Source organism: Nocardia miyunensis NBRC 108239 (genome assembly GCF_001613065.1).
In the GTDB taxonomy this organism is placed as follows: Bacteria; Actinomycetota; Actinomycetes; order Mycobacteriales; family Mycobacteriaceae; genus Nocardia; species Nocardia miyunensis.
Window position 1 is genome coordinate 1 of the sequence record NZ_BDBQ01000008.1, and the last position, 80,862, is coordinate 80,862.

Annotated in this window: 75 protein-coding genes, 1 tRNA gene, 1 pseudogene and 1 riboswitch; of the genes and pseudogenes, 42 read left to right on the plus strand and 35 right to left on the minus strand. The window is 67.3% G+C overall.

All coding sequences use genetic code 11. The annotated features are described in order from the left end of the window. Positions 1 to 384: 384 nt before the first annotated feature. The 3 genes from NM2_RS04060 (at position 385) to NM2_RS04070 (ending at position 5,775) form a co-directional block, all read left to right on the plus strand. Positions 385 to 1,500 carry a PLP-dependent cysteine synthase family protein gene (locus NM2_RS04060; protein ID WP_067664345.1) on the plus strand — a complete coding sequence of 372 codons (1,116 nt, stop codon included), beginning with the start codon at positions 385 to 387 and terminating at the stop codon, positions 1,498 to 1,500. Between the two features lie 210 nt (positions 1,501 to 1,710). After that, a complete protein-coding gene (gene leuA / locus NM2_RS04065; protein ID WP_067664225.1) occupies positions 1,711 to 3,510 on the plus strand; it encodes a 2-isopropylmalate synthase in 1,800 nt (599 codons plus the stop codon). Between the two features lie 204 nt (positions 3,511 to 3,714). Next, positions 3,715 to 5,775, plus strand: a complete 2,061-nt coding sequence (locus NM2_RS04070) for a MinD/ParA family ATP-binding protein (RefSeq protein ID WP_439956832.1) — start codon at positions 3,715 to 3,717, stop codon at positions 5,773 to 5,775. A 791-nt stretch (positions 5,776 to 6,566) separates the two neighbouring features. On the opposite strand, the gene NM2_RS04080 is transcribed toward NM2_RS04070, so the two are convergent. Further along, positions 6,567 to 7,529 carry a LysR family transcriptional regulator gene (locus NM2_RS04080; RefSeq protein ID WP_157120875.1) on the minus strand — a complete coding sequence of 321 codons (963 nt, stop codon included), beginning with the start codon at positions 7,527 to 7,529 and terminating at the stop codon, positions 6,567 to 6,569. A 93-nt stretch (positions 7,530 to 7,622) separates the two neighbouring features. Between NM2_RS04080 and NM2_RS04085 the strand changes: the two genes are divergently transcribed. From NM2_RS04085 to NM2_RS04105, 4 genes are all read left to right on the plus strand, one after another. After that, positions 7,623 to 8,630 (plus strand): EamA family transporter, encoded by a 1,008-nt coding sequence (locus NM2_RS04085; RefSeq protein WP_084530470.1) that lies wholly within the window; start codon positions 7,623 to 7,625, stop codon positions 8,628 to 8,630. A 148-nt stretch (positions 8,631 to 8,778) separates the two neighbouring features. Beyond that, positions 8,779 to 10,536 (plus strand): hydroxysqualene dehydroxylase, encoded by a 1,758-nt coding sequence (locus NM2_RS04090; protein ID WP_067664229.1) that lies wholly within the window; start codon positions 8,779 to 8,781, stop codon positions 10,534 to 10,536. Positions 10,537 to 10,850: 314 nt separating this feature from the next. Further along, complete coding sequence (locus tag NM2_RS04100) at positions 10,851 to 12,071, plus strand: Mur ligase family protein (RefSeq protein ID WP_067664348.1); 1,221 nt, start codon at positions 10,851 to 10,853, stop codon at positions 12,069 to 12,071. Between the two features lie 103 nt (positions 12,072 to 12,174). Further along, a complete protein-coding gene (locus NM2_RS04105; protein WP_067664233.1) occupies positions 12,175 to 12,885 on the plus strand; it encodes a type 1 glutamine amidotransferase in 711 nt (236 codons plus the stop codon). 3 nt (positions 12,886 to 12,888) lie between these two features. Here the strand turns inward: NM2_RS04105 and NM2_RS04110 are convergent, their stop codons facing one another. Further along, positions 12,889 to 13,263, minus strand: coding sequence for a type II toxin-antitoxin system VapC family toxin (locus NM2_RS04110; protein ID WP_067664236.1), 375 nt, complete (start codon positions 13,261 to 13,263; stop codon positions 12,889 to 12,891). Next, positions 13,260 to 13,517: a type II toxin-antitoxin system Phd/YefM family antitoxin gene (locus NM2_RS04115; RefSeq protein WP_067664237.1), complete on the minus strand. Its 258-nt coding sequence runs from the start codon at positions 13,515 to 13,517 to the stop codon at positions 13,260 to 13,262. Before NM2_RS04115 ends, NM2_RS04110 begins: the two co-directional genes overlap by 4 nt. Positions 13,518 to 13,655: 138 nt before the next feature. On the opposite strand from NM2_RS04115, the gene NM2_RS04120 reads away from it, so the two are divergent. Continuing rightward, positions 13,656 to 15,287 carry a GMC oxidoreductase gene (locus NM2_RS04120; RefSeq protein ID WP_067664350.1) on the plus strand — a complete coding sequence of 544 codons (1,632 nt, stop codon included), beginning with the start codon at positions 13,656 to 13,658 and terminating at the stop codon, positions 15,285 to 15,287. 61 nt (positions 15,288 to 15,348) lie between these two features. Further along, positions 15,349 to 16,128 carry an ion transporter gene (locus NM2_RS04125; RefSeq protein ID WP_084530460.1) on the plus strand — a complete coding sequence of 260 codons (780 nt, stop codon included), beginning with the start codon at positions 15,349 to 15,351 and terminating at the stop codon, positions 16,126 to 16,128. Between the two features lie 36 nt (positions 16,129 to 16,164). Here NM2_RS04125 and NM2_RS04130 read toward each other — a convergent pair whose 3' ends face one another. The 4 genes from NM2_RS04130 to NM2_RS04145 all read right to left on the minus strand — a co-directional run bounded on the left by NM2_RS04130 (position 16,165) and on the right by NM2_RS04145 (position 18,873). Next, positions 16,165 to 17,376 carry a low temperature requirement protein A gene (locus NM2_RS04130; protein WP_067664354.1) on the minus strand — a complete coding sequence of 404 codons (1,212 nt, stop codon included), beginning with the start codon at positions 17,374 to 17,376 and terminating at the stop codon, positions 16,165 to 16,167. A 61-nt stretch (positions 17,377 to 17,437) separates the two neighbouring features. Further along, positions 17,438 to 17,896, minus strand: a complete 459-nt coding sequence (locus NM2_RS04135; RefSeq protein WP_067664239.1) for an SRPBCC family protein — start codon at positions 17,894 to 17,896, stop codon at positions 17,438 to 17,440. A gap of 202 nt (positions 17,897 to 18,098) precedes the next feature. Then, positions 18,099 to 18,281: a DUF1918 domain-containing protein gene (locus NM2_RS04140; protein WP_067664241.1), complete on the minus strand. Its 183-nt coding sequence runs from the start codon at positions 18,279 to 18,281 to the stop codon at positions 18,099 to 18,101. A 106-nt stretch (positions 18,282 to 18,387) separates the two neighbouring features. Next, positions 18,388 to 18,873, minus strand: coding sequence for a MarR family winged helix-turn-helix transcriptional regulator (locus tag NM2_RS04145; RefSeq protein WP_067664243.1), 486 nt, complete (start codon positions 18,871 to 18,873; stop codon positions 18,388 to 18,390). A gap of 353 nt (positions 18,874 to 19,226) precedes the next feature. Between NM2_RS04145 and NM2_RS04150 the strand changes: the two genes are divergently transcribed. The 4 genes and pseudogenes from NM2_RS04150 to NM2_RS47175 form a co-directional block, all read left to right on the plus strand. Further along, complete coding sequence (locus NM2_RS04150; protein WP_067664245.1) at positions 19,227 to 20,492, plus strand: aspartate kinase; 1,266 nt, start codon at positions 19,227 to 19,229, stop codon at positions 20,490 to 20,492. A 2-nt stretch (positions 20,493 to 20,494) separates the two neighbouring features. Beyond that, positions 20,495 to 21,529 carry an aspartate-semialdehyde dehydrogenase gene (locus NM2_RS04155; RefSeq protein ID WP_067664247.1) on the plus strand — a complete coding sequence of 345 codons (1,035 nt, stop codon included), beginning with the start codon at positions 20,495 to 20,497 and terminating at the stop codon, positions 21,527 to 21,529. 154 nt (positions 21,530 to 21,683) lie between these two features. Continuing rightward, complete coding sequence (locus tag NM2_RS04160; protein WP_218025847.1) at positions 21,684 to 21,956, plus strand: type II toxin-antitoxin system Phd/YefM family antitoxin; 273 nt, start codon at positions 21,684 to 21,686, stop codon at positions 21,954 to 21,956. Positions 21,957 to 21,960: 4 nt separating this feature from the next. After that, a pseudogene (locus NM2_RS47175) lies at positions 21,961 to 22,143 on the plus strand (Txe/YoeB family addiction module toxin); the annotation flags it as partial. Between the two features lie 54 nt (positions 22,144 to 22,197). On the opposite strand, the gene NM2_RS04165 reads toward NM2_RS47175, so the two are convergent. After that, entirely contained in the window at positions 22,198 to 22,788 is a 591-nt protein-coding gene (locus NM2_RS04165; RefSeq protein WP_067664251.1) for a TetR/AcrR family transcriptional regulator, read from the minus strand. A gap of 90 nt (positions 22,789 to 22,878) precedes the next feature. On the opposite strand from NM2_RS04165, the gene NM2_RS04170 reads away from it, so the two are divergent. Then, complete coding sequence (locus NM2_RS04170) at positions 22,879 to 23,298, plus strand: nuclear transport factor 2 family protein (protein WP_084530462.1); 420 nt, start codon at positions 22,879 to 22,881, stop codon at positions 23,296 to 23,298. Between the two features lie 37 nt (positions 23,299 to 23,335). On the opposite strand, the gene NM2_RS04175 is transcribed toward NM2_RS04170, so the two are convergent. Further along, positions 23,336 to 24,679 carry a serine hydrolase domain-containing protein gene (locus NM2_RS04175; RefSeq protein ID WP_067664253.1) on the minus strand — a complete coding sequence of 448 codons (1,344 nt, stop codon included), beginning with the start codon at positions 24,677 to 24,679 and terminating at the stop codon, positions 23,336 to 23,338. 448 nt (positions 24,680 to 25,127) lie between these two features. Here NM2_RS04175 and NM2_RS04185 point away from each other — a divergent pair, with 448 nt between their 5' ends. Both NM2_RS04185 and NM2_RS04190 read left to right on the plus strand, forming a co-directional pair. Next, positions 25,128 to 26,570: an ATP-binding protein gene (locus tag NM2_RS04185; RefSeq protein WP_067664257.1), complete on the plus strand. Its 1,443-nt coding sequence runs from the start codon at positions 25,128 to 25,130 to the stop codon at positions 26,568 to 26,570. Positions 26,571 to 26,582: 12 nt separating this feature from the next. Then, a complete protein-coding gene (locus NM2_RS04190; protein ID WP_067664259.1) occupies positions 26,583 to 28,028 on the plus strand; it encodes a tetratricopeptide repeat protein in 1,446 nt (481 codons plus the stop codon). A gap of 485 nt (positions 28,029 to 28,513) precedes the next feature. Here the strand turns inward: NM2_RS04190 and NM2_RS04195 are convergent, their stop codons facing one another. The 3 genes from NM2_RS04195 to NM2_RS04205 all read right to left on the minus strand — a co-directional run bounded on the left by NM2_RS04195 (position 28,514) and on the right by NM2_RS04205 (position 32,665). After that, positions 28,514 to 29,176: an LUD domain-containing protein gene (locus NM2_RS04195; RefSeq protein ID WP_169816100.1), complete on the minus strand. Its 663-nt coding sequence runs from the start codon at positions 29,174 to 29,176 to the stop codon at positions 28,514 to 28,516. A 306-nt stretch (positions 29,177 to 29,482) separates the two neighbouring features. After that, positions 29,483 to 30,616, minus strand: coding sequence for a transcription termination factor Rho, short form (locus NM2_RS04200; protein WP_067664262.1), 1,134 nt, complete (start codon positions 30,614 to 30,616; stop codon positions 29,483 to 29,485). 408 nt (positions 30,617 to 31,024) lie between these two features. Beyond that, complete coding sequence (locus NM2_RS04205) at positions 31,025 to 32,665, minus strand: GMC family oxidoreductase (RefSeq protein ID WP_067664264.1); 1,641 nt, start codon at positions 32,663 to 32,665, stop codon at positions 31,025 to 31,027. Between the two features lie 252 nt (positions 32,666 to 32,917). On the opposite strand from NM2_RS04205, the gene NM2_RS04210 reads away from it, so the two are divergent. Together NM2_RS04210 and NM2_RS04215 are read left to right on the plus strand one after the other, a co-directional pair. Next, positions 32,918 to 34,153, plus strand: coding sequence for a cytochrome P450 (locus NM2_RS04210; RefSeq protein WP_067664266.1), 1,236 nt, complete (start codon positions 32,918 to 32,920; stop codon positions 34,151 to 34,153). Between the two features lie 30 nt (positions 34,154 to 34,183). Continuing rightward, entirely contained in the window at positions 34,184 to 34,675 is a 492-nt protein-coding gene (locus NM2_RS04215; RefSeq protein ID WP_067664268.1) for a glutathione peroxidase, read from the plus strand. 73 nt (positions 34,676 to 34,748) lie between these two features. On the opposite strand, the gene cyp51 is transcribed toward NM2_RS04215, so the two are convergent. Continuing rightward, entirely contained in the window at positions 34,749 to 36,101 is a 1,353-nt protein-coding gene (gene cyp51 / locus NM2_RS04220; RefSeq protein ID WP_067664271.1) for a lanosterol 14-alpha demethylase, read from the minus strand. A gap of 238 nt (positions 36,102 to 36,339) precedes the next feature. Here cyp51 and NM2_RS04225 point away from each other — a divergent pair, with 238 nt between their 5' ends. After that, positions 36,340 to 36,819 carry a DUF6194 family protein gene (locus NM2_RS04225; protein WP_067664273.1) on the plus strand — a complete coding sequence of 160 codons (480 nt, stop codon included), beginning with the start codon at positions 36,340 to 36,342 and terminating at the stop codon, positions 36,817 to 36,819. A gap of 174 nt (positions 36,820 to 36,993) precedes the next feature. Beyond that, positions 36,994 to 37,617 carry a Uma2 family endonuclease gene (locus NM2_RS04230; protein ID WP_067664275.1) on the plus strand — a complete coding sequence of 208 codons (624 nt, stop codon included), beginning with the start codon at positions 36,994 to 36,996 and terminating at the stop codon, positions 37,615 to 37,617. 27 nt (positions 37,618 to 37,644) lie between these two features. Here NM2_RS04230 and NM2_RS04235 read toward each other — a convergent pair whose 3' ends face one another. Next, on the minus strand, positions 37,645 to 38,208 hold the full coding sequence (locus NM2_RS04235) for a TetR/AcrR family transcriptional regulator (RefSeq protein ID WP_067664277.1): 564 nt from the start codon (positions 38,206 to 38,208) through the stop codon (positions 37,645 to 37,647). A 126-nt stretch (positions 38,209 to 38,334) separates the two neighbouring features. Between NM2_RS04235 and NM2_RS04240 the strand changes: the two genes are divergently transcribed. Beyond that, a complete protein-coding gene (locus tag NM2_RS04240) occupies positions 38,335 to 39,003 on the plus strand; it encodes a class I SAM-dependent methyltransferase (RefSeq protein WP_067664279.1) in 669 nt (222 codons plus the stop codon). 124 nt (positions 39,004 to 39,127) lie between these two features. On the opposite strand, the gene NM2_RS04245 is transcribed toward NM2_RS04240, so the two are convergent. From NM2_RS04245 to NM2_RS04280, 8 genes are all read right to left on the minus strand, one after another. Continuing rightward, complete coding sequence (locus NM2_RS04245) at positions 39,128 to 40,201, minus strand: glucosidase family protein (RefSeq protein ID WP_067664281.1); 1,074 nt, start codon at positions 40,199 to 40,201, stop codon at positions 39,128 to 39,130. Continuing rightward, complete coding sequence (locus tag NM2_RS04250; protein WP_067664282.1) at positions 40,188 to 40,919, minus strand: class I SAM-dependent methyltransferase; 732 nt, start codon at positions 40,917 to 40,919, stop codon at positions 40,188 to 40,190. The genes NM2_RS04245 and NM2_RS04250 overlap by 14 nt, the downstream gene beginning before the upstream one ends. Further along, positions 40,913 to 42,154, minus strand: a complete 1,242-nt coding sequence (locus NM2_RS04255) for a glycosyltransferase family 4 protein (RefSeq protein ID WP_067664284.1) — start codon at positions 42,152 to 42,154, stop codon at positions 40,913 to 40,915. The genes NM2_RS04250 and NM2_RS04255 overlap by 7 nt, the downstream gene beginning before the upstream one ends. A gap of 38 nt (positions 42,155 to 42,192) precedes the next feature. Further along, the gene (locus NM2_RS04260) at positions 42,193 to 43,053 is read right to left on the minus strand and encodes an LLM class F420-dependent oxidoreductase (RefSeq protein WP_067664286.1); all 861 of its coding nucleotides are present in this window, start codon (positions 43,051 to 43,053) and stop codon (positions 42,193 to 42,195) included. Between the two features lie 15 nt (positions 43,054 to 43,068). Next, a complete protein-coding gene (locus NM2_RS04265) occupies positions 43,069 to 44,547 on the minus strand; it encodes an FAD-dependent oxidoreductase (protein WP_067664287.1) in 1,479 nt (492 codons plus the stop codon). Positions 44,548 to 44,630: 83 nt separating this feature from the next. Beyond that, positions 44,631 to 45,035, minus strand: coding sequence for a carboxymuconolactone decarboxylase family protein (locus tag NM2_RS04270; protein WP_067664288.1), 405 nt, complete (start codon positions 45,033 to 45,035; stop codon positions 44,631 to 44,633). A gap of 67 nt (positions 45,036 to 45,102) precedes the next feature. Further along, complete coding sequence (locus NM2_RS04275) at positions 45,103 to 45,984, minus strand: NAD(P)-dependent oxidoreductase (protein WP_067664290.1); 882 nt, start codon at positions 45,982 to 45,984, stop codon at positions 45,103 to 45,105. After that, complete coding sequence (locus NM2_RS04280) at positions 45,981 to 46,733, minus strand: SDR family oxidoreductase (RefSeq protein ID WP_067664292.1); 753 nt, start codon at positions 46,731 to 46,733, stop codon at positions 45,981 to 45,983. The genes NM2_RS04275 and NM2_RS04280 overlap by 4 nt, the downstream gene beginning before the upstream one ends. Positions 46,734 to 47,279: 546 nt before the next feature. Between NM2_RS04280 and NM2_RS04285 the strand changes: the two genes are divergently transcribed. The 7 genes from NM2_RS04285 to NM2_RS04315 all read left to right on the plus strand — a co-directional run bounded on the left by NM2_RS04285 (position 47,280) and on the right by NM2_RS04315 (position 53,927). After that, entirely contained in the window at positions 47,280 to 48,485 is a 1,206-nt protein-coding gene (locus NM2_RS04285) for a cytochrome P450 (RefSeq protein WP_067664358.1), read from the plus strand. Positions 48,486 to 48,532: 47 nt separating this feature from the next. Continuing rightward, positions 48,533 to 49,339 (plus strand): SDR family oxidoreductase, encoded by an 807-nt coding sequence (locus NM2_RS04290; protein WP_067664294.1) that lies wholly within the window; start codon positions 48,533 to 48,535, stop codon positions 49,337 to 49,339. Further along, positions 49,339 to 49,530: a ferredoxin gene (locus tag NM2_RS04295; RefSeq protein WP_067664296.1), complete on the plus strand. Its 192-nt coding sequence runs from the start codon at positions 49,339 to 49,341 to the stop codon at positions 49,528 to 49,530. The genes NM2_RS04290 and NM2_RS04295 overlap by 1 nt, the downstream gene beginning before the upstream one ends. Positions 49,531 to 49,583: 53 nt before the next feature. Continuing rightward, positions 49,584 to 50,135, plus strand: coding sequence for a nuclear transport factor 2-like protein (locus tag NM2_RS04300; protein WP_067664298.1), 552 nt, complete (start codon positions 49,584 to 49,586; stop codon positions 50,133 to 50,135). Next, on the plus strand, positions 50,132 to 51,373 hold the full coding sequence (locus NM2_RS04305) for a hypothetical protein (RefSeq protein WP_439956833.1): 1,242 nt from the start codon (positions 50,132 to 50,134) through the stop codon (positions 51,371 to 51,373). The genes NM2_RS04300 and NM2_RS04305 overlap by 4 nt, the downstream gene beginning before the upstream one ends. Before the next feature lie 37 nt (positions 51,374 to 51,410). Further along, positions 51,411 to 53,018: an acyl-CoA synthetase gene (locus NM2_RS04310; protein ID WP_067664302.1), complete on the plus strand. Its 1,608-nt coding sequence runs from the start codon at positions 51,411 to 51,413 to the stop codon at positions 53,016 to 53,018. A gap of 210 nt (positions 53,019 to 53,228) precedes the next feature. Beyond that, positions 53,229 to 53,927 (plus strand): acetoacetate decarboxylase family protein, encoded by a 699-nt coding sequence (locus NM2_RS04315; RefSeq protein WP_067664304.1) that lies wholly within the window; start codon positions 53,229 to 53,231, stop codon positions 53,925 to 53,927. Between the two features lie 247 nt (positions 53,928 to 54,174). On the opposite strand, the gene NM2_RS04320 is transcribed toward NM2_RS04315, so the two are convergent. Next, a complete protein-coding gene (locus tag NM2_RS04320) occupies positions 54,175 to 54,996 on the minus strand; it encodes a crotonase/enoyl-CoA hydratase family protein (protein WP_067664306.1) in 822 nt (273 codons plus the stop codon). A gap of 123 nt (positions 54,997 to 55,119) precedes the next feature. Between NM2_RS04320 and NM2_RS04325 the strand changes: the two genes are divergently transcribed. Continuing rightward, complete coding sequence (locus tag NM2_RS04325) at positions 55,120 to 56,718, plus strand: succinic semialdehyde dehydrogenase (RefSeq protein WP_067664308.1); 1,599 nt, start codon at positions 55,120 to 55,122, stop codon at positions 56,716 to 56,718. Positions 56,719 to 56,806: 88 nt separating this feature from the next. Here NM2_RS04325 and nicT read toward each other — a convergent pair whose 3' ends face one another. Beyond that, positions 56,807 to 57,910, minus strand: coding sequence for a Nickel transporter NicT (gene nicT / locus NM2_RS04330; RefSeq protein ID WP_067664360.1), 1,104 nt, complete (start codon positions 57,908 to 57,910; stop codon positions 56,807 to 56,809). Beyond that, positions 57,908 to 58,056, minus strand: a riboswitch (adenosylcobalamin (AdoCbl) riboswitch). Its footprint overlaps the gene before it by 3 nt. Before the next feature lie 145 nt (positions 58,057 to 58,201). Here nicT and NM2_RS04335 point away from each other — a divergent pair. The 4 genes from NM2_RS04335 to NM2_RS04350 all read left to right on the plus strand — a co-directional run bounded on the left by NM2_RS04335 (position 58,202) and on the right by NM2_RS04350 (position 61,988). Beyond that, on the plus strand, positions 58,202 to 59,896 hold the full coding sequence (locus NM2_RS04335) for an FAD-dependent oxidoreductase (protein WP_067664310.1): 1,695 nt from the start codon (positions 58,202 to 58,204) through the stop codon (positions 59,894 to 59,896). Between the two features lie 295 nt (positions 59,897 to 60,191). After that, complete coding sequence (locus NM2_RS04340; protein ID WP_067664312.1) at positions 60,192 to 60,533, plus strand: ArsR/SmtB family transcription factor; 342 nt, start codon at positions 60,192 to 60,194, stop codon at positions 60,531 to 60,533. A gap of 2 nt (positions 60,534 to 60,535) precedes the next feature. Further along, on the plus strand, positions 60,536 to 60,988 hold the full coding sequence (locus NM2_RS04345; protein ID WP_067664314.1) for an SRPBCC family protein: 453 nt from the start codon (positions 60,536 to 60,538) through the stop codon (positions 60,986 to 60,988). A gap of 103 nt (positions 60,989 to 61,091) precedes the next feature. After that, entirely contained in the window at positions 61,092 to 61,988 is an 897-nt protein-coding gene (locus tag NM2_RS04350) for a helix-turn-helix domain-containing protein (RefSeq protein WP_084530465.1), read from the plus strand. 51 nt (positions 61,989 to 62,039) lie between these two features. Here NM2_RS04350 and NM2_RS04355 read toward each other — a convergent pair whose 3' ends face one another. From NM2_RS04355 to NM2_RS04370, 4 genes are all read right to left on the minus strand, one after another. Then, the gene (locus NM2_RS04355; RefSeq protein WP_067664317.1) at positions 62,040 to 62,840 is read right to left on the minus strand and encodes an SAM-dependent methyltransferase; all 801 of its coding nucleotides are present in this window, start codon (positions 62,838 to 62,840) and stop codon (positions 62,040 to 62,042) included. A gap of 185 nt (positions 62,841 to 63,025) precedes the next feature. Continuing rightward, positions 63,026 to 63,099 (minus strand) — tRNA-Pro (locus NM2_RS04360). 56 nt (positions 63,100 to 63,155) lie between these two features. Continuing rightward, a complete protein-coding gene (locus NM2_RS04365) occupies positions 63,156 to 64,694 on the minus strand; it encodes a DUF8017 domain-containing protein (RefSeq protein WP_067664319.1) in 1,539 nt (512 codons plus the stop codon). A 43-nt stretch (positions 64,695 to 64,737) separates the two neighbouring features. Further along, positions 64,738 to 65,700 (minus strand): metallophosphoesterase, encoded by a 963-nt coding sequence (locus NM2_RS04370; RefSeq protein ID WP_067664321.1) that lies wholly within the window; start codon positions 65,698 to 65,700, stop codon positions 64,738 to 64,740. A 116-nt stretch (positions 65,701 to 65,816) separates the two neighbouring features. Between NM2_RS04370 and NM2_RS04375 the strand changes: the two genes are divergently transcribed. Continuing rightward, a complete protein-coding gene (locus NM2_RS04375) occupies positions 65,817 to 66,281 on the plus strand; it encodes a GatB/YqeY domain-containing protein (RefSeq protein WP_067664323.1) in 465 nt (154 codons plus the stop codon). Positions 66,282 to 66,511: 230 nt separating this feature from the next. Here the strand turns inward: NM2_RS04375 and NM2_RS04380 are convergent, their stop codons facing one another. Further along, positions 66,512 to 68,875 (minus strand): penicillin-binding protein, encoded by a 2,364-nt coding sequence (locus tag NM2_RS04380; RefSeq protein WP_067664325.1) that lies wholly within the window; start codon positions 68,873 to 68,875, stop codon positions 66,512 to 66,514. A gap of 365 nt (positions 68,876 to 69,240) precedes the next feature. On the opposite strand from NM2_RS04380, the gene NM2_RS04385 reads away from it, so the two are divergent. Next, positions 69,241 to 69,564, plus strand: coding sequence for a WhiB family transcriptional regulator (locus tag NM2_RS04385; protein WP_067664327.1), 324 nt, complete (start codon positions 69,241 to 69,243; stop codon positions 69,562 to 69,564). Between the two features lie 69 nt (positions 69,565 to 69,633). Here NM2_RS04385 and bagB read toward each other — a convergent pair whose 3' ends face one another. Together bagB and bagA are read right to left on the minus strand one after the other, a co-directional pair. Continuing rightward, positions 69,634 to 70,836 carry an ATPase BagB gene (bagB, locus tag NM2_RS04390; protein ID WP_067664329.1) on the minus strand — a complete coding sequence of 401 codons (1,203 nt, stop codon included), beginning with the start codon at positions 70,834 to 70,836 and terminating at the stop codon, positions 69,634 to 69,636. After that, the gene (bagA, locus tag NM2_RS04395; RefSeq protein ID WP_174575599.1) at positions 70,836 to 71,882 is read right to left on the minus strand and encodes an ATPase BagA; all 1,047 of its coding nucleotides are present in this window, start codon (positions 71,880 to 71,882) and stop codon (positions 70,836 to 70,838) included. The genes bagB and bagA overlap by 1 nt, the downstream gene beginning before the upstream one ends. A 387-nt stretch (positions 71,883 to 72,269) precedes the next feature. Between bagA and sp36 the strand changes: the two genes are divergently transcribed. The 3 genes from sp36 (at position 72,270) to NM2_RS04405 (ending at position 73,764) form a co-directional block, all read left to right on the plus strand. Then, positions 72,270 to 72,434: a Sp36 family protein gene (gene sp36 / locus NM2_RS48700; protein ID WP_085997622.1), complete on the plus strand. Its 165-nt coding sequence runs from the start codon at positions 72,270 to 72,272 to the stop codon at positions 72,432 to 72,434. Continuing rightward, on the plus strand, positions 72,434 to 72,895 hold the full coding sequence (locus NM2_RS04400) for a RidA family protein (RefSeq protein ID WP_067664331.1): 462 nt from the start codon (positions 72,434 to 72,436) through the stop codon (positions 72,893 to 72,895). Before sp36 ends, NM2_RS04400 begins: the two co-directional genes overlap by 1 nt. A 74-nt stretch (positions 72,896 to 72,969) precedes the next feature. Further along, a complete protein-coding gene (locus tag NM2_RS04405; protein WP_067664333.1) occupies positions 72,970 to 73,764 on the plus strand; it encodes an MBL fold metallo-hydrolase in 795 nt (264 codons plus the stop codon). A 240-nt stretch (positions 73,765 to 74,004) separates the two neighbouring features. Here NM2_RS04405 and NM2_RS04410 read toward each other — a convergent pair whose 3' ends face one another. Then, positions 74,005 to 74,679, minus strand: coding sequence for a Crp/Fnr family transcriptional regulator (locus NM2_RS04410; protein ID WP_067664335.1), 675 nt, complete (start codon positions 74,677 to 74,679; stop codon positions 74,005 to 74,007). A 249-nt stretch (positions 74,680 to 74,928) separates the two neighbouring features. Continuing rightward, complete coding sequence (locus NM2_RS04415) at positions 74,929 to 75,171, minus strand: hypothetical protein (protein WP_067664337.1); 243 nt, start codon at positions 75,169 to 75,171, stop codon at positions 74,929 to 74,931. Positions 75,172 to 75,463: 292 nt separating this feature from the next. Between NM2_RS04415 and nth the strand changes: the two genes are divergently transcribed. From nth to NM2_RS04435, 4 genes are all read left to right on the plus strand, one after another. Continuing rightward, positions 75,464 to 76,144: an endonuclease III gene (gene nth, locus NM2_RS04420; protein WP_174575600.1), complete on the plus strand. Its 681-nt coding sequence runs from the start codon at positions 75,464 to 75,466 to the stop codon at positions 76,142 to 76,144. A gap of 5 nt (positions 76,145 to 76,149) precedes the next feature. Beyond that, the gene (locus NM2_RS04425; protein WP_157120876.1) at positions 76,150 to 76,779 is read left to right on the plus strand and encodes a TlpA disulfide reductase family protein; all 630 of its coding nucleotides are present in this window, start codon (positions 76,150 to 76,152) and stop codon (positions 76,777 to 76,779) included. Positions 76,780 to 76,916: 137 nt separating this feature from the next. Beyond that, entirely contained in the window at positions 76,917 to 77,678 is a 762-nt protein-coding gene (locus NM2_RS04430; RefSeq protein WP_439956834.1) for an NUDIX hydrolase, read from the plus strand. A gap of 58 nt (positions 77,679 to 77,736) precedes the next feature. After that, on the plus strand, positions 77,737 to 78,930 hold the full coding sequence (locus NM2_RS04435; RefSeq protein WP_067664339.1) for a MarP family serine protease: 1,194 nt from the start codon (positions 77,737 to 77,739) through the stop codon (positions 78,928 to 78,930). Positions 78,931 to 79,035: 105 nt separating this feature from the next. Here NM2_RS04435 and NM2_RS04440 read toward each other — a convergent pair whose 3' ends face one another. After that, positions 79,036 to 80,004, minus strand: coding sequence for an alpha/beta fold hydrolase (locus NM2_RS04440; RefSeq protein ID WP_245717834.1), 969 nt, complete (start codon positions 80,002 to 80,004; stop codon positions 79,036 to 79,038). Between the two features lie 22 nt (positions 80,005 to 80,026). After that, the gene (locus tag NM2_RS04445; RefSeq protein ID WP_067664343.1) at positions 80,027 to 80,533 is read right to left on the minus strand and encodes a phage holin family protein; all 507 of its coding nucleotides are present in this window, start codon (positions 80,531 to 80,533) and stop codon (positions 80,027 to 80,029) included. Positions 80,534 to 80,862 lie beyond the last annotated feature (329 nt).

Sequence of the window (80,862 nt, forward strand, 5' to 3'; positions counted from 1 at the left end):
CTGCGTTCCCCGCTCTGTCAGCCGGAATCGGCCCGGGCCGCGGCCTTTGGTGTTGGTGTTGTCGGGTGCGGGTGGGCCTGGGTTGTCCCTGGACTTCGCCTCCACGGCTCAGTGGCTTCGCGCCTCCGCTCCGGTCAGTCCAGAATCGACTCGGGCCGCGGCCTTTGGTGTTGGTGTTGTCCGGGGTGGGCGGGCCTGGGTTGTTCCTGGGTTCCTTCTGCACTGCTCTGTGGCTGTGCTTCCCGTTCTGTCGGCCGGAATCGACTCGGGCCGCGGCTCCGGGGTCCGCGTTCTCGGGTGTGGGCGGAACTCGGGTGATTCCGCGCCGCGGTGTCGGCGAGGATTCGCTGTGTAATGTCGCAGGTATTCAGCCTGGAGGTGCTTATGACGACGTCCGCGGACCTCAACATGGTCGATGTCAATCGTTACGATCCCGAACGTCGGCGCTGGCTGGCCGAGGCTGTGGCGAAGGTTCGCGCCGATGCGCGGCGGTCCTCCGATACGCATCTGCTGCGGGTGCCGCTGCCCGCGCTGCCCGGGGTTGATCTGTATCTCAAGGACGAGTCCACCCATCCGACCGGGTCGCTCAAACATCGGCTGGCGCGGTCGCTGTTCCTGCACGCGCTGTGCAGCGGCTGGATCCGCCCGGACCGGCCGGTGATCGAGGCCTCCAGCGGTTCTACCGCGCTGTCCGAGGCCTACTTCGCGCGGCTGATCGGGGTGCCCTTCATCGCCGTGATGGCCCGGGGGACCAGCCGGGAAAAGGTGCGGTTGATCGAATTCCACGGTGGTACATGCCATTTCGTCGACAGCGCGAATGCCGTCTACGAGGTCGCCGCACGGCTGGCCCGGGAGAGCGGCGGGCACTACATGGACCAGTTCACCTATGCCGAGCGGGCCACCGACTGGCGCGGCAACAACAACATCGCCGAATCCATCTTCGATCAGATGGCTCAGGAACGTTTCCCGGATCCGGCCTGGGTGGTCGCGACGGCGGGCACCGGCGGCACCTCGGCCACAATCGCCCGCTACATCCGCTACACCGGCCGCTCGACCGGTCTGTGCGTGGCCGATCCGGACAACTCGGCCTTCCTCCCGGGCTGGCGCGACGACGACCCCCAGGTCACCACGGAGATCTGCTCGCGCATCGAGGGCATCGGCCGCCAGCGCGTGGAACCCAGTTTCGTCGCCTCGGCCATCGACCGGATGATCCACGTCCCCGACGGCGCCGCCATCGCGGCGATCCACGTGCTCGAGGAGGTGATCGGCCGCAAGGCCGGCGCGTCCACCGGAACCGGGCTGTGGGCGGCGTTCCACATCATGTCCGAGATGGCGCGCGAGGGTCGCGAGGGCAGCGTCGTCGGCCTGATCTGTGATCCCGGCGACCGCTATATCGACAAGTACTACGCCGCGGACTGGCTCGCCGCCCAGGACATCGATATAGAGCCCTACCAGGCGCGATTACGCGATTTCCTCGCCTCGGGCGAATTGACCGGTTGACCAGGTCGCGGCGATTCGCCGGGTGGTACGAAGCCCGACCTGCCTACACCGGGTGGTCAGCTCCCTGTAGACTTCCCACATCATGCAGCGGGCACTCCTCCTCGGCCGCCGCGACGGGGTCTGAACGGACCGGCTCCCGTCGCGGGGTTCAGCTGTGCCGGTCGACCCATTTACCTGGGATACACCAACCCACACTTCACGGAGAATTGCATGCCATCCGCTGACGCCTTCGTAATGCGCACAATCACCGCGCCGACCAAACCCGCCCCGGCCGACCAGCCCGCGTGGAATCAACAGAAGACCTCCTCGATGCCGGCGTTCCGGTATCGGCCCTTCGCCGAGGAGGTCGAGCCGATCACGCTGCCCGACCGGACCTGGCCGAACAAGGTCATCGACCGCGCGCCCGGCTGGTGCGCGGTGGATCTGCGCGACGGCAACCAGGCGCTCATCGATCCGATGAGCCCGGCCCGCAAGCGGCGCATGTTCGATCTGCTCGTGCGGATGGGTTACAAGGAGATCGAGGTCGGCTTCCCGTCGGCGAGCCAGACCGATTTCGACTTCGTCCGGGAGATCATCGAGGAGAACGCGATCCCCGACGATGTCACCATCCAGGTGCTGACCCAGTGCCGCCCCGAGCTGATCGAGCGCACCTTCGAGGCGTGCCGCGGCGCGGCCAACGTGATCGTGCACTTCTACAACTCGACCTCGATCCTGCAGCGCCGGGTCGTCTTCCGCGCCGATCGCGCGGCCGTGCAGAAGATCGCCACCGACGCGGCCACCCTGGTCAAGCAGATCGAGCAGAACTACCCGGACACCAACTGGCGTTACGAATACAGCCCCGAGTCCTACACCGGCACCGAGCTGGAGTACGCCAAGCAGGTGTGCGACGCGGTCTCGGAGATCATCGCGCCCACCCCGGACAAGCCGCTGATCGTCAACCTGCCCGCGACCGTGGAAATGGCGACCCCGAACGTCTACGCCGATTCGATCGAGTGGATGAGCCGCAACCTCGCCCGTCGCGATTCGATCGTGCTGTCCCTGCATCCGCACAACGACCGCGGCACCGGCGTGGCCGCCGCCGAGCTGGGCTATATGGCCGGTGCGGATCGCATCGAGGGCTGTCTGTTCGGCAACGGTGAGCGCACCGGCAACGTCTGCCTGGTCACGCTGGGGATGAACATGTTCTCCCGCGGCGTCGACCCGCAGATCGACTTCTCCAGCATCGATGAGATCCGCCGCACGGTCGAGTACTGCAATCAGCTGCCGGTGCACGAGCGTCATCCGTACGGCGGCGACCTGGTGTACACCGCGTTCTCCGGCAGCCATCAGGACGCGATCAACAAGGGTCTGGACGCGATGAAGGCCACGGCGGACGCCGCGGGCTCGGATGTCGCCGACATCACCTGGGAGGTCCCGTACCTGCCGATCGACCCGAAGGACGTCGGGCGCACCTACGAGGCCGTGATCCGGGTCAACTCGCAGTCCGGCAAGGGCGGTGTGGCCTACATCATGAAGACCGATCACGGTCTGGCGCTGCCGCGGCGGCTGCAGATCGAGTTCTCCCAGGCGATCCAGAAGATCACCGACGGTGAGGGCGGCGAGGTCAGCCCGAAGGAGATGTGGGACGTCTTCGCCGAGGAGTACCTGAACCCGATCCTGCCGCTGGAGCGGATGCGGCAGAAGGTCACCGCCGCCGAGACCGACACCGGGACGGATTCCATTTCGGCGGTGGTCAAGGTGGACGGCGTCGAACACGAGATCGCCGGTGCGGGCAACGGTCCGCTGGCGGCCTTCGTCGACGCGCTGGCCACGATCGGTTACGACGTGCGGGTGCTGGACTACTCCGAGCACGCCATGTCCTCCGGTGACGACGCGCAGGCCGCGGCGTATGTGGAATGCGCGATGGGGGATTCGGTGAGCTGGGGCGTGGGTATCGCCACCTCCATCACCACGGCGACGCTGCGAGCGGTCGTCTCGGCGGTCAACCGGTCGCTGCGCGAGCGGAAGTAGGTCGCGCGGAACCGCGTGTCGGGCACCGGTTCCGGCGCGTCGCGGCAGTTGTCGTACGGGGAGTTGTCCACATGTGGACAACTCCCCGTCGTATCGGGTGCACAGCGGCTCTGTGGCACTACGAGCATCCGCACAGCGTGCTAGCGTTGAACAGCATCAGCGCCGAGCTCACTGCTCGAAAACTCCCGAGCAGATGGGGGATACGTGACGACAAACGACAACTCGAACTCACCGGCTTGGCTGCAAGGCCAAGGCACCGATACAGCTACCGAGCAGGACGACCCGCAGACAGCATCGGCGCACGAGGACGCGAAGGCGGACGAACCCGCCGTGAGCGCCGATACCGGATCCGAGCCGGGCGACCACGATTCGGCATCTGACCAGGAGCAGGCATCGGGTATCTTCCCGCCGGTACCGGATTCCCTGGATGAGCACCAGCCCTTCCCGACGGGCCCGCAGCCCGGCCCGGACGGGCAGTTCGCTCCGGAGCAGCACTTCGGCTCGGAGACACACCAATTCGCTCCCGGGCCGCCGTTCGGCCAGGAACAGCAGGGGCCGTTCGCGCCTCCGGGCGCGCCGCCGCAGATGGGCGGGTTCCCTCCGCCGCAGATGCACTACGGCCCACCGGGAGGCGGGCAGTTCCCGCCCGAGCCCGGTTTCGCGCCGCCTGGCAACTTTTCGGCACCCGAGCAAGGCGGCCCGTTCGCGCCGACCGGCGGTCCGGGCGAGCCCACTTCGTTCGCGCCGCCGAACTTCGCGGCGCCGCAGCACCAGCCCTTCCCCGAGGCGCCGCCGCACAACTTCACCGAGCCGCCCGCGCCGAATTACGGTGAGGTGCGCCAGGAAACGCCGTACGGCGACGTGCGTCAGGAGATCGGCAGCGACGGCATGGTTCGCCGGACGTTCGACGACGAGCCGCAGGGGCCCGAGCCTGCCGGGCAGGAGCCGCCGCAGTTCGGTCAGGAGCCGCAGAGCTGGGCTCCGCCGCCACCGCCGCAGCCGCAGATGTATCAGCCGCCGCAGCAGCAACAGTTCCCGCCGCAGCAGCAGGTCCCCAGTTGGCAGAGCAATCCGCCCAGCCAGCCGAATCATCCTGTGCAGCAACAACATCAGCCGCAGCAGCAGGGATTCCAGCCGCAGCCGATGCCGCAACTCGGTCAGCTGGGCCCGGGTGGTCAGTCGGTCAACGATCTGAACCTGCTCAAGCGGGCCCGGCGCTCGCCGCGCGGCGGTTGGCGTCGCGCGGTGCACAAGATGTCCGGCGGTGCGATCAACCCGGGTGAATCCTCGGCGGACGTCCTGTTCCGCGAGCTCACCGAGCGGGTCAATCAGCCGGTGCGCGGTGACTATCGGATCGCGATCCTGTCGCTGAAGGGCGGCGTCGGAAAGACCACGACCACAGTCGGTTTGGGTTCCACCTTCGCCTCGGTGCGCGGTGACCGAGTCATCGCCATCGACGCCAACCCGGACCTCGGCACGCTCGCGCACCGGGTGCCGCGCCAGACCCGGTCCACGGTGCGCAATCTGCTCGAGGATCAGCGCATCAGCCGCTACTCGGATGTGCGGGCGCATACCTCCCAGGCACCGAGCCGTCTGGAAGTGCTTGCCAGCGAACAAGATCCGGCCGTGTCGGAGGCGTTCAGCGAGGCGGACTACCGGCGCGCGATCAATATCCTGCAGCAGTTCTACAACATCATCCTGACCGACTGCGGTACCGGTCTGATGCACTCGGCGATGTCCGGTGTGCTGGATATGGCGAGTTCACTGATCCTGGTGACCTCCCCTGCGATCGACGGCGCGCGCAGCGCCTCGGCCACGCTCGACTGGCTCGAGCACCACGGCTACAACAAGCTGGTGGAGCGAACCGTGGTGGTGGTCAACGCCTCTCGCCGCGGCGCCTCCACGGTCGACCTCGATCAGCTGCGCAAACTGTTCCTCGACCGCACCCGCGCGGTCCAGGTGGTGCCGTTCGACGATCACCTCGCCGAGGGTGCGGAGATCGATCTGGAACTCGTCAGCAAGCCGACCCGGATGGCACTACTCGAACTGGCCGCCATGGTCGCCGACGATTTCGCCTTCAACATCCCGACCACCGGCTTCCAGCCCGTCCAATCCCAGTACCCGGGCCCGCAGAACCCCCCGTACCCCGGCCCGCCGACCGGCCAGTACGGCATCCCGGACCAGTACGGCATCCCGGACCAGTACGGCATGCCGGACCAATACGGCCGCGACCAGTACTCAGGCCGCGACCAGTACCCCCGCTGATCTCCCGCCCGGCACCGTAGCCCACACCACTCGGGTGAGCTACGGTGCCGCACAAGCGGTTACGGCTGCCGAGCACGCAACCAGCACCTCAGCTGACCCTGCGCGGCACCGCATCTTGCCCTGATTGCACCGGTTGTGGTGTAGTGCATGCGGTTACGGCCTGCCGAGCACTTAACCATCACCTCAGCTGACCCTGCGCGGCACCGCATCTTGCCCCGATCGGACTGGTTGTGGTGTAGCGCATGCGGTTACGACATGCGGAGCATGCAACGCCGCATTCGGTTGCCCTCACGCCGCAATCGGATCATGCGTGCACAATCCTGGGCAGCCCATATTCTCAGCGAGAATCCACTTGTGCCGCAATCGGATCCAACCGTGCGCATTCCGTCGGGGGGCCGTGCCGATGACTTCTCACGTCGTCGCGAATACGCGCGGCGAGTTGGCTGCGAACACGATCAGCTGTTCCGAAGTAGCTGTGGTACAGGACTTTTCATCCTGCCATCGCGTCATATTTGCTCGCGCACACCATATTTGGAGTGGTACCGGTGGCGAAGACTACTGCCGATGAGGTTCGCGCGGTACTGGGGTTTGTCATCTTCGGCCCGGGTGCGATCGCGTTGGGAATAGCGATGCTGGGGCAAACCGACCAATGTGGCAGCGTGCAGATGCAGGCGGGAGACCGCTGTGTAACCGGCGGCATGACCCGGTCCGCCGATGAGCAGCGCTCGCACAACGCTGGCATGGATGGGTTCCGATCGGGGTCGGAACACTGGTTACGGGTGGTGTTGTGCTCAACGGGGTTCAACGCCTTCGTCGGCGTGAGCAGACGCCGCAGTCGGAGGTTCTGTCCGGCGATTGATCGCTGCGCCTACCTCGCTGGCGGCGGTGCGGAAGGCCGCGAGGACGGTGGCCGTCGCGGGGATGTGCGCGGCGTGTGGGCGGGTGGCGAGGTCGTAGATGCGTCCGGCGCGGACGCCGGACAGGCGCAGGACCGCGAGGGCGGGGTGGCGGACGGCGTGGCGCGGGATGAGGGCTATGCCGTGGCCTGCCGCGACGAGCTGCTCGATGACGCCGAAGTCGTTGAGTCGCTGGGCAATTCGTGGTTGTACGCCGGTGACGGTGGCGATCGTGCGCAGGACGTCGTCGACGGGGAAACCGCCGCGGACGCTCAGCCAGGTCTCGTCGGCGAGCTCGTCGGCGGTGACCGACTCGCGGCCTGCCAGTCGGTGTCCGGGGGCGACGGCGATATCGATCGGCTCGCGCATCAGCGCCTCGGCGTGCACCCGCGGTCCGGAGACCGACGGCGCGTGCTCGTCGCGGTGGGTCAGCACCACGTCGTAGTCGGCGAGCAGGCGGGGCACCGCCGTGGGCGGCACGTCCTCGTCGCTGGCCGCGAGGGTCACCCCGGTTCCCGCCAGGGCGGTGAGTATTCGCGGCAGCAGGAGGGCGGCCCCGGACGGGAACAACGCGACTCGGACCCGCCCGTGCGACGCGCCGCGGTACAGGGCCATCTCCGCGGTCGCGCGGTCCATGGCGGCCAGTACCTCGTCGGCGCGGACGACCAGCGCGTGCCCGGCGTCGGTCAGTCGCACCCGTCGTCCGTCCGGTTCCAGCAGCGGCACACCTGCCTCGCGGGCCAGCACCTTCAACTGCTGCGACACCGCCGACGGCGTCATCGACAGGGCCTCGGCCACACCCGCGACCGTGCCCCGGTCGGCGAGTTCCCGCAGGATCCGCAGCCGATCGACGGACAGCGGGACAGAATTCGACATAGTTAAGTTCTACTACAGTATTGATGCACAAATATTCGATTGTACTTACTTATGGTCACGCTCATCCTGGACGACGTGAGTTACCGTGATCGCCTGTTGGGCCTGGCTGTCGTGCTGCTGTGGGGATTGAACTTTCTGGCGCTGCACATCGGGGTCGAGCACCTTCCGCCGCTGTTCTTCGCCGGGCTGCGGTTCGTCGTCATCGCCGTTCCGGTCATCGTGCTGGTGCCGCGCCCGCGCGTGCCGCTGCGGTGGTTGCTGCTGTACGGACTGGGGTTCGGGGTGGCGCAGTTCGCCTTCCTGTTCACCGCGATGCGGGCGGGCATGCCGACCGGGCTGGCCTCGCTGGTGTTGCAGTCCTCGGCGCCGTTCACGGTTCTGCTGGGGTCGCTGTTCCTGCGTGAAAGGCTCAGGGCCATACAGATTCTCGGCCTCGTCGCGGCGGTGGCGGGGATGGCGCTGATCGGCTGGGACCGTGCGCGTTACGCGCCGGTGCTGCCGGTCCTGCTGACCTTGGCCGGAGGTCTGGGCTGGGCATTCGGCAATATCGGCTCGCGGCTGGCCGCCGCGGGCGGTGAGTCCGGGCGCAAGGCCGACCCGCTGCATCTGACCCTGTGGGTGGCCGTCGTGCCGCCGATCCCGCTGTTCGCCATGTCGCTGCTGGTCGAGGGGCCGAGTTCGGGTTCGCGCGCCTTGCTGGCTTCGTTCTCGGGCACCGGCTGGCCCGCACTGGCGGCGCTCGCTTATACGGCCATACTCGCGACGGTCGTCGGCTCGGGTCTGTGGACCTATCTCATGAGCCGCTATCCGGCGGGTGCGGTCGCACCGCTGTCGCTGATGGTTCCGGTGGTGGGCATCGCCTCTTCCTGGCTCTTCCTCGGCGAACGCCCCACTGCGTTGTCGCTGGTCGGAGGCTTGATCGTGATCGGCGGCGCATTCGCGGCCACGGCGAGCGGTCGGTCCCGTTTCAGCGCATCACGAGCCGTCGCCGATGCGAGAACGACCGATGAGACGCAGGCTTCTCGTGAGCGGCAGCTCGGGAGTGAGGTGCCCGTCTCTTGTGATTTGCGCGCTGCTGGGTGATGGGTGCGCTGCCGGATGACGTGGTGGTGCGTGTTGCGGGGTGATGCGATGCTCCGGCTATCAGGGGTGTGATCGGTAATCCGGTGCCTTTGCGCGCGCCGAGCGGTGCGACCGCTTACAGTGTTGCGCGGCGTGGAGGTCCGGAACGATGGTTGAGCAGTACGGGAAGGTCTCGCGGAGAACAGTTCTTCGCGGGACGGCCGTGGCGGGTGCGTTGACGGCGAGTGCGCTGAGTGTGCGGGCGGTGCCCGCGGCGGCGGCGAGCGGGCGGCGGGTCGCGGTGTTCGGCGGCGGGGTGGCCGGTATGACGGCGGCGCACGAACTGGCCGAGCGTGGGTTCGAGGTCACCGTGTACGAGCCGCGGGCGTTGGGCGGCAAGGCCCGCAGTATCGCGGTGCCCGGCAGCGCGCGCGGTGGACGTCCGGACCTGCCGGGGGAGCACGGATTCCGGTTCTTTCCCGGGTTCTATCACCACATTCCGGATACGATGCGGCGAATTCCGTTCCCGGGCAACACGAATGGCGTCTGGGACAATCTCGTCGCGGCATCCGAGGCACGTTTCTCGCGCAGCACCGGGCCGGACACCATCGTGCCGATGAGCCCCAGCAAGGCGTGGTCGAATCCGGACGACTTCCGCCAGACCCTCTCCTCGGTGATCGCGACGTCGGCGAAGATGCCGATGACCGACGCGGCCTTCTTCGCCGAACGACTGCTGGTCTTCATGACCAGCTGCGATGCCCGGCGGATGGGCCGGTGGGAGAACGTATCCTGGCGTGATTTCATTGGTGCGCAACAGCATTCGCCGGAATTCCGGGTGCTGATGTCCCGCACGCTGACCACGCTGCTGGTCGCCGCGAAGGACGATCGCGCCAGCACGCGCACGATCGGCTCGATGGGTGAGCAGTTCCTGGGCAATCCGCTCCTGATCGGTGACGACGGACCGCTGGACCGGCTGCTGAACGGCCCCACCTCGCAGGTCTGGATCGAGCCGTGGACGCGGCGGCTGCGTGAGCTCGGCGTCCGGTTCGTGACCGCGCGGCTGCGTCGGCTCGAGGTGCGTGATCGCCGGATCTCCGGAGCGCGGGTGGCCGATGCGGTGGGACGTGAAAGTGCCGTCGCGGCAGACCATTTCGTCATGGCGGTGCCCGCGGATGTGGCCCGTCAGCTGTGGACGCCCGATATCCTCGCGGTGCGACCGGAATTGGCGGCGATGAACCGGCTGGTGGTCGACTGGATGTCCGGAATCCAGTTCTACCTGCGCCGGCCGACGCGAATCGCCCGCGGCCACGTCGCGTACGTCGACTCGCCGTGGTCGCTGACCTCCATCGCGCAGAACCAGTTCTGGTCGCGCACACCGCTTTCCGGCTTCGGTGACGGAACGGTCCAGGACTGCCTGTCGGTGGACGTGTCGAACTGGAACACCCCAGGCATCCTGTACGGCAAACCGGCCCGCGAATGCACCCACGAGGAGGTCGCCCGGGAGGTCTGGGCCCAGATCCAGGCGCATCTGGGCGGTAAGACGGCGCTGCCCGACGCGGATCTGCATTCGTGGTTCCTGGACTCCGGCGTGACCTGGGACCCAGCGCGCCAACGCAATACGAACGCCGACCCGCTGCTGATCAACACCGTCGGCTCCTGGTCCGCCCGGCCGGAACCGCACGGCGCGCTGGAAAACCTGTTCCTCGCAGGCGATTACGTCCGCACCACGATCGACCTGGCCACCATGGAGGGCGCCTGCGAATCCGCCCGCCGCGCGGTGAACGCCCTGCTGGACACCGTCGGCTCGAACACCACGCGCTGCAAGCTCTTTCCCCTCTATCGTGCCCCCGAACTCGAACCCCTCCGCCAACTCGACGCCGCCCGCTACGCCGCAGGTCGCCCCAACTCCTTCGACACCCGGGCCTGATCCCCGGCGTGCTCGGCTCGGACGCCTGCTCACGCGATGACCTGTGCCGGAATTCGCATGCACGCGGGCCCGGCGTTGTCGGCGGCGGAGCAGTCGCGCGGACCGCTCGGCTTCGGGCACCTTCACGCGCCGAGTCCGCCACCGCCGGGCACGCTGCTGCAACCGTGCGGCAGGTTTGCCGGCTCGACTCTGCCGTGCGGCGACGGATCGCCCGGTCACAGCGAACTGTGATCCACGTCCCCCGGTCCGATGCCGCGCCCGGGAGGTGCGACCGGGCCGCCTGGCAATAAACTCGCGGGGTGGCAGACATCTCGATGCGCGGACGGGTCGCGTTGCGTGCGGCGGCGGCTGCGGCCTGGGCCTCGCAGCGGGCCGGGCGCGGCAAGGGGTCGATGATCGGCGGGCTGATCGCCCTGCGCATCGATCCGACGATCATGACGCAGCTGGGGCGCGACCGGCGCACGGTGCTGGTGACCGGCACCAATGGCAAATCGACCACGACCCGGATGACCGCCGCGGCGCTGGGTGCGCTGGGGCCGGTGGCCACGCAGGCGGACGGCGCGAACATGGATGCGGGCATCGTGGCCGCGCTCAACGCGCACCGGGACGCGTCGGTCGCGGCCATCGAGGTGGACGAGCTGCATCTTCCGCATGTGAGCGACGCGCTGAATCCCGCCGCTGTGGTGCTGCTGAATCTGAGCCGCGATCAGCTGGACCGGGTCGGCGAGATCAACATGATCGAACGCAAGCTGCGCGCCGGCATGGCCCGGCATCCCGACGCGGTCCTCATCGCCAACTGCGACGACGTACTGATCACCTCGATCGCCTACGACCACCCGAATGTGGTGTGGGTGGCCGCGGGCAGCGGCTGGGCGGTCGACGCGAGCAGTTGTCCGCGCAGTGGTGAGCCGATCGTCTGGGAGGGTGTGCACTGGCGCAGCACCGGCGCGGATTTCCGTCGTCCCGAGCCGGACTGGTGGGTGGACGAGGAACATCTGCACGGTCCCGACGGGGTGAAAATCCCTCTGCACCTTGCCCTTCCGGGCCGGGCCAATCGCGGTAACGCCGCGCAGGCGGTGGCCGCGGCGGTGGCGCTGGGCGTCGCGCCGGAGGCCGCTGCCGATGCCACCGCGACGGTGCGCGAGATCGCGGGCCGCTACCGCACCGTGCAGGTCGGCGACCACACCGCTCGCCTGCTGCTGGCCAAGAATCCGGCGGGCTGGCAGGAGGCGTTGTCCATGATCGACCCTGCCGCAACGGGTTTGGTGATCGCGGTGAACGGCCAGGTGCCCGACGGCGAGGATCTGTCCTGGCTGTGGGACGTGCGATTCGAACATTTCGAGGGCACGCAGGTGGTGGGCGCCGGAGAGCGCGCCACCGATCTGGCGGTGCGCCTGACCTACGCGGGCGTCGAGCACACGACGGTGCCGAATCCGTTGCGCGCCATAACTTCCTGCCCGCCGGGACAGGTCGAGGTACTCGCCAACTACACGGCGTTCCGCGATCTGAACCGCGATCTGGAGGCCCGGTCGTGAGTGAGCCGGTCATCGACACAGCGCACGACGCAGCCGAGTGCCGACGCGGCGCGGGCGCGGGCGTGATCGCGCAGACCTGGGAATCGCTGGGAGGATACCGCGCATGAGCGAGTCGACCGTACGGATCGGGCTGGTGCTGCCCGACGTGATGGGCACCTACGGCGACGGCGGCAACGCGGTCGTGCTGCGGCAGCGGCTGCGGATGCGCGGATACGACGCCGAGATCGTCGAGATCACGCTGAACGACCCGGTCCCGGACTCCCTGGACGTCTATCTGCTCGGCGGTGCGGAGGATTCCGCGCAGCGGCTGGCCACCCGACACCTGCAGCGTTATCCGGGCATGCGGCAGGCGGCCGAGCGCGGTACGCCGGTGCTGGCGATCTGCGCGGCCATCCAGGTGCTGGGCCACTGGTACGAGACCTCCGGCGGCGAACGCGTCGACGGCGTCGGCATGTTCGACGTCACCACCGCGCCCCAGGCCGAGCGCGCGATCGGCGAGGTGGCAACCACCCCGCTGCTCCCCGGCCTGTCCGAACCGCTCACCGGATTCGAAAACCATCGCGGCGGAACAACTCTGGGCCCCGACGCGGCCGGCCTGGCCCGCGTCACCCGCGGCGTCGGCAACGGCGTCGGCGACGGCCTGGAGGGCGTCGTGCAGGGCTCGGTCATCGGCACCTACATGCACGGCCCCGCCCTGGCCCGCAACCCCGAACTCGCCGACCACCTCCTGCGGCGGGCGCTCGGCGTGGACGAGCTCGCCCCGCTGGATCTCCCCGAGGTCGATCAGCTCCGCCGAGAACGCCTGCGCGCCTAGGGATTACATGGCAAGAATCGGCACGTCGTACTTCTGGCAGAACGGGTCACGAGTGACCAGCGTCAGTTGCTCGCATTGCGCCTGAGCGATGAGTATCCGGTCGAACGGGTCCCGGTGGAATAGTGGGAGTCGACCTGCGGTTATGGCGTGCCGCGCATCGATGGACAGCGATACGAATCCGCTGTCTCGGATCAGCTCGGGAAGATCCGGTGGCCCGGTCAGTTTGCCGATGGTCTGTTTGATCGCCACTTCCCACACGGTTGCGGAGCTGACATACACGTCGGGGTCGGTATCGAGTCGATTCTTGACCTCGTCGGGTAGTTCCGAGTCGTCATTCAGCCACCACAGCACGACATGCGTGTCGAGCAGCAGGCTCACGACGGCATTCCGAAATCGCGCGCAATCTCGGCGTTGGTCTCCTCGGAGTCCCAGTCCTCACTGAGCGTCAGCTTGCCGCGTAGCGATCCTCGGCCGGTCCGATTGACCTTTCGGATCAGCGGGACCACCTTCGCCACGGGATGGCCGGCTCGGCTGATAACGATCTCCTCGCCGTGCTCCACCCGGTCGATGATGCGCGACAGATGAGTCTTCGCCTCGTGGATATTGAATTGCTCTGCTGCGTTGCCAGCCATGACACCTCCTTAGCTAAGAGGTTAGTCCATTACGGCTGATGGTGCCAGATGTCAAGGCCGGGAAGATCGTTCAGTTGAGGCAAGCTCTCCGAGCGGGTAATCTCGCGCGCGGCCATGCGTGATGAGGGAGGTGGCCGCGTGTACAGGCGTGCGTTCATGAAGGCTGCGGGTGCGGCGATGCTGCTCGGTGCGGCGGGCTCTGCCACCGCGGGCGTGAGTGGTTCCACTCGCGCATCCGCCGGGCCGATATGGGACGACCTGTTCCGAGTTTGGGTGTCGGAAATCTTTGCGCCGCTTCCCGATCCGCCGGATCACACCGAGGCGATCATCGTCGGGTCCGGCTTCGGCGCGTCGATCACCGCGCTGCGCCTGGCGCAGGCCGGGATCGCCAACACCGTGCTCGAGCGCGGATCGCGCTGGCCCAACGATCCGCACCGGGAGATCTTCACCGGCGACGACCTGCCCGACGGGCGTGGTTTCTGGCATCGCACCGAATTCACCGGGGTGACCAAGGTGCCGATGTATTTCTCGGACTTCGGCGGCGTGCTCGACGTGACCTCCTTCGACGGCATCGACGTGTGGCGCGGTGCGGCGGTCGGCGGCGGTTCGGTGGTGTACACCGGCGCGATGATCGAGCCCGAACGTCGCTTCTTCGATCACATCTTCGGTGGCACAGTCGCTTTCGACGAAATGGACCGGGTCTACTATCCGCGGGTGCGGCAGATGCTGCGGCTGGACACGATGCCCGCCGATATCTACAACTCCGCGCCGTTCACCCATTCGCGATGCTGGGATGCCCAGGCGCGCAAGGCCGGATACGCCCCGCGACGCAACGACTCGGTGTTCAACTGGGAGGTCGTGCGCGCCGAATTGGCCGGGCGGTCGAGGCCGTCGGCGACCGCGGCCCGCAGCAATCTGGGCAACTCCAACGGCGCGAAGTTCGATCTCAATCAGAACTATCTGAAATTCGCGCAGGCATCGGGCAAGTCGAAGGTCTTCGCCGGACATCGGGTCGAGTCCATCGCCCAGGAATCCGGCGGCCGCTATGCGGTGACCGTGACCAAGATCGACCCGACCGGCGCGGTCCTGCGCAGACGTACCCTCACCTGCAATCGGCTGTTCCTGGGCGCGGGTTCGGTGGGCACCTCCGAACTGCTGGTGCGCGCTCAGGCCACCGGCACGCTGCCGCACCTGAACGAGCATGTGGGCGACGGCTGGGGCACCAACGGCGATGTGGTGCTCGCGCGCGGCGAGAGCTCACTGTGCGGCCTGGGCCAGGGCGTGCCCAGCGCCAGCCGCATCTTCGACGAATCCGGGATGCCGCTGAGCCTGGAGAGCTGGTTCATCCCGGGCATTCCGGTGGAGACCGGCGCACTGGCCTCCCTCGGCATGGTCCTGGATCCGACCCGGGCCCGCTTCGGTTACGACCGGGCTCGCGACGCGGTCGGGCTGCGCTGGCCGCGGCAGGCGCGGGACCAGGTCACCGCGGCCGCCCGCGCGGTCGATCACCGCATCGCCGAACGCGGCGGCTCGATGGTCGAGTACACCGCGCTGGGTTACGACGCGAACGCCGTGTTCACCGCGCACCCGCTCGGCGGCGCGGTGCTGGGCCGGGCCACCGACAACTACGGCCGGGTGATCGGCCACCCCGGCCTGTACGTCATGGACGGCGCGGCGGTTCCGGGCAGCACCGGCACGGTGAACCCGTCGCTGACCATATCGGCGCTGGCCGAACGCAATATCGAGAACATCATTCGCGCAGGTCACTGATCCCTCAGACGCCGACGGGTTAGTCTCGGCGGGATCAGTTCGCCGCCAGAAGGGGTCCGTCGTGCCGAAGAACACCGTCGTGTCGGCGCAGGAATATCCACGCAAACCACCGGTTCTGTGGACCGATTACCTCATGCTCGTCGTGGCGCTGCTCTCGGCGGCGCTGATCTGCTGGGTGGACATCATCCCGGTGCCGCATCCGGCGCAGCAGCCGATCGTCATCGTGGAGTACGCGACGTGTGGAATCTTCGGCCTGGAGTTCCTGTGGCGCTGGCGACGCGAGGACTGGTCCTGGAACTATCCGTTCCTCTACTGGTACGAGGTCCTGTGCCTGATCCCCGCTGCCGCAACGTATTTCGCCGATTCCCATGTGGTGCGGATCGTGGTGCTGCTGGTCCGGCTGCTGCGCGTGGCCGATCGCGCACTCGGCGACCGGGTCACCGTGGCGATCGTGAACCGGTCGATCAACACGATCGTGGAGGCGATCAAGCGTCCGGTGACGATGGCGGTGCTCGAAGAGGTCTCCGAGGTGCTGCGCGTGGGCCAGTACACCCGCAACATCGCCTCGGCCCTGGAGGAGAACCGCGCCGAACTGGACGAGATGATCCTGGATCTGATCCAGAAGGATCCGGCGCTGGGCCGGATGCGCTATCTGCCCTTCCACGAGGACATCATCCGCGGTATCGCCAGCACCAGTTTCCGCATCGTGTTCCAGGTGCTGGCCGATCCGCGCACCGACGAGCTGGTGGGAGATGTGTTGCGCGAGAACGTCCATCAGATGCGTCGCGCGGTGCTCGAGGGCGTCCGCGTCGAGGAGGCGGTGGACAACAAGCCGCAGTAGGGATTTCGGCCCCGCGACGGTAGCGGGGCCGGATGTTCAGTGCTGCGCGGCGTGCCGGACCTGTTCGCGTGGTTCCGCGTAACGCACTGTCTCCCAAGCGATCAGCGCACCCAGCGCCACGCACAGCAGCGCGAGCGCGGCCATCGCGGGCAGTATCGAGGCCAGCGGAATCAGTGCGAGCAGGACCACCGCCGCGACCAGCCGCGGCCACAGCACGACCCCCGTCGCGTAGTGCCGGAATCCGGCCAGCGCGAGCAGATAGCCGACCGCGCCGCCGTAGAGGGCGAACAGCGGAATCCCGTGCAGCGCATCGTGCAACGTGTGTTCCTCCGCGCCCCCGACGTACTCGAGCACGTTCTTCAGGCCCAGCGACATCGCGATGATCGCGACGACCATCGGGAAATGCCAGTAGGTGTAGCAGTTCCGGGCGATCTTGATCTGCCGTGCGCCGCTCGCGCGGGCCAGGTGCTCCTCTACCACGGCCGCGCCGACGTCGAAGTACGCCCACCACAGCAGACCCGAAACGGCAAGTCCCAGAATCGATCCCACCGTGATCGGCCAGGAGATCGGCAGTCCGGCCACGCCGAGCCCGATGGAGACGACCGATTCACCCAGCGCGATGATGACGATCAGGCCGTGCCGCTCGGCGAAGTGCGAGGTCGAGTTGACCCGCCATTCGTTGCCGGAGAACAGCGTCCAGGCCATGTCACCGGCGACGGCCGCGATCCACAGCCACAGCTGCGCGGTCCCGTGGTTGACCGCGGCGATGATCAGCAGTGTGGTGCCGATCGTGATCGACCCGACCGCCCAGCGCGTCACCTGGCCGCGCAGTTGCGGATCCCGCGCGCTGGCACACCAGAACATCACCAGGTGCACCAGCCGGATGAACAGATATGCCAGGGCGAACACCAGCGGCCCGAACCAGCCGCCGGGCATGTCGTCGAACGCCTCGGGGATGGTGATGGCCACGATCAGCGCCGCGCCCATCGCCCCGAACATCGCCAGCCGGGCGATGCCCTCGTCGGCCTTCACGACGTTGCCGAGCCAGGCGTAGGCGATCCACACCCACCACATGACCGCCAGCACCAGGAAGGCGCGCAGCATGTTCAGCGCGGTGGTCTCGTGCGCGGCCAGATCGTCCACCTGGGTGAAGGCGAAGACCAGCACCAGGTCGAAGAACAGCTCCAGCTGCGTCACCGAGGACTGTTCCGTCACGGCCTGCATCCGGGATCGTTTGCCACGAATCATGAACACCATCGTGACAGGCCGTCGGCCGCGTCGCCCGGACCGGGAACGAGGTCGGGAGAACTCAGCTCACCTCGTAGTTCTCCCCGAACTGGTACTTCTCGATGAACTCGATGAGGTTCTGTACCGCTTCCTCGTTCACCTTGGCCAAACTGCGTTTCATCAGGATGCCCGGAACCGGAATCGGCAGATAGACCTCGGAGTGATACCAGACCTCGGTGCCCTCGGGGGACTGCTCGAGTTCGAACCAGCCCTTCCCGCCGCCGCCCGCACCGCTCTCGACCACCTTCCACGAGATGCGTTCGGCGGTGCAGTCGTACTCCAGCACTTGGCGGTCGGAATTTCCGATCGGGCTCACCGTGGCGTAGACACGCTGCGGGCGTCCGTACGCGTCATGGGTTGCCACGCGCACGTCCTTGTGCGAGGGAGACCACTCGGGGATCCGCTCGACTGCGAGCAGGGCCTCCATCACTTGGTCTGGATCGACATCGACGATGAATCGGTGGTCGGTCTTCGTGCGCATAGTGTTGCCCTCCACCCCCCGAAATACTCGCACGATTGTCTCCGTGGTCACACGCGGTCGTCAACCGTCGCGGGGGGTTCCTGAGTGTGCAGACCGTCCAGTATGTACAGCTCGCTATCGAGCCGCCGGGAGCGTTCGCCACTCCCGTCGGCTCGATCGGTGTTGCGTCCCGGCGGCGCGGCGCGGGACGCGCGAATCCGGCTCAGCGGTGCTGAACGACCCAGTCGGGGCCGGGGAACACCAGGCTCTCGTGGCCGTCGTCGAATCGGACCATGTACGGCGGCGCGCCGTCCTCCCCGCGCACCTCGAGGATTTCGCCCATGTGATCCGGCATCCCGACCGTGTGGCTGTGCACAGATAATCGATCTCCGACATTTGCCTGCATGATGCGAATTATCCGTCCGACGTGATGAACGTCACAAGGTTTATGAATGTTTCAGATTTGCCCGATCGCCTGGGATATAACACCGTCGGGTACTTCTCGCTCGTGTCTAGCCCGCTTCTCGCAGCATCGCCGTCACTCGCAGGGACGTGTCGTGCAGCCGATTGAACAGGCCCAGTATCAATTCCACTTGTTCGGCGCTGTAATCGCCCACGAGCCTGCCGAACTCGCGGGCCAGCGGCTCGTAGAGCCGGGAAATCTCGGCGGTGCGATCCTCGGTCAGGGAGATGATCACCCGGCGGCGATCCTGTTCGTCGTGATCGCGGGTGACGAAGTCGCTCTTGATCAGTCGGTCGATCATCCGGGTGACCGCGCCGGTGGTCAGGCCGGTGCGGGCGGCGAGTTCGCCGGGTGTGGCGGGACCGCCCGTGCGTAACAGGTTGATGCAGCGCAGATCGGTGACGTGCAGTCCCAGCCGGTCGGCCACGGCCTGATGCAGCATCACCGCGTCGGTGGCGTTGCGCTGTGCGGCGATGGTGAGTTGCCGCCCCAGGTCCGTCAGATCGGTGGATGCCGCGGCGGCACGTCGTGTCATCGGTGCTGTGCTCCGTCTCGTCGTCGGATGTGCTCGTTCCCGGGTTCCCGGACAGCCTAGCTTCACCGATTCATCATCTTGCTTGTGCAACTGTTGTCCGAGACAGTTACTGACTGAATCGCCTATCGGAGGGGCTTCGATATCCGTCGATCACCCAGGTGCGATTGCTCACTTCCCCGGGTGGCCCGCGGGCACGGAAGGGGCGCGCTAGTGAAGGGCTGACCGCCCGATTTGCCGCCCGGACGGCCTCTTCGCCGCTGGCCCGAATCGAGGTGTCCCGTCAACTTTCGGCCGCGAGTCGGTACTGTGGGGTGCTGTTAACAAGCAAGTAAGTCGATTTTGGAGGATCCCTCGTGGCTCTCGTCGTCCAAAAGTACGGAGGATCCTCGGTGGCCACCGCCGAGCGCATCCGGCGCGTCGCTGAGCGGATCGTCGAGACGAAGAAGCAGGGCCACGACGTGGTCGTGGTCTGCTCGGCGATGGGCGATACCACCGATGAGTTGATGGATCTGGCCCAGCAGGTCTCGCCCGCCGCACCGCTGCGCGAAATGGACATGCTGCTGACCTCGGGTGAGCGCATCTCGAATGCGCTGGTGGCCATGGCGATTCATTCGCTGGGCGCGGAGGCGCGCTCGTTCACCGGCTCGCAGGCGGGCGTCATCACGACCGGTGCGCACGGTAAGGCCAAGATCATCGACGTGACCCCGTCGCGGCTGCGCGAGGCCCTCGACGAGGGCACGATCGTGCTGGTCGCCGGATTCCAGGGCGTATCCCAGGACAGCAAGGACGTGACCACGCTCGGCCGGGGCGGCTCGGACACCACCGCGGTCGCGCTGGCCGCGGCGCTCGACGCCGACGTGTGCGAGATCTACACCGACGTGGACGGCGTGTTCACCGCCGACCCGCGGATCGTCGCCGACGCGCAGCGCCTGGAACAGGTCTCCTACGAGGAGATGCTGGAGATGGCGGCCTGCGGTTCCAAAGTGCTGATGCTGCGGTGCGTGGAGTACGCGCGCAGTTACAACGTGCCCGTGCATGTGCGCTCGTCCTACACCGACAAGCCGGGCACCTACGTTTACGGATCGATGGAGGACATCCCCTTGGAGCAAGCAATCCTCACCGGCGTCGCGCACGACCGCAGCGAGGCCAAGGTGACCGTCGTCGGCCTACCGGACGAGCCGGGCTACGCCGCCAAGGTGTTCCGCGCGATCTCCGACGCCGAGATCAACATCGATATGGTGCTGCAGAACATCTCGAAGGTGGAGACCGGCAAGACCGACATCACCTTCACCCTGCCCAAGACCGACAGCGCCCGCGCGGTGGAGATGCTGACCAACCGGCAGAGCGAGATCGGCTTCTCCCAGGTCCTCTACGACGATCACATCGGCAAGGTGTCGCTGGTCGGCGCGGGCATGAAGAGCCACCCGGGCGTCACCGCGACGTTCTGCGAGGCGCTCGCGGACGCCGGGATCAACATCGATCTGATCTCCACCTCGGAGATCCGCATCTCGGTGCTGGTCCGCGACAACGAACTGGACGAGGCCGTGCAGGTGCTGCACCGGGCCTTCGATCTCGGCGGCGACGAGGTCGCGGTCGTGCACGCGGGGACGGGGCGGTAATCATGGGTGTACGCGTGGGTGTGGTCGGCGCGACCGGGCAGGTCGGCGCCGTCATGCGAAAACTGTTGCAGGAGCGGAACTTTCCCGCCGACGAGGTGCGGTTCTTCGCGTCCTCGCGGTCGGCGGGCAAGAAGCTGCCGTGGCGCGACGGCGAGATCGTGGTCGAGGACACCGAGACCGCCGATCCCAGCGGCCTGGACATCGCGCTGTTCTCGGCCGGTGCGACCATGTCGCGGGTGCAGGCGCCGCGGTTCGCCGCGGCCGGGGTGACCGTCATCGACAACTCCTCGGCGTGGCGCAAGGACCCCGAGGTGCCGCTGGTGGTCAGCGAGGTCAACCCGGAGCAGACCCGCAATCTGGTCAAGGGCATCATCGCCAACCCCAACTGCACCACCATGGCCGCGATGCCGGTGCTCAAGCCGCTGCACGACGCGGCGGGCCTGCGGCGCCTGATCGTGTCCAGCTATCAGGCCGTGTCCGGCAGCGGGCTGGCCGGTGTGGACGAGCTGGCCTCGCAGGCGCGCGCGGTGATCGATGACGTCGAGAAGTTGACCCACGACGGTTCGGCCGTGGAGTTCCCCGCGCCGGACAAGTACGTCGCGCCGATCGCCTTCAACGTGCTGCCGCTGGCCGGTTCGCTGGTGGACGACGGTTCCGGGGAGACCGACGAGGATCAGAAGCTGCGCAACGAGAGCCGCAAGATCCTCGGCCTGCCCGAACTGCTGGTGAGCGGCACGTGCGTGCGCGTCCCGGTCTTCACCGGTCACTCGCTGTCGATCAATGCCGAGTTCGCCCGGTCGCTTCCGGTCGAGGAGGCCCGCAAACTCCTGGCCGACGCCCCCGGCGTCCGGCTCGTCGACGTCCCCACCCCGTTGCAGGCCGCCGGCGTCGACGAGTCCCTCGTCGGCCGCATCCGCCAGGACCCGGGCGTCCCGGACGGCCGCGGCCTGGCCCTGTTCGTCTCCGGCGACAACCTCCGAAAGGGCGCGGCCCTCAACACGATTCAGATCGCCGAGGTCCTGCTCGCCGACCGCTGAGCCGATCGTCCGGAACGGGTCGTTCGCATTCCTGCCGGGAATCGAACGGCCCGTTCGGCATTCACCGGGTGGATGTGCGTGTCGGCTGGGCGGCGGAGGCCTCGACCCAGGGCAGGGCCTGTTTCCCCTCCGGGCGCTGCGTCAGGAGTACCGTGTGCGTACTGCCGAAGGGGGTAACATGGAACCTGCAATCACTGCTTCCGAAGCGCGCAAAGGCCTACTTCCACTGGTGAAGCAGGCTGATGAGGATCGCGACACGATCGAGATCATGTCCGAAGCAGGCAACGCGGTGTTGATGTCCGAAGAGGAACACGACTCTTCGATGACCACGGTGGAGCTGTTGAGCGGTCCGGGTGGTGCTCGGCTGCGTCGGTCCATTCGAGAGTTGGAGTCGGGGCACGGTATCGAGCGTGAGTTGATCGAATGAGAGACGTCTTCTTGGAGAAGGCAAACCGATACTGGCGGACCCGTTCGAGGGTATCGGCAAGCCGGAGCCATTGAAGCACGATCTCGCGGGCTACTGGTCTCGCCGGATAATTCAGGAGCACCGTCTCGTGTATCGGGTTGTGGGCGAAGAGCTTTGGATAGCAAAGGTCGGCACGCACTTCGAATGATCAGGTGAATCGGTGACCGGATGCGCCGCTGAGCGCGTCCGGTCACCCGTGCGTTCAGCGGGGGCGTAGGCCGTCGAAGAGGACGGCGAAGGTGCGGCGGCGTTGTTCGGCGTTGGCGCCGGTGGTGTGGGTGGACAGGAAGCCGCCCTTGAGGATTCGCATGAGGTCGTCGATGTCGATGTCCGTGCGGGTCGCGCCGGCGGATTGGGCGCGGCGTAGCAGGACGTCGATGGCTGCGAGCAGTTCGACTGTGGGGCCCGGGTTTTCGAGGCTCTCGTGGCCGCCGACGGCCTCGGCGAGATCGCGTTTGACCCCGCCCTCGACGACCATCAGGTCGAGGTAGTCGAAGAAGGCGCGGCCGGGATCCTCGGCGTCGGCCAGGTCGCGGGCCTGGGCGACCATCCGCTCGACGCGATCCAGCATCGCCGCGTGGAACAGCGCCTCCTTGGTGGGGAAGTGCCGATAGACCGTGCCGGGGCCGACCCCGGCGCGCCGGGCGATCTCGTCCAGCGGGACCGAGATGCCCTCGGCGGCGAAGGCGGCCTGGGCGGCGGCCAGTACGCGTTCACGGTTGCGTCGGGCGTCGGCCCGCAGTGCGCGGCCCGTCCCGGAGGTCGTGGGCGCATTCGCCTGTGTTTCGGTCACGGCGCGATTCTACCCGGAACACCATTGACAAACGGGGCGTGCGTTCCGGATTATAAGCGGGGCATACGTTCCGATTATTCAGGGGTAATCATGGCAGTAGATCAGGAGATCACACCACGCGCGCTGGTCGAGCGGTTGTTCATCGGGCTCGGCACGCCCGATGCCGACGCGTTCGCCGACGCACTGGCCCCGGACGCGGTGTTCGAAATCCCGTGGACCGCGCCCGGCTGGCCCGAACGGCTCGAGGGCCGGGAAGCGATTCGCGAACATCTCGCCCAGCGCTGGGCGGGGTTGTCCCGCATCCAAGTCCACGGGGTCCATCCCGAGGTGTACGAGACCTCGGACCCGGAATTGTTCTTCGTGGAGAACGAGGTCGACATGACCCGGCCCGACGGTGTGCGCTCGCGCGGCCGGACCTCGGTCAACGCGGTTCGCGTGCGAGACGGGCAGATCGTGCTGTTCCGCGACTACATGGACACCGGGCGTCTGGCGGCGCTGGTCGAGGGATGAGGCGCGCCGCCCTGTCCGGCCGTGCCGGGCAGGGCGGTCAGCGGATGCCAGGCGTGCGCGGATCGGGTCCCAGGCAGACCAGGATCACGCAGCCGGGCGGCGCGTCGGAGAACGGCGGCGTGAGCGGAGTTCGCAAGCAGGACAGCACATTACAGCTCGGATAGGCGTCAGGTCCGATGCCGAACAGGGCCAGGGTGATATTCGGATCGAAGTACGAGCGCGGATCCAGCAGCAGCGGCGGCTCGACGTACGGTCCGGGATCGCGGATCGGCGGACGGACGAACGCGGCGAGCAGCTTGCGGAAGAACTCGTGGGACAGCTCGCCCATGTTCTGCAGCATTCCGGACGGCCCCTCGGTGCTGTGATTGCCGAACGCTCCGGTCCACTCCACCGTCAGATCCAGGCTCGGAACGACGAACACGTTCTGCAATCCGATCCCGGACATCTGATAGCTGCCCGCGGGCAGGAACTTCGGTACCTCCGCGCATCCGGGACCGACCCAGAACAGATATCCGTAGCAGTGATTGGTCGCCGAGGGCCGCCGCGCGGCGTGCAGATAGTTCGAGGAGACGATCTGCCGGCCTCCCCATTTGCCCCAATTGCTCAGCAGCAGGCCGAATTTGGCCAGATCGTCGGGCGGAATCAGCAGGTGCGCATAGCCGTAGGTGTGTCCGGAACGATCCCGCGCCCAGTAGTAGTCGCCGCGCGCGATGCCCAGCGGGTCGAACAACTCGCGCTGGGCGAACCGCTGCAGCGGCTCGTGCACGGCCAGTTCCACGACATAGGACAGCAGATCGACGTTGCGCTGGCTGTAGGCGAACGCGGTGCCGGGCGGATTGTCGAATGGGACGCCCAGCGCCTGCACCGCGCTGTCGGGATCGATGGGGATGACGCCGGTGACGCCCTCGTTCACCGCGCCCACGTGCAGTCCGGAGGTCTCGGTGAGCAGATCGGTGACCGTGATCGAGCGATGTTCCGCATCGCCCAGCCCCGGCGGCAGATAGCGGCCGATGGGTGCGGTCAGGTCGAGTTCGCCTTTGTCCGAGGCGATTCCGGCGATCAGCGAGACCACGCTCTTGGTGACGCTCCAGACGTTCCACGGCGTTGCGCCCGTCCGGTCGTCGGCCGGGCCGGCGCCGACGCGGCAGTTGTGCCGAAAGACCTGGACGTTCAATCGGTTTCGGCTCATGGCGAAGGCGAGCGCGTCGGCGAGGCGGGCCGGATCGAATCCGGCCTGTGCGGGGGTGGCGCTCGGGAAGGCCCGCCCGGAGCTCACCCCGCAGTGAAGTTCGGTATCGGTCGTCGCGCGGGCGTATCCGGGCGTCACACCGATCGTCGCCAGGATCGCAATCGTCGCAAACCACCCCAGAATGCGGCACATGGGTGTGAGGCTAGCGCCTGGTCGGCGACCCGGCGCGAAGATGAAACGCGCACAGTCGAAATCGATACCTAATGTGCCGAACGACCGATTCGCCGCCGGGCATGTGGCCCGGAAACGCAGAACGCCGCCGGATCTCGTGAATCCAGCGGCGTTCGTTCTGCAGCACTACTGCAACGGTTTCGCGAACGCCACGCCAGCCCCGCGAACCAGGGTGCCGATGCCCAACATGCGCCTCTCGGCGAGTGGTCGCTCGTAGCGACAAAAGGTGCGGCCCGGGGCTGTCCCGGCATCGGCAATATCAGTCAACCGCGAGCGGCCGGGATCTATTCCGGGTTCGGGACTGTGAGCTAGCGCATAGTGCAGTAGGGCGACCGATCAGGCATAACGCCTGGTCATGCCCTGGTGCGACGGGATAGCATCGCAGGAGTCTGCCGAGCGAGGGGGAGTTGTGACCGACGATCCGGTTCTGAGCGAAATGCTGCGCATACTCGACACCGACCCGGAACTGCTACCGGTGCGGATCCGGGTGATCGAGTTGCTCGCGGACCGGTCCCGGCACGCCGAGGCGCTGCCGCACTGCGCGTCGGCCCTCGGTCTCGATCCCGGCAATGCCAAGGTGCTCGAACTGCTGCAACGCTGTACCGCCGCGCTCGCCGCGGGTGCGGGTGCGCCGACGACGCAATCCGGGCAAGCCTCCGCCGCCTCGCCGGGCGGTGCCGCGGACCGTGCGGGTAGCACCGCGGACGAGCCGGGGAGTGCCGCGAGCCAGGCCGACAGGGCGGCGGGGCGAACCGGTAGCGCCGCGAGCGAGACGGGTGCGAACGAGACGGGCGCCGAGGAGACCGCGCCGGATCCGGATGCGAACCCGCCCGCCCATTTCGACTGGGCTGCCGCCGAGCGCGAGGTCGGTGACATCATCGCTCCGGCGTTCGTCGACGACGCCCGGCAGTTCGACGGTGAGCTGTCCCTGAACGAGGATGGTGAGCCGGTCGCCCATGCCGAGGGGGATGTCGGGCTGTTCGAGCGGCCGAGCGTCGCGCTGGCCGATGTCGGCGGGATGGAGAACGTCAAACAGCAGCTCGAGCTGTCCCTGCTGGGGCCGCTGCGCAATCCCGAGCTGGCCAAGGCATTCGGCACCAGCGCGCGCGGCGGGCTGCTGCTGTACGGGCCGCCGGGCTGCGGGAAGACGTTCATCGCCGCGGCGGTCGCCGGTGAGCTGGGCGCGAATTTCTATCCGATCGAGATCGCCGACATCCTGGACATCTACACCGGTTCGAGCGAACGCAATCTGCATCAGGTCTTCGAGGTCGCCCGCCGCAACGCGCCGTGCGTGCTGTTCATCGACGAGGTGGATGCGCTGGGGCACAAGCGAAGTCAGATGTCGGGTTCGGCGACCATGCGCACGGTGGTGAATCAGCTTCTCACCGAGATGGATTCGGCCACCGCCGACAACGAGGGCGTCTATCTGCTCGGCGCGACCAACCATCCGTGGGATATCGACGTCGCGCTGCGCCGCCCCGGACGTTTCGACCGGATGATCCTGGTGACCCTGCCCGATCGCGAGGCGCGCCGCGCGATTCTGCGGCACCACCTGAAGGATCGCCCGGTCAGCGGCATCGATCTGGCCGCGATCGCCAAGCGCACCGACGGTTTCTCCGGCGCTGATCTGGCGCACGTGTGCACCTCGGCGACCCAGCTGGCCATGGCCGATTCGATGCGCACCGGGAACGTCCGGCCGGTCGCCATGCGCGATATCGACGCTGCGCTCGCGCAGGTCAAGCCGAGTGCGGGCGCCTGGTTCGAATCCGCCCGCAACGTAGTGGAATTCGCCAACAACGACGGCACCTACGACGAGCTGGCCAAGTACATGCGCGAGAAGAAGCTGCGGTGAGCCGGCGCGATCGTGGCTGATCTCGAGCGGGCCAAGGTACTCATCGAGCTGCGTCGGCTGAGCGAGGCCCGGGAGCAACTGGCCGAGGTACTGGCCGCCGAGCCCGACAATGCCGAGGCCGCAACATATCTCGCGCAGGCGGCCTATCTGGATCAGCGGTATCGCGAGGCCGCCGAGCAGAGCGCCGCGGCGCTGCGGATCCAGCCGCGCAACCAGTTCGCCATGCGCATTCACGCGCTGGCCCTGCTCAATACGGATGACGCCGGACGCTGGCAGGCGCAGCAGATGGCCCGCCGGGTGGTGGCGCTGGGACCCGAATTCGCCGAGAACCACCGGATTCTGGCGATCGTGTTGCGCGAATGCGGCCTGCTGCCCGAGGCCCTCGCGGCCATCGATCGGGCCGTGGAACTCGATCCCGACGAGGCCGACATCCACGTGGCGCGCGGTTCGATCCTGCGGCGAATGGGACACTGCGGCAACAGATTCCGGTCCGGTCCGGCGGCCGATGCGTATCGTACGGCGCTACGGCTGGAACCCGAGAGCGCCTATGCCGTACACGATCTCGCGATCGTCGAACTCAACGGCCGCCGTCTGCGCAACGCCCTGCGCGGCGTACTGACCGCCGCCACCATGGATCCCGGTCTGGGAGATCTGGTGCGCACCAATGTCGCAACGGTGATCCGGCACGCCCTGCGTCGCATGCACTGGGTGCTCACCGTCATCGCCTTCGTGGCCCTTGTCCTCGGTGGCTTGAACGGCTCGCAAAGCGCCGCCTCCTTCGGTTCGAGCTACGGGAAGGCCCTCTACGAGTCGCACGATTACCCTGCGCCACAACTGGTTCCGGTGAGCCAGGGATCTGTTCCTGCGCCGGACTCCGGAGCGCAACCCGCGCCCGCCGGCTCGCTTCCGGCCGTCGCACCGACATGGGAGTCGGGTGTTGCCGCGACGCGGGCTCCGGGAGTTTCGGCCCCGGAGACCGGCTCACCGGCGGCGCGGCCGTCCACACAGCGGTCCGGCGTCGTCGTGACCCCGGTGCCGGGCGTCTCGGCCGGGCCGGATTCCTCGGCGGCACGGGTTCCCGGGAGTTCGGTGCCGGTGACCTCCGCGAATATGCCTGGTGGGCAGAAGGATCCGGCGACGAAGACCGCCCAGGCAACGACTTCCTCGGCGATATACGATCCGGCGCGGCTGGGATCGGCGGGACGGGGTTTCGGTGCGGTCGGGCTGGGGTTGATCGCGGTGGTTTCGCTCTGGTGGCTGAGGGCGGTGCCGCCGCGTCGGTGGCGGTTCGTGCTGCGCGCGGCATGGTCGAATCCGCCTACGGCATTGCGGTTGGTGGTGTTCGGCGTGGGGCTGGTCGTCTGCATGGTGGGCGTCGCGACCGGGCTGCGCGTATTCCTGAGCGTGGCCGAGCCCGCGCTGCTGGCCCTCGGGATCATCCTGCGCCGTATCGCCTGAGGTCGGCGGCCCGGTGTCGTACCGGGGACGATCGTGCACGCCAAGGAGTGCGGGCGCCTACGGTGACGAGGGCATCTGGACCTTCGGGTATGCCGAATGCTCGACACGGCTCGGGGGTCTGTTCAGCCGCCGACGGATTTGTGGTTCGGATGTGTCCCCGAGAACGGTTCCCGGTCGTCGATCGGGGCTTGCCGGGTGGTTGATTCGATCAGGGGCTGCTCACGCGCAGCAGGGGCCTACAGCCCTACTATCAACTGTAGTAGAAGCCTCACGGCAGGGCGGACACGTTCGGGCTAGAGCAGACCCCACCAATACACCAAGCAGGCCAGCACGAAGACGACCGCAGTTTCCATCGTCGCTCCCAATCTAGTTGGCGTCTTCATCACCCATCATTCCCGAGGATAGTGCGGCGTGCCGCGGACCAAGATCACAAGGGGGCAACGGATACTCCCGTCCGGGACAACGTGCGAACGATCTCGCCGTGATCAGGAAAACTCCGGGGAGTCCACGATCAGCACGATCAGCTGCCGCTGGCGATGGCGGCCGTGATCGCGGGTCTTGGCGTCCGATGGCGCGGTGGGCCCGCCGCACCAGGTGATCGGCCGACGGGAATCGAGTTTGTCGAGCACCTCGGGCAGGGAGGAATCGATCTGGGCGGTGCGGACCACGCAGATATGACATTGGGGCGCGAGGGTGCGATCGCGGAAACCCTGACCGGGCCCGCCGTCCAGGACCACGGCACCGGCGTCGGCGACCGCACCGGCGCAGGTGGTCACCATCGCGTCCGCGTCGTCCAGATCGGCGTTGGGGACGGGGGAGTCCTCGGTGAGGATCTGGTTGTCCTGCTCCTTCGCCCAGAGCTCGAGCCACTGCTCGGGCAGGCCGTGCGGTGCGACGACGGTATCGGCGCGCTGGGCGCGCAGGGCGGCGTCCACGGCCTCGGGGATGTCGGATTCGCGCACCCGGGCGACGCGCGCGCCGTGGTATTCGAGACGTTCGACGAACAGTTCGACGATCGTGCTGCGGTCGGCCGGGGAGAGATCGGCCGCGCCGCGCCGGTGACCGGGGAAGAGGGTGACGGTGCGATCGTCGTCGGGCAGCGCCTTGAGGCCGTCGCGGACTCTGCGCAGGAATTCCTCCCGTGACATCAGCGGCACCCGCCGGGGGCACATCGGCCGGTCGTGGCACTGGGCATGGACTGCGGATCGGTGCCACGGATGACGAGCGCCGTGCGCATGTGGCGGCCCCCTTTCTGACCGGCTGCGCAGCATCCTGCGGCACCGGAAACCGGGGCGGGACGAAGCTGTGCGGGTGGTGCTGGGCGCACGCTCGTGCGGGCGGGCGGGCGCGTCTGATCTTCAGACAGGCTACCCGGGACGGGCGACGAGTTTGCCCGAGGGACGCTCGATGGATCGGCTCCGGAACGTTCGTGTACCGGAATCCGCTGGTCGCGATCAGTGCGCGGCGGTGCGGATCTGGGTGAGGAATTCGGCGTTGGTCTCGGTCTGCCGCAGGCCGGTCAGCAGCAGCTCGACGGACTGGCCGGGCTCGCGTCCGGAGAGGGTGCGGCGCAGCGCGTGGGTCGCGACGAGTTCGTCCGGGGTCAGCAACAGCTCCTCCTTGCGGGTGCTGGAGCGTTCGATGTCGACCGCGGGGAAGGTCCGCCGATCGGCGATGTGCCGGTCGAGTTTGAGCTCGGCGTTGCCGGTGCTCTTGTACTCCTCGAAGATGACGGTGTCGGCGAGCGAACCGGTCTCCACCAGGGTGGTGGCGATGATGGTGAGCGAACCGCCGTTCTCGATATTGCGCGCCGCGCCGAGGAACTTCTTCGGCGGGGCCAGGGCTCCGGCGTCCACGCCGCCGGACAGGATGCGGCCCGAGCCCGCTGCCGCCAGGTTGTAGGCGCGGGCGAGCCGGGTCAGCGAATCCAGCAGAACCACCACGTCACGGCCGGTTTCGACGAGACGCTTGGCGTGTTCGATGGCCAGTTCGGCCAGGGCGATGTGATCGCGGGCGGGCAGATCGAAAGTGGCCGCGGCGATATCGGCGGGCACCGCCCGGGACAGGTCGGTGACCTCCTCGGGACGTTCGCCGACGAGCACCAGCATCAGCTGGCATTCGGGGTGGTTCTTCGCGATACCGTGCGCGATCGATTGCAGCACAGAGGTTTTGCCCGCCTTGGGCGGCGCGACGATCAGGGCGCGCTGCCCCTTGCCGATCGGCATGACCAGATCCGTTACGCGCGTGGTCATCTCGTGCGGTTCGGTCTCGAGGCGCAGGCGCTCGTCCGGGTAGATCGGGGTCAGATCGGCGAAATGCGGCCGGTGCCGGGCATTTTCGGGTGGCAGGCCGTTGATCCGATCGACGCCGGTGAGCGGGGCGAATTTGACGCCCTCGCGTGGCGGGCCCGCGACGCCGGTGACGGTGTCGCCACGGCGCAGGCCGTATTCGCGGACCAGGCGCGGCGGGACGTGGAGGTCGTCCGGGCCGGGCAGATAGCCCTCGACCCGCAGCGCCGCGTGATTTCCGGTGATGTCGAGGATACCGGTCACCGATGTGCCCGGCTCCTGAATTGTGTTCTCTTTCATGGTCTTCTACTCCTGAAGGAAAAAAGCGTGGTCTGGTGGCGGCGGATGCGCGCATCGTGCGGGCAGCGCTTCGCCGAAGGGCCCGTGCCGGTTCGGATGTGGCGGATCGCTATCAGCGATCGGCGCGGATTCCGGAAGCTACGGGGGTGGAGAATTCTTGTGGGAGGGACCGTGTCCACCTACATCCACAAGCTGCGAACGATGCCAACCATAGCCGCATTCATGAGAACACGCAATGGTGCGGCATTGTTCCCGGCGCGGCGGACCGGCTCGCGATTGCAGATGTTCCGGCAATGAAAGTTGCGGGATTGTGCCTGGTGTCACAGGCGTGCGGGACCGGCGACCGGTGTGCGCACAGCAGCGGACCCGGGCTCGCGAGATGCGAACCCGGGTCCGATGTTCAGCGAATTACTTTCCGGCAGTGATGAATTGGGCTGCCATCTCGCCGATCATGTAGCACGGGGCGTTGGTGTTGCCGCCGGTGATGCTCGGCATGATCGAGGCGTCCGCGACGCGCAGGCCCTCGATCCCGTTGACCTTCAATGTCGGGTCCACGACCGCGCGCTCGTCCACGCCCATCCGGCAGGTGCCGACCGGGTGGTACACCGAGTGGATGCGGTTGGGCAGCTCGGCGCGCAGCGCGGTCTCGTCCATCAGGTCCGGCCCGGGCGAGTATTCCTCGGTGATGTCCCCGGCGATGGTCTTGTTCGCCATGACCTCGCGGATCAGCCGGATGGCCTCGACGAGAAATTCGGTATCGGCCGAATCGGACAGGTAGCCCGGGTCGATCAGCGGCGAGGCCAGCGGATCGTTCGAGGCCAGCCGCAGCTCACCGCGGCTCTTGGGGTAGATGAGCGTCGGGAAGACGGTCAGCGCCGAGCGCTTGTCCACCATGTGCAGCTTGTCCTCGTCCTGGTTCGGCACCGGATAGCTCCAGGGCAGGGCGTGGATCTGCATATCGGGCACATCGCCGGTCGCGAACTTGGTCTTGACGAATCCGGCCACCTCGAACACGGTGCGGCCCATCCATGAACTGCCCGGTTTCATCAGCTCGCGCATGATGCCGCGGGCGAAGTAGGCCGGGGTGCCGTGGTGGATCGCCTTCTTCGAGACGAACGTCATCGGCACGAACAGGTGGTCGTGCAGGTTCTGGCCCACCGGCAGATCGGCCTTGACGTCGATGCCGATATCGCGCAGGTGACCGGCCGGGCCGATACCCGAGAGCATCAGGATCTGCGCCGAGGCCATCACGCCGCCGGAGACCACGACCTCCTGCGCGGCGCGGATGATCCGGCGGCCGCCGTTCTTGTCGATGACCTCCACGCCGGTCGCCCGGCCGTTCTCGATGACCACGCGCGCGACGTGCGTATGGGTCAGCACGGTCAGGTTCGGGTTCGGCCGCTCGGTGATGAATCCGCGAGAAGAGCTGTAGCGCAAGCCATTTCGCACGCTCTGCTGGAAGATGCTGATACCCTCCTGCGATTCGCCGTTGTAGTCGGCGATGCGCGGGACGTCCAGGGTCTCCGAGGCGGCCTGCATGAACAGCTCCGAGATCGGGGTCAGCTCCTGCTGGCGGGTGACCTGGATGGGGCCGCCCGAACCGCGGTACTCGCTGGCGCCCTCCTCCCAGTTCTCCAGCTTCTTGTAGGCGGCCAGGACGTTCTCGTACTCCCAGCCCGCGCAGCCCTCGGCCGCCCAGGAGTCGAAGTTGGCCCGGTTGCCGCGCACGAACAGCATGCCGTTGACCGAGCTGGAACCGCCGAGCACCTTGCCGCGGGTCATCGGGACCCGGCGATCGTTGGCGTACTTCTGCGGAATCGAGTACTGGCTCCAGGTCACCCGGTGCTTGAGCTGGGGCACGGTGTGCACCATCGTGATCATGCCCGGGCTGGTGACCAGCCGGGTGTTGTCCTTGCGCCCGGCCTCCAGCAGGATCACGCGCGCGCCGTTCTCGGCCAGGCGGCTGGCGACCACGGCACCGGAGCTGCCCGCGCCCACGACGATGTAATCGGCCTCACTGGTTCCCGCGCGGTGCGGAGAGTCGGTCATGGTTCGTTACCTCATCCTCGAAGTAGTCGTGGGCATATCAGGGCAGGTGCCTGAGGCCACTGTAGAACAAGTTCTAGTTACGGTGAAGATCCGGTTTGTCGACTACCTCGGCGCGGGCTCGAATCGAGGTCCTTGATCACGGCAGAAAAAACCTGTCCGGATGCCTGCGGGGAGGGCGCGTGAAGTGCTTCAATCATAGAACTCGTTTCATTTCCACCCCGTTCGCGCCGTGGCGAACGGTGAGGAGGCGTCATGCCAGAGCCTTCGATTCCGGCAGGATTCGACTTCACCGATCCCGCCCTGTGGGAAGTGCGCAGCCCCGTCGCGGAGTTCGCCGAACTCCGGCGCACCGCCCCGGTCTGGTGGAACGCCCAGGCCCCGGAGTACGCGGCCCCGTTCGACGACGGCGGGTACTGGGTGGTGAGCCGACACGAGGACATCCGGGAGATCTCGCGTCATCCGGAGACCTACTCCTCGCAGGCCAACGGCGCGCTCATCCGGATCGACCCGCAGGGCACGCCCGAGGAGCGCGAAGTCGCGAACACTTCGCTGATGCTGAACATGGACCCGCCGCGGCACACCAAGCTCCGGCGGATCATCTCCCAGGGATTCACCCCGCGCGCCATCGAGAGTCTCCGGGCGGTGCTGACCGAGCGGGCCGAGCGAATCGTGCACGCCGCCAAGCGGTCCGGCGGCGGTGATTTCGTGCAGCAGGTGGCGTGCGAGTTGCCGCTGCAGGCCATCGCCGAACTGCTCGGGGTCCCGCAGGAAGACCGGTTCAAGCTGTTCACCTGGTCCAACGAAATGCTCAGCGCCGACGATCCGGAGTACCCCGACGCCAAGCCGGCCATCGCGGAACTGATCGGCTACGCCTACACCATGGCCGATCAGCGGCGGGTGCACCCGCTCGACGACATCGTCAGCCGGCTCGTCACCGCCGACGTCGACGGGGAGGCGCTGACCTCGGACGAGTTCGGATTCTTCATGATGCTGCTGACCGTCGCGGGGAACGAGACCACCCGCAATGCGATCACGCACGGCATGAAGGCCTTCGTGGATCATCCCGGGCAGTGGGAGCTGTACCGGGAACGTCGTCCGGCCACCGCGCCCGACGAGATCGTGCGCTGGGCGACTCCGGTGAGCGTGTTCCAGCGCACCGCGACCCATGCGGTGGAGTTGGCCGGGCAACCGATCGCGGCCGGGCAGCGGCTCGGCTTGTTCTACAGCTCGGCCAATTTCGACGAAGCCGCGTTCGAAAATCCGTTCACCTTCGACATCCTGCGGGATCCGAATCCGCATCTGGGCTTCGGCGGGACCGGCGCGCACTACTGTGTCGGGGCGAATCTGGCCCGGCTGGAGATCGATCTGATGTTCAACGCGATCGCCGACACCATGCCCGAGCTGCGCGAACTCGCGGATCCGGTGCGGTTGCGGTCGGGCTGGATCAACGGAATCAAGCATTGGCAGGTGGATTACGGCCCCGCGTGACGGCGTAATTCGGAGGTAGCATCTCCTCTTGTGAGTATTCGAGAGATTCCCGTCAAAACGCTTGCCGACGAGCCCACCACTCTGGCCGAACTGGCCGGCGACAAGGCGCTGCTGGTGGTCAACGTGGCTTCCAAGTGCGGCCTGACCCCGCAGTACACGGACCTGGTCGAACTCCAGAAGACCTACGGTCCGCGCGGATTCAGCGTGGTCGGCGTGCCGTGCAATCAATTCATGGGTCAGGAGCCGGGCACGGCCGAGGAGATCGCCGAGTTCTGCTCCACCACCTACGGGGTCGACTTTCCGCTGCTGGAGAAGGTCGACGTCAACGGCGAGCAGCGGCATCCGCTGTATCAGGAGTTGGTGCAGACCGCCGACGCCGAGGGTTCGGCCGGTGACATCCAGTGGAACTTCGAGAAGTTCCTCGTCGATTCGAAGGGCGCTGTCGTCGGCCGGTTCCGGCCGCGGACCGAGCCGAAGGATGCGGCCGTCGTGTCGGCGATCGAAGCCGTTCTCCCGCAGTAACTTTCAGACGCATACAAACGCGGCCCACACCGTAAACCGGTGTGGGCCACTTTCGTTCCGGGCTGTGCGCTGCTCAGCGTTGCCGACGGCGGTACCGCACCGCGCAGGGCTGCTGCAACTGCACGACCATCTTGGAGTGGTCGTTGCGGTAGGTCTCCGAGGGCTGGACCATCTCGAATTCCCAGTCCCGCAACAGGATCGAGAAGATCGCCTGCAACTGCATGGTCGCGAACGCCGCACCGACGCAGCGGTGCCGGCCCGCGCCGAACGGGATCCAGGTCCAGCGGTTGATCAGATCCTGCTGGTTGGGATCGATGTAACGGCCCGGGTCGAAGTCGTCCGGATTCGGGAAGTCCTCGGCGATCCGGTTGGACACCGCCGGGGTCGTGGCCACGAGATCGCCAGGGGTGATGAGGTTTCCGCACACGTCGAACTCGTCGCGGGCCACGCGCATGAGGATGATCAGCGGCGGATGCAGCCGCAGCGTCTCCTTCAGGGTCGCCTCGAGCTGCGGAATCTGGCGCAGCGCATGGTAACTCACGTCCTGGCCGTCGGCGTAGAGCTCGTCTAGTTCGGTGACCACGCGGTCGAGCTGTTCGGGGTGACGCAGCAGTTCGATCACCGTCCAGGCCGCGGTGCCCGAGGTGGTGTGGTGCCCGGCGAACATCATCGAGATGAAGATGCCGGTGATCTCGCTGGCCGAGAAGCGTAGATTGCCCTGCTCGTCCCTGACCGAGACCAGCACGTCGAGCATGTCCCGATCCTCTTTGCCCACAGGAGGATTCGCGATCCGGCCGTCCATGATGCCCTGCACCAGATCGACCAGCTGGGCGCGCGCGGAGTCGCGGCGGCGGAAGCTCTCGATGGGGGCGTAGGGGTCGACGTAGCACAGCGCGTCGGTGCCCTGTTCGAGTTCGTGGTACAGATGCGCGAAGCGGCCGTCGAGCTCGTTGCGGAACTTCTTGCCGATCAGGCAGGCCGAGGAGGTGTAGATGGTCAGCTCGGCGAAGAACTCCAGCAGATCGATCTCGCCCTCGTCGTCCCAGCGCTCGACGATCGAACGGACCTCGTGCGCAATGGTTTCCGCGTGGCCGCGCATGAACTCGCCGCGCAGTGCCTGATTGTGCAGCATCTCCTTGCGGCGCTCGGGGCTCGCGTCGAAAACCACGCCCTCACCGAAGATCGGCTTCATGAACGGGTAGGCCGCACCCTGGTCGAGGTCGGTATCGCTGGCGCGGAAGAAGAATTCGTTCGCCTCGGCCCCGGTCAGCAGGATGACATCCTTGTCCGCGAGCCGGAACGAACCGACATCCCCGCACTCCGTGCGCACGCGCCGCATCAGGGCGATCGGGTCGGTGCGGAACTCCTCCAGATGCCCGTGCTCGTGCTCGCCACCGGACACCTGCCGTGGCTTGACCAACGTCATCGTCAACACCCTTCCGACGTACCGAGCCCATCCTCATGGACACGTGTCTGGACGGTACTACAGAACTCGAAGCGGGACAACCCCGGCTCGGATGGCGGACCGTCGCCGGGCGACCGCACACGTCAGCGTCCGCCGGAATCGTCGCTCGGGGTACGAGGCGCTTTTGAGATTTGTCGGCGATTTCGCCTGAAAGTGACGGTCAATCCTCACTGGGATACTCAATGACAGGGTCGAAGGTATGACTCCAGATGGCATCATCGAATTCCTGAGCGGTCTCGACAACGTGCTGACCATGCGGCCCGGTCCGGGCGACGGTTCGCCCGAGATCAGCTGGGGCGATACGTTCTTCTACTACTCGGGCGAAGGCGGCATTCCGAGTTCGGCGCAGCCGTTCGCCACGATCGTCACCAAGAACTACCCGGGCGACGAGGCATCGCACCTGGATCGGCCGGGCGCGTTCCGGGTGAACATCGCCGCCGGGCGCGCGGAGTTCATCCGCCGGGTGGGCCGCGCGCCACGCGAAATCAACGGTGCCCCAGTCGATTACGCCCTGGAGGACACCGTGCTTCCACATCCGGTGTACGGCGCGGCGGGCTGGCTGGCCGTGGTGAATCCGGGAATCCGCACCGAAGCCGTCACTCATGATCTGCTCCGGTCTGCCTACGAACGGGCCCGCTCGCAGTACGAACGACATACCGAAACAGGCCGGGGCCGATGAGTTCCGCAGCGGTCGCCATCACCATTCGGAAACCGCCACCCGGCCGACCGGAAGCCTTCGCCTGCTGCTTGCGCGAGATCCTCGACGGCAACTGAACTTCCTTGTACCGGGACCCGTGCCGGATCGTCCGCACGATCCGGCATCCGGGCGATGCCGCCCTCTAGAATTCGACCCGTGTCACCGATCTTCGACTGGGCACGCCCGGAGAACGTGCAACCGGAGCCGATCTCCGTCGACATCTGGCGTGAGCTCCCCGAGGAGTTCTGCCGCTTGGTGGAGGTCGTCAACGGGGATGCGGTGCGGTGCGAATCGCCGACCCGGGCGCATCAGAAGGCGGTGCATCGGTTGGTCGGCATGTTCGAGGACGCGGCGCGGGAGTTCATGTCGGAGGATTCGTCGGCCGGCCTGGACACCAATCACGACTTCGATGTGGTGCTCTGGGAGGTTCCGCGGGCGACCATCCGGCGTCCGGATGTCGTCTTGTTCGACTGTGTTCCGCCGGATGTGCGCCCAGTGCCCGCGCGGTATCTGAAGATCGTCGTCGAGGTCATCTCGCCCAGTCATGTGAAGACCGACCGACTCGAGAAGATGTGGGAGTACGCGGCCGCCGGGATTCCGTGGTACTGGCTGGTGAGTGTGTCGGACAGTGCGGTGACCTCGATCGAGACCTATGCGCTCGATCATGGCGTCGGTCACTACCGGCAGGTGCATCTGCTCAAACCGGGTACCGGGTTCGCGGTGGATCTGCCGATTCGGATTCAGCTCGATTGGAATCGGCTGAGCGATCTCGTGCTGTGAGTTTCCCGGGACTTTTCGGGCCGAATGTCAGTCGGTGAGGACCTGGAGGGCGGATTTCTCGAGGCGGTCGGCGATTTCGGCGTAGGAGGCGTAGCCGACTCCCGCGCGGACCAGGGCCCCCGCGTAGAGCAATTCCAGGGTTTCGACGATATCGAGGTCGGCGTCGGGGCCCAGGGCCGCGAGGAGGCGTTTGCGGATTTCGGTGCCGATTCGGGTGCGCAGGTGGGAAACGTCCGGATCGGTGCCCAGTAATGCGCTGGTTACCGCGCCCGCGAGGGCCGGTTCGTCGTTGACGAGCATGGCGATCTGACGCAACACCGCGACGACGCGCCGGGTGGGGTCGGTGAGGCCGTCGATGGGCGGCTGGGTGGCGGCCAGCCGCCGCCAGAACACCTCGGCGACCAGATGCTCCTTGGAGGAGAAGTACGTGTAGGCGGTCGCCGTGCCGACGCCCGCGGTGGCCGCGACCATGCGCACGGTCAGACCGGCGAAACCCTCTCGCGAGAGCACCTCCAGCGCCGCCTTGGTCAGCCGGTCGACGGTGTCGGCCTGTTTCTCGGTGAGGCGGCGGCGGGTAGCCTCCATATTCACCGCGGGCGGCTCTGCGGAAAGGGGATCGGACACGTGTCCGGATGCTACTATGGTGCCGCTTCGAGGGCAACTCGCACCGCCGCGGCTATCCGCGCGCGGGCTTGCCGACAGAAAGGTTCTCCGCTGATGACTCGTGCCGATTCGGTGATTTCCTCGGATACGACGCGATTGTTCGACATTGCCGAGCAAACAACCGGTTTCATGCCGCCCGAGGAGGGGCAGGCGCTGTACGAGGCCGCGCGCCGATACGCCGGTGACGGAATTATCGCCGAAATCGGCACCTATTGCGGAAAGTCGTCGATATATCTCGGCGCCGCCGCGCGGGAAACCGGTGCGACCGTTTATACGATCGATCACCACCAGGGCTCGGAGGAACATCAGCCCGGCTGGGAATATCACGACAGCTCACTGGTCGATCCGGAAACCGGGAAATTCGACACCGTCACCGAATTCCGCCGCGCGATCGTGCGCGCCGGGCTCACCGATACGGTCGTGGGCGTGCTGGGCTCCTCGGTCACGGTCGCGAAGATGTGGCGCACCCCGGTCCGGCTGCTGTTCATCGACGGCGGCCACACCGAGGAGGCCGCCCAGCGCGATTACGACAACTGGGCGCACTGGGTGGCCGCGGGCGGCGCGCTGGCGATCCACGACGTGTTCCCGGATCCGGCCGACGGCGGTCGCGCCCCGTACAACATCTATCGAAAGGCGTTGGACGGCGGCAAGTTCCGCGAGGTGTCGGTGACCGGATCACTGCGAATCCTGGAGCGCGACACCGGTTGCGGCGGCCACAACTAGAGGCGTGGTCCGCGCCGCAACTCAGCGGCGCGGACTCCCGGCTCGCACGCGCGGCCCTGGTTCGGCGGCGCGAACTCAGCGCGCGGCGGTGCGAATCACCGGCCGGGCAGCGTGAACTCGTTACTCAGCGGCGCGAACCCACACAGTCGCAGGCGAATCCGTCGGTGATATCGATCGGAGCGGCCAGTTCGCGGAAGATCCCGTTACCGGGCGTCGTGCGCGAGAGCGCGTCGGCGGCCAGGATCATCGCCGCCCCGGTCCACGTGGTGCGTTCCTCGGGCCAGCGCTTGCCGTCCGCGAAGACCAGTCCGGTCCAATAGGATCCGTCCTCCTCGCGCAGATGCTGCATGGCCGCGAGCAGCCGCAGCGCGCGCTCGCGATCACCGAGCCGGTCCAGCGCCAGCACCAGCTCGCAGGTCTCCGCACCGGTCACCCAGGGCCGATCGGCGACGCAGCGGATGCCCAGGTCGCCGACCACGAAATCGTCCCAGCGGGAATCGATTCGGGCCGTCGCGTCCGCGCCGTCGTACGCGCCGCACAGGACCGGGTAGTACCAGTCCATCGAATAGCGTTCCTTCTCGCCGAACGCCTCGGGATGGTGCCGGATCGCATGGCCCAGCCGCAGCGCCGCGACCTCCCATTCGGGCTGCGGGATGCCCAGCAGTTCGGCCAGCGCCAGCGCGCAGCGGATGCTGTGGAACATGCTCGCGCAGCCGGTCAGCAGCGCCTCGGGCACCGCGCCGCGCGGACCCTGCAACCAGTAGATCTCGCCGTTGCGTCCCTGCTGCAGCGAGATGACGTAGTCGATCGCCGCGTGCACCGTGGGCCACATCCGGGCCGCGAATCCGCGATCTCCGGTGGTGCTGACGTAATGCCAGACGCCGGTGGCGATATAGGCGCAGAAGTTCGTGTCGGCGTCCTCGCTCGCCACGGCCCCGCCGCGAAACTCGCTGGGCCAGCTGCCATCCGGACGTTGCGTGCGCTCGGACCAGGCGTAGCCGGCGCGGGCGGCGTCCAGCAGACCCGCCGAGGTGAGCGCCATGGCGTTCTCGAGGTGATCCCACGGATCGGTGTGCCCGCCGCTGAACCAGGGCAGCGCGCCATCGGGTTCCTGTTGTGCGGCAATGGATTCAGCGGTTCGTAGGCATTGGGCGGCGGTCAGTACGCCGGCGATCGAGGGCGGCTCAGAATCCGCCACGCCGCACCGCCGGTTTGGTGAAGTACAGCGCCACGCTCTTGCCGATCAGCGGATCCAGGGCGGATTCCGCGGTCCGGGTGAGCCACGGCCGTTTCATCATGTCCCACACCAGCATTCGGTGATAGGAGGTGACCGCCCAGTGCTTGTCGTTCTCGACGCCCGCCAGGCATTTGAGCCACCAGTACGGCGAATGCAGTGCGTGCGCGTGCGCGCTGTGGATGAATCGCATACCGCGACCGGCGATCTTGCGGCGCAATTCGTCGGCGCGGTAGATCCGCACGTGCCCGCCCTCGTTGGCGTGGTATTCGTCCGATAAGAGCCAGCAGATCCGCTCGGGCAGCCAGCGCGGCACCGTCACCACCAGCGCGCCGCCGGGCGCGAGCACCCGCACCAACTCGGCGATGGCCCGCTCGTCCGACGAGATGTGCTCGAGAATCTCCGAGGCGATGACGACGTCGAACTCCCCGTCCTCGAACGGCATCGACAGCGCATCGCCCTGCACCGCTTCCGCACGCGCGTGCCCGGGCGCCTCGCCCGCCTCGGCCATCGCGCCGAACATGACCTTGACCTGGGCCAGATCATCGGCGTTCTGGTCGAAGGCGACGACATCCGCGCCCCGGCGGTACGCCTCGAAGGAATGCCGCCCCAGGCCGGCGCCCACATCGATGACGCGGGTGCCCGGTCCGACACCCAGCCGGTCGAAATCGACGGTCAACATCCAGCTTTCTCCTCGTCTGTGCTGTGCCTCGAGATGGCCTGCTCGTATACCGAAACTGTTTGCGCGGCAACGGCTTCCCAGCTGTACACCGACAGCGCCCGACGTCGCCCGGCCGCGCCGAGTTCGTCGAGCCGACGACGCGAATCCAGCAGACCGCCGATGGCCCTGGTCAATTCGTCGACGTTGCCCGGTTCGACGAGTTCGGCGCAGTCGCCGACCACCTCGGGCAGGGCCCCGGCGCGGCTGGCCACCAGGGGAGTGCCGCTGGCCATGGCCTCCACCGCGGGCAGCGAGAAGCCCTCGTACATCGAAGGGATGCAGGAGATCTCGGCCGAGCTGAGCAGTTTGGCGAGTTCGGTGTCGGACAGGCCGCTGCTGACCGTGACGACGTCGGCCAGGCCGAGTTCGGCGATCAATTTCTCGGTGGGCCCGTTGGGATCCAGCTTGGCGACCAGCTGCAATTCCACATCGTGCGCCATGCGCAATCGCGAAATCGCTTGCAGCAGATGCGATATGCCCTTGAGCGGTTTGTCGGCGCTGGCGACCGCGACGATGCGGCCCGGGACGCGGCCCTCGCGCGGGCGGAACAGTTCGGTATCGACGCCGAGCGGCACCACGCGCAGCTGGTCGCGCGCGACCCCGAAATCGTCGGCGATATCGCTGGCCGAGGACGAGGAGACGGTGATCAGATCGGGGATCTCGCGGGCGACGCGCTGCTGCATGCCCAGGAATCCGTACCAGCGCCGCACGAACAGTTTGCGCCGCCACGGCGCGGCGGCCAGATCCACCGCGCGGTCCCGGGTGATCGGGTGATGGATGGTGGCCACCACCGGCAGCTGCCGGGCGATGTCCAGCAGGCCCGAGCCCAGGCATTGATTATCGTGCACCACATCGAAATCCGCTGTGCGCGTGCGTAACAGCTGTGCCGCGCGCAGGCTGAACGTGCGCGGTTCGGGGAAGCCCGCGGTCCACATGGTACCCAGTTCGAGCAGATCGATCCGATCGCGGATCTCCCGTGGATGCGGTGTGCGGAAAGGATTCTCGTCGCAGTACAGATCCAGGCTGGGCACCTCGGTCAGCCGCACCCGCGGATCGAGCAGCTCGGGATAGGGCTGGCCGGAGAAGACCTCCACCTCGTGGCCCAGTTCGGCCAGGCCGGAACTCAGGTACCGCACGTACACCCCCTGTCCCCCACAGTGGGTCTTGCTGCGGTAGGACAGCAGGGCGATACGCACGCTAAAGTCTCACTCTCGGGCGAAAAGGACGGGGGACGTCAGGCCGGCAGGCCCAGTGGCGCCAGTTTCGCAGACAGCCGATCGAGATAGGCCAGCACATCCGCCTCCGGCTTGTCCGGCAGACCGAACAGCACGTCGGTGACCCCGGCCTCGGCCCAGGAGGTCAGCTGCGCCGGATCGGGTTTGCCCGCCAGCGCGACCACTCGCGGGGTGTCGGTCCGCTCGGCCTCCTGCCACACCTTGCGCAGCAGTTGCAGCCGCTCGAGCAGCAGGTCCTGCTCGTACGGGGTGGTGATCCAGCCGTCCGCCGAACGGGCGATCCAGCGGAAACCCTTCTCGGTGCCCGCGGTGCCGATCAGCACGTCGATCTTGTCCTGCGTCGGCTTGGGCCAGGCCCAGCTGGGCCCGAACTTCACGAATTCGCCGTCGTAGGAAGCCTCTTCCTCGGTCCACAGCGCCCGCATCGCCTCGATGTACTCGCGCAGGGCGGTGCGTCGCTTGGCGCCCGGAATGCCGTGATCGGCGAGTTCGTCGGTGTTCCAGCCGAATCCGGCGCCGAGGCTGACGCGCCCGCCCGAGAGGTGATCGAGCGTCGCGATGGTCTTGGCCAGGGTGATCGGATCGTGTTCGGTGGGAAGCGCTACCGCCGTGGACAATTCGATGCGCTCGGTGACCGCTGCGGCCGTGCCCAGGGCGACCCACGGGTCGAGGGTGCGGGTGTAGCGGTCGTCGGGCAGGCTGGCATCGCCCGTGGTCGGGTGCGCCGCTTCACGTTTCACCGGAATGTGGGTGTGCTCGGGCACGAAGAAGGACGCGAATCCGCGGTCCTCCGCGCCCTTCGCGGCCGCGGCCGGGCTGATGTTGCGATCGCTGGTGAACAGGACGATGCCGAAACGCATGGGCCCGTACTCCTTTCAGTCTTGGATGGTCGCCGCGGCGGCCTTGCCCGCGCGACGTCCGTAGAAGCTGCCGTCGCCGAGCGAGGTGCCGCTGGCGTAACCGCCGGTGCAGACGCCCGAGGTGCATCGGCCCGCCGCGTACAGTCCGGCGATCGGATCCCCGGACACGTGCAGCACTCGCGAATCCAGATCGGTCTTCAGTCCGCCGAGGGTGAACCCGCCGGTGTGCTCGCGCAGATCGAAACCGGCGAGCGGGGTGCCGATCGGCTTGACCCATTCGGGTTTCTTGTCCAGCAACGGATCCGAGCCGTTCGCCGCATGCTTGTTGTAGACCTCGACGGTGGTCTGCAGGGCGCCCTCGGGCAGGCCCATATCGGATTCGAGTTCCGCGACGGTCTCCGCGGCCCACTTGGGCGGCTGCCGGAAGAAGGTCACCGAGCTCTCGGTGGCCAGCGCGGCCTCGAGCGCCTGCTCGTCCATGATCAGGTAGGCCTTGTTGTCCTGCGTGTTCAGGGTGGCCTGGCCGACCCGGCCGCAGTAGGTGTCCTCGGTGATGTAGCGCTGCCCGCGGGCGTTGACCATGATGCCGCGGGCCACCATCTGCGGATCCACGAAGAACGCCACCTCGGCCGCGTCCATGTGCGCGACCTGCGCGCCCAGGGCCTGCGCGACCCGGATGCCGATGCCGTCGTGCTCCTCGATCGAGGCGGCCGGACGGTTGAGCAGCCGCGGCACGTACGCCTCGATCATCTCCTGGTTGTAGGCGAAACTGCCGGTCGCGAGCACCACGCCGCGCCGGGCGCGCACGTGCACCAGATCGCCGTAACGCTTGGCGACCACGCCGACGACGCGGTCGTCCTCGTCCACGATCAGCCGCTGGATGCGGATGTCGTATTCCGCACGCACACCGAGACTTTCGGCGGTATCGATCAGCGGCTTCATCAGCATGTAGCCGCCGCCCTGCTCGCCGATCCGCTTGTTCGCCATCTGCGGCAGGTGACCGCGCGGCGCGGGGGTGGCGATGTCCTTGAACGGCGCGGAGTTCTCGCCGCCGGAGTACATCAGGCCCTCGTCGTGCGCGGGCTCCCAGCCGGGCTCGCCCCAGAACTCCTCTTTGAACGGAACCCCTTGGGCGACAAGCCAATCGAAATGTTCGACACTGCCCTGGCAGTAGTCGTGGATCTTCGCGGCGTCCACGCCGGGGCCCAGGGCCGCGGTCATGAACTTCTCCATGTTCTCCGGGGTGTCCTCGAAGCCCAGCGCCTTCTGCAGTGCGGTGCCGCCGCCGAGGTAGATGAATCCGCCCGACATCGACGCCGCGCCGCCCCAGCCGCCGGTGCGCTCGAGCACCAGCACGTCGGCGCCGGCCCGCTTGGCCTCGATGGCCGCGCAGGCGCCCGCGACGCCGTATCCGGCGATCACCACGTCGGCTTCGAAATCCCATTCGGTGATCGCGCTCGCGCGCTGGGGTCGTACGGTGGGGGTCTCGGACATAGTCTGCAGTTCCTGTCTCGTTCGGCCGTCGGTGATGGCCGGGTGATCCTTACCTGTGTCCGCCGGTGCGGCGCGTCATCGGCTCACTCGGTGGGACGCTCCGCGGCGCGCGCGGCCTTCTTCTCGTGCTGCGCCACCACCTTGCCCACCACACTGTCCAGTTTGGTTCCGCCCGCCCAGCCTACGTAGTGGCACAGGAACAACGCGATCTCGCGCAGCTGGTCCGGGGTGAGTTCCTCGTTGGTCAGCGCGGCGGCGATCTGGATCTCGGTGACGTCGAACTGGCCCTGTGCGCTGAGCGCGCCGAGCAGCAGCAGCCGCCGGTCGCGCACGGTCAGCCCGGGGCGCGACCAGATGTCGCCGAAGAGGTGATCCGCGGTCACGGCGAAGTGTTCGCCGGGTCCGTCGGAGACCTCCCAGCCGTACACCTCGGCCATCTTCGCCAGTCCGCGCTTGCGGCGTTCGGCGGCGCTCTCCTCGACGCTCATGATTGCTCCTGTAATCCGCGGGACACCCGCACCCGGTCGCGAGGACGAGTAGCTGCGCGATCGTCACTCATCCTCGCTCCTGAGCGATATCGCCGGGACCCACGCCCAGCCCGGGGCCCAGGCCCCGCAGGGCCAGTCGAGCCAACGGTAACGGCACTTCGAGCCGGTCGCCGACCGCGAGCGCCAGGGACAGATCCTTCTCGCCCAGCTCACGCACGTGGGTCAGGATCGGCAGCCAGAAATCGTCGGCCGCGATCGGCGCGGTGGTGTCGCGCAACATGATCGCGCCCGCGCCGCCGGTGACGGCGTCGGAGTGGCGGACCACCTTGCCCAGGTCGGTGATATCCAGGCCCGCGGCCTCGGCGAGACGCTGTGCCTCCGATGCGGCGGTGAACGCCACGAAGTGCAACAGGTTGCGCGCCAACTTCATTCGCGTTCCCGCGCCGACCTCACCGGCGTGCACGACGAGTCCGGCGAAGCGGCCGAAGGGTTCTCGGACCTTCTCGTAGGCGGCCTCGGTGCCGCCGACCATGATCGCGAGGTTGCCCTCCTTGGCTCCGGCCGCGCCGCCGCTGATCGGGGCGTCGACGAATTCCACACCGCGCTCGGCACATTCGCGCGCCAGGTCGACCGCGGTGTCGTCGCTGATGGTGGAGTGCACGGCCACGACCGTGCCGGGCCGCGCGGTGCTCAGGATGCCGTCCGGGCCGGAGATCACCGAGCGCACCTGCGCGTCGTTGACGACCACGATCGACACGACCGCGCACTGTTCGGCGACCTCGGCGGCCGAGGTCGCGGCCTTCGCTCCGCGCGCCACGAACTTCTCCAGCGCCTCGGCCCGGATATCCCAGACCACCAGCCCGCCGGGCCAATCCAGCAGGCGTTTCGCCATCGGCGCGCCGATATCGCCCAGTCCGATGAACCCGACGCGAATGTCGTTCTCGCTCATGATCGGATGATCTGTCCGCCGTCGACGTTCAGGATATGGCCGGTCACCCAGCTCGCCTCGTCCGAGAGCAGGTACAGGCACGCGCCGACCAGATCCTCCGGAGTTCCCATGCGCTTCAAGGGAAGTCGGTTCACCATGTCCTTGACCATATTGCCCGGGGTGACGGTCTTGGTGGCCTCGGTGTCGATCGGGCCGGGCGCGATGGCGTTGATCCGGATCTTGGAGCCGCCCAGTTCGGTGGCCAGCTGCTGGGTCAGGCCGTTGACCCCGACCTTGGCCAGGCCGTAGAACCCGGAGTACAGCCAGGCGGCGGTGGAGGACTGGTTGACGATCGAGCCGCCGCCGTCCTTCGACATCGGCTGCCACACCGCGCGCGTCATGTTCAGCGCGCCGTCGAAGTTCACGCTCATGAACTTCTTGTAGTAGTCCCACGGGACGGTCAGCAGCAGATCGAGCTTCATATCGCCGTAGATGGCGGCGTTGTTGACCAGGTGGTCGATCCCACCGAACTCGGCGACGGTGAATTCGGCCAGTGCGGTGGTCGACTCGGGATCGGAGACGTCGACGCGGTGGAACGCGGCGGTGCCGCCGTCGGCGACGATCTGCTTGGCCACCTCCTCGCCCTTCTCGGCGTTCAGGTCGGCGACGACGACCTTCGCACCCTCGGCGGCCAGCGCCTTGGCGTAGACGGCGCCGATACCCTGCGCTGCGCCGGTGACGATCGCGGATCGTCCGGTGAAACGGGCCATGGTGAAAACTCCTCTGCAGCAGATTGTTTCGGCTTGTGCGGCGGTCGCGATCAGTGGTGCTCGGCGGATATTCGCCGAATCCCGCGCGCCGAGCGTGCGGGCGCTCGGTCACGAATCCGCGCACGCGGCCCCCGCGCCGATGTCGTGCGTCGTCGACCGCACACCTGCGTCGTTCGCTCGCTCACCGGTAGCTCCCATGCTGTCTGGACACGTGTACGGACTATATGGTCGAAGTCGCTGCCAACGCAAGAACCTGTTGCAGTTTGCCTGTGTGGGCGCGGGGGTCGGTACCGGTGCCCGGCTGGATGCGGGGTGATGAACGTGTCGGGGTTGCGGGTGCGTTCGCCGGTGGCGGCGATGGAACGACACTTCGGCCGAATGGCCGAAGTGTGGAACGAAAATCTCGAAGGCGGGAAAATTCGAGAAGCATTGTCGCCGGGGTCTGCCGGTGGTACGGTCCAGACACATGTCCAGCTACGTGTCTCCCGTAGCGGCCGGCGGCCGATGCGAGGGACTGAACACGTTCTCGAATCGGAGGTGATGGCGATGACGGACGTTGCCGCGGAGCCGCTGACTTTCGATCCGTACGACTACGGCTTCCACGAGAATCCGTACCCGCTGTACCGGCGGCTGCGGGCCGAGGCGCCGCTGTACCACAATCCCGGCCTCGGGTTCTGGGCGTTGTCGCGGCATGCCGATGTCGGCGCGGGATTCCGGGACAGCGTGCGGCTGTCCAACGCGAACGGGGTGTCGCTGGACCCGGCCGCCTGGGGGCCGCACGCGCACAGAACGATGTCCTTCCTCGCGCTGGACGATCCGCGGCATCTGCGGCTGCGGCAGCTGGTGTCCAAGGGGTTCACCCCGCGGCGGGTCGCCGCGATGGACACCCGGATTCGGGAATTGACGCTGCAACATCTCGAACCCGCGCTGGCGGCGGGCAGCTTCGACTGGATCGAGCAGGTCGCGGGCAAACTGCCGATGGACGTGATCTCCGAGCTGATGGGCGTGCCCGAACCGGATCGCGCCGAGATCCGGCGGCTCGCGGACCTGGTGGTGCATCGCGAGGACGGCGTGCTGGACGTCCCGGTGACCGCGGTCGAAGCCACCTTCGAGCTGATCGGCTACTACGCGGAGATGATCGCTCAGCGCCGCCGCGCCCGCACCGAGGACCTGACCTCGGCGCTGCTGGACGCGGAGGCCGACGGGGACAGGCTGACCGACGAGGAGATCCTCGGGTTCATGTTCCTGATGGTGATCGCCGGTAACGAGACGACGACCAAGCTGCTCGGCAATGCTTTATATTGGGCCGCAACGTATCCCGAGCAGTACGCGAAGGTCGCGGCGAATACCGGGCTGGTGCCGGACTGGGTCGAGGAGACGTTGCGGTACGACACCTCGAGCCAGATCCTGGCCCGTACCGCCACGACCGACCTGGAATTCCACGACGGCGTGGTGCCGGAGGGCGCGAAGGTGCTGCTGCTGGTCGGTTCGGCGAATCGCGACGAGAACGTCTTCGCCGATCCGGAGATCTACGACATCGAACGCCCCGACAAGGGCGGGCTGCTGAGCTTCGGGCGCGGCGTGCACTTCTGCCTCGGCGCGCACCTCGCGCGTCTCGAGGCGTCGATCGCGTTGCGGGAGTTCGCCGATCGGGTCCGCGCCTACGAGGTGGACCTCGCGGGGATCGAGCGGGTGCACTCCACGAACGTCCGAGGTTTCGCCAAACTTCCTGTGACGGTACAGGTTCGATGAAACACCATGATGCGACCACTGCTACAGCCGACGAGGTGAGCCACTAGATGCCCAGATTCGAACCACACCCGCAGCGCCGTCCGGCACTGATCGCCGGGGCCTCTTCGGGAATCGGCGCGGCCACCGCCGTGGCCCTTGCCGAGCAGGGGTATCCGGTCGCCCTGGGTGCGCGCCGGCTGGAGGTCTGCCAGGAACTGGCCGAGAAGATCCGCGCCGACGGCGGTGAGGCATTCGCCTACCGGCTCGACGTCTCGGACAACGCCTCGGTCGAGGAGTTCATCGACGAGGCCGAAAAGGCCTTGGGCCCTGCGGAGATCGTCGTGTACGGCGCGGGCGATCTGGAGTTCGGGCACGTCTGGGACCTGGACCCCGATGCCTTCGGGTCGCAGGTGCAGGTGCACCTGGCCGGCGCGCAGCGATTCGCGTATCGCGTTCTGCCGCAGATGATCGAGCGACGTCGCGGCGATTTCGTCGTGATCGGCTCGGACTGCGTGGATGTCCCGCGCCCGGGTGTCGGCGCCTACAACGCCGCCAAGACCGGCCTCGAGGCGATGGCCGTGCAGTTGCGAAAAGAGCTGGAGGGCACCGGGGTTCGTGCTTCCATCGTCCGGCCCGGCGCGACGCAGACCGGTATGGGCATGAGCGCGAAGCCCGAGGTGGTCGGCCCGCTGCTCGAGGACTGGGTCAAATGGGGATTCGCCCGGCACCCGTATTTCCTGCGCGCCTCGGATCTGGCCGCGGCCGTGCTCGCGGTGGTGGGTACCCCGCGCGGCGCGCATCTGGTGCTGGTCGAGGTGCAGCCCGAGGCCCCGCTGACCGAACGCAAATCCGATGGCGAACAAGGGAGCCGGTGATGCGCATCGTTGTGGATACCGATCTTTGCCAGGGGCATGCGGTCTGCCAGGCCGAGGCTCCCGACCTGTTCGAGGTGCCCAAGGCGGGCACGGTGCGGATCCTGCGCGAAGATCCCGGCGCGGATCTCGAGGCCGCGCGCGCCGCGGTCCGCTACTGCCCGACCCAGGCACTGTCCATCGTCGACGACTAGATCCGTCGGGCCGTCCTCGGCCCTCAACAGCCCTGAGAACAGAGGAATTTCGGATGGCAGGCTATTCCCGCGACGAACTCGACGAGATGATCGAGCGGTGGGTCAAGGAAAACGAGAAGTGTGAGGCGCGCGGGGATTGGCGTCCCCTGGCGCAGATGTACACCGCCGATGCGACATACGGCTGGAATTACGGTCCGAAACAGGAATTCATGGCCGTGGGCCGGGACGAGATCCGCGATCTGGCGCTCGGGCAGGAGATGGCGGGACTGGAGGGCTGGACCTATCCCTACCAGGAATTCGTCGTGGACGAGCGGTCCGGCAGCGTGATCGGGTTCTGGAAGCAGATCAACGAGCGCACCCGCGCGGACGGCAGCCACTACAGCCCGGAGGGGATCGGCGGCAGCTGGTTCCGCTATGCCGGTGACTTCCAGTGGTCCTGGCAACGCGATTTCTTCGACTTCGGCAATGTGGCAGCGCTTTTCGTGGAGATGATGTCCGCGGACGCGCTGTCGCCGGGCATGCAGAAGCGCATTTCCCGTTCCATGTCCGACGAGCCGCTGCCCGGGTGGTACCGGATCGGCGAGTCCCCGGTGTCGCTGTGGTGAGCGAGAGCCGGTTCGCGGAGCTGAGCCGGGCTCAGCTCGCGATTCTGGTGCCGGAACTGCTGCTGTGCGGGCATCTCATCGACCGCTCCGGAATGGCGCATTCGATCGGGGTGTTCGGGCGCGAGGGTATGGCCGAGGTGGCGATCGAGGAATGGCAGCTGGCCAGTCCGGTCTACACCCGGCGCATGCGCGCGGCGCTGAACATTCCGGGTAACGGCGTGGAGACCATTTTCAAGGGTCTGCAACTGGATATCGGTGCGCCACCGCAGTTCATGGATTTCCGTTTCCGGATCACCGATGACAATCACGGTGAATTCTGGCTGGATCACTGTGGTGCGCTGGCCGACGTCGAGCCGATGGGCGAGGATTTCGTGGTCTCGATGTGCCACACCATCGAGGATCCGACGTTCGACGCCACCGCGCTGGCCACCAACCCGCTCGCGCAGGTGCGGCCGATCCACCGGCCGCCGCGCGTGCCCGCGGATCGGGTTCCGGTGTGCGCGTGGACCGTTGTCATCGACGAGTCGCACGAGCCGCCGCCGATTCCGGTGCACACGCCGGAGATCGAGGCCACGGCAGCGGCGAAACTCGAACTCGCGCCGGTGGATTCGTCCGACGCCGGCAACGGCGACTACACCGGTCCGCTGCTGAGCGATCTCACCTTCGGGGACTTCTCCAAGTCCGCGCTGGTGCGGATGGCCGACGAGGTCTGCCTGCAGCAACATCTGCTGACGTTGGGTTTCCTGATCGCGGTGCGCGATCGCGGGAGCGCGGAGCAGGCGATCGAGATCGCCCGCAAGCAGTTCACCGGTATCGCCGGGCTGACCTCCGAACGGTTGCGCAACGCGCTGGGCCTGGGCGATGACGCGGCCGCGCTGGCGCAGATACTTCGTTTGCATCCGGCCTGGAATCCCTTGCCCTACACCGATATCGACATCAGCGTCGCGGGGGAGACGGTGCTGCTGCGGCTGCGCCGGGACTGCCCCGGAGTCACCGACGGCGGCTGGCCGGCACTCGTGGACGCCGATCACCTCGAGGCGATCAATGCCATGGCGCGGGGTGTGAATCCGCATTTCGACACCCGGGCCCGCGATGCCGGAGACGGCGAAATCGTGTTCGAGATCTACCGTTCGGCAACAGCTTTCAAGGAAATTCCGGAAGTGGCGATCACGCGGTTCAGTACCGGCGCCGACTTCAGTTTCACCGAGCGGCGCTCGCTGCCGCTCACCGTCGTTTGAGACCCTTTCGGGTCGTTCGCAGCGAAAGGGCAGCAATATGCCGAACAACTTCGCCGACCTTTTCGAACATTCCGTCGACATCATGCCCGACCGGGTGGCGGTCATCCAGGGTGATCGCCGGGTGACTTTCCGGGAACTGGAGAATCGCGCCAATCAGCTCGCGCACCATATGGATTCGAATGGCATCGGGGTGGGTGACCACGTCGGGTTCCAGATGCACAACTCCGTGGAGACCCTGGAGACACTGATCGCCTGCTTCAAGGTGCGCGCGGTGCCGATCAACATCAACTACCGCTACGCCGCCGAGGAACTGAAGTACATCTACGACAACGCGGATCTCGTTGCGCTGGTACATCATCGGTGTTATTCGACGGCGGTCGAGCAGGCCCGCGAAGCGGTGCCCTCGCTCCGCCACGCGCTCGTCGTGGAGGACGATCAGGGCGGTGCCGATCTGCCCAGCACCTCGACACCGTACGAGTCCGCGTTCGAGAACACCTCCACAACAAGGGATTTCGGTGAGCGCACCGCCGACGACCTGTTCATGATGTACACCGGCGGCACCACCGGCATGCCCAAGGGCGTGATGTGGCGTCAGGAGGACATGTGGCGGGTGCTCGGCGGCGGCATCGACTTCTACAACAACGAACCGGTCACCGACGAGTATCAGCAGTCCCGCACCGGAGCGCAGGGCGATCCGAGCATGTGGTTCGTGCTGCCGCCGCTGATCCACGCGGCGGCGATGATGCCGACCTTCACCGCGCTGTGGTCGGGTAACGCGGTGGTGTTCGAGCCGCGCTTCGATCCCGATCGGGTCTGGCAGATCATGGCGAGCGTGAAACCGCACATCCTGGTCATCACCGGTGATGCGATGGCCCGTCCGCTGGTGGAGTCGTATCGGGACAACCCGGTCGACGCCTCCTCGCTGCTGGCCATCGGCTCCGGTGCGGCGTTGCTGTCGCAGTCGGTGAAGAACGACCTGATCGAACTGCTGCCGAACACCGTCATCACCGATTCCATCGGCTCGTCCGAAACCGGTTTCGGCGGAATCGGTTTCGCGCAGAAGGACGACGATCCCAGTCGCGGCCCGCGGGTGCAGACGGGTCGCGGTGCGCTGGTCGTGGACGAGCAGGGCGCTCCGGTCGGCCCCGGCGGCGAGGGCTGGGTCGCCAAGACCGGATCGGTGCCGATCGGCTACTACAAGGATTCGGTCAAGTCCGCCAAGCTCTTTCAGACCGTGGACGGCGTCCGGATGGTCGTCACCGACGACCGCGCCCGGGTCGAGGAGGACGGTTCGATCACCCTGCTCGGCCGCGGCAACATGGTGATCAACACCGGCGGCGAGAAGGTCTTCACCGAGGAGGTGGAGGCGGTCGTCAAGGCGCACGCCTCGATCTTCGACGCCCTGGTCATCGGCGTTCCGCACGAGCGCTGGGGTCAGCAGGTCGCGGCGGTGGTCTCCGCCGAGAGCGGCGCGACGATCGATTTCGAGGCGCTGCGCAAACATGTCCGCGCGTATCTGGCCGGATACAAATTGCCCCGGCGGATCTGGGTCGTGGACGCGGTGGTCCGCGCCCCCAGCGGCAAACCCGACTACCGCTGGGCCAAGGAGTACGCGGCCACGCACACCCCTGACCACGAGGGCTGAGTTCGCGAGAGGCGGGTCCGACCGTCCGGTGCGAGCCTCCTCGCCTGCGTAGATCGTGCTCTGTCGGTCTGCTGGACCGGCTCGTGCGGGCCGGGCGCGTCGGGCAGGCTTCGTCTCCGCCGGACTCGCTCGCACGGATCGAGGTCGTCAGGTCGCCGAGATCGTGCGGTTCACCTTCCCGGCAAAACGAGAACGTGTTCTAATTAAAGTATGGCGGCGGTGCATTCGATTCTCGGTGAAAAGGTCACGATGCCGGTCGAGATCCGCGTCGCGGACGCGGCCTCGGCCATGTTCCTCGCGGATGCCGATGCGGCGCGGAATATGCTGGGCGGCAACGGATTGGAACCGGTCACCATCGCCGGACGGGCGATCTGCACACTGGTCTTCGTCCGCTACATCGATGGCGATCTGGGGCCGTATCACGAATTCGGCCTGGCCGTGCTCGCGCAGTTGCCCGGCGACCGGTCGAGTGTCGGCATCTACATCTCGTGGCTGCCGGTGAACCAGCCCTTCACGCTGGCCGCGGGTCGCGAGATCTGGGGTTTCCCGAAGGAAATGGCCGATATCCGGATCACCTCGCGCGGTCGCGGCAGACGCTGCGAGGTGCTCATGGACGGCCGTCTGGTGGTGGCGCTGGAGACCAGCGGCGGCATCCCCGCGCCCGCGAAACTGGGCGGTGCGTCTATCGCGGCCTATACCGATCTCGACGGCGTCCTGCGCAGCACACCGTGGGTGATGAATCCGTCCGATGTGCGCATGCGGCCCGGCGGTGCTCGCGTCGAACTCGGCGAGCATCCGATCGCCGAGCAGATGCGTGCGCTCGGCCTACCCCGGCGCGCGTTGTTCACCAGCGAAATCGGTTCGCTGCGAATGACTTTCGAGGATGCGCGGGAGATCGGTCGGGCCTGATGTCGCTGGCGGTGGGTGCGTCCGGACGAACGATCGTGTATCGCCCGGTTGCGGCTGCGCGAGGTGGTCGATCCGGCCGGGGCTGATCAGCGCGAAATCAACTGTGGCTCAAAGCATGAGTTGCCACGCAAGATGTGTGTTGCGTTCGGCTACTGGCCTGGAATGTCGTAATCCGCTGGGCCGGTGGGCCTGCGGGTATGGGCGAGCGACCGGCGAGGCGAACCCTCGCCGGTCTCGTCCGACCAGCTCACCGGCCCTTGAACTGCGGCTTGCGCTTCTCCGCGAACGCCCGCGGCCCCTCCTTGGCGTCCTCGCTGGCGAACACCGACAGCCCCACCTTCGCGTCCAGCTTGAACGCCTCCTCCTCGTGCATCCCCTCGGTGTCGCGGATGGTCTTCAGGATGGCCCGCACGGCGAGCGGGCCGTTGGCATTGATCATCTCGGCCAGTTCGAGGGCCTTGTCCAGCGCGGTGCCGTCCGGGACGACGTGGCCGATCAGGCCGATCTTCTTGGCCTCGGCGGCGGTGAAGTGACGTCCGGTCAGCAGAATCTCCGCGGCGACGGTGTACGGGACCTGCCGCGGCAGCCGGACCGCCGACCCGCCCATCGGGTACAGACTCCAACGTGCCTCGGACACACCGAATTTCGCGCTCTCGCCCGCGACGCGGATATCGGTGCCCTGGAGGAGTTCGGTGCCGCCCGCGATGGCCGCGCCCTCGACCGCGGCGATCAGCGGCTTGCTCACCCGGTAGCCCTTCAGCAGACCCGGAATGTGCGAGGCGTCGAATTTGCCGCCCTCGCCCATGCTCTTGCTCGGATCGTTGCGGCTCATCGCCTTGAGATCCGCACCCGCGCAGAACGCGCCGCCGGCGCCGGTGAGGATGCAGCATCCGATGCTGGGGTCCTCGTCGACCTGCTGCCACGCCCGCACCATGATCTCGAGCATCTCGCCGGTCAGGGCGTTGCGGGACGCGGGCCGGTTCATCGTGATGATCAGCGTCCCGCCGCGCTGTTCGACCAGCGCGTGTGGCTCGGTACTGCTACCGGTTTCAGTGGCTGCCGTGGTCATCGCCGACTCTCTTCTCTCTCGTGGATAGGGGGAAGCTACCCCGGGACATTGTCCTAAACAATAACGTGTTCTAGTTTAGAGGTGGTGACCGCCGTCACGGGCGGCAAGTTAGGGAGAGTGCGGATGGAGACAACCACGCAGAGCGGGGCGACCACGCTGCCGCCGCGGATCAACAAGACGCTCATCGACCGGCTGACCGGGATGGTGACCGCGGGTACCGCCGGTGCGAAACGCGAACCCTACGAGATGATCGAGGTGTACACCGGCGCGGTCGTAGGCGAACTGCCGCAGTCCTCGCCCGAGGACGTCGTCGCCGCCGCCGCCCAGGCGCGCGCCGCGCAGAAGGAGTGGGCGTCCTGGTCGGTCGAACGCCGACTCGAGGTCTTCGCGCGGTGGCACGAGCTGATCCTGCGCGAGATCGAAACCATCGCCGATCTCATCCAGATCGGCTGCGGCAAGACCCGCCGCATGGCGATCGAGGAGTCCTGCGATCCGCCGATGGTGGTCAGCCATTATCTCAAGACCGCCGCGCGAGTGCTGAAGCCCGAGCATCGCGGCGGCTACATGCCGGTCATCTCCAGCTCGATCCAGCAGCATCGGCCCAAGGGCGTGGTCGCGGTCATCGCGCCGTGGAACTTCCCGTTCGCCATCGCGATGTCCGATTCCACCCCGGCGCTGATCGCGGGCAACGGCGTGGTCCTCAAACCGGACAACAAGACCGCGCTGTGCACGCTGTTCGGGGTGGAGTTGCTGTACAAGGCGGGTCTGCCGCGCGGACTGATGCAGGTCGTGTGCGGCGGCGGCCCCGACGTGGGCCCGACGCTGATCGAGAACTCCGATTACGTCATGTTCACCGGATCCACCGCCACCGGACGCACCATCGGCGAGCTGGCCGGGCGCAATCTGATCGGTTGCAGCCTCGAGCTGGGCGGTAAGAATCCGATGCTCGTGCTCGACGACGCGAATCTCGATGACGTGATTCCGGGCGCGGTCTTCGCGGTGTTCGGCAATACCGGCCAGGCGTGCATGCACATCGAGCGCATCTACGTGCACGACCGGGTCTACGACGAGTTCGTGCGCCGATTCGTCGCTGCCGCAGAGGAATTGGGCTCGAAGGCAGGAGCGTCGTACGGGACCGACCCGGAATTCGGTTCGCTGGTGTCGCCGGATCAGCTCGCCCGGGTGGCCGAGCACGTCGAGGACGCCCGTGCCAAGGGCGCGACCGTACTGACCGGTGGCAAGGCACGTCCGGACATCGGCCCGGCGTTCTACGAACCGACCGTGCTGACCGGGGTGACTCCGGAGATGACCCACGCGACCGTGGAGACCTTCGGACCGGTCGTCACCATCTACAAGTTCAGCTCCGAGCGGGATGCGATCGAGCAGGCCAATGCCACCACCTACGGCCTCAACGCGAGCGTGTGGAGTCGGAATCTGGCTCGTGCGGAGCAGATCGCCGGGCAGCTCGAGGCGGGGAACGTCAACGTCAACGATGGTTTCGTGGTCACCTACTCGTCCAAGGCGACGCCGTCGGGCGGCCTCAAGCAGTCCGGGGTCGGTACCCGGCACGGTGACGCGGGCCTGCTCAAGTACACCGATTCGGTCAATATCGGCGTGCAGAAGCGGCAGGTGATGGCGGCCCGCGCGGCCATGCCCTATGCCAGGCAGTTGCGGACCACGCTGCTGACGTTGCGGATGATGCGGCGGTTGCGGTTGCGCTGAGGCGTTCCGCCTTGCGGCTGCGGACCGGTTCCTCGTTGCCGGTCCGCACCCGCACATTTCTTGTATTCGCTTGCGGGATGCGCTGAGGTTATTCGGAAGTGTTTACCGCCCAGCGCTTCTCGACCTTCGCCAGTCGCCAGTATGCGACGGCGGCGATCCACGCCAGCACGAACAACCCGACGATGGCGAAGCCGACATTGTTCAGATCGATGCCCGAGATCCACCCGGTGACCGGATCGGTGAGCCGAGCGTCGTTGTGCAGCACCGTGATCAGCTCGATCGAGCCGATCAGGATGGCGACCGCGATGGACAGTCCGGTGATGGTCAGGTTGTAGAAGATCTTGCGGACCGGATCGGCGAAGGCCCAGTCGTAGGCGACGTTCATGAACAGCCCGTCCACGGTGTCCATCAGACTCATTCCGGCCGCGAACAGCAGGGGCAGCACCACGATCGCGTACCAGGGCAGTCCGGCGGCGGCTCCGGAACCGGCCATCGCGAGCAGGGCGACCTCGGTGGCGGTGTCGAAGCCCAGGCCGAACAGTATGCCCACCGGGTACACGTGCGCGGGCCGGGTCACCATGCGCATCACCGGACGCAGCAGCCGGGCCAGGAAGCCGCGCGCGTCCAGGGCCGCCTCGAGTTCCGCATCGTTGTACGCGCCCTCGCGCATCTTGCGGAATACCCGCCAGATGCCAACCAGCGCAACGATGTTCAGCAGTCCGATGAGATAGAGGAACGAACCCGAGGCCAGGGTCGATATGGTGCCCAGGGTTTTGCGGGTCGGCGAGTCGTCGTCGACGAGCGTGCCGACCGCCCGTGCGCCCAGCACGATGAGCGCCGCCAGGACGAACACGATCGTGGAATGCCCCATGGCGAACCAGAATCCGACCGCCTTGGGTCGTTTGCCGTCGGTCATCAGCTTGCGAGTGGTGTTGTCGATGGCCGCGATATGGTCGGCGTCGAAGGCGTGCCGCAATCCGAAGGTGTAGGCGGTCAGGCCGAGTCCGACGCCGAAGACCTGGGTACCGATGTGATAGCTGTGCGGTGCGATCGCGCCGAACAGCAGTCCGAATCCGACCAGATGCATCACCACGACTACGCCGAGCAGGGTGGCCGCCTCGAGCCAGTCGCGGCGATTCCAGTCGTGCAGGACGTCACGCAGGACGCGTCGGGTGGTCGCTTCGGGGGCCATGACGGGCACCACCCTTCTGGGGATCTCGCGTCCCCGTCCGTGGTACGCGACGAGACGGGGTCTGACTCCCAGCAAGCTGGACACAGTGGCGCGACCGCACCGGATTCACACCGGTTTCCCGTTCTCGTCGCGAAAGAACTTCGATGGAATATAACCCAGCTTCCGAGCCCCCCTCCCGCGACCTGCGATTCCCCGAGATTCGCGGCGAGTTCGCCAACTGGCCGAATATGTCGATTTTCTGGCCGCGAGACTCTCGTTCCAGGCCGTGCGCACTACCTATGGTGTGGACCTATGACGCATTACGACGTGCTGGTCATCGGGTCCGGCTTCGGGGGCAGTGTGACGGCTCTTCGGCTGACCGAGAAGGGGTATCGGGTCGGCGTGCTCGAGACCGGCCGTCGCTTCGCCGACGACGAGTTCGCGAAGAACTCCTGGCATATGCGCCAGTATCTGTGGGCGCCCAAGCTGGGCTGCTTCGGGATCCAGCGGATGACGCTGCTGAACGACACGTTCATCATGAGCGGATCCGGCGTGGGCGGTGGTTCGCTGGTCTACGCCAACACGCTCTACGAGGCTCCCGAGCAGTTCTATCGGGACAAGCAGTGGGCGCACATCACCGATTGGCGCGATGAGCTCGCCCCGCACTACGACCAGGCGCGCCGGATGCTCGGCGTCACCACCAACCCGGCCACCACGCCCTCGGATCGGGTGCTGTTGGAGGTCGCGGAGGACCTCGGCATCGCCGACACCTATCGGCGCACCCCGGTCGGCGTGCTGTTCGCCGATGCGGACGCCCGGCCCGGCAACGACGTCGAAGATCCGTTCTTCGGCGGCGCCGGGCCGGCGCGGCGGACCTGCACGCACTGCGGCGAATGTATGACCGGCTGCCGCCACGGCGCGAAGAACACGTTGGTCAAGAACTATCTGTATCTTGCCGAAAAGGCCGGCGCCACAGTGCATCCGCTGACCACCGCGGTCACCGTGCGGCCGTTGCCCGACGGCGGCTATGCGATCGACACCGTGCGGACCGGGCGGTGGATTCGCAAGGGGCGCAAGACTTTCACCGCCGATCAGGTGGTGTTCTCGGCGGCGGCGCTGGGCACTCAGCAGTTGCTGCACAATCTGCGTGATCGCGGTGTGCTGCCGGATATCTCGCCGCGCCTGGGGCATCTGGCGCGCACCAACTCCGAGGCGGTGCTCGCCGCGCGTTCGCGGCGCGAGGACACCGATTTCACTCGGGGCGTGGCGATCACATCCTCGATCCATCCCAACGACCACACCCACATCGAGCCGGTGCGCTACGGCAAGGGCTCCAATGCGATGAGCCTGCTGACCACGGTGCTGGTCGACGGCCAGGAGGGCAAGCGCCGCTGGGTGCTGGGCGTGCGCGAAATGGTCAGGCAGCGAAGGGATCTGGCGAAGCTGCACAATCCGCGGCACTGGTCCGAACGGATGATCGGCCTGCTGGTGATGCAGAATCTGGACAACTCGATCATCACCTACAACAAGCGCGGACTGCTCGGCCGCCGGATGACCACCAAACCGGGCCCGGGACAGGCCCCGCCCGCGTGGATTCCCGAGGGCAACGATGTCACCAGGCGCGTCGCGGCGAAGATCGACGGCATCCCGCAGGGCAGCTGGACCGAATTGGCGAACGTCCCGATCACCGGCCACTTCATCGGCGGCTGCGCGATCGGCGATTCGCCCGAGACCGGCGTCGTCGATCCCTATCAGCGTCTCTACGGCTACGAGGGTCTGCACATCGTGGACGGCTCGACCATCTCGGCCAACCTCGGCGTCAACCCGTCCCTGACCATCACCGCCCAGTCCGAACGCGCAATGTCGTTGTGGCCCAACAAGGGTGAGCGCGACCCGCGTCCGGCCCTGGGTGAGCCGTACCGCCGCGTCGCCCCGATCGCGCCGAAGTCCCCGGTCGTCCCCCAGGCCGCCCCGGCGGCCCTGCGCCTGCCGATCACTCCGGTCTGAGCCCCGCCGGATCGGACCAGGGCCCCCAGCCATGCCGGGGCCCCTGGTCTTGTTCGTGCTTGCTGTCGGCGAACTCGCCATCGCCGTCCGGAGGCGTCGAATGCGGACCCCTACGCCCGTGATCAGGCACTCCGGCGTGTAGGCATCGGTGATCTCGCCGACAGGTCGGTCAGCGCGTGTGGCGACGGTTGCGGATCGCGGAGTGGCCGGCTTCAGCGGTGTGGCCCGATCGGGATCGGCAGAATAGTTAAGTAATTGCTTGACTATTGTTTCGCTGAGCGTGAAACTTAAGCCTGTGCTTAACCATGCTGAGCGGATCGACCGGATCTTCCGCGCTCTCGCGGACCCGACTCGGCGGCAGCTGATCGAACGGCTGAGTGCCGGTCCCGCGGCGGTCAGTGCGCTGGCCGAGCCGCTGGACATGTCGCTGGCGGCGGTTGTTCAGCATGTGCAGGTGCTGCAGGATGCCGGGCTCGTCCGGTCCGAGAAGGTCGGCCGGGTTCGCACCTGTCAACTTGTGCCCGATGCGCTGGCGCCGATCCAGGAGTGGATCTCAGCGCGCCGGACGCCGTGGGAGAGCCGTCTCGATGCGCTCGGTGAGGTGCTCGCCGAACGTCCAGGAACCGATCAGGAGTAGTCATGTCCGAACAGTCCGTCGTCCACGCCACCTTCATCATCGAACGCGAATACCCCGTCGCACCGGCGGCCGTCTTCGCCGCCTGGTCGGACCCGGCGACCAAGGCCCGCTGGTTCGCGGGCGGGAATTCCGATCACGAGCTCGACTTCCGGGTCGGCGGCCGGGAGGTCGCGCGCGGCGCGGTCGACGACACGGTGATCACCTTCGAGACCGCCTACCGCGACATCGTCCCGGACGCCCGCATCGTCTACACCTCCACGCTCAGCGAGGGCGAGGTCCTCTCGACCGTCTCGCTCACCACCGTCGAATTCGCCGCCACCGATTCGGGCGCTCGCCTCACCCTCACCGAACACGGTGCCTACCTCGACGGGCGCGAACAGCCCTCCTGGCGTGAGCAGGGCACCGGTGATCAACTCACCGCGCTGGGAGAAGTCCTCACCGCAGCGGTGAAGTAGGCATCAAAGCCTCGATCTGAACCGGCGCACAGTCGGATTCGCCGCCCGGCTGGGGCTGTGGCAAACTCGGAGACAGCGATAGCCGAGTCCCCTGGGAGGGGCGGTGACCAAGAGTACGACCTCCGTCGCACAGTTGCGCGAGGGAGACGAGGACTCCGGCGGGGACCCCGCAGTGGCGCGTCGCCTGCTGGGTACTCGATTACGGACGCTGCGGGTGGCTGCCGGTCTCAAGGGGTACGACGTCGGCCGGGCGATCGGGGCGTCGCATTCGAAGATCAGTCGGCTCGAGTCCGGTTTGCTGGGGTTCCGGCTGCCGGATCTGGAGAAGTTGCTGACGTTGTACGGGGTCGCCGATACCGCGCGGCGCACCGAGTACGTAGATCTCGCGCGAGGGGCCAATGCGCCCGGACACCGGCACATCGATGTCGCGCCGCGCTGGTACGACACCTACCTCGCCTTCGAGGATTCGGCCACATTGCTGCGGAGTTATTCGCCCGGCGTCGTTCCCGAACTGTTGCAGACCCCCGAGTACGCGCGGGAGCTGCTGGATATCGCCCATCCGAGCGCTCCCGACGACACGGGGCACACGGAACTGCTGGAACAACGTCAGCGGCGGCTGACCGGGCCCGACCCGTTGCGGCTGTGGGTGCTGCTGGAGCAGTCCGTGCTGCGCCGCCAGCTCGGCAGTACGCAGGTCTGGCGGGCCCAGCTCGAGCATCTGGGCCGGGTCGGCGAGCTGGTGAACGTGACGATCCAGATCGTGCCCGACCATGTGTGCGGCCCGGTGCTCAGTGCGGTGCCGTTCGCTCTGATGCGGTTCGGCAATCCGGATCTGTCCGATGTCGTGCATCTGTATCACGCCACCGGTGCCCAGTTCCTCGATCGGCCGGGGGATCTGGACGTCTACCATTCGATCTGGGATCGCTTGTCCGTCAAGGCGCTTCAGCCCGATCGGTCGATCCGGATCATCGAAGGTGTGGCCTGCGGGGCCGCGGTCTGATCGCGCTCCGGTTCGGGAATCCTTGCCGCCGTTGATATCTCGATACTCCGGTCACGGTTTGCGGGCGACCGCACCGTAGGCGTCGAGTGGTTCGGTGGTTCCGATTCGGCGCACCGGCCGCCAATCGGTGATCCGCACCATTCCCGGTTCCACCATCTCCAGACCTTCGAAACAGCTGGCGAGTTGTTCCGGGCTGCGCAGGACATACGGTGCGCCACCGGCTTCGACCAGCTTGCGACCGCCTTCCCGAACCGCGTCGCCGGTATCGGTCCCGTCCCACAGCACCAGATGGCTGCCCGCGCTCATCGGCGTGATCAGGCGGCCGACGATATCGCGCACCACGGCGAGATCCGGTTCATAACCCATGACGCCCATGAACAGCACCGCCGTCGGGTGGGAGAGGTCCAGTACCCGCGCCGCGCGCTCGAGTATCCGATCGGGATCGTGATAGTCGGCGGAGACGTAGGTGGTCACGCCTCCGGGGCTGGTGCCGGTCAGCAGCGCGCGGGCGTGGGCCAGTACGAGCGGATCGTTGTCCACGTAGACGATCCGGGATTCCGGTGCGATGTCCTGCGCCACCTCGTGCGTGTTCTGCATGTTGGGCAGCCCGGTGCCGATGTCGATGAACTGCCGGATCCCGGCCTCGGCGGCCAGGTAGCTCACCACCTTGATCAGGAACTCCCGCGACAGCCTGGCCATCCGCACGATATCGGGATACACCGCGGCCACCGCATCCCCGGCCGCCCGATCGGACGGGTAGTTGTCCTGCCCACCCATCCAGTAGTTCCAGATCCGCGCCGCCTGCGGCGTGTCGACGTCGATCTCCGCGACCGGCTCACCCTCGTCGCCCATCCTGATCCCTACCTCGGTCCCCCCGGACCTCCCCCCGATGGTACGCACCAACATCCCCCGTTGCCCCACAACAGATCTGCAACCAGTGCGAGCCCTGTTGAAAGGAGTGCGCAGAAAACGCCGCGAAAAAGAGTAAGGCCCCTGACCATGAAGATCAGGGGCCCTGTCGTGTCTCCACACACGAGTCGGGGTGGCGGGATTTGAACCCACGACCTCTTCGTCCCGAACGAAGCGCGCTACCAAGCTGCGCCACACCCCGCGTTGTGAACCTGGAGTAGCTTACAACAGGGCGGGCTCAGACGTTAAATCGGCAGGTCATTTGGCCTGGAGGGGGCGGATGCTGGCGAGGATCCGCTGGGCTGTGGGGCGGTCGATCGAGCGGGCGACGCCGGTGTCGGCGGCGATGGTGACGACGAAGCTGCCGTTCTCGCTGGGGAAGGCGAAGGTGTAGACGGCGTAGGTTTTGGCGCATCCGGGAGCCGGTGGCCTGAACGTGCCATCCGTTTCGGCGAACGAGCCGTGTATCTGGCCGTCCAGCGAGGTGAGTGGTTCGGCCTTGCCGGGGGTGGTGCCGGTGGAGGTGGCCCAGCCGATCTTGGCCAGCCGGGTGCCGATGTCCACCGCGGCCGCGGCCGGATCCGGTTTCGCGGACATCGTCAGGAACGCGTTGGTGCGAATGTAGTTGGGGCAGTAGCCCTTGCCGTCCTGGACCAGTCCGGCGATCTCGACGGTGCTGGGTGCGGTGCCCCAGGTCTTCGTGCCGTTCGGGTCGATCTGCCACTGTTTGGGCACGTCGAACACCGCACCGCGATCCGGGACCTGGACGACCTGATAGCCCGGAATCAGCGGCGCCAGACCGGCGACCGTGGCCGGCGCGGAGGTCTGCGCCGGAGTGGCCAGCGGCGCGGCGCTCGCACCCGAGCTCAGCGCGCTCACCATGTTGCTGGAATCGTTCGAATGCCGGCCGGTCAGCACCAGGGTCGCCCCGATGCCGAGGATCACGACCGCCGCCGCGCCGATCCCGGCGAACAGCCACCGCTTGCGTTCGCGCGCGGACAGCGGCCGGTCGGCGTGTTTGGTCGCGGCATCGTCGGATTCGTCGGTGGCGGATGTCGGACGCGACTCCGGCGCTTCCTGGCGACGTATCGAATCCGCTTGCCGCGCAGCAGACTTCGCGGCGCCATCCGAACGTGATCCAGCCTGCTCGGGCGCACCCAGATGCCATGCCTGCTCCGGCTGCGGCGCACCTTGATCCGCGGCCGACTGCCGTGGAATGGGACTCGTCGGACCGCCGTGCGGACGGCCCCTGCCGACCGGCTGCGGAGATTGCTGAGGCGGCGGGCCCAGATCCTTCGCTCCGGGCCGAGCCCTTCGCGCCGGTGAAACCGCCTGCTGCGGGATCGGATTCGTCCGGGCTTCGGATTCGGCCCGGGCGTACTGGGCGATCTCGGGCGACAGCGCGAGCGGCTGCTGCCCGGAGGGCCTTCCCGGCTGACCGAAACTCAACTGGTGGAATGCTTCGGTCTGCGCCGAATCGGCCGGAACATCGCCTTGCCCAGGGGAATTCGCATCGCTCCGGGGCGGCTGGGCGCGGGCTGCGTCCGGCTGCGCGGCACGCGGTTCGCCCTGCCGGGAGGCATCGGCCCGGGAGTTGTCGATCCGCGGCCCGGCCTGCGGAATCGCCTGAGTGCGCGCGTCGGTTGCCGCGCGCATGTCGATCATCTCGGTGTGCGTCGTGTCGGCGGGCGAGGTCGGATGGGGAAGATCCAGCCCGCGCAGCACCGAGGCCTGCTGTGATCGAGGCCGGTCCTTCGAGGAGGACTGCTCGCCGGAATCACCGCTCGTCGAACTCATAGATCACCCTCGCCCCTGACGTATCGGATCAGCGCGAGCAACCCTAACGCGCCACGGCCTCCGAAGCCGACACCCCATGACCGCTGTCCGCCGCGGGACGCTGCGGCGGGGCCGCCACCAGCGTCAGCAGGGTGGCCTCCGGGCGGCAGCAGAACCGGTACGGCGCCCACGGTGAGGTGCCAAGACCGGCCGAGACGTGCAGCCGGGTATGCGCACCCCAGCGTGAGGCCCCCTTGACCCGGGACCGGTCGATCCCGCAGTTGGTGACCAGCGCGCCGAATCCCGGCACGCACAGCTGCCCGCCGTGGGTGTGCCCGGCGAGCACCAGGTCGTAGCCGTCGGTGGCGAACCGATCCAGCACCCGCGGCTCGGGGGAGTGAGTGAGCCCGATGCTCAACTCCGCCAAGGGATTCGGCGCACCGGCGATGGTCTCGTACCGGTCGCGCCGCAGATGCGGATCGTCCACGCCGCCGGTCGCGATCTTGATCCCGCCCACCTCGACATCGCGCCGCACATGGGTCAGATCGTGCCAGCCGCGTTCGGTGAACGCCGCACGCAGATCCTGCCAGGGCAGCGGATCGCCGTAGACGCGCTTGTGGTTCTTGCTGAAGTACTTCAGCGGATTCTTCGGCACCGGCGCGAAGTAGTCGTTGCTGCCGAACACGAACAGGCCCGGCCGCGACAGCAGCCCGGACAGCGCCTGCACGACCGCGGGAACCGCGCGCGGATGGGCCAGATTGTCGCCGGTGTCGATCACCAGATCCGGATCGAGGCCCTCGAGTTCGCGCACCCAGGCCTGCTTGAGCTTCTGACCGGGGGTCATGTGCAGATCGGAGATGTGCAGCACCCGTAGACTCGACGAGCCCGGTTGTAGCACCGGCAACGTGGTCTCACGCAGGACGAAGGCGTTGCGTTCGATCAGCGTGGCATAGCCGATTCCGGCGACGGCGGCCCCGGTGGCCCCCAGCGCGGCTCGTCGGAATGCGGCAGACGAGAGTACGGGCATTCGATCAGGATAGGCGACTTACGTGTGGAATACCGAGTGTGATTCCGCACAGCGTCACATCCACGCCGCGGCAAAAGTACTGGGAGTAGCTCGCCGGACCCGATAGCGTTGGCGCTATGTCGGAACTCAAATCGAAGCTGCGGGCGGATCTGACGACCTCGATGAAGGCCAAGGACGCCCTGCGCACGAACACCCTGCGCATGCTGCTGGCGGCCGTGCAGACCGCCGAGGTCGCCGGTAAGGAAGCCCGGGAGCTCTCCGACGCCGAGGTGGTCACGGTTCTGACCAAGGAGGCCAAGAAGCGCAACGAGGCCGCCGTGGTCTACGAGCAGGCCGGTCGCGGTGAACTCGCCGCCAACGAGCGGGCCGAAGAGCAGATCATCGACGAATATCTGCCCACCCAGCTCACCGACGCCGAGGTCGCCGATATCGCCGACACCGCGATCGCCGACGTCGCCGAGCAGAACGGCGAGCGGCCGGGCATGCGGCAGATGGGCCAGGTCATGAAGATCGCGACCACGCTGGCCGCCGGTCGCGCCGACGGTTCGCGGCTGTCCGCGGCGGTCAAGTCCCGGCTGTAATTTCGGCCTGCGCTTCGCTCCGGCGGTTCACGGCCCCCTGAGTCTCGCCGCGCGGCCCGTGTCGGGCACTCGTTCCTCGCACCCGCCACGCGTCCGAACGGCGAGACGGGCCGCGAACGCGGTGTCGGCATTGTCCGCTCCGTCGACTTGCGGCGGTCGAGTCTCGGCCCTCCGACACACTTCGGGCGGACCTCCGGATCAGGAGGCCCGCCCGAGATGTTTCCGAACGCCTATCTGGGCAGCGGAATCGGGATGGGTGGCAGCCGCGGAATCGGAATTCCGGGCACGTTCAGCGGCGGCGCCTGCGGTGCGCCCGGCTGCGGGATCTCCCGCTGGGTGCCGTCGCTGAGGTTCAGCGTGATCACCGAGCCCGGGATCGCAGACCCGTTGGGCGTGGTGCTCTGGACCGTGCCCTTGGCGGCCGAGCCGGGCTGGGTCACCGCCGAGACCTGGAATCCCGCGGCGACCAGCGCCGAGGTCGCCTCGGCCTGGGTCATCCCCGTGACGTCCGGAATCTGCGAATTGTTCGATCCGCGAACGTATTTGTCGTCCAGTGGCGGCAGCGTCGAGGGCGGGAAGTTCCCGAGCACCGGTTTGATGCCCATGAACCAACTCCGGGCGGGTTCGTTACCACCGAACAGGTTTCCGCTGCTGCAGTTGCGCAGCGGGAACGAGCAGATCTCGTCCGGCGTCGGCGAGTCGCCGTAGATGTAGGCGGCGCCCGCCAGCGAACCGGTGAAGCCCAGGAAGGCCGAGGAACGGTTGGTCTCGGTCGTACCCGTCTTGGAGGCGACCGGGACGTTCCAGCCCGCCGCGCGCGCCGAACCGGCCGCGGTACCGCCGGTGGCGTCCTGGCCCAGCGCGTTGGCCAGCGTATGCGCCAGACCCGGATCGATGACCTGCTCACACGCCTGCTGGGTCAGCGAGACGGGTTTGCCGTAACGATCGAGGACCTGTTTGATCGGCGAGGGCGGGCACCACTTGCCGCCCGAGGCCAGGGTGGCGGCCACATTGGACAGCTCCAGCGGATTGACCGCGACCGGGCCCAGTGTGAACGAACCCAGATTCTGCTGTTTGAACATGTCGGCCATGCTCGTGTTGCCGTGCCCGGAGGTACCGGCCTTGGCGTACGACCGCAGGCCCAGGCGGATGGCCATATCGACGGTCGGGGTCACCCCGACGGCCTGGATGAGCTTGACGAACGCGGTGTTCGGCGATTGCGCCAGCGCCTCGGTCACCGACATCGGCGAACGGTAGTTACCGGCGTTCTTGACGCAGTACGTCATCGCCGGACAGCCCGGCGTCCCACTCGAACCCATGCCCTTGGCCGCGTAGAACGAGGGCACGTCCAGTTTCGCGTTGATGCCCAGGCCCTTCTCCATCGCCGCGGCCGTGGTGAAGATCTTGAAGATCGAGCCCGCGCCGTCGCCGACCATCGAGAAGGGTTGCGGCTGAACGGTTTGATGGATGTTCGCGTCCAGACCGTAGGTGCGGCTGGACACCATGGCCATCACGTTGTGCGAGTCCTGACCGGGCGCGATGATGCTGGAGACCTCGGCGATATCGGCGAGATTCGGATTGGTCATCGAGTCGATCGCGGCTTTCATCGAGTTCTGCACGGCCGGGTCGAGGGTGGTGCGGATCAGGTAACCGCCCTTGTCGAGCTGATCCTTGCTGATGCCCGCGTCCTCCAGGTACTGCATCGCGTAGTCGCAGAAGTAGCCGCGATCGTCGGCCGCGATGCAGCCGTTGGACAGGCCCTTGGGTTCGGGCAGCACGCCCAGCGGGGTCGCCTTGGCGGCGCGGAATTCGGCGGCGCGGGTGGGGATGTTCTGGATCATCGTGTCCAGCACGGTGTTCCGGCGGGCGAGCACTTCCTTCTCGTTGGTGTACGGGTTGAAGTGCGAGGAGCTCTGCACGATGCCGGCCAGCATCGCGGCCTGCGGCACGGTCAGGTCCTTGGCATCCACGCCGAAGTAGGTCTGCGCGGCGTCCTGGACGCCGTAGGCGCCGTTGCCGAAGTACACCAGGTTCAGGTAGCGAGTGAGGATCTCGTCCTTGCTCAGCTGCTTGTCCAGCGTCAGGGCGAGGCGGATCTCGCGCAGCTTGCGCGCGGGGGTGGTCTCGATGGCCGCGCGACGCTCGGCGTCGGTCTTGGCCACGACCAGCAACTGGAAGTTCTTCACGTACTGCTGGTCGATGGTGGAACCGCCCTGCTGCACCTCGCCGCTGGAGGTGTTGCGCAGGAAGGCGCGGAAGGTGCCCTGCCAGTCGACGCCGTGGTGCTGTAGGAAGCGGCGGTCCTCGATGGAGACCTGGGCCAGCTTCATGTTGTTGGAGATCTTGTCGCTGGGAACCTCGAACCGACGCTGGTCGTACAGCCAGGCGATCGGTGCTCCGGTGGCGTCGACCATGGTGGACACCGCGGGCACGGTGCCCTCCAGCACTTCCGCCGAGACGTTGTCGACGGCGTCGGCGGCGCGGTTGGAGATATACCCGAAACCACCGGCGAGCGGGAACAACAGCCCGGCAATCAGAGCGGCCGCCAGGATGCACGCCCCGGCCAGTCTGGCGAGCGTTTGTGAGATCGGCACGCTCCAAGACTAAATGCAGTCCCTCCGAGCGAGCGTTGCGCGGTGCGGGCCGCCGGTTCTCGCCCTGCTCGAGGCGTGCGTCTCGTCACACGTGGGCGAGTCGTGCATGGAAAAGCCAGGCGTGTCGCCCAATTCGTTCAGACTGCCCGGTTTTATGTCGGCTTTGCATGGACGGGCGTACCAGAAAAACCGGAGACGGTCTTGCGCTACGCCCATACCTTTACCTAGATTGAGAACCCAGTGTGATAGAGCTAACACTCAAAGTGGAATGTGGTGCAGTTCGCAGCGGGGTTGGGTTGCTGCGAACTGCTCGCGATTCCGGAGCGCCGTTGACCCGGTGTTCGGACTGCAAAGGGGCACACCAAATGCATATGACAACCCCCATCGCTCGATTGGACGTGGAGCAGGCCGAAGCAAGGATCGCCTGGGTCTCCCAGGCCCGATGCAAGGAAGTGGACCCCGACCAGCTTTTCGTACGCGGCGCGGCGCAGCGCAAAGCGGCGACGATCTGCCGGCACTGCCCCGTCCTGATGGAGTGCGGCGCCGATGCCCTGGACAATCGAGTGGAGTTCGGTGTGTGGGGTGGCATGACCGAGCGGCAGCGCCGAGCACTGCTGAAACAGCATCCCGAGGTGACGTCCTGGGCGGAGTTCTTCCGCGTCCAGCGGCAGCAGAAGGTGGCCATCTAGGGCATTGCCGACAACGGTCCGAGCCCGCGATCGCGGGCTCGAGCCGTTTCCGGGGCCGGGCGGGTGTGGTCAGGCCGTATGCGCCGGGGTCGAGCCGAACAGCTGGTCCGCGATCGCGCGCAACGCCCGCAGATCCGAGACCTCGAACGGCAGCGCCGTCACCGCGACGATCGGCACCCGGGGGTGTGCGCCGGTGAACCGATGCAGCAGATGCTGTTCGCGCTTGGCCGTGGTCGCGCGATGCGCGTGCAGGCGCAGCACGTCCGCCGCCAGTGCGCGCGGATCGGAGGTCGGCTCGTCGTCGGACTCCGCGCTCACCGTCCCGCCGGGCACGCCGTTGCCGGACGCGGGAGCGAGCCGGTCGGCGGCCGCGGCGGCCTGCTCGGCCGACAGCGAGCACAGCGCCGGATGGACGCGGTTCAGGACCAGCCCGGCCAGCGGCATCGCGTCGGTGGAGAGCCGATCGACGAAGAACGACGCCTCGCGCAGCGCATCGGGCTCGGCCGCGGCCACCACCAGGAAGTGCGTTCCCGGCCGGGACAGCATCGCGTAGGTGCGATTCGCGCGATCCTGGAAGCCGCCGAACATCGACTCCAGCGACTGCAGGAACAGCGAGGCGTCCTTGAGCATCTGTCCGCCGACGATCGTGGACACCCCGCGCACCGCCAGGCTCATCGCGCCGGTGACGAACCGGCCCACCCCGCGTCCGGGGGCCATGATGACGCGAATCATGCGGCCGTTCAGGAAGTTTCCGAGTCGTTTGGGTGCGTCGAGGAAGTCCAGCGCGTTGCGCGAGGGCGGGGTGTCCACGACGATCAGATCCCACTGCTTGCGGCCGACGAGCTGGCCCAGCTTCTCCATCGCCATGTACTCCTGCGTACCGCCGAAGGAGGAGGCCACCGTCTGATAGAAGGGGTTCGCGAAGATCTGCTCGGCCTTGTCCGGGGTGGTGTGCTCGAGCACCATCTCGTCGAAGGTGCGGCGCATGTTCAGCATCATCGCGAACAGCTCGCCCTTCGCCTCCGGACCGAGCTGCACCCGTTGCGGGCTGTTGCCCAGATCGCTGACGCCCAGCGACTGGGCCAGGCGCCGGGCCGGATCGATGGTCAGCACGACGACCTTGCGGCCGGACTCGGCCGCGCGCAGCGCGATGGCCGCGGCGGTGGTCGTCTTGCCGACGCCGCCGCTGCCGCAGCAGACCAGCACGCGGGCCGACGGGTCGGCCACGATCGCCGAGATGTCGAGGGGGACCGCGGTACTCGGAACGGTCATCAGCGGACTCCCTGGGTGCTCAGATGTTCGGCCAGCTCGTACAGGCCACCCAGATCCATACCGTCGGGCAGGGTGGGCAGATACAGCCGGGAGATGTCGACCCGCGCCAGTTCGGCCGAGCTGTCGTCCTGGGCGCGCAGGGTTGCGCTGTGCTGCACCGTCTCCTCCACGATTCCCTGGAAGTCCTTGTCGGACAGGGTGATTCCCGCGTCGTGCAATCCGGTGCGCAGGGCCTCGACGTCGAGGTCGCCGTCCGCGGCGCGGGCGCGCGTGGTCGCGGGCAGGTAGCCCTCGCTGGCGCGGTTGACGATCACCGTGCCGATGCGGAAATCGGCCTCGGTCAATTCCGCGACCGCGTCGGCGGTCTCCTGCACCGGCAGCGCCTCGAGCAGGGTCACCAGGTGCACGACGGTCTGCTCGGAGTGCAGCAGATTCGACACGCCCTCGGCCTGCGAGGCGATCGGCCCGCCCTTGGCCATGTCGACCATGGCCTTGGTGACGTCCAGGAATCCGGCGATGCGGCCGGTCGGCGGTGCGTCGACCACGATCTCGTCGTAGACCGGCCGGGTGCGGCTACCGGACTTCTGGGTGCGCACGACGCATTCCTTGATCTTGCCGGTCAGGATGACGTCCTTGAGTCCCGGCGCGATCGTGGTGACGAATTCGATGGCGCCCATCCGGCGCATCGCCCGGCCCGCGAAGCCGAGGTTGTAGAACATCTCCATGTATTCGAGGAAGGCGTGTTCGATATCGAGCGCCAGGGCCATGACCTCGCCGCCGCCGTCGGCGGTCGCGATCTTGGTCTCGGTCGGCGGCAACGGCGGCAGATCGAACAGTTGCGCAATGGACTGCCGCCCCTCCACCTCGACGAGCAACACCCGACGGCCACCCGCCGCGAGAGCCAGCGCCAGCGCCGCGGCCACCGTCGACTTCCCGGTACCGCCCTTGCCGGAAACGTAGTGCAGCCGGGCCTTGTCCGCCCGCTCCGGCCAACCTGATTCGCGGCCCGCTTCACTGGAAACGGGTGCTGCTATCGGTGCTCCCACGTTCGCGAGCCTATAGCGCGTTGCGAAAAAGCCACCAAGGGATACACCAACTGTCTGGTACACGGTGTCTTTGGCCAGTGCTTCGTTACGGCGGGTGCTGAGTCTTTGGCCTCCGCTTCGCTCCGGCGGTTCGCGGCCCCCTGAGTCCCGTCGCTCGGCCCCGTGTCGGGCACTCGTTCCTCGCACCCGCCACGCGTCCGAGCGACGGGACGGGCCGCGAACCTTGGGTTGGCGTTGTCCACGGTTGGCGGAACTGGGTGCCGATGCGGGTTCTCTCTGTGGCGTGGTGTCCTGTGGCCGGGGTGCGCCAGGCTCGCGCGTATACCTATCGATCTGAGGTGAGCCCAAGGGTTCTGGGTGTCGGGGTGCACATATACGCTCGGGCGCATGAGTGATGTGACGCAGTGGGAATACGCGACGGTGCCGTTGCTGACGCATGCGACCAAGCAGATTCTGGATCAGTGGGGTGCGGACGGCTGGGAGTTGGTCACGGTGCTGCCGGGACCGACCGGTGAGCAGCACGTGGCCTACCTGAAGCGGGTGAAGGGCTGATGGCGCAGCTCTGGCGGGAGAATCTGACGCGGCTCGGGCTCGAGCTGCCCGCGGTGGCCGCACCGGCGGGTGTGTACATCCCGGCGCAGCGCAGCGGATCGCATGTCTACACCTCCGGTCAGCTGCCGTTCGTCGGCGGTGAGCTGTCGGTCGTCGGCAAGGTCGGCGCGGAGGTGAGCCTGGAACAGGCCCGCGAGGCCGCGAAGCAGTGCGCGCTCAACGCGCTCGCGGCGGTGCACGATCTGGTCGGCCTGGATTCGGTCGTGCGGATCGTCAAGGTCGTCGGATTCGTCGCCTCCGCACCGGGATTCAACAATCAGCCACAGGTGATCAACGGCGCGTCCGAATTGCTCGGTGAGCTGTTCGGCGCGTCCGGCGCCCACGCCCGCTCCGCGGTGGGCGTTTTCGAACTCCCCGCGAACACCCCGGTCGAGGTGGAACTCATCGCCGAGGTGAGCTAGTCGACGGTGCGGGCGGCGGTGAAATGCGGTAGGCAGGAAGCAGATTCGTGCCGAGCGAGGCAGAAGGACACAGCATGACGCTCACCCATCCGGCCTACGGGCAACTGCGTACGGTCACCCCGACCGCATCGGTCCTGCTGGCGAACAACCCCAACCAGATGACCCTGCAGGGCACCAACACCTGGATCCTGCGCGCCCCCGGACGATCCGATTGCGTCGTGATCGATCCGGGGCCCAAGGATCGTGAGCACAGCGCGGCGATCGCGCGGGAGACCGGGGGAAATATCGCCCTCACCCTGATCACGCACCACCATCACGACCACACCGGCGGCATCGATCGGCTCACGAAGCTGACCGGGACCACGGTGCGCGCGGTGGATCCGGAGCATCTGCGCGGTTCGGCCACCCCGCTGGCCGACGGTGAGGTCGTCGAGGCGGCCGGGCTGCGCATCACGGTCCTGGCTACTCCCGGGCACACTACCGATTCGGTGAGTTTCGTCCTCGACGACGCCGTCCTGACCGGCGACACCGTGCTCGGCAGCGGAACCACCGTGCTCGAATCGCGCGACGGCGCGCTGGGCGACTACCTCGCCTCGATGGACCGTCTGCTCGAGGTGGCCCCGGGCCGGGCCCTGCTGCCCGCACACGGCCCCGACCACCCCGAGGCCGAGCCGGTCCTGCGCTACTACATCCAGCATCGCCAGGAACGCCTGGAGCAGGTGCGCGCGGCACTGCGCGAACTGGGCCCGAACGCCAAGCCGCTACAGGTCGTCGCGAAGGTCTACGCCGACGTCGACAAGAAGCTCTGGCCCGCGGCCCGCAGCTCGGTCAAGGCCCAACTGGCCTACTTGCGCAGCCAACAGAACTAGCTGTGTCTTCGGCCTCCGCTCCGCTCCGGCGGTTCGCGGCCCCCTGAGTCCCGTCGCTCGGCCCCGTGTCGGGCACTCGTTCCTCGCACCCGCCACGCGTCCGAGCGACGGGACGGGCCGCGAACAGGTTGACCTTGTCCGGAGCTGGCAGAACCAGGTGTCGTGAGCGTCCCTGCACCGACTTGCGCTCCATCCGGGGCCGAAACAGCCCCGGATGACATCACATGTGGCGCAAATACGTCAGCGCGCGCGGCGAGCCAGGCGCTCCGAATCGGAGATCAGGACGCTCTTGCCCTCCAGGCGCAGCCAGCCGCGGTGCGCGAAATCGGCCAGGGCCTTGTTCACGGTCTCCCGGGAGGCGCCGACCAGCTGGGCGATCTCCTCCTGGGTGAGGTCGTGGGTGACGCGCAGCGCACCGGCTTCCTGTGTGCCGAACCGCTGGGCCAGCGTCAGCAGCGCCTTCGCCACACGTCCGGGGACGTCGGTGAAGATCAGGTCGGCCAGGTTGTTGTTGGTGCGGCGCAGACGTCGGGCCAGCACGCGCAGCAGCTGCTCGGCGATCTCCGGGCGCTGATCGATCCACGACTTGAGCGCGTCGCGATCCATGGTGACGGCGCGAACCTCGGTCACGGTGGTGGCGGTGGAGGTGCGCGGACCCGGATCGAAGATCGAGAGCTCGCCGAACATGTCCGACGGGCCCATGATGGTCAGCAGATTCTCTCGTCCGTCCGGCGAGCGACGGCCGATCTTCACCTTGCCGGAGGTGATGATGAACAACCGGTCGCCCGGCTCACCCTCGTTGAAGATGATGTGTCCGCGGGGGAAGTCCACGGGCTGTAGTTGTTTGGCGAGAGCTGCCACTGCGGTGGGCTCGACGCCTTGGAAGATGCCTGCTCTGGCGAGGGCCTCGTCCACGAATGTGCTCCTTATGGGAATTGACGGTGTACTGGCGGCGCCAGCGGGTCCCTACGTGGTGACGACGCAAGCTGCCGCCTGCGGGCCCGTCGCTGTCGCCCCGGTCTGGGATCGGAGCGGCCGACAGTGCAGTCTACTTTGCATTCGGGCAGCGTAGTGACAGACACCACGTAGATGCGGTTGGTGAAACGACCGCGATGCCCGAATGGTTCCCGCCGCACCCGTGTCGTGCCGGTGCGGCGCGCCGGATCAGCTCGCCTGTGCGACGTCCAGTTCGTCGCCGCGGGCGCGTCTGCGGCCGGGGTGCGCCGCGGCGGCCGGTACGCCCAGCTTCGCGAGCTCGTTGACCTCGGCATTGCTGGCGCGTTCGAGGTATTGCTGGACCTCTTCTTCCGGTTCGAGCAGTTTGCGAAGCCGATTTTCGACCCGTTCCATGAACAGTGCGAACAGCATCAGCACCACCGGGAAGAGCACCACAGCGAGTCCTTGCATATCGAGGAGTAAACACGGAGAAGGTCTCAGATGGAACACGGGAGGCATTCTCTGTCGCCTCGGTCACGGTGCGAACGTCGCTGTCGCGCACTCGATCGACCCGATTTCCCCGGGTCGCGCGACTCATTGGCGGAACGTTGTCGGCGTGGTTCCGTATGGTGGACGCGTGCGTAAACCCGCCGTTCCCGCTTCCAGCGCCGCCGCCGAACCGCGGCGGCGCGACACGTCCGCCTCCCGCACGGCCAAATTCGCCGCCGAGACCAGGCTCGGCCTGGTACGTCGCGCGCGCCGGATGAATCGGACACTGGCGCTGGCATTTCCGGACGCGCACTGCGAGCTCGATTTCACGACCCCGCTCGAATTGGCGGTCGCCACAATCCTTTCCGCGCAATGCACCGATGTCCGCGTGAATATGACCACGCCCGCGCTGTTCGCCCGCTACCGCGATGCGCGCGCCTATGCCGAGGCCGATCGCACCGAACTCGAGGAGTACATCCGCCCGACCGGCTTCTATCGCAACAAGGCGTCCGCGCTGATCGGTCTGGGCCAGGCTCTGCTGGAGCGGCACGACGGTGTACTTCCGGCGAGCCTGGACGAATTGGTGAAATTGCCCGGAATCGGACGCAAGACCGCGAATGTCATTCTGGGTAACGCGTTCGATGTGCCCGGTATCACAGTCGACACGCATTTCGGGCGACTGATCCGGCGCTGGGGATGGACCACCGAGGAGGATCCGGTCAAGGTCGAGCACATCGTCGGCGAGCTGATCGAGCGCAAGGAGTGGACGATGCTCTCGCACCGGGTGATCTTCCACGGTCGCCGGGTGTGTCATGCCCGTAAACCGGCGTGCGGCGCCTGTCTGCTGGCCAAGGACTGCCCGTCCTTCGGGGCCGGTCCGACCGATCCGGCTACCGCGGCGGCGCTGGTCAAGGGGCCGGAGGCGGAGCATCTGCTCGAACTGGTGAACCGGTGAGGTCCATTCCCCCGGCCTGGCGATGGACGTTCGTCGGCTTGATCGTGATCGTCGCGCTCGCGGTGGCGGTATGGCCGCGCGGACGTCACGAAAATCCTTCCGGCACAACGGCGACCGCGTTGAAGGTCCCCGCCTCGGTGAGTGCCGGGCAGCGCTCGGCCGCCGCCCTGGCCGATTGCCCGACGGCCACCGCGCCGGGCCCGGCGAAGGGTCCGCTGGCGGGTATCGGCCTGGACTGCCTGGCCGACGGCCGCACGGTCGATCTGGGCGCGGCCCTGGCCGGTAAACCGGCCCTGCTGAACCTGTGGGCGTACTGGTGCGCACCCTGCGCCCAGGAGTTGCCCGCACTGCAGCAGTTCGCCGATCGCGTCGGCTCGGCGATGACGGTGCTCACCGTGCACAGCGACCCGAACGAGTCGATGGGCCTGGCCCGGTTGCAGGATCTGAAGGTCCATCTGCCCGGCGTGGAGGACGGCGACGGCCGGGTGCGGACCGCGGTCGGGGCGGTCCCGGCGCTGCCGATCTCGGTGCTGGTCCGCGCCGACGGTTCGATCGCCAAGGTCGTCTCGCGCCCGTTCGACGACGTCACGGACATCAGTGCGACGGTCGCCGCCGAATTGGGGGTGCGCGCGTGACCGATCGGGATCGGGGTGGCCGTCGCGCGCCCGGTACCGGATGCGGCTACCGTGCTCGGGACCGGTCCGATACGGCTGCCGTTGGCAGTCCGGCCGCCGCGGGCGGTGAACACGGCGATGCGGCCGGAGGAGGCAGAGTGCGCGACCGCGAGGGGCGTGAGGAGTCCGGCGCGCGCCCGGATCTGGTGACCGAGGACATCCCGACCTGGTTGCGCGGCGTCGTCGAACGCAAACCGGCCGATCCGACCGGGACCAATCCGGTACTGAATCGGACGGCGATGAAGCAGGTCGTCGCCAGCGCGATGCGCCCGCGTCAGGCGGCGGTGCTCGTACTGTTCGGCGGTGCGCCCGAGGCCGATCCGTCGGCGCCGGGCGGACTGCCCGCCGACGCCGACGTGCTGCTCACCCAGCGCGCGGCCACGCTGCGCCAGCATCGCGGGCAGGTCGCGTTTCCGGGCGGCGGTGTGGAACCCGGCGATCAGGGCCCGGTCGACACCGCGTTGCGCGAGGCGTGGGAGGAGACCGGGGTGGACCGCGCGGGCGTCGATCCGCTCGCGGTGCTCCCGAAGATCTTCGTGCCGCCGTCGCGTTTCGACGTGACGCCGGTGCTGGCGTACTGGCGCACACCCGGCGCGGTGGGGGTGGTCAGCGAAACCGAGGCCGCGCGGGTGACACGGGTGCGGATCGCGGATCTGATCGATCCGGCGAACCGGTTCGTCGTGCGGCATCCGCTGGGATACATGAGCCCGGCGTTCGAGGTCGACAGCATGCTCGTGTGGGGATTCACCGCCGGTGTACTGGCCGGTCTGCTGGCGGTTTCGGGATGGGAGCGGGAATGGGATCCGCACGACGTGCGTGATCTGCAGACCGCACTCGAAGCAGTTGGCATGACGTTATGAGCCGGTCGGGTTCGGGCCCGGCAGGGCTGCGTCCATCGGCGGCAGTGGGGAAGACACTATGACCTCGTCGGACTGGCTCGATATCGCGGTCGTGATCATCGCGCTGCTGGCCGCCTCCTCGGGCTGGCGGCAGGGTGCGGTGGCCTCCGCGCTGGCCTTCCTCGGCGTGATCCTGGGCGCGGTGGCGGGCATCCTGATCGCGCCGCACATCCTGATCCACATCGCCGAGGGCCGCAAACGCGTGCTGGTCGGCGTTGTGCTGATCGTGGCGCTGGTGATCGTCGGCGAGGTGGCCGGCATGGTGCTGGGCCGTGCGGCCCGCAGCGGGATGCGCAATACGTTCATCCGCGCCGTGGACAGCGTGGTCGGCGCGTGCCTGCAACTGGTCGCGGTCCTGGCCACCGCCTGGCTGCTGGCCCTGCCGCTGGCCTCCTCCTCGCAACCGGCGATCGCGGAGGCGGTGAACGGGTCGCGGGTGCTCTCGGAGGTCAACAAGGTCGCGCCGAGCTGGCTGCGCCGGGTGCCCAACGAATTCTCCCGGCTGCTCAACACCTCCGGGCTGCCGGATGTGATCGGCCCGTTCAGCCGCGCGCCGATCGCCGCGGTCGCGCCGCCGGACGCGAGCGTGCTCAACAGTCCGGTCGCGGTCAACCTGCAGCACAGCGTGTTGCGCATCCGCGGTGTGGCGTCGAGTTGTCAACGGATGCTGGAGGGTTCGGGCTTCGTCGTCGCGTCCGAGCGGATCATGACCAACGCGCACGTGGTCGCCGGAACCAATTCCCTCCAGGTGGACACCGCTAAGGGACCGCTGGACGCCACCGTGGTGCTGTTCGACCCGTCCAAGGATGTGGCGGTGCTGGCCGTGCCCGGACTGCAGGCGCCGGTGATCCCGCTGGCCTCGGACACCGCGACCTCGGGGGAGAGTTCGATCGTGCTCGGGTATCCGGGCGGCGGCCCGTACACCGCCAGCGCGGCGCGGGTGCGCGAGACGCTGAACCTGACCGGTCCGAACATCTACAAGAGCGATACCGTCGAGCGCGAGGTCTACACCGTGCGCGGACAGGTCCGCGCGGGCAATTCCGGTGGGCCGCTGGTGGATACGCAGGGTGACGTGCTCGGCGTGGTGTTCGGCGCGGCCGTCACCGACGAGGACACCGGATATGTGCTGACCTTGAAGGAGGTCAAGTCCGATCTCGAGGTCGCCTCCGGCCGCACCGCCGCCGTGGGCACCGGACAGTGCGTCCTGAGCTAGGCGGCTCCGCTCCTCGCTTCCGCGGGACTTCAGCGTGTCCGTCGGGGCGGGGAGACTCGCGCGCCGGGCTGACAGTCAGGCGTTCGGGTGGTTGCCCCGGGCGGTTCAGCCGAGTAGTTTCGCGAGTTCCGCGGTGACTTCCGCAGGACGTTCCTGGTGCGCGAAATGGCCTGCGCCGGTGAGGGTTACGATTCGGCGGTCCGGGGACAGGCGTTGTCCGCGGCGCATGGTCGCGTCGAGGATGTAGCCGTCGGATTCGCCGTGCAGGGCCAGGACCGGGATGCGGACCGGTTCGCGCATCGCGGACATGAAGCGGTGGCCGTCGGGACGCCACTGGCTGCGGAAAGCCCAGCGCTGATATTCCAGGGCACAGTGCGCGGTGCCGGAGATCCGGATGGCCGCGCGCATCCGGCGCGCGGTGTCGGCGAAATCGGCCGATCCGGCCCAGTCGGTTCCGGCCCGCTGCCGCAGCAGTCGTTCGATCTCGAATCCGTCCCGAGCCGTCAGCAGGCGTTCGCCGTAGCGGGGCGGCTGATAGCGCAGGAAGTTCGGCAGCCACATCCGGCGCTGCCGCCCGTCACGCAGTACGGCCTGTTTGAGCGCGACCGGATGCGGCGAACTCACCACCGCGATCGAACGCACCAGCCGCGGATGCAGGACCGCGGTCGCCCAGCACACCAGCCCGCCCTCGGCATGGCCGACCAGGGTGGCGTCGGTGTGGCCCAGGGCGCGGATGAGTCCGGCGACGTCACCGGCGAGGGTCCAGCCGTCGTAGCCGCGCGGCGGCTTGTCCGAATCGCCGTATCCGCGCAGATCGACCGCGACCGCGCGGAAGCCCAGATCGGCCAGACCGGTCAGCTGATGCCGCCAGGACCACCAGAAGTCGCCGAATCCGTGCAGCAATAGCACCAGCGGCGCATTCGTATCCGACGTATCGTCTCCGCGCGCACCGGATCCGGATGCGGGCGCCGCCTCGGCGATGTGGAATCGAATGCCGTTGGCATGCACGTCCTTGTGGGCCCACGGTCCGTCATAGCGGACGCTCGACGGATCCGGACTCGAGGTAGACGACACGCCGGAAAGCGTAACGGCCGTGCTACCGGCCGGACGTGTCGACCGCATCGCCGCTGTCCGACGCATGTGCACCCAGGCCCTGCGGCAGCACGGTTCGCGTCTCCTTCAGCGATTCGATGGTCTTGGACGGCGCCCGGAGTTTGCGCACCTTCCGATATCCGAGCAGGGCGAAAACTGCGGTGGCCACGATCATCAGCCCGAACACGATCAGGAACGCCGCCCAGCGATAGAGCCACAGATCGAGCAGTTCGGCGAGGAAGAAGAAAAAGAAGAAGGTCGAGAACAGCAGGATCGTCAGCGCGACGATGAAGAAGACGCTGCCCTGCAGGCCCTTGCGGATCTCCCCGGTCACCTCTGCCTTGGCCAGCGACACTTCGGCGCGGACCAGGGTCGACATCTGTTCGGTGGCATCGCGAACCAGGTCTCCGATGCTCGCGGTACGCGTGGTGTCGACCTCGGACAGCGGAATAGAGGTAATGGCCCGGCCACTCTCGGCGCCCTGCCCGTTACCGCCCTGTGTGAAGCTCAATTGCTCGACCCTTCTCCCTGTCCCTGTGCTGTCCGGCCTGGGCCCTGCTCGCGGCAGCCCGCGCTCCGTCGAGTACGGCCCGTGGCAACACTATCGCCGAACCGTACGGACGAGCCGCCATTGCCGTCGTCAACACGCATCCGACCCGGACGTCGTCGCGAATTCTGCCACCAAGAGGCTAGCTGTGTCTTTGGCCTCCGCTTCGCTCCGGCGTGTTTTTCGGCGCCCTGAGGCTCGCCGTTCAGCGGCCGCCGCTTGCTCCTTCGTCGCGTACGCGGCGGCCGCTGAACGACGAGCCGCGCCGAAAAACCTTGGGGTGTAGTGGATTT

Coding starts and splice junctions, on each gene's coding strand:
- NM2_RS04280 (WP_067664292.1), bottom strand. CDS start 46,733: ATGGCCCGTTTCACCGGACGATCCGCGATCGTCACCGGCGCAGCGCAG.
- NM2_RS04060 (WP_067664345.1), top strand. CDS start 385: ATGACGACGTCCGCGGACCTCAACATGGTCGATGTCAATCGTTACGAT.
- NM2_RS04240 (WP_067664279.1), top strand. CDS start 38,335: ATGACTCGTGCCGATTCGGTGATTTCCTCGGATACGACGCGATTGTTC.
- NM2_RS04370 (WP_067664321.1), bottom strand. CDS start 65,700: ATGCCCGTACTCTCGTCTGCCGCATTCCGACGAGCCGCGCTGGGGGCC.
- NM2_RS04100 (WP_067664348.1), top strand. CDS start 10,851: ATGCGCGGACGGGTCGCGTTGCGTGCGGCGGCGGCTGCGGCCTGGGCC.
- NM2_RS04355 (WP_067664317.1), bottom strand. CDS start 62,840: ATGGGCGACGAGGGTGAGCCGGTCGCGGAGATCGACGTCGACACGCCG.
- NM2_RS04090 (WP_067664229.1), top strand. CDS start 8,779: ATGGTTGAGCAGTACGGGAAGGTCTCGCGGAGAACAGTTCTTCGCGGG.
- NM2_RS04130 (WP_067664354.1), bottom strand. CDS start 17,376: ATGATTCGTGGCAAACGATCCCGGATGCAGGCCGTGACGGAACAGTCC.
- NM2_RS04385 (WP_067664327.1), top strand. CDS start 69,241: ATGCATATGACAACCCCCATCGCTCGATTGGACGTGGAGCAGGCCGAA.
- NM2_RS04225 (WP_067664273.1), top strand. CDS start 36,340: ATGACTCCAGATGGCATCATCGAATTCCTGAGCGGTCTCGACAACGTG.
- NM2_RS04375 (WP_067664323.1), top strand. CDS start 65,817: ATGTCGGAACTCAAATCGAAGCTGCGGGCGGATCTGACGACCTCGATG.
- NM2_RS04325 (WP_067664308.1), top strand. CDS start 55,120: ATGGAGACAACCACGCAGAGCGGGGCGACCACGCTGCCGCCGCGGATC.
- NM2_RS04250 (WP_067664282.1), bottom strand. CDS start 40,919: ATGTTGACCGTCGATTTCGACCGGCTGGGTGTCGGACCGGGCACCCGC.
- NM2_RS04315 (WP_067664304.1), top strand. CDS start 53,229: ATGGCGGCGGTGCATTCGATTCTCGGTGAAAAGGTCACGATGCCGGTC.
- nicT (WP_067664360.1), bottom strand. CDS start 57,910: ATGGCCCCCGAAGCGACCACCCGACGCGTCCTGCGTGACGTCCTGCAC.
- NM2_RS04145 (WP_067664243.1), bottom strand. CDS start 18,873: ATGACACGACGTGCCGCCGCGGCATCCACCGATCTGACGGACCTGGGG.
- NM2_RS04295 (WP_067664296.1), top strand. CDS start 49,339: ATGCGCATCGTTGTGGATACCGATCTTTGCCAGGGGCATGCGGTCTGC.
- NM2_RS04300 (WP_067664298.1), top strand. CDS start 49,584: ATGGCAGGCTATTCCCGCGACGAACTCGACGAGATGATCGAGCGGTGG.
- NM2_RS04195 (WP_169816100.1), bottom strand. CDS start 29,176: ATGTCACGGGAGGAATTCCTGCGCAGAGTCCGCGACGGCCTCAAGGCG.
- NM2_RS04290 (WP_067664294.1), top strand. CDS start 48,533: ATGCCCAGATTCGAACCACACCCGCAGCGCCGTCCGGCACTGATCGCC.
- NM2_RS04205 (WP_067664264.1), bottom strand. CDS start 32,665: ATGACCGACTCTCCGCACCGCGCGGGAACCAGTGAGGCCGATTACATC.
- NM2_RS04105 (WP_067664233.1), top strand. CDS start 12,175: ATGAGCGAGTCGACCGTACGGATCGGGCTGGTGCTGCCCGACGTGATG.
- NM2_RS04270 (WP_067664288.1), bottom strand. CDS start 45,035: ATGAGCGTCGAGGAGAGCGCCGCCGAACGCCGCAAGCGCGGACTGGCG.
- NM2_RS04320 (WP_067664306.1), bottom strand. CDS start 54,996: ATGACCACGGCAGCCACTGAAACCGGTAGCAGTACCGAGCCACACGCG.
- NM2_RS04400 (WP_067664331.1), top strand. CDS start 72,434: ATGGCGCAGCTCTGGCGGGAGAATCTGACGCGGCTCGGGCTCGAGCTG.
- NM2_RS04135 (WP_067664239.1), bottom strand. CDS start 17,896: ATGCGCACGAAGACCGACCACCGATTCATCGTCGATGTCGATCCAGAC.
- NM2_RS04275 (WP_067664290.1), bottom strand. CDS start 45,984: ATGAGCGAGAACGACATTCGCGTCGGGTTCATCGGACTGGGCGATATC.
- nth (WP_174575600.1), top strand. CDS start 75,464: ATGAATCGGACACTGGCGCTGGCATTTCCGGACGCGCACTGCGAGCTC.
- sp36 (WP_085997622.1), top strand. CDS start 72,270: ATGAGTGATGTGACGCAGTGGGAATACGCGACGGTGCCGTTGCTGACG.
- cyp51 (WP_067664271.1), bottom strand. CDS start 36,101: ATGACGTTGGTCAAGCCACGGCAGGTGTCCGGTGGCGAGCACGAGCAC.
- NM2_RS04335 (WP_067664310.1), top strand. CDS start 58,202: ATGACGCATTACGACGTGCTGGTCATCGGGTCCGGCTTCGGGGGCAGT.
- NM2_RS04405 (WP_067664333.1), top strand. CDS start 72,970: ATGACGCTCACCCATCCGGCCTACGGGCAACTGCGTACGGTCACCCCG.
- NM2_RS04200 (WP_067664262.1), bottom strand. CDS start 30,616: ATGAAAGAGAACACAATTCAGGAGCCGGGCACATCGGTGACCGGTATC.
- NM2_RS04175 (WP_067664253.1), bottom strand. CDS start 24,679: ATGTGCCGCATTCTGGGGTGGTTTGCGACGATTGCGATCCTGGCGACG.
- NM2_RS04415 (WP_067664337.1), bottom strand. CDS start 75,171: ATGCAAGGACTCGCTGTGGTGCTCTTCCCGGTGGTGCTGATGCTGTTC.
- NM2_RS04365 (WP_067664319.1), bottom strand. CDS start 64,694: ATGAGTTCGACGAGCGGTGATTCCGGCGAGCAGTCCTCCTCGAAGGAC.
- bagB (WP_067664329.1), bottom strand. CDS start 70,836: ATGACCGTTCCGAGTACCGCGGTCCCCCTCGACATCTCGGCGATCGTG.
- NM2_RS04155 (WP_067664247.1), top strand. CDS start 20,495: ATGGGTGTACGCGTGGGTGTGGTCGGCGCGACCGGGCAGGTCGGCGCC.
- NM2_RS04265 (WP_067664287.1), bottom strand. CDS start 44,547: ATGTCCGAGACCCCCACCGTACGACCCCAGCGCGCGAGCGCGATCACC.
- NM2_RS04260 (WP_067664286.1), bottom strand. CDS start 43,053: ATGCGTTTCGGCATCGTCCTGTTCACCAGCGATCGCAACATCAGCCCG.
- NM2_RS04435 (WP_067664339.1), top strand. CDS start 77,737: ATGACCTCGTCGGACTGGCTCGATATCGCGGTCGTGATCATCGCGCTG.
- NM2_RS04310 (WP_067664302.1), top strand. CDS start 51,411: ATGCCGAACAACTTCGCCGACCTTTTCGAACATTCCGTCGACATCATG.
- NM2_RS04115 (WP_067664237.1), bottom strand. CDS start 13,517: ATGGCTGGCAACGCAGCAGAGCAATTCAATATCCACGAGGCGAAGACT.
- leuA (WP_067664225.1), top strand. CDS start 1,711: ATGCCATCCGCTGACGCCTTCGTAATGCGCACAATCACCGCGCCGACC.
- NM2_RS04210 (WP_067664266.1), top strand. CDS start 32,918: ATGCCAGAGCCTTCGATTCCGGCAGGATTCGACTTCACCGATCCCGCC.
- NM2_RS04140 (WP_067664241.1), bottom strand. CDS start 18,281: ATGCAGGCAAATGTCGGAGATCGATTATCTGTGCACAGCCACACGGTC.
- NM2_RS04170 (WP_084530462.1), top strand. CDS start 22,879: ATGGCAGTAGATCAGGAGATCACACCACGCGCGCTGGTCGAGCGGTTG.
- NM2_RS04345 (WP_067664314.1), top strand. CDS start 60,536: ATGTCCGAACAGTCCGTCGTCCACGCCACCTTCATCATCGAACGCGAA.
- NM2_RS04285 (WP_067664358.1), top strand. CDS start 47,280: ATGACGGACGTTGCCGCGGAGCCGCTGACTTTCGATCCGTACGACTAC.